This window comes from Acidithiobacillus ferriphilus (genome assembly GCF_028215975.1).
GTDB lineage: Bacteria > Pseudomonadota > Gammaproteobacteria > Acidithiobacillales > Acidithiobacillaceae > Acidithiobacillus > Acidithiobacillus ferriphilus.
This window is the reverse complement of record NZ_CP116458.1, coordinates 2132501-2246746: the sequence shown is the minus strand read 5'-3', so window position 1 is coordinate 2246746 and position 114246 is coordinate 2132501. Positions and strand designations below refer to the sequence as shown.

The following is a 114246-nucleotide window of genomic DNA, read 5'->3' as shown; positions in this document are numbered from 1 at the left end:
AGAAGGCCAGCCAGGATTTCAGTTCGGCATCCAACTCTGTTTCCTGCTCCAGATCCACCGGCGTATGCAGCAGACTGCAAGAGGGCGCCACCCAGAGGCGATCGCCAAGCTGTTGATGGGCCGGTTGTAAAAGCGCCAGGGTGGCATCCAGGTCAGCACGCCAGACGTTGCGACCATCGATGACGCCGAGAGAGAGCACTTTGTCGGCAGGGTAGTCAGTGAGGAAACTATTCAACTGCTGCGGAGCACGTCGCAAATCGAGATGCAGGCCGGCTACCGGCAGGGTCTTGAGGGTTTTTGCATGATCGGCAACGGAATCAAAATAAGTCGCCAGCAGCACCTTGGGTGTTTTGCCCTGGCTTAGGGTCTGGTAAGTCGACTCCAATGCCTTGACCCACTCCTGGGGCAAGGCGAGGGCAAGGGCAGGTTCATCCATCTGTACCCACTCCACATCCAGATCCGCCAGGCGGGCGAGAATCTCGGCATAGACCGGCAATACTTTGGGCAGCAGGGTCAGGCGGTCGAAGCAGGCAGTGCCAACCGGTGCGCCGTGGCCGTGACAGGCACTATCATCATGATGATGCTGTGCCTCGTGCTGGGCTTCGGCGTTGAGGTCCTTTTCCTTGCCCAGCCACAAATAAGTGATAGGGCCGACCAGGACGGGCTTGGTCTTCAGACCCAGTGCCTGGGCCTCCTTCACCTGGGTAAAAATACGGTCGCTGGCGAGGTGGAAATCCATGCCCTCGTGAAATTCCGGGACGATAAAGTGATAGTTGGTATCAAACCACTTGGTCATTTCCATGGCGGGCTGGGTGCTGGAGCCGCGCGCCATGGCGAAGAAGGTGCCGAGGTCTACTTGGTCACTGGAAAAGCCATAACGCGGTGGAACAGCGCCGAGCGTACAACTCATGTCGAGCATATGATCGTAGAGGCTGAAGTCACCTACAGGTACTAGATCCATACCACAGGTTTGCTGAATCCGCCAGTGGCGATCACGTAGCTGAGCGGCGCGTGACTGTAATTCCTTCTCGTCAATTTCTTTGGACCAGAAGCTTTCCAGCGCCTTTTTCAGTTCACGCTTGTGACCGATACGGGGAAAACCGAGACTATGGACCGATGTCATGGCATTACTCCTCTGCGAAAATTGCCGCCATCATGCCCTGCCGCGCCAGTGGGCTCAAGAGGGAATTTTTAGGCTAGGTGATGAAAAGCATTCATCAATCCATCCGGAACCCGCGATGCAGTGCGACAATCCCACCAGAGAGGTTGAAGACTTCTACCCGCGCCAGTCCGGCGTCTTCCATCATCACCTTGAAGGTTTCCTGATCGGGAAAGCGGCGAATGGATTCTACCAGATACTGATAGCTCTCCCGGTCTTTGGCGATCAGTTCGCCAATGCGTGGCAAGAGATTGAAAGAATACAGATCGTAAATACTCTGCAACCCCGGCCAGCGCGGGTGGGAGAATTCGAGGATCAGGGCCCGTCCGCCGGTTTTCAGTACCCGATAAATCTCGCTCAGGGCGCGTTCTGGATGGGTCATGTTACGGATGCCAAAAGCGAGGGTCACGATATCAAATTCCCGATCTGGAAAGGGGAGCGCCTCGGCGTTGGCCTCTACGAACTCGACACCGGCGATGATGCCTTTATCGGCCAGCCGACTCTCACCGACCGCGAGCATCTCCGCGTTTATATCAGAAACCACGATTGAGCCATTCGGCCGAACCCGCGGATGAATTGCCGCCGCCAGATCGCCGGTGCCGCCCGCCAGGTCCAGCACCCGCTGCCCTGGTCGGGGACGGGCGAGATCAACGGTGAAGCGTTTCCACAGGCGGTGGACGCCGAGGGACATGAGGTCATTCATCAAGTCATACTTGCTGGCGACGCTGCTGAAAACCCCTTTGACGAGTTGTTCCTTCTCCGTTTCCGGCACTTCCTGATAGCCGAAATGGGTGGTCGGCACCAGAGCCTGGCTCTGCTCCCCGTTCTCTTGATGCTCGCTCATACGGTCAACTCCTTCACTTTGGGCGAATCTGTGGTGCTGTAATATCTTCAGGCAGATCGCAAAAACAGGCTGCCCTTCTCACTGATATAGTTGCGTAAGCAATCTGGAAAATCTGCGGTTACCGATCCGGCGACTTCTGGTAATTCCATGAGTGATGCCGTCCAGCGCCGCAGTTTGCCCAGGGATTCCCAGCGCGGCAATGGGCGTAGGGCATGGAGGATTTCCATGCGCATGAACAGCGGCGCCAGGGCAGCGTCTACCAGACTGAAATACTCATTGGCAAAGAAGGGGCCGTCCCCCATGATTTTGTCCAGCCGCTCCAGCTTGTCAAAAAGCTGGCGACTGGAGGCGGCGAAACGTTCTTCCCCTTGGGCGATCATCATCTGGAATTGGTCGTTCAGTATTTCGCTGCCGAAGGCGATCCAGGCGCGGTGTTGTGCCCGTTTCAGGGGGTCGGCGGGATGCAGCGCGGGGGCGATGGTTTCGTCCAGATATTCATTGATGACCTGCGATTCAAAGAGCACCGTGTGTTCATCAATTTTCAGGCAGGGCACCTTGCCCATGGGCGACAGCGCCAGAAACCACTCCGGTTTGTGCGCCAGATCGATATGGGTAAGGGTGAAACCCACCTGCTTGTGGAGCAGGGTGATGATGGAGCGTTGCACGTAAGGGCAGAGGGGAAAGCTGATGAGTTCTAGGGCCATGGCATTTTCCTGCTGCGGGTTAGCGCGCCCTCAGGGCGCAACGATAAAGAGCCACCTCGCCGAAGAGATTGGGCAACAGGCGATTACGCCAGGTTTCGCGACGACGGTCATTCAGTACGACGCGCTGATGAATCACGATGCCGCTGTCCCGGCACAGGGACTCAAAATCACGAATGGTACACAGATGAATGTTGGGCGTATCGTACCACGTATGCGGCAACGCGTCTGTCATAGGCATGCGGCCGAGCACTCCCAGTTGCCAACGCGCATGCCAATGCCCCATGTTGGGAAAGGTGACGATCACCTCGCGTCCAACCCGCAGCATTTCCAATAGGAGTTCGCGCGGATAGGTGGAGGCCTGCAGGGTCAGGGAAAGAACTACCGTATCGACGCTGTGATCGGCAAAATTACGTAAGCCCCGATCGAGATCCTGCTGGATCACCGGTATGCCCCGGCGTATGGCGGCGACGACCCGCGCTTCCTCAATTTCGACTCCGTAACCCTGTACGCCTTTTTCAGCGCGCAGATAGGCCAGCAACTCGCCTTCGCCACAACCCAAATCAAGTATGCGGCTTTGTGGCGCGATCCAGTCGGCGATGATCGCCAGATCCTTGCGCAGGATCATACGCCCACCTCTTCAGCGACTCGCCCGAGGTAGGCGCTCAACACGGCCACATACTGGGGGATGGGCATCAGGAAAGAATCGTGGCCGTGTTCCGCCTCGATCTCGGCATAACTGACGTCTCGATTGCAGGTGTACAGGGCTTGCACGATTTCACGCGAGCGTTCCGGGGAGAAACGCCAATCTGAACTGAAGGAGATCACCAGAAAGGCTGCCTGTGTGGAGGCAAAAGCTTCGGCTAGATTTCCGCCAAAAGCGTTGGCTGGATCAAAATAGTCCAAGGCCTTGGTGATGTAGAGATAACTGTTGGCATCGAAGCGCTCGACAAAGCTGGAACCTTGATAGCGAAGATAACTCTCTACCTCGAAATCCACGTCGAAGCCGAAGGAAAAAGCCTTGCCGCCGCGGGTGTCGCGGCCGAACTTGGTGCGCATGGCGTTGTCGGAAAGATAGGTGATATGTCCGATCATGCGCGCCAGTGACAATCCGCGCCGGGGCTTGGTGTTGTGGGCATAGTAGCGTCCGCCATGGAAATCCGGATCGGTCATGATGGCCTGTCGGCAGACTTCGTTGAAGGCAATATTCTGCGCTGTGAGTTTGGATGCTGCGGCGATAACGACTGCGTGACGCAAGCGTTCCGGGTAATCCATCGTCCATTGCATGACCTGCATGCCTCCCAGACTGCCGCCGACGACGGCCGCCCACTGCGCAATACCCAGATGGTCGGCAAGATCCGCCTGTGTCCTCACCCAGTCGCGCACCGTGACCATCGGGAAATCCAGTCCCCAGGGCGTGCCGGTCTCCGGATTGATGCTGGCCGGGCCTGTCGAACCTTTGCAGGAGCCGATGAAGTTGGCGCATATGAAGAAAAATTTATTTGTATTCATTGCCTTACCTGGACCCAGCAGGTGCTCCCACCAGCCTGGCTTGCGATCGTCCATAGTGTGGTAACCGGCCGCATGGTGGTCGCCGGAAAGAGCGTGGCAGAGCAGGATGGCATTGCTCCGCTGCGCGTTGAGGGTGCCGTAGGTCTCATAGGTGAGGGAGTAGCCGGGTAATTCGCGGCCACACTCCAGCTTCAGAGGTGCCGAGAAAAACACGGTCTGTGGGGTTACCAATCCAACGGAATCAGCGGGTATTTTTGCGGGCATTGCGCACTTTAATTTTGTCGGGAAAGCCATTAGGCAGTCTAATCGTGCTAGCCGCTGGCTACAAGATAGAGGCACGAGTGCTGGGTCAACCACGGTTTTTGTAATGGCGCATGTTCTTGGCTAAAATAAAAAAGGACTGTTTCGATCTGATCACGAAGTGGTGTGCAGTTCGTTTGCCCTCAGTCCGGGAGCAGTGCTTTGGCTTGGAAATGGTTGGATCGAATGGTGAGTTGGGTGGAAGGCGGTGCCGGGTTGGTGGCGGCGCGCCCTAAGCCTTGGCTTGCGTTCGCCGCAGGGGCCATGCTCTTCACTGCCATCCCCTTCCCGGGCTGGCTTATGGATGCGCTGGCACCACTTGGACTATTGGTCGGTTTGCGTATCGTCGGGCGTAGTGAAGGGGAAGAATACACCGCGCAGCAAATCCGGCACGCACTGCATGTGGCCGTGTTATGGGGCATGGTGTTCGCGGTGTTTGGCATGATTTTCGAGTTTGGCCGGGATCTGGTGGTTATGGGAGGGATCCTCGCGGGGATTCAAATGCCCTGGAATAACGGATCAGGATTGGGGCAGGGATTTTGGGGCTGGTGGTTTGCTTTCGGCGAGCGTTTTTCTGACCTCGCGCTGATGCCCTACTTCTGGTTTTCGCCCGCCTTTTTTGGCATAGCCCTAGCCCTGCATAAAGGACACGGCTGGCTGGAGTCTGAGGTGGAAACTGCCCTAACCCTTATTTTCCGACCGGAACTGCGCGATCCCCTCATTGCCCTCTGGGCGATTATTTTGATCAGTAATGTATTGATGCCGTCCTTCTCGCAGGTGTGGCTGGGTTTGGTGGTCTGGGTGCTGGGTCCGCCGGTCATTTATGTGGCTTATCAGGATATTTTTGCGGACAAGCAGCGGCCACGCCGTGGCAAGAAAGAAAAGGCAGCGCTGAAGTTCGTTTTGCAGGGCCATCCACAGCCGGTGCGCATCAAGATCTGATCCAGCGAATGCCCGGATCGCAGGCGTCGAATGAAAGGGATTCATGACGCACACCAATTTTTCACCCTTGCTGTGATCGCGCGCATCCATTAGTGTTTACCCCTATTTTTCTCAAGTTCTAAGGAGTTCGGCCATGTTTTCCAAAACCCTGACCATTGCTGATTTCGATCCGGCGCTATGGGACGCCATGCGCAAGGAAACCCGGCGCCAGGAAGATCATGTCGAACTCATCGCCTCTGAAAACTACGCCAGTCCCATGGTGATGGCCGCGCAGGGCTCGGTGCTGACCAATAAATATGCGGAAGGTTACCCGGGCAAACGCTACTACGGCGGCTGCGAGTATGTGGACATTGCCGAGCAGTTGGCCATTGACCGTGCCTTGGAGCTTTTTGGCGCCGAACATGCCAACGTCCAGGCCCACTCCGGTTCGCAGGCCAACCAGGCGGTTTATCTTTCTGTGCTCCAGCCTGGCGATAAGATTATGGGTATGAGCTTGGCCCACGGTGGCCATCTGACCCATGGCGCCAAGGTGAACGTGTCCGGTAAACTCTTTCAGGTTGCGGCTTATGGGGTGCGCGCGGAAGATGGCCGTATCGATTATGACGCCATGGCGGAGCAGGCGGAGCGGGAACGTCCGAAGATGATCGTCGCGGGTGCCAGCGCTTACTCACGCGTTATCGACTTCGCCCGCATCGGTGAGATTGCCCGCAGCATTGGCGCCTATCTGCTGGTGGACATGGCGCACATCGCCGGTCTCGTAGCCGCAGGCCTGCATCCCAGCCCGGTGCCCCATGCGGATTTTGTCACCACCACCACCCACAAAACCTTGCGCGGACCCCGCGGTGGTTTGATCCTCTGTCGGGAACAGTATGCCAAGAAGGTGAATTCCCTGATTTTCCCAGGGTTACAGGGGGGGCCGCTGATGCACGTCATCGCCGCCAAGGCCGTTGCCTTCCGCGAAGCATTGCAGTCGGAGTTCAAGGTGTATCAGCAGCAAGTCATCCACAACGCGCAAACCCTGAGCAATGTGCTGAGCGGGCGGGGTTATGGTGCAGTTTCGGGTGGCACCGACAACCATCTCTTCCTGCTGAATCTGGGCGAGAAGGTTACGGGTAAAGAGGCGGAAGAGGCACTGGGGCAGGCCAACATCACCGTCAACAAGAACGCCGTGCCCTTCGACACGCGTCCGCCGGCGGTCACCAGTGGCATCCGCATCGGTACGCCCGCAGCCACCACGCGTGGTTTTGGCGAGTCCGAAATGCATCGCCTGGGTAACGGCATTGCGGATGTTCTGGATGCGGCCGGCGATACATCGGTCATTGAACGAGTTCAGGCGGATATGAAGGCCCTCTGCCATCAGTTCCCGGTGTACGGCTAAGTTATTCATGCGCTGTCCGTTCTGTGCCTACGCCGATACCCGCGTGGTGGATTCCCGCCTCGCGGATGATGGCGGGAGTGTACGGCGGCGGCGCGAATGTCCGGAGTGCGGGCAACGCTTCACCACCTTTGAACGGGCAGAGCTGGCGCTGCCTATGGTCGTCAAGACCGATGGGCGACGCGAATCTTTCAATGAAGACAAACTCCTGCGCGGACTGACCCGGGCGTTGAGCAAACGACCGGTGGCGACGGCGCGGGTGGATGCCGCCGTGCGAATGATCCAGCGGCGTATCCGCGAACGCGGTGAGCGGGAGATTCCGGCGCGTCTCATCGGCGAGCTGGTGATGGAGGCTTTGCGGGACCTCGACCCCGTCGCCTATGTGCGTTTTGCCTCGGTCTATCGGCGCTTTGAAGATGTCGACGCCTTCAGCGCTGAAATCGCGCGGATGAAAGAAGGAGAGGCCCCCGGCGAGGGAGATGGCTCGGCTCGTGACGGTTGAGCAGGATGCCGTCTTTATGGCGGAGGCCTTGGTGCTTGCTGAGCTAGGGTTGTACAGCACACATCCTAATCCGTGCGTGGGCGCCGTGCTGGTCAAAGACGGATTCGTCGTTGGACGGGGTGCCCACTTACAGGCCGGCAAACCGCATGCCGAAAGGTTCGCGCTCGCGGAAGCCGGTCATGCGGCGCGTGGTGCCACCGCTTATGTTACCCTGGAACCTTGTAGCCATCAGGGCCGCACTCCGCCCTGTGCGGATGCGCTCATTGCCGCGGGCGTGGCGCGGGTTGTGATCGCCATGCGCGACCCCAATCCTTTGGTGGCGGGGCGCGGCGTGGAACGTTTGCGCGCTGCCGGGGTTGTGGTTGAAGAGGGCTGTCTGGCGGCGGCGGCGGAAACCTTAAATTCCGGATTTTTGCAGCGGATGCGTCATGGCCGCCCCTGGGTGCGGCTCAAGCAGGCCATGAGTCTGGATGGCCGGGTGGCGCTCGCCAACGGGCAAAGCCAATGGCTGACGGGGGAGGCAGCGCGCGCAGATGTGCAGCAGGAGCGGGCGCGCGCCAGTGCCATCCTTGTTGGTATCGGTACGGTGCTGGCCGATAATCCCCGCCTGGCGCCACGTTTGGCGGTGGCCCCACGGCGCTATCCGGTGAAAATTGTTTTGGACACCCATTTGCGTACCCCCCCCGATGCGGCACTTTTTAGTACGCCGGGCGAGGTATGGATTTGTCACCATCAGAATGCCCCAAATGCCGCTCAGGGGGCATTGCGCGCCGCCGGTGCGGAGTTGCTGTCTTGCCATGGAACGGGAGAGGGGTTGGACTGGCAGGAAGTGATGACTATGTTCGCTCAACGCGAAATGAATGATATTTTGGTAGAAGCCGGGCCAAGTATCGCCGCTTCCTTATTCACCGCCGGTTTGGTCGACGAATGGCTGCTCTATGTGGCACCGCTGCTGCTCGGGCAGGATGCGCGCCCAGTACTTGTGACCGGCCCCTATGTGAATCTCGCGGAGGTGCCGCGCTGGTCGGTGATCAATACCACGCAACTGGGCGACGATATCAAGTGGACGTTGCGTCCGCAGGAGCGATAAGCGATGTTTACCGGAATTATTCAGGCCTTGGGCCAGATTCGCGGTATGGTACCGCAGAATGGTGACTTGCGGATGATTGTCGCCACCGGGAAACTTGATCTCAGCGATGTCCAATTGGGTGACAGTATTGCGGTTTCCGGTGTTTGCCTGACGGTGGTGGAACTCCAGCGCGATGCTTTTGCCGTCGATGTATCTCGCGAAACCCTCGACAAAACCCTTCTTGGTCATCTGCGGCCGGGCAGCCCGGTCAATTTGGAAAAGGCCTTGCGTCTGGCCGATCGCCTGGGGGGCCATTTGGTCGCTGGCCATGTGGATGGTGTCGGACATGTTCGCGACGTGAGCGCATCGGGACGTTCGCAGGTGTTTGCCATTGCCGCGCCGCCGAATCTGCTGCGTTATATTGCCGCCAAGGGCAGCATTTGCGTGGACGGCATCAGCCTGACCATAAATGCGCTCCATGGTGACCTGTTTATGCTCAATATTATTCCCCACACGCTAGCGCAGACGACGGCCGCGCAGTGGCGTTCCGGACAGGCGGTTAATCTGGAGGTGGATCTTGTCGCTCGTTATGTGGAGCGTTGGGTGGCCACAGACCCCGGGTCCGGGTTAAAATCGAAAATTACAGGTGATTCGCTGGCCGCAAAAGGGTTCCTCGCATGAGCAGTGCCAAAATCAGTCCCGCCGAGGACATCATTGCCGACATTGCTGCCGGACGCATGGTGATCCTGATGGATGATGAGGGGCGTGAAAACGAAGGCGATCTCATTATGGCGGCAGAATTCGTGACGCCCACCGCTATCAACTTCATGGTCTCGCAGGCGCGAGGTCTGGTGTGTTTGCCCCTCACCCGCGAGCGTTGCGAGCAATTGCGCCTCCCGCAGATGGTAGGCCACAACACTGCCAGCCTAGGCACCGCGTTCACGGTCTCGATCGAGGCTGCCCGTGGTGTCACCACCGGCATTTCCGCCGCCGACCGCGCCGCGACGATTCAGGCGGCCATCGCTGATGATGCGGGTCCTGAGGATATCGTGATGCCTGGACACATATTTCCGTTAGCGGCGGAAGCCGGCGGTGTCCTGGTCCGTGCCGGTCATACGGAAGCGGCGGTAGACCTTGCCCGACTGGCTGGCTGCAAACCCGCTGGCGTCATCTGCGAAATTCTCAACGCCGATGGTGAAATGGCGCGTTTGCCCGACCTGCTTCCCTATGCGGCGGAGCACGGCCTCAAAATTGGCACTATTGCCGACCTCATCCGTTATCGCCTGGAGCGGGAGCGCATCGTACAGCGCGAGGCGAGCGGCCCGTGGCACACGCCATACGGCGCCTTCCAGCTCCATATCTATCGTGACTGGGTCGCCCGCGAAACGCATTTCGCCTTGGTCCTTGGCGACCTGGAAGCGCGTGATGAACCCGTACTGGTGCGGGTACAGGTCGGCAAAATACTGAATGATCTGTTCGCTGGTGAAGCCAGTCCAAGCACTGTGGCTTTGCGGCGCATCGCTGAGGAAGGTCGCGGTGTGCTGGTTTACCTCCATCACCAGGAGAGTATCGAAGAACTCCTGCGGGAGGTTGCCGCGCTGCCTGAAAAACCCAAGGGGCCGGGTCAGGCCGGAGACGCCGGACGTGTTCTGCGCACTTTTGGTATTGGTGCCCAGATTCTCTCCGATCTGGGGGTACATCAGGCGGTGGTCCTGAGCGACAGCCAGTTTCAGTACCGTGGTATCGGCGGTTTCGGTCTGGAGATCGTCGGCCAGCGTCCCTTTCAAGAAGTTTCCGAGGATGAGTCATGATTCGTCATATCGACGGCAGTTTGCAGGCTGGTGAGCATCGTTTTGCCCTGTTGGTCAGTCGCTTCAACAACTTTATCACCCAGCAGTTGGAGCAGGGAGCCATCGACGCGTTGCGCCGTCACGGTGCCGAAGAAGAACAGCTCCACGTCGTTTATGTTCCCGGTGCTTATGAAATGCCGCTGGTCGCGCAGAAACTGGCGCGCAGCGGTAATTACGATGCAGTGATTTGTTTGGGCGCGGTGATTCGTGGCAGTACCCCGCATTTCGATTATGTCGCGGCCGAAGTGTCCAAGGGGGTGGCCCAGGTATCCATGGATACGGGGGTCCCGGTAATTTTTGGGGTGCTGACCACGGATAGCATTGAGCAGGCCATTGAGCGCGCCGGTACCAAAGCGGGTAATAAAGGCTTTGATGCGGCGATGACTGCGCTGGAAATGGTGCAGTTATTGCGTCAGATCTGAACAGCGCCCATGAAAATAAATCGTCGCCGTCTGGCGCGTCAAGCTGCCGTTCAGGCCCTCTATCAGTGGCAAATGAATCCTGGTTACTGCACAGAGATTGAGTTGCAATTTACCTCTGACCCTGAGCGCTTGCAGGGCGCTGATGTCGTTTTCTTCAAAAGTCTCTGGCAAGGGGTTTGTGCCGCCATTCCCGGACTGGACCTTGCCATTGCTCAAGAAATTCAGGATCGCCGCTGGGCCGACGAGGTCAGCGAAGTCGAACGGGCGATTTTGCGTCTGGCCGCCTACGAGTTGCGGGATCATCCGCAAACCCCCTATCGGGTGGTCATTAACGAGGCGATAGAACTAGGTAAGGACTTCGGTGCCGAACAGGGCCATCGTTTTGTGAACGCTGTCCTGGATAAGTTGGCGCAGAAGTGGCGGGCGACAGAGATATTGCAGGCTACTCGTTAACAGATCAAAAGTGGCCTGTTTTCGCTCTTTACTCTAATGTGGGCAGAGTTACCCTGCGCTTTGAAAGCTCCGCTATCTTGTGCTATTACACACAATGGTCTTTTGCGCGTTGTCCAAGGAGTACAGTCATGGCGGAAGAACAACCTAAAAAACGAGTCAGAAAGCCGAAGGAAGTCTCAGCAGGACCCGAGACAGCACCGACCCGTCGCACGACGGCGCCAGAGGTGGTTTCTGCGTCTAAGATGCACCCCGCCCGCGTCCGTAAGCCGGTCAAAATGCCATCTGGTGGTACACGTACGACGTCTTCCGCAGTGTCTGCGGCGGATCGTCAGCGCATGATTGCAGAATGTGCTTACTACCTTGCCGAGAGTCGCGGTTTTGCTGGGGGTGATTGCGAGGCAGACTGGTACGCAGCGGAGACCTGGATCGATAACCAGCTATCCGCTTAGCGCGCCCGGTATGGCGCGCGGCAGGGAGATGGCCGGGCGCTGTCGGCTTCTGTTGAGGCTTAAGTTTTGGTTCGCGGGCTGGCTAAAAACTTCTGGCGATATACGGGCTTTTTGGTGTAGCCTCGCCACTTGGAAGGTGTCGTCTAAACTGCCTGGAGTTTCTATGCGCGCTCATCATGATTTCACTAAACCGTTCCTCGCTGCGTGTGGTGCAGCACTTTTGGTGCTTTCGACCTCCTTGGCCGACGCGCAGTCTGCATCCAAGGCAGACTTGGAGGATATGGCTATTACCCACCCCGCCGATCTTACCACCGCCAAGCTCGAAAACACGATTGGCACCCGCTGTGCCCTAGGTGATGGGGTTCCGCAAAATTATGGTTTGGCTGCACAGTGGTTTGATAAGGCCGCCCTCCATGGTTATGCCAAGGCAGAATATAACCTCGGCATGCAGTATTATTTCGGGCAAGGTGTCAGTAAGGACAGGACCAAAGCGGCTTACTGGTGGGAGAAGGCGGCAGCGCAGGGTATCGCCGCCGCTCAGTACAACTTGGGTAATCTCTATTTCTTGGGGCAAGGGGTTCCGCAGGACTATGGTAAGGCAAGCCTCTGGTGGCGCAAGGCGGCAGCACTCGGAAATACCCAGGCGACCAGGAACCTGGCCACTTTGGCACGCCTGCACCCGGAGTACCAAACAGTGGCTGCCGTCGAGAAAAAGACCGTAGGCGCGCCTTGAGGCGCCGCTAATCGTTTAGTCAGCGTTTTATTCTGTGTCGTCGGTCGCTATGCCGTTGCTTTTCTGGACGCGCATAGCGGCGGCATGCTCCTTTTCGATGTACTCCCGCTTACCGCGTTCGACATTGAGTCGCCCTTCAAGATCGGCGACATGTCGTTCATGGCGACGAATTTTCAACTTATTACGGATATGTGTGGGTAGATAAATCAGCATGCTCGCAATAAAACCGGCGACGAAACCACTGAGCAGGACCACGCCTTGGGATTGTGCGAACGTCCATGAGAAGAAATGAATAGCAGCGGGCGCTCCGTTCTGAACTGCAAAAATGACCGCCAGTGCCGCTATCAAAAAAGAAACGACCATCCACATGGCACCCTCCTTTATCTTCATTGTTTATGTGCTTGCTGTAACGGAACCTTACATACGTTCACCGCGCCTAAAAAACACCCTATGCACCCAACTGGTCCCGGCCCAGAGTGTCATCGGCAGGATGATCAACCAAGCCCATACGGGTAAATTTAGTATCTGGCTATTCAAGCGATGTTCCAGCGCCGCGATAATGCCTAATCCTACCACAGTAAATATACCGCCCACGCCATAGGTAAGTTTTTGCAACCCATGATGTAGTTCTTGCCGAATACCGTCGATGTCGCTATTGCGAATTACCAGAGGCAGTTCTCCCTGTTGGGTTTGGCGCAGGATATTATGTAGGAGTACCGGTATTTCGGGCAGCACTAATCCCCACTGTGGGAAGTATTGTTTAATCTCTGACCACCAGCCCCGCGGACCGCGCTGGCGACTGAGCCATTCCGTCAGTAGTGGCGTGGCGATTTCCCAGATATTGAGTGCCGGGTTGAAATCGCGGGCAATGCCTTCGACATTGACCAGCGTTTTTTGGAGCAGCAGGAGTTGTGGCTGAGTTTGCATTTGAAAAGTGCGCGTCGTCTGGAAGAGACGAAGCAAAAGACTGGCGACGGATATTTCATTCAAGGGCTTTTCAAATACCGGCTCCGCAATGGCACGGATGGCCGTTTCGAAATCCTGTACGTTGGTGTCTGGTGGTACCCATCCGGCTTCCACATGCGCTTCTGCTACGCGCCGGTAGTCGCGTCGAAAAAATGCGATCATATTTTCGGCGAGGTAATGCTGGCTTGCGTCATCCAGGCTCCCCATGATGCCGAAATCAACGGCGATAAAGCGCCCATTCTTCGGATCAATAAAGACGTTGCCGGGGTGCATATCCGCATGAAAATAGGCATCGCGAAAGACTTGGCGAAAAAAGATTTCTGCGGCGCGTCGCGAGAGTTGGTCAAAATCAATGCCAGCGTCACGCAGTGCATCGCGTTGACCGATGGGGATGCCATAAATGCGCTCCATCACCAATACCGGGGGCGCGCAGTAATCCCAATATATTTCTGGCACATAGAGCAGATCAGGTTCTGCGAAAAAATTACGCCGCAACTGGCTGGCATTGGCTGCCTCGCGTAGCAAATCCAGTTCACCGCGAATGGTTTTGGCATATTCCGCAACAATCGCACGAATTTTCAGGCGCCGACCTTCTTGAGAATAGCGCTCCGCGAGATCGGCGAGCAGGGCGAGTATCGCTAGGTCTTGATCAATAATCCGTTGCAGACCGGGGCGTCGGACTTTGATCGCCACCTCGCGCCCGTCCAGTAATTGTCCAAAGTGTACTTGGGCAATAGATGCCGCCGCCGCAGGCCGATCCTCAAATTGAGAGAAGACCGTTCCAATCGGTTTGCCCAGCGCTGCCTCGATAATCTGCCGGGCGACGTTTGACGGGAAAGGGGGTACCGCATCCTGAAGTTTCGCAAGTTCTTGAGTGATATGGTCGGGAAGCAAATCTCGGCGGGTTGAAAGCATTTGTCCGAGTTTGATAAAGGTGGGTCCCAGTGTTTCGAGTGCTTCGCGCAAGCGTTCAGCGAAGGTGCCCTGCGGGCGCGGTCCTAACCAGGCCATGGGGCTAAGGCGGAGAATGGCCTGATAGGGTTTTAACAATGGGAGGAAATAAAGCACATCGTCCAGGCGGTAACGCACTAGAACGCGGGTGATGTGTAGCGTACGCACAAAACGGAGGAAGAACTGTCGCATGGCGACTAGTCTATCATGGAAATGATGCCGCGCACTGTCATGGCCGGGGCAAAAAAAAGCGAGCCTTGGTGGGCTCGCCCTTGTAGCACTGAGAAGAAATTACCGAACGGTCTTCTGAACCTTGATGCTGGAATTGATTTCCACACGCTGGTTCAGAAATCGACCCTGCGGCGTAGCGTTGGTGGCGACTGGATTATCGTAGGAGTGGCCTTTCAATACCATGCGATCGCTCGTCACTCCATGTTGCGTCAGGTACTGCGCTACACTGCGGGCGCGCAGCTTGGACAATTTAAGATTATATGCGTAACTGCCCACCTTGCTGCAATAGCCATTGACGTCGAGTACGGCATCTGGGTGGTTTTTTGCAAAACCGGCCACCTGGTCCAGTACCTTGATGTCATGATCCAGAAGTTTGTATGAATCAAATTTAAAGTTGATGCCGGTAATGGTGATTGGTTTGCTCACCAGAATTGTCTGCTCCACCGGCGCGATGGGGGCAGGCGTTGGCGCGGGAGGCGTCGGCGCGACCGCCACGGGGACGGGGGCGGGAGCGGGGGCGCAATGGGCAGGCACCGGGCCATCAGTGACCGGGCGCCCGCCACGCACGCAGATACCCGTACTGGTGACAAGGGGCTTGGCGCCGTGATCTATGGCATAACCCACGTAGCCATCACCCGCATAAGCGGCGTTGGCGAAAAGGCCGCCACTGATGGCAACCAGCAGTGCGATACGTTTAGTATGTAGCATTATTAAAACCCTCCTCTCTCAAGCCCAGGCGAAGCTGCCCGGCAAAAAATCTTGACCACTTCTGTGGAGGATGTTGTAAATGGACAACTTTGTCAAGGCGCCGAAGGCGCTGCATACGCATAAGCCATTAAAATGCTGGCCACTGTGCCAGAGGTGACCAGAACACCCACAAGCGCGAAGTCACTTGACAAAGAAGAGCCTGAGCCGCACAATGCGCCGCTAATCGTGGGAGGGGTTCCCGAGCGGTTAAAGGGATCAGACTGTAAATCTGACGGCTCTGCCTTCGGAGGTTCGAATCCTCCCCCCTCCACCATTTGAATTTTGTGGTGTCGCGCGCTGAGCGCAGGGCTAGATGGTCTAAGTTTTAATTTGTGCGGGTGTAGTTCAACGGTAGAACCTCAGCCTTCCAAGCTGATGGTGTGGGTTCGATTCCCATCACCCGCTCCAGTGTTCAGGCCCACATAGCTCAGTCGGTAGAGCACTTCCTTGGTAAGGAAGAGGTCACCGGTTCGAATCCGGTTGTGGGCTCCATATTTTTTGGTTTTTGCTTGGGTCTGGTATTCTTGGGGGAGTGTCTGATGTCCAAAGGGAAATTTGAGCGGACGAAGCCGCATGTGAACGTGGGAACGATTGGTCATGTGGACCATGGCAAGACCACATTGACGGCGGCGCTGACGAAGGTGTTGTCGGCGAAGTTTGGTGGTGAGGTTCGCGCTTATGATCAGATTGACAATGCGCCGGAAGAGCGGGCACGAGGGATCACGATTGCGACCTCGCACGTGGAGTACGAGACGGAAAATCGCCACTATGCCCACGTGGACTGTCCAGGTCACGCCGACTACGTGAAGAACATGATCACTGGTGCCGCGCAGATGGATGGTGCCATTTTGGTTTGTTCGGCGGCCGACGGTCCGATGCCCCAGACCCGCGAACACATTTTGCTTGCCCGCCAGGTGGGCGTTCCCTATATAGTGGTGTTTCTGAACAAGGCCGACATGGTGGACGACGCCGAGTTGCTGGAACTGGTTGAAATGGAAGTGCGGGAGCTACTTTCCAAGTACGAGTTTCCAGGCGATGACATTCCGGTGATTATCGGTTCCGCGCTCAAGGCCTTGGAAGGGGATCAGAGTGACATTGGCGAGCCGGCTATTTACAGGCTGGCCGAGGCAATGGACAGTTACATTCCGATGCCCGAGCGTCCCATTGACAAGCCCTTTCTGATGCCGATTGAAGACGTGTTTTCCATTTCAGGCCGGGGCACGGTGGTGACCGGGCGCATTGAGCGTGGGATAGTCAAGATAGGCGATGAAATTGAGATTATTGGCATACGTGATACGGCCAAGAGCATTGTCACCGGTGTTGAGATGTTCCGCAAGATTCTGGATCAGGGTCAGGCTGGGGACAACGTTGGTGTTTTGCTGCGTGGCACGAAGAAAGATGACGTAGAGCGTGGGCAGGTGTTGGCGAAGCCCGGTAGTATCAAGCCGCACACGCGTTTTGAAGCCGAAGTGTATGTATTGTCGAAGGAAGAGGGTGGTCGTCACACGCCGTTTTTCAATGGTTATCGTCCGCAGTTTTACTTCCGTACCACGGACGTAACGGGTGCGGTGGAATTACCGGAAGGTGTGGAGATGGTGATGCCTGGGGACAACATTTTGTTCAAGGTAGCGCTGATTGCACCGATTGCGATGGAAGAAGGTTTGCGTTTTGCGGTGCGCGAAGGTGGACGTACCGTTGGCGCCGGCGTGGTCTCAAAGGTGGTCGAGTAAGGTTTCAGGTTGTTAGTGTTGAACGGCGGCATTGTCCGCCGTTTGCCGTCTGCAGGGCAGTAGCTCAATTGGTAGAGCAGCGGTCTCCAAAACCGCAGGTTGGGGGTTCGAGCCCCTCCTGCCCTGCCATTATTAAAAAGGTGTGGTGTTCATGTCGGAAAAAGTGAAGCTCTATTTTGCGGCAGGATTGGCTGCCCTCGGGGTGTTCGCCTATTTCCTCATTCCCATCCACCTCGGTACGTATTACCCTGGTACTGCGCTCATTCTGGCTTTGTTGGTTGCCGCAGGCTTTTTCGCTTCCAGTAACTACGGCAAAACACTTCTGACTTTTTTTCGGGAGGCTTATGTCGAGTTGCTGAAGGTGGTTTGGCCGACGCGTCCCGAGGTCTTACGTAGTACAGCCATCATCATCGGTTTGATCGCTATAATCGCGATCTTCCTGTGGCTGGTGGATTTGGCACTCCTTGGGGTGGTGCGGCTGCTACTCGGAGGAGTCGCGTAAATGTCTATGCGTTGGTATGTAGTTCATGCGTTCTCGGGCTTCGAGAGAAAAGTGCAGGCAGAGATCCGCGAGCGTGCCAATCGGGAAGGGCTTGCCGATAAATTTGGCGAGATCCTCGTTCCTATTGAGGAAGTGGTGGAAATGCGAAATGGCCAAAAAACCAACTCGCAACGGATGTTCTACCCTGGCTATGTCCTGGTACAGATGGAAATGGACGATGTCAGTTGGCACCTTGTCAAAAGTACGCCGCGGGTCACCGGGTTTGTTGGTGGCTCTGTGGGCCGCCCACATCCGCTGAGCGACGCGGAGACCGACGCCATCATGGACCGTATCAAGGAAGGCGTTGAGAAGCCGCGTCCGAAATTCAGCTTTGATGCCGGTGAGCAGGTGCGCGTTGTAGATGGCCCGTTCAAGGATTTTAACGGTGTCGTCGAAGAAGTGAACTTCGAAAAAAGCAAGCTGCGGGTTTCGGTGACCATTTTTGGCCGCTCTACGCCGGTGGAATTGGATTTTGGTCAGGTCGAAAAGGCCTGATTGTTTTCAACAGAGGGAGCCTGACGGCATTTGCACCTCGCAGGAGTTAAGTAAATGGCAAAGAAAATAACCGGATATATTAAGCTGCAGGTGAAGGCCACACAAGCTAATCCGAGCCCGCCTATTGGCCCGGCCTTGGGGCAGCGCGGATTAAACATCATGGAATTCTGTAAAGCGTTCAATGCCCAGACACAGGGTATTGAACCGGGGTTGCCATTGCCAGTGGTTATCACCGTTTTCGCGGACAAAAGTTTCACTTTTGAAGTGAAGACGCCACCGGCAGCCGTATTGTTGATGAAGGCGGCCGGGCTGAAGAAGGGCAGTGGTCGCCCCAATACGGTAAAAGTAGGTCATGTGACCGAAGCGCAGGTCGAAGAAATCGCCAAAACAAAAATGCCTGATCTCAACACGCAGGATATTGAATCAGCAAAGCGCAGCGTGCGTGGTACCGCCCGTAGTATGGGCCTGACGGTGGAGGGCTGAAACATGGCGACGAAATCTAAGCGTACACTTGCTATCAAAGCGATGGTGGATCGGAACAACCGTTACGCGATTGAGGAAGCCCTCGAACTTGTTAAGAAAATGGCCACGGCAAAATTCGATGAGTCGGTAGATGTGGCGGTGGGTCTGGGTATTGATCCGCGCAAATCGGATCAGGTGGTACGTGGCGCGGTGGTGCTTCCCAATGGTACCGGAAAGCACATGCGGGTGGCCGTCTTCGCGACAGCCGATAAAGCGACCGAGGCGCGCGAAGCCGGTGCCGACATCGTCGGCATGGAAGATCTTGCGGAGCAGGTGAAGGCCGGACATATGGAATTTGATGTGGTGATTGCTACACCCGATGCCATGCGTGTGGTGGGCACACTGGGCCCAGTGTTGGGTCCCCGTGGTTTGATGCCGAACCCTAAAGTGGGGACGGTGACTACAGATATACGTACGGCCGTAATCAATGCCAAGGGTGGGCAGGTGCGTTATCGTGCCGACAAGGGTGGTATTGTGCATAGCACAATCGGCAAGTCTTCCTTCGAGGTGAAGGCATTGCATGAAAATCTGTTGGCGCTGATCGACAGTCTGCGTAAAGCCAAGCCGAGCACCAGTAAAGGTATATATATCCGTAAAGTGAGTATCTCCCCGACCATGGGTCCTGGTGTCGCCGTGGATCTCGGCGGCCTCGGTTAAAGATTTCCGTCTCTGGGCGGGAAGGTCGGCGTAAGCCGGCGTACGAAGACCGCAGGGGGCGCAAGCCTTAATGATTTTCCCTGCGTAGGCGACGGCGTGCCAAACCTTTTGGCCGCCTCGGTTTAGATAGGAGGTGACATTCACGTGAGTCTTAAACTCGCAGAAAAGGAACAAGTCGTCACCGCTTTGCAAGCCAAACTCATTGGGGCGCAAGCCGCAGTGGTGGCGGAATATCGCGGTTTGACGGTGGCACAAATGACGGTTTTCCGGGCAGAAGCACAAAAGCAGTCGGTGCATGTGCAGGTTGTGAAAAACACGCTGTTGAAGCGTGCCCTCGCGGGAACATCCTTCACGGTGATGGACCCCTTGTTAAAGGGTCCTTTGGTGTTTGCGGCGGCGGAGGACCCTGTTGCCCTTGCCAAGCTCTTCACCGACCATGCAAAGCGTTTCGACAAACTGGTTATTACCGGTGGCGTGCTTAGTGGCAAGCAAATCGATGCGGCGGCAATAACGCAGTTGAGCAAAATGCCTTCGCGTGAGGAGTTGCTGGCCAGATTGCTCGGCACCATGCTGGCACCGGTTTCCGGCCTTGTCCGCACCCTTAACGAGGTCCCGAGCCGTTTTGTTCGGACCTTGGCGGCAGTCCGCGATCAACGCGCTGCCTAATTCACTATTGAACTGAAGGAGTTGGTAAAATGGCATTGTCCAAAGTAGAAATTTTAGACGCTATTGCTGGTATGACCGTACTGGAGCTGTCTGAGCTTATCAAAGAAATGGAAGAGAAGTTTGGCGTGTCTGCGGCGGCTGTCGCGGTTGCGGCACCCGCTGGTGGCGCGGCGGGTGGCGAGGGTGCGGCGGCTGTAGAAGAGCAGACCGAATTTGACGTTATCCTGACCGCTGCCGGTGCCAACAAGGTCAACACCATCAAGGTGGTGCGGGCCATTACTGGTCTTGGCCTGAAGGAAGCGAAGGACCTGGTCGACGGTGCGCCGAAGCCAGTGAAGGAAGGCGTAGCTAAGGCTGAAGCCGAAAGCGTCAAAGCGCAGCTCGTCGAGGCCGGTGCCGAGGCGGAGATCAAATAATCTGTAGTAAATAGGGTAAACTTATCGGCTGGCGGCGTAAAGCGCTGCCAGCCCCCCATTGTTTGCGGAAAGCAGCTTTAACCGCTTGCCCCTGAACCATGCAGTCGTCGCGCGGAGCATCCATGGCCTACTCTTTTACTGAAAAGAAACGGATTCGTAAAGACTTTGGCAAAAGCCAGAGCATTCTTGCTGTGCCATATCTGCTGGCTACGCAGATGGATTCCTACCGGGAGTTTCTCCAGGAGTCTGTGTCCCCGGCAGCGCGAAAAGCAACGGGTTTGGAAGCTGTTTTCCGCTCGATTTTTCCGATGGAGAGCTATTCTGGCAATGCCACGCTGGATTATGTTTCATACCGTCTCGAAAAACCGGTGTTCGATGTGGTTGAGTGCCGTCAGCGTGGACTGACGTATTGTGCCGGATTGCGTGTGCGTCTGCGCTTGGCGGTGATGGAAAAAGACGACGCCACGGGGGCCAAGCGCGTTAAGGACGTGAAGGAGCAAGACGTCTACATGGGCGAACTGCCGCTGATGACTGAGCACGGTTCTTTCGTGATCAACGGCACCGAGCGTATTATCGTTTCGCAGTTGCATCGTTCGCCGGGCGTTTTCTTCGATCATGATCGCGGTAAGACCCATTCTTCGGGAAAGCTTCTTTTTAACGCGCGCATCATCCCTTACCGGGGCTCGTGGTTAGACTTCGAATTTGATCCCAAGGATCACGTCTATGCGCGTATCGATCGCCGTCGCAAATTGCCGGCAACGACCCTTCTGCGCGCGTTAAACTACAGCACTCAAGACATTCTTGAGATGTTTTTTGATACAGAGACTTTCCGTATCATTGACGGTGATCTGCGATATGTCTTAATCCCCCAGCGGTTGCAGGGTGAAATGGCGACTTTTGATATCGCCAATCCGCAGACCGGTGAAGTATTGGTGCAGACGGGCAAACGAATTACTGCACGTCAAACGAAAGCGCTCGCCGAGGTTCCAGGCATGCACGAGATCCCCGTGCCGGATGCCTTCCTTCTGGGTAAGGTTGCCGCCAGGGATGTCGTGCACCCAGAAACCGGCGAAGTGCTTGTGCAGGCTAATGAGCCAATAAGTGGTGAGGTCCTGGATCTTCTGCGTCAAGGGCCATCGCTTACGCTACACACCTTATATATCAATGAACTGGATCGTGGGCCTTACATTTCTGAAACGTTGCGCGTCGATACGTCGCGTGATGCCCACGAGGCGCAGATGGAAATCTATCGCCTGATGCGTCCGGGTGAACCACCGACGAAGGACGCGGCCCAGAACCTCTTCCAGGGACTTTTCTTCAGCCCGGATCGCTATGATCTGTCTGCTGTAGGCCGCATGAAGTTCAATCGCAGGGTGAATCGCGACGAGATTACTGGTCCTGGCGTACTCAATAACGAGGATATTGTCGCGGTGCTCAAGGTGCTGATTGCCCTGCGTAACGGTGTCGGCGAGATTGATGACATCGACCATCTTGGTAACCGGCGAGTGCGCTCAGTCGGCGAATTGATGGAGAACCAGTTCCGCCTCGGTCTGGTACGCGTCGAGAGAGCCGTGAAGGATCGTCTCGCGCTAGCCGAGAGCGAGGGCCTCACCCCCCAGGATCTCATTAACGCCAAGCCCATTGCGGCGGTGGTCAATGAGTTCTTCGGCTCCAGCCAGCTTTCCCAGTTTATGGATCAGACCAATCCACTTTCGGAGGTCACCCATAAACGCCGGGTTTCCGCACTGGGGCCGGGTGGCTTGACCCGTGAGCGGGCGGGTTTCGAGGTGCGTGACGTACATCCGACACATTACGGACGTATCTGCCCGATTGAAACGCCAGAAGGTCCGAATATTGGTTTGATCAATAGCTTGTCCTGCTATGCACGCACTAATTCCTATGGTTTTCTTGAAACGCCCTATCGACGCGTTGTCGATTGCCGTGCGACCGATGAGATCGAATACCTGTCGGCTATTGAAGAGGGTAATTATATGATTGCCCAGGCGAACTCCGCGGTGGACGAAAATGGTGTGCTGACCGACGAACTCGTCTCTTGTCGACACAAGAACGAATTCACCCTGGCGAATCCCGACCAAGTTCAGTTCATGGATGTTTCGCCGCGACAAATCGTCTCGGTGGCGGCCAGTATGATCCCCTTCCTGGAGCATGATGACGCTAACCGCGCCTTGATGGGTTCTAATATGCAGCGCCAGGCGGTACCGACGGTGCGCTCTGACGCGCCGATGGTGGGCACGGGCATGGAGCGGGTGGTCGCCATCGATTCTGGTGCGGCGGTTGTCGCGCGGCGTGGCGGTGTGGTGGATATCGTCGATGGCGCCCGCATCGTCATTCGCGTCAATGATGAGGAAACCTTGCCGGAAGAGCCCGGTGTGGACATTTACAACCTTGTGAAGTACGCACGTTCGAACCAAAACACGACACTGAATCAGCGCCCCGTGGTCAAGGTGGGTGATTTGGTCAGTTGCGGCGATGTGCTAGCCGATGGGCCGAGTACGGAGATGGGTGAACTGGCTCTTGGTCAAAATATTCTAGTGGCCTTTATGCCCTGGAACGGCTACAACTTTGAGGACTCGATCTTGATTTCGGAGCGGGTGGTGGCTGAAGACCGCTATACCACCATTCATATCGAGGAGTTCTCGGTCTTCGCGCGTGACACCAAGCTGGGACCGGAGGATATTACCCGGGATATTCCCAACGTCGCGGAGGGCGCCTTGCGCCACCTCGATGAGTCCGGCATCGTGGTTATCGGTGCGGAATTGGCGCCGGGTGACATTCTCGTCGGCAAGGTCACGCCCAAGGGGGAGACCCAGTTGACGCCGGAAGAGAAACTCCTGCGAGCGATCTTCGGTGAAAAGGCCTCCGACGTGAAAGATAACTCCATGCGGATGCCGGCCGGTATGTATGGCACGGTGATCGACGTGCAGGTCTTTACCCGCGACGGTATCGAGAAGGATAACCGCGCCAAGTCCATTGAGGAGCACGAGCTCGCACGGATTCGTAAGGATCTGAACGATCAGTATCGTATCGTTGAGGAAGACAGTTATCAGCGTATCGAACGTCAGCTTATTGGTAAGGTTGCTGAGGGTGGCCCCAACGGCCTTGTGGCCGGAAACAAAGTGACAAAGGCCTATCTGAAGGATTTGCCGCGCAGCAAATGGTTTGAGATCCGTTTGCGCACGGAAGAAAGCAACGAGTCCCTGGAGCAGATCCGTGCCCAGCTCGAAGACCAGCGCCAACGTCTCGACGCGGTACTCGAAGAAAAGCGGCGCAAGCTGACGCAAGGGGATGATCTGAGCCCAGGTGTTCTGAAGATGGTTAAAGTGCATGTGGCCATCAAAAGACACTTGCAGCCCGGCGATAAGATGGCCGGACGCCACGGCAACAAAGGTGTGGTATCGAAGATCGTTCCCGTAGAAGATATGCCTTATCTTGCCGACGGTACGCCGGTAGATATTGTGCTCAATCCGCTGGGCGTGCCGTCACGAATGAACGTGGGACAGATTCTCGAAACCCACTTGGGGTGGGCGGCTAAGGGTCTGGGTAAGAAAATCGGCGGGATGCTGGATAGTGAGGTCGCCATGTCAGAAATGCGCGCCTTTCTCGCGGAGATCTATAATCGCTCTGGTAAAAAAGAGGATCTCGACAATCTGACTGATCAGGAAATACGCGAGCTCGCCATGAATCTTCGCGGTGGCGTGCCCATGGCGACCCCGGTCTTTGATGGCGCTTCTGAAGAGGATATCCGCGATATGCTGGAGTTGGCGGATTTGCCGCGCAGCGGTCAGGTCACGCTGTATGATGGGCGGACCGGTGATGCCTTTGACCGTCCGGTAACGGTGGGCTATCTCTACATGCTCAAGCTCCATCACCTGGTGGATGACAAGATGCATGCCCGTTCCACCGGACCTTACAGTCTGGTCACCCAGCAACCCTTAGGCGGCAAGGCCCAGTTTGGTGGCCAGCGCTTCGGTGAAATGGAGGTGTGGGCGTTGGAGGCCTATGGTGCGGCTTACACCCTGCAGGAAATGCTCACCGTGAAGTCGGACGACGTAAGCGGGCGCAGCAAAATGTATGAATCCATCGTCAAGGGTGATTTCCGCATGGATGCCGGAATGCCGGAGTCTTTCAATGTGCTGTTGAAAGAACTGCGCTCTTTGGGTATCGATATTGAATTGGAACAATCCAAATAAATTTCCGCCCGCGGCGGGCAAGGGTGAATGCCTTGAAAGACTTATTAAAGCTCTTCAAACAAAACGATCAGCAAGAAGAATTCGATGCGATTCGAATCGGTATCGCGGCCCCTGACAAGGTGCGGTCATGGTCTTTTGGCGAAGTAAAAAAGCCGGAAACGATCAATTACCGGACCTTCAAGCCGGAGCGCGAGGGGCTGTTCTGTGCCAAAATTTTTGGGCCGATCAAAGACTACGAGTGCCTCTGTGGTAAGTACAAGCGTCTTAAGCACCGCGGCGTAGTCTGTGAAAAGTGTGGCGTTGAGGTGACTCAGGCGCGAGTTCGGCGTGAGCGGATGGGACATATTGAACTTGCCAGCCCCGTCGCGCATATCTGGTTTCTCAAATCTCTGCCGAGCCGCATGGGCATGATTCTCGATATGCCCCTGCGCGATATCGAACGGGTCCTTTATTTTGAGGCGTATGTGGTGGTTGATCCGGGTGTGACTGCCCTTGAGCGCGGAAACATCCTCACCGAAGACCAGTATTTGGACGCTTTAGAAGAGCACGGTGACGAATTCACGGCCAAAATGGGTGCCGAAGGTATCCGCGACTTGCTGCGCGGTATTCCGCTGACTCAAGAAATTGAACGGATCCGCAATGAGCTGCGGGAGAGCAACTCCGATACAAAAACCAAGAAGTTTAGCAAGCGCCTCAAGATTCTGGAAGGCTTTGAGCAGTCCGGCAATCGTCCCGAGTGGATGATCTTGGAAGTGCTCCCTGTTCTGCCACCGGATCTGCGCCCGCTGGTACCGCTGGACGGCGGGCGCTTCGCGACCTCTGATCTCAATGATCTCTATCGGCGCGTTATTAACCGCAACAACCGATTGAAGCGCCTGCTAGAGCTGAAGGCGCCGGATATCATTGTCCGTAACGAAAAGCGTATGTTGCAGGAAGCAGTGGATGCGCTTCTGGATAATGGACGTCGCGGGCGCGCCATCTCCGGCCCCAACAAGCGTCCGCTCAAGTCGCTGGCGGACATGATCAAAGGTAAGCAGGGTCGTTTCCGCCAGAATCTGCTCGGCAAACGGGTGGATTATTCCGGCCGGTCCGTTATCGTCGTCGGACCCGAGCTGCGTTTGCATCAGTGCGGGTTGCCGAAGAAAATGGCCCTGGAGCTGTTCAAGCCCTTCATCTTTAACAAGTTGGAGGAACGTGGCCTGGCGACCACAATCAAGGCCGCCAAGCGCCTGGTTGAGCAGGAAAAGCCGGAGGTCTGGGACATCCTTGAAGAGGTGATCCGCGAACATCCGGTGATGCTCAACCGCGCACCTACCTTGCACCGTCTTGGTATACAGGCTTTTGAGCCGATACTGATCGAAGGTAAGGCCATTCAACTGCACCCGCTGGTGTGCGCCGCGTATAACGCCGATTTCGATGGCGATCAGATGGCAGTGCATGTCCCGCTTTCGCTGGAGGCACAACTGGAAGCGCGGACATTGATGATGTCCACCAACAATATTCTGAGCCCGGCCAACGGGGAACCGGTAATTGTGCCGTCTCAGGACATTGTACTCGGACTTTATTACGTCAGTCAGGAGCGTGCGGACGCGAAGGGCGCTGGTGGTGTTTTCGCGGATACGGCGGAAGTGCGGCGTGCTTACGAGACCGGCAACCTGGGACTGCACGCTCGAATCATCGTCCGTTTTCGCGGGGAACGTATGGACACCACGGCAGGACGCGCCCTGCTTGGAGATATTCTTCCCGAAGGCCTCCCCTTTAGTGTGATCAACCGGGTGCTAAAGAAAAAGGTGATCGGTGAACTGATCAATATCTGTTACCGCCGCCTGGGTGTTAAAGACACCGTTATTTTTGCCGACCAATTGATGTATACAGGCTTTCGCATGGCTACGCGTGCGGGCATTTCCTTCGGTGCGGGAGACATGGTGACCCCCCCGGAAAAGGAAGGCATCCTGGCGCGGTCCGAGGATGAGGTTAAAGCCATTCAGGACCAATATACCTCTGGTCTGGTGACCGAGGGCGAACGCTATAACAAGGTTGTCGATATCTGGTCGCGCGCTACGGATGAAGTCGCCAAGGCCATGATGGACCGGGTCAGCAAAGATACGGTGTCCTTGCCCGATGGCAGATCGGTCCAGCAGGATTCGTTCAACTCTATATTTATGATGGCCGATTCCGGGGCGCGTGGTTCTGCGGCACAGATCCGTCAGCTCGCCGGTATGCGCGGCCTGATGGCAAAGCCTGACGGCTCAATTATTGAAACCCCCATTACCGCGAATTTCCGTGAAGGTCTCAACGTTCTGCAGTACTTCATCTCCACCCACGGTGCCCGTAAGGGTCTTGCCGACACCGCGCTAAAAACGGCGAACTCCGGATATTTAACGCGGCGTCTGGTGGATGTGACCCAGGATCTGGTCGTGGTTGAGACCGATTGCGGTTCGGAGGAAGGTCTACCCATGACCTCTCTCGTGGAGGGCGGTGAGGTCATCGAACCACTGCGCGACCGCGTACTGGGTCGCGTAGTGGCGGAAGACGTGGTTCATCCCAACACCGGTGAGGTCATCATTGCCCGCAATACCCTGCTCATGGAGCAGCACTTGGGTCAATTGGACGAGTTGGGTGTAGATGCCCTGAAGGTGCGTTCGCCGCTGACCTGTCGTTCACGGCATGGTGTCTGTGCGCTGTGTTACGGACGTGATCTGGCGCGTGGCCATCTGGTCAATGCGGGCGAAGCGGTCGGCGTTATCGCCGCCCAGTCCATTGGCGAACCAGGTACCCAGTTGACTATGCGCACCTTTCACATTGGTGGTGCGGCCAGTCGGTCTGCGGCGCAGAGCAGCATCGATATCAAGCAGGGCGGGGTGTTCCGTTACCAGCCCAACCTTCGGTTGGTCACCCACTCCAGTGGGCGGCATGTAGTCGTCGGACGGAATGGTGAGGTGACGGTCACCGATGAACAGGGGCGTGAAAAGGAGCGTTACAAAGTACCTTACGGCGCGACCATTCTGGTGGATGACAATGCACCGGTTACGGCAGGTCGGCGGGTGGCGGAGTGGGATCCGCATACGCGGCCTATTGTCAGCGAAGTCGGTGGTCGAATTTCTTTGAAGGATGCGGTGGAGGGCACGAGCGTGGCCATTCAAACCGACGAAATCACGGGGCTGTCGACGCTTGTCGTCATCGATGCTAAACAGCGCCCATTGCAGGGTCGCGATTTGCGACCGGTAATCAGTTTGCTGGATGAGCATGGCCAGGATCTGAAATTGCCGGGCACTGATTTGCCTGCACGTTATTTCCTGCCGGCAAAGGCGATTATCGCGGTGCATGAGGGTATGGAAATTCATCCCGGTGACATTCTGGCACGTCTGCCGGTGGGTACCACCAAGACGCGCGACATTACCGGCGGTCTGCCCCGTGTGGCTGAACTCTTTGAGGCACGACGTCCCAAGGACTTCGCTGTCATCGCGGAGCACGAGGGCATCATTGGCTTCGGCAAAGACACCAAAGGTAAGCAGCGACTGATCATCACCGACGAGAATGGGGACCAGCACGAGTATCTTATTCCTAAAGGTCGCCACGTGACGGTCTACGAGGGCGAGCGGGTTAGTCCCGGTGAGCAGCTTGTAGAGGGGCAGCCGGTTCCGCATGATATTTTGCGCGTATTAGGTGTGCAGGCCTTGGCCAATTACATCGTCGATGAAGTGCAGGATGTATACCGTCTGCAGGGCGTGCGTATCAATGATAAGCATATCGAGGTGATCCTGCGCCAGATGCTGCGCAGGGTCGAGGTGACATTTAGTGGGGATAGCTCCTTTATTCCCGGCGACCAGGTGGACCGGGCGCGGGTTGAAGATGAAAATATCAAGCTTGAAGCCGTTGGCAAAGAACTGGCGCGCTTCACCCCGATGCTGTTGGGTATCACCAAGGCAAGCCTGTCCACGGAATCCTTCATCTCGGCGGCGAGTTTCCAGGAAACCACCCGCGTACTCACCGAGGCCGCCGTATCGGGCAAGGTGGACGACTTACGAGGTCTAAAGGAAAACGTCATTGTTGGACGACTGATCCCCGCAGGGACGGGTCTCGCTTATCATGAGCATCGTCGGCGACTGAATCGCGGGGAGCCTGTCCATTCCGTGGAGCAGGCGGTGCGGAGTGATCTCTCCGTATCGGTAACCGAAACCCAGTAATTGGTTATGTGACTAAGACTTGCCTTGACAGTCAAGACAAGTCTAACTAGAATGCGCCCTCTCATCGATGAGGGCGGGCTGTCATCATCGTACTCTGGAGATTGTAAATGCCCACATTAAATCAGCTCGTGCGTAAGCCACGTAAGCGGCCTGTCGCCAAAAGCAAGGTTCCTGCCTTGGACGCTAACCCGCAGAAGCGAGGGGTGTGTACCCGTGTCTACACGACAACCCCTAAAAAGCCCAACTCAGCGTTGCGTAAGGTCGCCCGTGTGCGTCTCACGAATGGTTTTGAGGTCAGTAGTTATATTCCGGGTGAGGGTCACAACCTGCAAGAGCACTCGGTGGTGCTGATTCGCGGTGGTCGCGTAAAGGATCTTCCCGGTGTGCGCTATCACATCGTGCGTGGCACCCTGGATACGGCTGGCGTTAAAAACCGTAAGCAGTCGCGTTCCAAGTATGGCGCCAAGCGTCCCAAGTAAGCATTAATTGTAAGGAGTTGTTGCGCCATGCCAAGACGTCGTGAAGTACCCAAGCGGATTGTCCTGCCGGATCCCAAGTACAAAGAAGAAGTGATTGCCAAGTTCGCTAACGTAATGATGCGCGATGGCAAAAAGAGCACCGCTGAAAAAATCGTTTACGGCGCCCTGGAAATGGTGGCGGAGCGTAGCAAGAGCGACGCCCTCGAAATATTCCGCAAAGCTATCGACAACGTGCGGCCTGTGGTGGAAGTAAAAAGCCGCCGCGTCGGTGGTGCTACCTACCAGGTGCCCGTGGAAATCCGTTCGGATCGACGGATGGCTCTGGCCATGCGCTGGCTGCGCGACTCGGCGCGTAAGCGTAACGAAAAGTCCATGGGCAATCGCCTCGCGGCGGAAATTCTCGAAGCGGCTGAAAATCGCGGTAATGCGGTTCGCAAGCGCGAGGAGACCCACCGTATGGCTGAAGCCAATAAGGCCTTTGCACATTTCCGCTGGTAACTGGTTGCACCTTACGCACAAGGACTGAAACGTGGCTCGTACAACCCCCATCGAACGTTATCGCAATATCGGCATCATGGCGCACATTGATGCCGGCAAAACGACTACCACTGAACGCATTTTATTCTACACCGGCGTCTCTCATAAGATTGGCGAAGTGCATGAAGGTACTGCGGTCATGGACTGGATGGCCCAGGAGCAGGAGCGCGGTATTACCATTACCTCCGCGGCGACCACCTGTTTCTGGAAGGGTATGGACGGGCAGCGCGCCGAGCACCGGATCAATATTATTGATACGCCAGGCCACGTCGATTTCACCATTGAAGTGGAGCGTTCACTGCGTGTGCTGGACGGCGCCATGGCCGTGTTTTGCGCGGTAGGTGGTGTGCAGCCCCAGTCCGAAACAGTATGGCGACAGGCGAACAAATATGGCGTTCCCCGTATTGCCTTCGTGAACAAGATGGATCGTCAGGGCGCGAACTTCAAGCGGGTTGTTGAGCAGGTTGCGACCAAGTTGCGGGGTAATCCGGTTCCGATTCAACTACCCATTGGTGAAGAGGATCGCTTCAGCGGCGTCATCGACCTGATGAAGATGAAGTCCATCAACTGGGATGACGCGCTGCAGGGCACCCGGTTTACGGAAGAAGAGATTCCCGCCGCTTTGCAAGCGGATGCCGAGGCCGCACGTCACTTCATGGTAGAGGCCATCGCGGACGCCGATGAAGACGTGATGATGAAATACCTCGAAGGTGAGGAAATCAGTATTGCGGAATTGAAGGCGGCCCTGCGCAGGGCGACGATTGCCGGTGCCGTGGTGCCTGTGTTGTGCGGAAGTGCCTTTAAGAACAAAGGGGTGCAGGCAGCGTTAGATGCCGTGCTGGACTACCTGCCGTCGCCAGTCGATATCAAGCCGGTGGAAGGCACGCATCCTGATAGCGGGGCGGAAATCGTTCGTGCTGCAGATGATAGCGAGCCTTTCTCGGCTTTGGCGTTCAAAATCGCGACGGATCCCTTTGTCGGGCAGCTCACTTTCTTCCGGGTTTATTCGGGGGTGCTCACTGCGGGTTCCACGGTGCTCAATCCAGGTCGCGATCAGAAAGAACGTATTGGCCGCGTGCTACAGATGCATGCCAACGAGCGCCATGAAATCAAGGAAGTGTTCGCGGGAGATATTGCCGCCGCCGTCGGGCTGAAAACCGCCTACACCGGAGATACACTCTGTGACTTAAGTAAGCCGATTGCCTTGGAGCAGATGGAATTCCCCGAACCGGTGATTCATGTTGCGGTCGAGCCAAAAACCAAGGCAGATCAAGAAAAGATGGGCGTTGCCCTAGGTAAGCTCGCTCAGGAAGATCCGTCGTTTCGGGTGCGTACCGATCAAGAATCCGGGCAGACCATCATTTCCGGGATGGGAGAATTGCACCTGGAGATCATTGTCGATCGTATGAAGCGCGAATTCGGCGTTGAGGCGACCGTCGGTGCGCCGCAGGTGGCGTACCGCGAGACGATTCGCAAAATGGTTGAGTCAGAAGGCAAGTTTGTTCGCCAATCAGGTGGACGCGGTCAATACGGACACGTATGGTTGCGTCTTGAGCCCCTTGAGCCAGGAAGTGGTTTTGTCTTTGAGAACGGGGTGGTCGGCGGTACCGTACCCAAAGAGTTCATCAACCCAACCGAAAAGGGTATTGAAGAAGCGCTGGAAAATGGTATCATCGCGGGCTTCCCTGTGGTGGACGTTAAAGTCACCCTTTTTGACGGTTCTTACCATGATGTCGACTCTTCCGAGGCGGCATTTAAAATCGCAGGGTCGATGGGTTTCAAAGCGGGCGCGGCGAAGGCCAACCCGGTATTGCTGGAACCCATTTTTGCCGTAGAGGTGGTAACTCCGGAAGAATATATGGGTGACATCATCGGTGATATCAATAGCCGCCGCGGTATGATGCAAGGTATGGAAGACGAGGCGGGTGCAAAGATGATCCGCTGCGAAGTGCCTCTGGCGGAAATGTTTGGGTATGCGACGGCCGTGCGTTCACTTTCCCAGGGCCGGGCTACCTATACCATGCAGTTTGAGAAGTACATGGAAGTCCCCGGTCATGTGGCCGAGGCCATTGTCAAGAAAAGTCAGCGCTAGTCGTAACGGGAGAGTTCAAGATGTCCAAAGGGAAATTTGAGCGGACGAAGCCGCATGTGAACGTGGGAACGATTGGTCATGTGGACCATGGCAAGACCACATTGACGGCGGCGCTGACGAAGGTGTTGTCGGCGAAGTTTGGTGGTGAGGTTCGCGCTTATGATCAGATTGACAATGCGCCGGAAGAGCGGGCACGAGGGATCACGATTGCGACCTCGCACGTGGAGTACGAGACGGAAAATCGCCACTATGCCCACGTGGACTGTCCAGGTCACGCCGACTACGTGAAGAACATGATCACTGGTGCCGCGCAGATGGATGGTGCCATTTTGGTTTGTTCGGCGGCCGACGGTCCGATGCCCCAGACCCGCGAACACATTTTGCTTGCCCGCCAGGTGGGCGTTCCCTATATAGTGGTGTTTCTGAACAAGGCCGACATGGTGGACGACGCCGAGTTGCTGGAACTGGTTGAAATGGAAGTGCGGGAGCTACTTTCCAAGTACGAGTTTCCAGGCGATGACATTCCGGTGATTATCGGTTCCGCGCTCAAGGCCTTGGAAGGGGATCAGAGTGACATTGGCGAGCCGGCTATTTACAGGCTGGCCGAGGCAATGGACAGTTACATTCCGATGCCCGAGCGTCCCATTGACAAGCCCTTTCTGATGCCGATTGAAGACGTGTTTTCCATTTCAGGCCGGGGCACGGTGGTGACCGGGCGCATTGAGCGTGGGATAGTCAAGATAGGCGATGAAATTGAGATTATTGGCATACGTGATACGGCCAAGAGCATTGTCACCGGTGTTGAGATGTTCCGCAAGATTCTGGATCAGGGTCAGGCTGGGGACAACGTTGGTGTTTTGCTGCGTGGCACGAAGAAAGATGACGTAGAGCGTGGGCAGGTGTTGGCGAAGCCCGGTAGTATCAAGCCGCACACGCGTTTTGAAGCCGAAGTGTATGTATTGTCGAAGGAAGAGGGTGGTCGTCACACGCCGTTTTTCAATGGTTATCGTCCGCAGTTTTACTTCCGTACCACGGACGTAACGGGTGCGGTGGAATTACCGGAAGGTGTGGAGATGGTGATGCCTGGGGACAACATTTTGTTCAAGGTAGCGCTGATTGCACCGATTGCGATGGAAGAAGGTTTGCGTTTTGCGGTGCGCGAAGGTGGACGTACCGTTGGCGCCGGCGTGGTCTCAAAGGTGGTCGAGTAATGGAAAGTTCCAAGATTCGAATTCGCCTTAAATCGTATGATTATCGTATGCTGGATATTTCCGCTGCGGAAATCGTAGAAACCGCGCGTCGGACCGGGGCGCGTGTTTGTGGGCCGATCCCTCTTCCTACAAAAATTGAACGCTTTACGGTCCTGCGCTCACCGCATGTGGATAAAAATGCGCGTGACCAATTTGAACAGCGCACGCACAAGCGCTTACTCGATATTCTCGATCCCAACGACAAGACGGTAGATGCCCTGATCAAGCTTGATCTGGCGGCTGGTGTCGATGTCGAGATCAAGCTGTAATTATAAAGGACGATACAATGGTAATGGGCCTGATCGGACGGAAAGTGGGTATGACGCGCATCGTTACAGAAGATGGACGTGTATTGCCGGTAACCGTCATTCATGTGGCACCGAATACGGTGGCACAGGTTAAAGATATCGCCACTGACGGTTACTGTGCGGTACAGTTGGCAACCGGTGAACGCCGTCCACAACGCTTAACCTCTGCGGTGGCTGGACATTTTCGCAAGAGCGGAATAACCCCGGGGCGGCTTTTACGGGAGTTTCGAGTGGCGGAGGACGCTGCTTATGTCTGCGGTACGGAGATCGGTCTCGATATTTTCGCGGAAGGTCAGCGCGTGGATGTGTCTGGGGTCAGCAAAGGCAAAGGCTTTGCTGGCGCCATCAAGCGCCATAATTTCCGGAGTAACCGGGCCAGCCATGGTAATTCGTTGTCACACCGTGCCCCTGGTTCCATCGGTTGCCGCCAGACACCTGGACGAGTGTTCAAGGGCAAGAAAATGGCAGGGCACCTGGGTGCCGAACAGGTCACGACGCTCAATCTTGAACTGGTGCGTATCGATGCGAATCGTCGCCTGCTCATGATTAAGGGCGCCGTTCCCGGTGCCCGTGACGGGGACGTGATCGTTCGTCCTGCCGTGCGTGGTTAGGAGAAAAATAATGCAAGTGCAAAGCTTGGAAGTGACCACCGGGAAGAGCAGCGATATCGAGGTCGCCGATGGTGTGTTCGGAGTGCCTTATAATGAGGCATTGTTGCACCAGGTCGTGGTAGCCCAGATGGCTGGTATGCGTTCGGCGAACGCCGTACAGAAGAATCGCGCGGCAGTGCGTGGCGGTGGACGCAAGCCGTGGAAGCAAAAGGGTACCGGTCGGGCGCGCGCCGGCAGTATTCGTAGTCCAATCTGGCGCGGCGGTGGACGGGCCTTTCCTGGTGGGAATGAAAACTATACCCAAAAGATCAACAAGAAAATGTGGGCTGGGGCAATGCGCACAGTGCTGGCGGAGTTGCTGCGTCAGGGTCGCTTGCAAATCATACAGCAAGAGGACCTTGGCGAGCCGCGGAGTCGACTCGCTAAAGACTGGTTGAGCCGCGCGGGCGGAGATAATTTTCTGCTGGTCATGGGTGAAGTGCCGTTGAATCTTTTCCTGGGCCTGCGCAATTTTCCGCGGGTGGGTATCGCCGGTTGGCAGGATGTCGGGCCTGCTGATCTTCTCCAGTATGGCCGCGTTTTACTTGATACCGAAGCGGCAGCAAGATTAGGTGAGGTGTACGGATGAACGCTGAGCGTAAGTATCTTGTCTTGCTGGCACCCATTATCAGTGAAAAGAGTACGATGGTGCAGCAACAGTCGAATCAGTTCGTGTTTAAGGTCGCGCGCGATTCCACCAAGCTGGAAATCAAGTCTGCGGTTGAAAAGCTCTTTGCGGTTCAGGTCCTTTCTGTTCAGACTTGTAATTATCTAGGTAAGGAAAAACGCATGGGCCGTCATGTCGGCCATCGCTCTTCTTGGAAGAAAGCCTATGTACGGCTGGCCGAGGGCAGCAGCATAGATTACGGCGTTGCCTGAGGAAAAGGGATAACAGATGGCACTTATTAAAACTAAGCCGACCTCTCCGGGACGGCGTTTCGTAGTAAAAACGGTCGACGCGAGGCTCTATAAAGGAGATCCGCATCCCGCTCTGGTCGCGGCTCAATCGCACAGTGGTGGGCGCAACAATCTTGGGCGCGTTACGCGGCGGCACCAGGGTGGTGGACACAAGTCACATTATCGTTTGGTGGATTTTAAGCGTAATAAGTTAGATATACCGGGTAAGGTCGAACGCCTAGAATATGACCCCAATCGTTCGGCCCACATTGCGTTGATTTGCTATGCCGATGGCGAGCGTCGCTATATTCTCGCGGCAAAAGGCATGTCCAGTGGTGATCCCGTACTTTCCGCTGAGCAGACGCCCATTAAGCCGGGTAATTGCATGCCGCTGCGCAATATTCCCGTGGGATCGGTGGTGCATAACATTGAAATGCGGCCCGGCAAGGGTGGGCAGATTGCTCGCTCTGCTGGAGCATCTGCTCAGCTCATGGCGCGTGACGGAGATTATGCCCAAGTGCGATTGCGCTCTGGTGAAGTGCGCCGGATTCATGTATCCTGCCGCGCTACGATAGGTGAGGTTGGGAATGAAGAGCACGGTTCCCGTCAATTGGGTAAGGCGGGTGCGACGCGCTGGCGCGGCGTACGGCCAACGGTTCGTGGTGTTGCGATGAACCCAGTGGATCACCCGCATGGCGGTGGTGAAGGGCGCACCTCCGGTGGTCGTCATCCGGTATCCCCTTGGGGGCAGCCAACAAAGGGTTATCGTACCCGTAGAAATAAGCGTACGAGTAGTATGATTGTGCGCCGTCGTTCGCGTTAGTGGTTAAGAGGATTTCACGTGCCACGTTCGATTAAAAAAGGTCCGTTCATTGATGAACATTTGGACCGTAAAGTGCAGAGTGCTCAGGCGAGCAGCAGCCGTCGTCCGATCAAGACGTGGTCGCGTCGCTCGACAATTACGCCTGATTTTATTGGATTAACCATTAGCATTCATAATGGCCGTCAACATATTCCAGTAGTCGTCAATGAGAATATGGTTGGCCACAAGCTCGGTGAATTCGCTTTGACGCGAACCTTCAAGGGTCACGTCGCCGACAAGAAAGCTAAGCGCTAAGGGGAATGTGATGAAATCGTCAGCGGTACTAAAAGGACTTCAAATGTCCCCCCAAAAAGCGCGTCTGGTCGCTGATCTGGTACGCGGACAGCCGGTGGGCAAGGCACTGGAGATCTTGCGTTTCACTACCAAAAAGGCCGCGCTCCCGATTCGCAAATGTCTGGAGTCTGCTATTGCAAATGCCGAGAATAACGAAGGCGCGGACGTAGATGCTTTGGTCGTCGAGCAGATCATGATTGACGGTGGTGCAGTGCTCAAGCGCTTCGCGGCCAGAGCGAAAGGGCGTGGCTCGCGGATACTCAAGCGCACCAGCCATATCACCGTTGTCGTCGCTGAGAGTTAACTGAGGAACGTATGGGACAGAAAACCAATCCAGTCGGACTGCGTCTGGGAATCATTAAGAATTGGAATTCCCGATGGTATGGTAAAGGCGACTTCCAGGAAAAACTGCTGGAAGACATCAAGGTCCGTCAGTTTATTCGTGAACGACTCGTCGGCGGCGCAGTCTCTGACATTATCATTGAGCGTCCCGCGCGTAGTGCGCGTATTACGGTGCACACCGCCCGGCCCGGCATTGTTATCGGCAAAAAGGGCGAAGATATTGAAAAGCTTCGTCATGACGTGCAGATGCGCATGGGGGTTCCTGTCCATATCAACGTGGAAGAAATCCGCAAGCCTGAGCTGGACGCGCAGTTGGTGGCCGAAAGCGTTGCGCAGCAACTTGTTCGCCGCATTATGTTTCGGCGTGCGATGAAGCGGGCGGTTACCAACGCTATGCGCTTTGGCGCGTTAGGCATGCGTATCAACTGCGCCGGTCGTCTTGGCGGTGCAGAGATTGCTCGTACCGAATGGTACCGGGAGGGTCGCGTTCCGCTACATACGTTGCGCGCCGATATTGACTATGGTTTCGCAGAAGCCAAAACCACCTACGGCATTATCGGGGTAAAGGTATGGATCTTCAAAGGCGAAATCCTCGAGTGGAGCACGGCGCAAATGCCCGCTGCCCGCCAGAAGTGACGGGGGTGTCCGATGCTGCAGCCTAAACGTACAAAATTTCGTAAACAACACAAGGGTCGTAATCGTGGTATTGCTACCCGCGGAAACAAAGTGAGCTTTGGCGAATTTGGCCTTAAGGCCGTTGGTCGGGGTCGTATCACGGCCAGGCAGCTCGAAGCCGCCCGGCGCGCCATCAGTCGGCATGTAAAACGCGGTGGGCGCATGTGGATTCGTATTTTTCCCGACAAGCCGATCAGCAAAAAGCCGGCAGAAGTGCGTATGGGCAAAGGTAAGGGTAATCCGGAATACTGGGTGGCCTTGATTCAGCCCGGTAAAGTACTTTATGAAATGGAAGGTGTAACGGAAGAAGTGGCCCGTGAGGCGTTTGCGCTGGGTGCTGCCAAGCTTCCGATACAGACAATATTTGTCAGTAGACGGGTGATGGGATGAAAGCTCAGGAAGTTCAAAAACTGGATCTGGCAGGTTGCCAAGCACAACTGCTCCTCCTTCTGGAGGAGCAGTTCAAATTACGCATGCAACACGCTACTGGTCAACTAGCCAAGACGTCGCGTTTACGCTTTGTGCGTCGTGATATTGCGCGTGTGCGGACGGCTATTACTGTGAAGAAGGAAGCGCACTTATGACCGAGGCGAAGAACCCGCGTAGTTTGGTAGGTACGGTGGTCAGCAACCTTATGGATAAAACTATAGTGGTCAATGTTGAGCGTCGTATCCAACACCCGCTTTATAAAAAATATATTCGGCGCTCCAAGAAATTTCACGCCCACGATGCGGAAAACACCTGCCAGATCGGTGACACCGTGAAAATTGAAGAATGTCGTCCGCTGTCGAAAACGAAGAGTTGGCGCTTGGTGAACGTGCTTGCCCAGGGCATTGTGGAAGGGGATACCGCATGATACAGATGCAGACCAGGCTGAGCGTTGCTGACAATAGCGGTGCCCGGGAAGTGATGTGTATCAAGGTGCTCGGTGGCTCGCATCGGCGTTATGCAGGTATTGGCGATGTCATCAAGGTGAGCATCAAAGACGCCGTTCCACGTGGCAAGGTAAAAAAGGGTGATGTCTATAATGCGCTCGTCGTGCGTACTCGTAAGGGTGTACGACGCGAAGATGGATCCTTGATTCGTTTTGACAGTAATGCGGCTGTGCTCTTAAATAATCAGTTGCAACCAATTGGTACACGTATTTTTGGCCCGGTGACGCGCGAGTTACGCGGTGCTAATTTTATGAAGATAATTTCATTGGCGCCGGAAGTGCTGTAGGGGATGACCATGTTGAAGGTACGTAAGGACGATGAGGTCGTGATTCTGACCGGTAAGGATAAGGGCAAGCGAGGTAAAGTGCTCAAGGTGCTGCCGGAAGAGTTACGGGTGGTGGTCGAAAAGGTGAATATGGTTAAACGGCACGTTCGTCCTGATCGCATGGGCAAGCCTGGCGGTATCGTGGAAAAAGAGGCGCCAGTTCATGTGTCTAATGTGGCCATTTTTAATGCGGTCACAGGTAGCGGGGATCGAATTGGTTATAAGGTGCTTGAGGACGGGCAGAAAGTGCGTGTTTTTAAGAGCAACGGTGAAGTTATTGGCCGCCGTTAAGCAAGGGAAATAATATGGAAGCACGTTTACATTCTTTGTATAAAACGTCTATCGCGCCTAAGCTAATGCAAGATTTTGGCTTTAGTAGTGTGATGGAAGTGCCAAAACTACGGAAGATCACTCTGAACATGGGAGTGGGAGAGGCCGTGGGTGACAAAAAGATTCTAGAAGCAGCTGTTGGCGATATGACCAAGATCGCAGGCCAGAAGCCCGTAGTGACGCGCGCCCGGAAGTCCGTAGCGGCTTTCAAAATACGCGATGGTTATCCTATTGGCTGCATGGTGACCTTGCGTGGAGTTTTGATGTACGAGTTTTTGGATCGCCTTGTCAGTGTGGCCATTCCCCGTATCAGAGACTTTCGTGGTCTTTCGCCGCGGTCGTTTGATGGGCGTGGAAATTATACGATGGGCGTGAAAGAGCAGATCATATTCCCGGAAATTGAATATGATAAAATCGATCGTTTGCGCGGGTTGGACGTGGTATTCACTACCACCGCCAAGAATGATGAAGAGGGCCTTGGGCTTTTAAAAGCCTTCAAGATGCCCTTCCGGTCTTGAAGGAGTTTGACGCGTGGCAAAGAAATCATTGATCGCAAAGTCTGAAAGGACTCCAAAATTTAAGGTGCGTGCGTATCACCGGTGCAAATTGTGCGGGCGTTCACGCGGTTACTATCGGAAGTTTGGCCTCTGCCGTTTGTGCTTTCGTAAGCATGCTTCGGCTGGGTCGATTCCCGGTATCGTTAAAGCGAGCTGGTGAGGAAACACGATGAGCGTGACGGATCCTATTGCTGATATGCTGACGCGCATTCGTAATGCGCAACAGGTAAATAAGGCGAAAGTGCAGATGCCTGCTTCCAAACTGAAACGCGCCATTGCGCGGGTCTTGGTGGAAGAGGGTTACATCCTGGATGTGAAAGAAGACGTGTTGGACGGTCATCCCGTTCTTAACTTAACGTTAAAGTATTACGCGGGTACAGGCGTCATTGTGGAGATTCGGCGAGTTAGTCGGCCTGGTGTTCGCATTTATCGTGGCGCCGAAGATTTACCACGCGTGCGTGATGGCTTTGGCATCGCAATTATATCGACTTCTCAGGGAATTATGACTGATCGTGCGGCTCGTTCCGCGGGCATCGGTGGTGAAGTTCTCTGCGTCGTATCCTAAAGGGGAGGACGAAAATGTCTCGTGTAGCGAAACAGCCAGTGCCTCTTCCGAAGGGCGTCGAAGTCCACGTTGCAGAACAGCGTCTGATTGTGAAAGGCCCTAAAGGACAAATTTCCGCGCCTTTCCACCCATCTGTGGAATTGCAGTTGGATGCCGATGTGGTGTCACTGACTTGGGCGGAAGGCCAAAATGCCCAGGCGGGAACGATGCGGGCGATGCTGAGCAATATGGTACAAGGTGTATCGCAAGGATTTGAACAGAAACTAGAAATTATCGGTGTGGGTTATCGGGCCCAGGCGAAAGGTAGGTCGCTCAGCCTGAGTCTCGGTTTTTCCCATCCGGTGGATTATCCGGTGCCTGATGATATCAGCATCGAAACACCGACACAGACAGAAATAGTTATTCGGGGCATCGATAAGCAGAAGGTTGGTCAGATAGCTGCGGATATTCGTGCCTATCGCCCTCCGGAGCCCTACAAAGGTAAGGGTGTACGTTACGCCGGTGAAAATGTCAGACGTAAAGAAGCGAAGAAGAAATGATGGTTGAGGCTTACTACTATGAATAAAAATTTGTCAAGACTCCGTCGGGCACGTAAAACCCGGGCTCGCATCGCATCGCAGGCCAAACCACGGCTCTGTGTCTTTCGTTCCGGCAAGCATATTTATGCCCAGGTGATTGATGACAGGCAAGGGAAAGTTCTCGTGCAGGCGTCCAGCCTAGAGGGTGAACTCCGCAAGCAAATGCCGCACGGGGCAGATGTTGCAGCCGCCGCAACTATTGGACAACGGGTTGCAGCCAAGGCATTGGCGGTGGGCGTTAAGGAAGTGGCATTTGACCGGAGCGGATATCGTTACCATGGTCGGGTGAGAGCTTTGGCCGACGCTGCCCGTGAAGGCGGGTTGTCGTTCTGATGGAGAGCTAAGATGGCACGGGAAAATCGCGATACGCAGTCCAACGACGGGATGCAGGAAAAACTTATTCACATCAACCGCGTTTCCAAGGTGGTCAAAGGCGGCCGTCAATTCGGCTTTGCAGCGCTTATGGTGGTGGGCGATGGGGATGGCAAGGTTGGTTTCGGTCGCGGAAAAGCTAAAGAAGTCCCTGCGGGGATTCAAAAGGCCACTGATCAGGCACGTCGGTGGATGACGACTATACCGCTGATGCGAGGTGGTACGATTCCTTACCCGGTAGAGGGTCGTCATGGGGCGGCACGCGTCATTCTGCGTCCGGCGCCAGAAGGTAGCGGTGTCATTGCCGGTGGTGCGATGCGTGCGGTCTGTGAGGCGGTAGGCCTACGGAACGTGGTAGCCAAGTCGCTTGGTTCCAATAACCCTATCAATGTTGTGCGCGCAACTTTTGACGCCTTTAATAAATTGGCGAGCCCCCAGGCAATCGCCATGAAACGGGGCAAGAGTCTGAAGGAAATCCGCAGCGAAGGAGGGCATGATGAGTAAGCATCTGCGCATCACGCTGGTAAAAAGTTTGATTGGCGTGGCCGAAAAGCAACGTCGGATTGTGGTGGGGTTGGGTCTGCGCCATACCAATCATTCGGTAGAACGCCTGGATACCCCAGAGATTCGTGGAATGGTCAATAAGATACCCTATCTACTTCGGTGGGAAGAGCTGTCATGAAATTAAATACAATTGCGCCTGCAGAGGGCTCGAAAAAGGACCGTCGCCGTGTCGGACGCGGGATCGGCAGCGGTCTCGGCAAAACGGCCGGTCGTGGTCACAAAGGTCAGCACGCGCGGTCCGGTGGCTACCATAAGGTGGGATTCGAAGGCGGTCAGATGCCTTTGCAAAGGCGTATCCCCAAGCGTGGCTTCCGTAACCCCTTGGGGGCCCGCGTCGTCGAGGTGGCGTTGTCCCAACTGGAGTCTGCGGCCATTGACGGCGTAGTAGATCTCGAAGGCTTACTGCTTCGGCGCATCGTTCGTGGCTCGCCGGATTCGGTTAAAGTAATTTTAACCGGTGAAATCACGCAGGCTTTAACCGTGCGCGGATTGCGCGTAAGCGCGGGTGCACGGGCGGCTATCGAGCTCGCTGGCGGAAAGGTAGAAGGTTAATGGCCGGGTTACGTAGCATTGGAGGCGCCGCACAGGGGGCCGGAAAGATCAATGAGTTACGTAACCGCATTCTGTTCCTGATGGGCGCGCTTCTGGTTTTCCGTGTCGGCGCGCACATACCCGTACCGGGAATCGATCCGGCGGCCATGGCGGCATTTTTTAACCAGCAGCGTGGAACCATCTTGGGCATGTTCAACATGTTCTCGGGGGGGGCGCTTTCCCGCCTGACGGTTTTCGCTTTAGGGATCATGCCCTACATCAGTGCATCAATCATATTCCAACTGGCAGGGTCGGTTTTTCCGAAACTCGAAGAACTTAAAAAGGAAGGCGAAGCCGGGCGCCGTAAAATAACAGAGTACACGCGTTATGCCACGGTCATACTTGCTCTGATGCAAGGCTTGGGGATCGCCATCGCGATTGAGAAAATGCACGCCGGATCTCTTCCCGTGGTGATTGACCCAGGTCCACTGTTTCTGTTCACGACAACGATTTCCCTTGCTTGCGGGACAGTTTTTCTGATGTGGATTGGAGAACAGATTACGGAGCGGGGGATCGGTAACGGCATTTCTATGATCATATTTGCCGGTATTGTCGCAGGTCTGCCAGACGCTATCGGAACGACTGTTGAGCTCACCAAAACCGGCCAGTTTCAGCCGTTGTTCGTTGTGGCGCTCTTTATCCTTGCGCTTGTGGTGACCGGCTTTGTGGTATTTATGGAGAGTGCGCAGAGGCGTATTCCCATCCAGTATGCCAAGCGCCAGGTTGGCCGTAAGATATATGGGGGTCAAAGCTCGCACATGCCGCTCAAGGTGAACATGTCCGGCGTAATTCCGCCGATCTTCGCCTCCAGCATCATCCTGTTGCCGGCGACGTTATCTGGATGGTTCGCCAACGTGCCCGGAATGGAGTGGCTCGCGCGCTTTGGCCAGGCGTTGAGCCCAGGGTCTGCACTTTACGTGGTGGTGTTCACCACTGCGATTGTATTTTTTGCTTTTTTCTATACGGCCATGGTGTTTAATCCTCGGGATACCGCAGATAACCTAAAAAAATCCGGAGCCTTCGTGCCGGGTATCCGACCTGGCGAGCATACGGCGAAATACATGGATCGTATTCTTACCCGGCTCACGCTTTGGGGCGCTATGTATCTGACCTTGGTTTGTCTGCTGCCAGAGTTCCTCATTGTTCAGTACAATGTGCCGTTCTATTTCGGGGGCACCAGTCTGTTGATTGTCGTCGTGGTGATGATGGATTTGATGGGCCAGATTCAAAGTCATCTGCTCACCCATCAGTACGAGGGGTTGATTCGTAAAAACCCTCTCAGCGGGCGATGACGGTGGCAAAGCATTTGATCTTTCTTGGTGCCCCGGGCGTCGGTAAGGGTACCCAGGCTCAGCGGCTCGCTCAGTTAATGAGCTTGCCTCATGTGTCCACTGGTGATATGCTCCGCGCCTCGGTTCAGTCTGGCAGCGATATCGGGCTACGTGCCGCGGCAGTGATGGAGTCCGGCGCGCTTATGGGTGATGATATTATTGTCCGTATCGTTGCGGAGCGGTTACTTCTTGAGGACGCGTCGGATGGCGTTGTTTTCGACGGATTTCCTCGGACTATCCATCAGGCGCATGCGCTTGATCAGTTATTAGCCGCGCATGGCGATGAAATCGGCGCGGTGCTGCATTTGGATTTGGATGACGAAGAAATTGTCGAACGTCTCTCCGGGCGGAGGGTATGTTCGAAATGCGGGGCGATCTACCACATACGCTACCATGCACCCACAGTTTATGGGATCTGTGATATCTGTGGGGGCGGGTTGTTGCAACGTGAGGATGATCAGCCCGCAGTAATTCGTAAACGTTTGGCTGTTTATCAGGCGGAGACCGCGCCTTTGATCGCTTACTATCACGATCGACCTGCCTATCACCTGGTGAGCGGGGAGGGCGAAGTCGATGATGTATTCTCTAGAATCGTGAAAGCGGTAGAGGTAGCAGGCTAAATGTCGAAAGAAGATACCCTGGAAATGCAGGGTGAGGTAATAGAGAATTTGCCAAGTGCGACGTTCAAGGTACGCTTGGAGAATGGCTATGTGGTTAATGCACATATTTCCGGTAAAATGCGGATGCATTATATTCGCATATTACCCGGGGATAAGGTTACTGTAGAGATGACGCCTTATGATTTAAGCAAAGGTCGCATCATTTATCGTGCCAAATAGGGGATAGACATGAAGGTTCGTGCGTCGGTTAAGAAGCTTTGTCGTAACTGCAAAATTGTTCGTCGTAATGGTGTGGTTCGCGTGATTTGTGTTGAACCTCGCCATAAGCAGCGCCAGGGTTAAGGCGGTAGGCGAAACTGTTTGGTCTGTGGGATCACCCCACTCAGTCTCTTGGAGGAATTGCGGATGGCCCGCATCGCTGGTGTAAATATTCCGAACAATAAACAAATAGAAATTGCCTTGACGTATATTTATGGCATTGGTAAGACGCGTGCTCAACATGTTTTGAGCGCTGCGGAAATCGCCTTTGATATGCGGGTCAAGGATATCAGCGAGCCTGAGCTGGAACGCATACGTTCAGAAGTTGCGAAGTTTCTGGTGGAGGGCGATTTACGCCGCGAAGTCACCATGAATATCAAGCGTCTGATGGATTTGGGTTGTTATCGTGGTATACGGCATCGCCGCGGTCTCCCCGTTCACGGCCAGCGGACAAAAACCAATGCGCGTACGCGCAAGGGTCCCGCTAAGTCCATTACGCGTTAAGCAGGAAGATTCTAGCAATGGCGAAAACACAAGCGAACAGTCGTGTGCGAAAGAAAGTCAAGAAAAACGTTCTTGATGGTGTTGCGCACATCTATGCATCCTTCAACAACACGATTATCACGATCAGTGATCGTCAGGGTAACGTTTTAACCTGGGCCAGTTCCGGCGGGTCGGGGTTCCGTGGTTCACGCAAAAGCACACCTTTCGCGGCACAGGTGGCGGCAGAAAACGCGGGTAAAAAAGCACAGGAATTTGGTGTGAAGAACCTGGATGTCGAGGTGCGGGGGCCGGGACCGGGTCGGGAGAGCACGGTGCGTGCACTTCATTCCATTGGTTTCCGTATCGCGAGCATTCGCGACGTGACGCCGATTCCCCATAACGGATGCCGTCCGCCTAAAAAGCGGCGTGTTTAATTTTTTAGGTGGAGATTATCTGTGGCTAAATATACGGGTCCGAGTTGTCGTTTGTGTCGGCGCGAAGGTGGAAAATTATTTCTCAAGGGCGAGAAATGCTTTTCTGATAAATGTCCAGTAAGTATACGAGCCTATGCCCCAGGGCAGCATGGTCAGCGACGCGGACGTGTCAGTGAGTACGGCGGCCAGTTACGTGAAAAGCAAAAAATTCGTCGTATCTATGGCGTACTGGAAGGACAGTTCCGTCGCTATTTCCAGCGTGCCAGTCAGACACGGGGTGTTACCGGCGAGTTATTGCTGCGTTTCCTGGAGCTGCGTCTCGACAACGTGGCTTATCGTTTAGGGTTTGGGGCCTCTCGTGCCGAAGCGCGGCAGGTGGTTCGGCACGGCCACATTCTGGTGAATGGACGGCGTGTGGATATCCCGTCTTACCAGCTTCGCGCTGGTGATGTCGTGAGCGTTGCCGAGAGTGCCCGGACTCATGTGCGTATTGTCTCTGCGGTAGAGGCTGCGGCTGGCCGTGGTTTCCCGGAATGGGTGAGTATGGACACTACCGAACTCAAGGCCACAATCAAAGCGGTACCGGTGCGAGAAGATATCGCTCCGGATTTGAATGAACAGGTCGTCGTGGAGTTGTACTCTAAGTAAGACCGGGGATTGAGGAACGCTTATGACTGAGGTAGGAGAGCTGTTACGTCCACAGGGCGTTGAGGTGGAGGAAGTTTCGGCACACCGTGCGCGTATTGCCCTCGGACCCCTGGAGCGTGGCTTCGGTCACACCTTGGGTAGTGGGTTGCGCCGGGTGTTGTTATCTTCTCTCAAAGGTGCGGCGGTTACAGAGGTTGAGATTGAAGGGGTATTGCACGAGTATTCCAGCATCGAAGGGGTGCAGGAAGACGTTGTGGATATTCTGCTCAACTTGAAGATGCTGGCGGTGCGTGCGCATGGGCGCGGAGATGCGGTGGTGACATTGCGTAAACGTGGTCCCGGGCAAATGACGGGTGCGGATATCGTGTCCGAACACGGCATTGAGGTGGCCAATCCTGATCAGGTGATTGCGACTTTAACCCGCGACGTGGAACTGGTGCTCCATTTGCGTATTGATGAGGGTCGGGGCTATGACGCGGCTGCCACGCGGCGTCAGAGTCATGAAAAGCGCATTGGCGTCATGGCACTGGACGCAAGTTTCAGTCCCGTATTGCGGGTAAGCTACCTGGTGGAAAGTGCCCGGGTGGAGCAGCGGACCGATCTGGATCGTCTGATACTCGATGTCGAGACGAATGGCGTGGTCGATCCGATTTGGGCCGTGCAAGAGGCTTCCCGTATTTTTCGCAGTCAGCTCGGTGTGTTGGCTGGTGCGGAAAGCAAGGATGTGCCCGAGGCGTCACTGGTGCAGGCCAACGAGAGCCTGACGCCCTTGCTAGTTCGACCGGTTGATGACTTGGAGCTTACGGTGCGGTCCGCGAACTGTTTGAAAGCCGAGGATATTTTTTATATTGGAGATTTGGTTCAGAAGTCGGAACAGGAGCTTTTGAAAGCCCCTAATCTTGGACGCAAGTCGCTGAACGAAATAAAGGAAGTCTTGGTGGCGCATGGCCTTGCATTGGGGATGCGGCTCGACAACTGGCCACCGGAAAATTTGCCCCCGGTGCCTGGGCGGTCCACTGATGCGGATTCTATCAGCGGTTAACGTTAGAAATTTTGTAGAGGGAATGGGGTTATGCGTCATCGCAAAAGTGGTAAGCAGTTAAATCGTAATAGCAGTCACCGGCAGGCGATGTTTGCCAATATGATGGTGTCTTTGTTTCATCATGAGCGAATCGTTACCACCTTGCCCAAGGCGAAAGAGTTGCGGCGTTTTGCGGAGCCGATGATCACTCTGGCCAAGGATGCGACAGTGGCAAAGCGGCGTTTGGCTTTTTCGCGCTTGCGTGACCGCCAGGCTGTGGTCAAGCTGTTTGATGATCTCGGTCCACACTATCTGGCGCGTCCTGGTGGTTATTTGCGTATTGTTAAATATGGCTTCCGGGCCGGTGATAATGCGCCGTTGGCCATTGTTGAGCTTGTGGATCGGCAAGCAGCTACTGCTGAATAGTCAGAGATTGCTCTGAAAAAACCGGCCTGATGTTCGAGGCCGGTTTTTTAATTGACTATTTTCAGGATACGCGGCGAAGCCGGGCTGTATAGAGGATACTGGCACGTTGGTGTCTACTGACGTCCGGTGCTGCCAAAGCCGGCGACGCCCCGTGTGGAAGTGGTAAAGCTGTCCACCACCGCAATGTCAGGGCGAATGATCGGTACCAGTACCATTTGCGCCACGCGCTCACCTGGTTCAATGACAATCTCTGCGGCACCTCGATTCCACAGGGAAATTTTCAGCGGCCCCTGATAGTCCGCATCAATGAGTCCGACCAGATTACTCAGTACCAGGCCGCGATGCCCGAGACCCGAGCGCGGTAGTAACAGCGCTGTAACCTGCGGATCGCCGATATGCATGGCAAATCCGGCGGAGACGAGCTCTACCTGCCCGGGAGCCAGGTGCAACGGGGCGTCCAGGCAGGCGCGCAGGTCCATGCCGGCGGCATCGGCGCTGGCATAATGGGGGAGGGGCCATTCCTGCCCGATGCGTGGATCAAGGATGCAAATTTGCAGACTATTCATGAAGGTCTTCGGACTCCGTAGCGGGAAGTGAGAAAATGCTGCTGAGGTGACGCACCAGATGGCGCGCGAGATCTATTTTGCTGCAGCGGGGGATGTGCAGGACCCGTTCGCCCTGCAGAATACTACAGGCATTGTCGGTGGCACCCATCCCCACATCGACAGACGTAATATCGTTGACTACGATGACGTCTGCTCCTTTGCGCGCTGCCTTGGCACTTGCTGCGGCGAGGTGGTCGCGGGTCTCGGCAGCAAAAGCGACAATCCAGCGTGGTCGCCGAGGGTCCTGATGGAGCGCGCTGATGATATCGGGATTCATGCTGAGAGGTAAAGGGTTGACGATATCCGCTTTGCTCAGCTTATGCGCGCTAAACTGGCTCGGCCTGTGGTCGGCGACGGCGGCGTTGGCGATGAAGATGTCCGTAGTTTTGTCCAGCCCCTGCTGGCAGGCCGCAAGCATGTCCTGTGCAGAGAGAACGTCCTGGCGGCTTACTCCCACCGGTGTTTGCTCATGGGTAGGGCCGGTAATCAGTAATACTTCCGCCCCGGCTTCCGCGTAGGCCTGAGCGAGGGCAAAACCTTGGCGGCCGCTGGCGCGATTGCTGAAACCTCGCGCTGGGTCGATGGCCTCCCAGGTCGGTCCGGCGGTAATGAGGACACGTTGTCCGCACAGAGTTTTCTTGGCCAGGGCGAGGCGTAGTTCATCCACCAGGCGCTCTGGCGCCAACAGTCGTCCGGTGCCTTCCTCACCACAGGCGAGACTACCGCTGTCCGGGCCTAAAAAGTGGGCACCATCCGCCCGCAACTGGGCGACGTTGCGCTGGGTCGCAGGGTGTGCCCACATGGCGCTGTTCATCGCGGGCGCAAGGAAAAGCGGCGCGCGATTGGCGAGAACGATGGTGCTGAGCAGGTCATCGGCCGAACCTTGGGCGAGGCGGGCCATTCCGTTGGCGGAGATGGGTGCGATTAAGAGGGCGTCGGCCCAGCGTGCCAGGCGAATATGGTCCATGGCCGCCTCTTCGGCGGCGGCAAAGAGGTCGCTACGCACGGGCTCCCCACTCATGGCCTGCAAAGTCAGCGGTGTCACAAACTGTGCAGCACCCCGCGTCATGACCACGCGCAACTCTACCCCGGCCTGGCGCAGGGCGCGCACGATCTCCGGGCTCTTGTAGGCGGCAATGCTGCCGCCTACACCCAGAAGAATTCGTTTGCCGGCGAGAGGCTCTGTCGTGTTGAATATGCTTCCGGTCATTTGTCGTAATCCTTCGACAATGTTTGTTCTCTATAGTAACAGAAAGCTCCGCTATGTGAGGCTTCCGATAAAAGTCGCGTTGATCACAATGTCAGCGATCCTTAAGATTCCTTTATGGCAATTTCATCAACGCGAATAGCGATACCCGTTGCCACATAAACCCGCACTTCAATATCTTCAGCATAGGCCTGCAATTCAAAGGCCACGCGACCCAATTCATCGACCGCATCGTCTGTTGTCGCATATATGGCTTGGCGTACCACCAGATGGTCGCCTTTGTTCCACGATACATCCATCCAGCAGTCGTTCAAATCCCCTGATTTCAGAGCCACGCCATGGACGGTGGCGACATAATCTCCTTTTGGAAGGCCTACATACGGGCCAAAAATAAGAATTCCCTCTTCGCCCGTGGCGTATATGCTCCGGCCCACCGGGTAACCCACTATGGATTCCATTCTGGGATGTGTCGCCCAGTATCGGTGAGCCAGGGCAATGGGGCTCTGCTGACGTTGGCGGGTTTGAACAGTTGCCTTTGGTGGGGCGGCGCTGCGAGGAGAATGGCCCTCCTTACGCAGTTCCACCATGCCGATGCGCAAATCGCTGAAATCACTCACCAAGACCCGCGCCTCCAACCCCCTGCAGAATTGCGTCAAGGTGAACCGAAGCGTCGCCAGCACACCCTCCCGTCCATCCTCCGGGGCTTCCAAGGGTCGCTCCACCAACACCGTGTTGCCGCCCTTCAGGCAAATGTCGGCCATGGCGTCGGCCAATCCGAATCTGCCCACGCTCCCGTATATGTTCATCACATAGCTACCCGCTTCGAGGTCGAGATAAGGGCCGTACATCAGGTACCCCCTTCGCCCCGTGCTCACCAGTTGCGTGCCCTCACGCCTGCCCGCAATGGTGAGCAGATGTCTATCCGAGCCCCAGTAGCGGACCACGCGCGTGTCGTCCTTTACCGGCTCCCAGCGATCCTGCCACTGATCCTCGAGAATCATGGCAAGCATGGTCTTGACGCTTTCCTCCCAACTCACCCAGCGCATGGCATCGAATACCGGCGATTGGTCCGGTTCGCGCGACTTTAGCCACTGGCGCACGGCGCATGCGATATCCGTGGGCGCCAGGCCCGAGAAATAGCGGGCATACGCCCCCGCCACCTCGCGGAACACCGGGATATCACGGGCGAGGATGGGCAATTCATGTCGCATGGCCTCGATCAGGGACAGACCATAGCCGTCATCCAACGCGGCGGCGATGAGGCAGGTAGCATCGGCGTAGAGTCGCTCCAGGACGCGCGCATCGGCATCCTCCACCCAAAACAGGTACCGCTCTCGCAAGGGATGGGTGCGCAAGCGGTGCACCAGTTCGTCCACGAGCCGTCCCTGCTCGCCGACGATGATCAGATTCACCTGCTCCCCTTGGTGCCACAGCAGTTCAAACGCCGCCAGCGTTTGCGCATGCGCTTTTCGCGGCTCCAGCGTGCCGACCATCAGAAAAGCGGGATGACGCAACATGGCGGCGTGTTGTATGCCTTGCAAGGTATGATGATGCAAAAAACTTTCCGCCGCCTCTTTCTCCACCCCGTCAACCCCCGGTCGCACCCAGCCGAGGTGCAGGGTGTGTCCCTCTCCGGGGCCGAACAGGCCCAGCCACAGCTTCAGGTTTGCCGCAACCGCGGCCGACACACACAACACGCCATCTCCCGCGGAGGCGAGCGTTTGCAGCCAGCGGCTGTATCCCTCCATGCCGGACCCGGTACATTCGGGTAACATCACGGGAAAGAGATCATGCACGGTAAAGGTCATCTTGACGCCACGGAGGCGCAGTGCGTTCAAGGCATGCTGATGATGGACTATCAACTCAGGCTGGGAATCCAGCCCCCAGAACACGTCGCCCGCCTGCGCAAAAACCGGCGCGTCGTCCAACGGCAAGTCGCCCAGTCCCAGAAAATGCGCGGTGAACCGCCGCGCATAGTAATAGCCTCGCTCGGCGGTGGCATATATCGGCTTCGCCCGAAAACCGGCAAAGGATGCGTTGAGCAATACCTGTAGCACACTGCGCGTTACACGATGTTTGCCCGTTTTGGCGTCACTCTGGTGCAACGCCGAAATATCCACCAGGATTTGCCGATAGGTCTGACGTTTCGGCGGGTAGAGGATCGCCATGCGCTCGGCAAGCATGGATAAATCCGCGAGGTTTTGCGGCGGGTCGAACTGGTATGTTTCGCGGATCAATCCTAGCGGGCCCTGTTCGGCTCGGGCGTAGAATTCCTCGATGGCCTGGACGTATTGCTCGGCGCAGGTGCTGGGCATGTGGTACGTGCGGATATGCGCCGCAGCGCGGTCGCCCAGCGTCTGACGCAACACGGGGTCGGCCTGAAAGCGCTCCAGTTGCGCGCGAAGGGCATCCGTGCTGAAGTCATCCGGCAACATGCACACCGCATCTTTGGGCAAATCCGCCATGCACCCATTGGCGTTGACGATGGTGGGCAAGCCGTAGTTCATGCAATCCAGCACGGCCGCCGAGGTTTCGCCGCGCGAGAGGGTGCGCAACTGCACGGCGAGATCCGCCGCGGCCAGATAACGTCCGTAGCTGGCTTCGTCCGCCCACCCGGTGATACTGATCCGTCCTGGGCTGGCATCGACCCATTGCTGGATGTTCTCGCCATACGCATCACCCGCCGACTTTCCCACAAAAACCAATTTGCAGCGCGGGTCGCGCGCAAGGCGGGACGTCAGCCATGCCTCGATCAGCCGGTGGTTGAGTTTTGTTTGCGCGACGATGCCGAAAGTACAGACCAGAAATACCTCGTCCCCCAGGCCGAGTTCGGTACGCGCCTTCGCTCGTTGTCTCACCACCGGGGGAGTACGCAGCAGTGGAATGCAGGCCCATGCATCGGCAAAACCGGGGGCGTACCATTCATCCGCCATGCGTCGCGAAAAATCCGAATGCACAATGACGCCCATGGCACGTTCCAGTACGGCCAGATTGCATGGCCATTTGAAAATGACGTCCGCGGCATCTCCTTGTATTTCGCAACGTTCACGAACAGCCACCCACCCGTGGGAGCGCAACAGCGCTTGCGTCCATGCGCCCGTTGCGTAACCCGTAGCCTCCATGTGCACAAAGGCGCCGCTCAAAAAGAAATCGTGCAGCACCACCACTCCCGGATGCCGCTCCAGCATACCGAACATGTGCCGATGGAAATGCGAGTTACCAAAGTGGTAGAGGATGCGGTCGTACGCGTGCGCGTGCTGCTCGAACCACGCCACCGAACGCTGGCGGGTATTTCCCAGTATCCAGGGGTCACTGACAGGCTCGGCCTGATCGACGATCACATCGATCACGTAATGCGCGGCCAACGCCGGCAGCAGTGCGGCGCTGTAATCGGCAATGCCGCTCTGCGCCGGCGGCAGGGGGGACACATAGGCCAAACTCGGCCGGTGTGATGGCGGCAAGTGGACCGGAGACTGGGCTGGCTCTGCCAACCGGCGGGCGTGAAAAGCCGTCATCGCCGCCAACGCGCGCGCCGCCGTGGCCTCCCAAGAGAACTTTGCCGCCTGCTTCAGGCCGTGTGTCCTGAGCGCGCTACGGAACACGGCGTCCGTCAATCCGCGTTCGATGCCACGGGCGATGGACCGGGCGTCAAAAGGGTCGAACAGCGCCTCGTTCCACCCCACCACCTCGGGTAGACTGCTGCGATCGCTGGCGATGGCGGGGGCACCGCAAGCCATGGCCTCAAGCACGGGCAGACCGAAGCCTTCGTGCCAGGAAGGGAACACAAACAAGGTACATAAGTTGTACAGCGCAAGGAGATCGCTATCGGATACAAAGCCGGTGAGCACCAACTCACCAACCCTCAAACCCTGCTGAGCAGCCCAGGCGAAAAGACGTGCGCGGTCCGGTTCCCGCATGGAGCAGACCACCGCCAGGTGGTGGCTTTGACGCAAGCGCTTCGGCAAGCTCGCAAAGGCGGTGATCAGTCTTTCGATATTCTTTCGGTGGTCGATGCCCCCGGTGTACATGACGAAGGGACGCAGCAAGCCGTATTTCGCGCGGAGGGCCCGTGCTTCCCCGAGCGGGTAGTGCAACGGCTTGAATGACGCATCCATGGCGCTGGAGATATTGATCACGCGCGCCGGATGCATCCCCAGATAATCAATGGTCTCCTGACGGCTGGCCGCCGAAATGGCCAGCAGGAGATCCGCTTGTTGCAGGTGCGCCAGACGGTTGTAATACCACATGGCAGCCGCGGGGTCCGCGAGATAAAGATCTTTGTGGATCAGCGGAATGAGATCGTAGAGCACCACCGCCGTGGGGATGGCTGCACCGCTTTGATGGACACTCACGATGACATCTTCGCCAATCCCTTCGAACAGGCTGGTGATCAGCACCATTTCCGGCCGCAGACGCCGCAAAAAGGCCTCATAATACGCTTCGCTGGCCATACGGCGCCAAAGATTGGCCGGGTCGGGGGCATGAGCGGGCGTGAGCGGAAGCCAGACATGGATGTCTTCTTGCGCCACCAAGCCAGCAAAGGCGCCACGAATCGGATCGATGGTGTCGGTAAAGGTACCGTTCAGGGTCAACGAAATACGGTGGAGGGGTTTCGCAAGGCGTGCCAGCGCAAGCGCCAAGGCCATGGAGTAGCGGCCGATACCCCGATGGCGGTTCGATGCCTGCGCCCCTTGAAGATCGATGACGATGTGCATGGCATTACCCCGCCTCTATATGTTAAAGAACGCACGTGGATTTTATTGCCGATAAACACACTGGAGTCAGATTAAACAACCCCGGATTATTTAGGGTAGACCATGAAAGTTATTTTTACCAGATTGGCCCCGACAGGGCCGGTAGGTAACTTAATAAATTAGCACTTTAAAATGTTAACGTTAGCCGATACGGCACCAGAATAGTTTTTTACAACCGCCTTTGTTTCTATCGCCGTAACATAACCAACGACGCAGAAATCCACGCAAAATTCTATCCATTTCTTTGTCTTTTGCAACTCATCAAAGCCGACAACTCTGTTCCCGTGAATCACAGCCCCAAAGGCTGACACCACCGCCAATACAATTTCGACACTCTCAGAAACGGATTCAGCCTCGTTTCTTAAATGAAAAATAGCCTGGTAATTCCCATCCGATAGAGGAATATATGGACCATTCAACACGCAACCCGAGTCTCCGGGACTTACCTGGACGAAGGAGGAACCCCACTCCCAACGTTTGACACCAAGATTGGACACAAATCTGGCACTAATAAAGCTATTATAGTTTCTAAAAAAAATATCACCAACCAGGCTTGCTGCTTTTTCCGCGTCCGCGGGCCGACATTTTTTGGCGTTTATCCACCAAATAAAGCTATCTTCAGCGTGTAATCTGGCCATATATCTGCGCTCATCACAATCAAGCTCGCCCGCCTTACATGAAAACAAGTCAAATGGCCTTTTGGTAACCGGATCACGTACCAGCCAAATACCTCTTGTCTCCATCACATCAAAACCCGCCACATCTAACAGCAAAACAATTTCATCTGCCGTAAGCTCAAGGGTATGCTCTGGTTGTGACCACTCAATATGTTGAGTGGACGATCTGTTTGGAGAATCTATTACAAACAATCCGCCCTCTTTTAACACCCGGTTTGATTCCAGCAGAAAGCCAAGCATATCCTTGGGTATCAAGTGCTCAATATTCTGCCCGGAAAACACAACATCAACGCTCGAACTTCCAACATCACACATATCACCAACAGAATTCGCGGTCCATTCCACGTTTGCTGGCAGATCAGCGGGTTTTTGGCTGTACAGCTCAATCCCGATATGCTTTCCACTGTGGCCCGTACAATCTTCAAACCAGTTAAAATACCATGTACCAGCGCAGCCGGCGGATAGTACCGTGCCAGAGAATTTTGGCAAGCTGCGCAGACATCTTGTTCTTTCATCATGTAGCATTATATTAAAATCAAACATTTCGAACTCCCAGGATTGTATTCATGGTTTCCCTTCATGGCCGCCGTCCGGCCGTTTTCGGATGTTCGTGGCCGCACCCTTATCCGAGTGTAGTACCATAATTCCGATACTGAATGAGAACGGTCTTGGCCTATCTAGTCAGGGGCCGAAAAACTGCTTGATCGCCCGATTCTACGTGGTCAGTATGCACAGTGAGGACATGTAAGAACTGACTGTTGGGGAACGACCTGTATGCCGAGTTCAGAAAGCCCATCCCTGGTCACGGGTGCGACTGGTTTCATTGGCGGCCATTTGGCCGAACGACTTCTTGCCATGGGGCAACCGCTGCGTGTCCTGGTGCGCGACCCATCCCGCTTGTCTCCCCTGCTCAGGAACGGTGCCGAGATCATCCAGGGAAATTTGGAGGACGTCGATTCGCTACTCCCGGCAGTACAGGGCGCGCGCCGGATATTTCACTGTGCGGCCAATGTCAGGACCTGGGATCTTCCCCAAAATTATCATGCCGTGAACGTGGCAGGTTTGGGCCATTTGCTGGGGGCCATAGAACAAACCGGGCAACGGCCGCACCGTTTTGTGCATCTCTCTTCAGTAGATGTTTACGGCTTCCCCAAGACTCCCTGCAATGAGGATTGTCCGACCAACGGTAGCGACTTCGCGTACGGTCAAAGCAAGCTCCAAGGCGAGTTACTTCTTCGTGAACAGGCTGCCCGCATGCACCTGCCTTATAGCGTCTTGCGGCCCACCAACGTGATGGGAGCACGTAGCCCCTTCATCCAGCGTATCGGCGATGAGCTGCGCCGGGGACTGATGTTGACCATCCATGGGGGCGTGGAGGACTGCGGATTTCTGGCCGTGGACAACTTGGTGGACGGTATGCTGTGGGCCGCCCAGGCCGAGGCGGCGCTAGGTCAGTGCTACAATGTGGCCGATCCGGAAGCCATCTCCTGGCGTCGTTTTTTGGATGATTTCCGGGCGGGTATCCAAGGCAAGGGAGTGATTCTGGACTTGCCCTACGGATTGGCGAATGCCGTGGCCGCGGTCATCGAGGCGCCCTACCGTTGGTTGGGGAGCACGCGCGAGCCCTTGTTGCATCGTATATTGGTGCGGATTTTTGGCCGCACCTGCGGACACCGGGCTGATCGCATCGCGGCCGTCGGCTGTCCAGTGGGACGGGTGTCCTACGCCCAGGCAATGCGGGAATCCATTGCCTGGTATCGGGAATCTGGAGCGGGTGCGTGAAGCCAAACCCCTTTTCACAAGCCATCGAGCCCACCGTTGGCGTTGGCAGCGGCCATCGCCACTTTGTCTTTTTGCAGGGCATGCCATCCCCATTCTTTGCGCGGATCGCCGATATCCTCCGCCAGCAGGGCTGTCGCGTCACCCGGATCAACCTTTGTCTTGGGGATCGCTTATTCTGGCGGAGTGCCGGGGCCGTCGACTATCGCGGCAGCTACTCCCGTTGGCCAGCTTTCATCGACGCGTTTTTTGCGCGAGAAGCGGTCACCCATATCGTGCTGCTGGGAGAGCAGCGGCGTTATCATCGGGAGGCCGTTCACCAGGCCAAATCGCGCGGTATAGAAGTGATTGTCACGGATTTTGGCTATTTGCGTCCGGATTGGATCACCCTGGAGCGGGACGGAATGAGCGGCAATTCGCGCTTTCCCCGAGAGCCCGAAGCGATCCGGCAATTGGCCGCGCGCGTGTCCGAACCCGATTGGTCCGTGCGCTTTGTCGATAGCGCATTTCGGATGGCGCGCGCCGATCTGCTCTACAACATGGCCAACCTGCTGTTTGGGTGGCTATTATACCCCGGTTATCGGCGCAGTGACATGCGACCTCCGACCCCCATCTATACCCTGGCCAGCGCGTGGCGTCTTTATGGCAATGCCCGCCTTCGCTCCCGTATGGACCACATCGTGCGCGGGATTCTGGCTTCGGGCGTAAGATACGTCGTCTTTCCGCTGCAGCTCGACTTCGATTTCCAGATTGTGGCCTATTCTCCTTATGCCACCATGGGTGACGCCATTGGCGAGGTGCTCGATTCCTTCGCGCGGGATGCGCCGCCCGGGACGCGGCTCGTGCTCAAGGAACATCCCTGGGATCCGGCCCTGAGCAATTGGGAACATTTCACCCAAGAGCGCGCCAAAAACCTGGGCATCAAGGATCGCGTATATTTTTTGCGCGGAGGCAACCTGGATGCCCTGATTCAGGCCAGCGCTGGCGTTGTTACCGTCAATAGTACCACGGGGATACGCGCCTTGCAGTTGGGGCGCCCGGTGAAGACCTTGGGGCAAGCCATCTACGACGTGCCTGGCTTATGTTCTACGCAAGACCTGCGAAGCTTCTGGAATCAGCCCAGTCCCCCCGATCCATTGCTCACTCGGGATTTTATCAAGGTGCTGGCCGCCTTGGTGCATATCCGCGGCGTATTTTTCCGGGAGCCAGGCCTGAGCCATGCGGTGCGCGAGGCGGCACGACGTTTGTTGGATGACAGCAATGCGCCTATGCCGCCACGTTGGTGGTCTTGAAGACCGGTCGTGGATTCGGTTGCGGCACGTGGTTGAGCAAGGCATACCCCAAACCGACGAAGGGATTGATCCATCCACTGGCAGCGCGCAGGGCCATGAAAATGGGGGTGACCTCCGCACCGAGATCTTGTTTGATGGGATAGGTGGTCAGACCCATTTCCAGACGCTTTACCCCCAAGGCGATGGCCGTAACCACAACCTGGTGCGCGATGTAGATATAGAGACCGTCGTTTTCTGCCTCCGCGCGGCCCACATAGAGCCAGCGCAACATGTCGCCATCGACGAGCAGCAGGGCATGCCCCACCAAGGCTTCGCTCCGATAAAAGAGTATTATCTTGGCCCGTTCCTCCAGAGTGCGGGCGAGTTCGCCATAAAAAGTCGGTGTCAGGGTTTCCCGCTGAAACTCCTTCGCATGCTGGTGCACCACCATCCACTGGTGATGCAGAATTTCGGCCATGTTCTCGAAGTCATCGACGAGGCGGTGGTGCACGTCTGCCCGCTGGTTGCGGTTAAGGTATTTTTTGAGTTTGCTCCGATAATAGCTGCGCATCGCGTTCCAGTACTGTTCCGGCGTGGACCAACGGATCTCCATGTATGTGTTGGGTAAACTGGGCGTCCAATGGTAACCTCGTCGGCGAAAAATGGATCGCAGGTTTTGGGCATTGGGTTCGAAATCCCGTACGACGATGAGAAAATGCCCCTCGGCGCGCGCGGTGCGGCGCAATACCGCATCCATCGCCTCGATAACCTGTTTATCGCTGAGCGCTTCGCTGCGTGCAAAAGGGGGGCTGTTGATGGTCACAGGCGAGCCCCACTCCAACATCCGCAGCTTGAGAAAATTCGGAAACCATCGCCGGATACGAGTCAGGAAGACGCGCAATCCGGGCGGGGCAAAAATGGCGATATCGGTGGTAACGGAGTAAAAGCTGGTGATGGCCTGCGGCTCTCCCTGTTCATCCAACAACATGGCATGGCGGTACGCAAAATCATTCAGCCCCGACCGCTCGATCACTTGCCAAAACTCCCAGGACAGTGTTTCCGAATGGCCCCTGGCAAGCCGATTCCAGCTTTCCCGGGGGACTTTCGTGATGGAATCATAGAGCTCGATTCGCATATTTTCTCCGCAGCTGTTTCTTTTGTGACGTGGATCTAGAGGCACGCGCGGAGTGCATCCAGGGTAATGTCGATATCGGCCTGGCTATGGGTGGAGCTCAGGAAAAAGCGCAGGCGGGCTTGTTTTTCGGGGACCGCCGGATAAATGATGGGCTGCACATGGACGCCCCGCCGCAAAAGTTCGCTGGATAGGCGCACCGCATGCAAGGAGCTTCCAAAAATGACGGGTATGATGGCGATCCCTGCGCTACTGCGGGTATCCAACCCAAGGGCCCGGATGCGATCGAAGAAATATGCCCCCCGTGCCTGCAAGGTGGTTACCCGCTCCGGTTCCGCTTTCAGGATGTCCAGTGCCGCCTGGGCCGCGGCCGCCACGGGTGGTGACATCCCCACACTGTACAGAAATCCCGGAGCAAGATAGCGGAGGTTTTCGATCAGGGCTTTTTCTCCGGCCACGTAGCCGCCACAAGCGGCGAGCGACTTGCTCAAAGTGCCCATCCAGATGTCTGCTTCCCGAGGGTCGATGCCAAAGTGTTCGGCTATTCCCAGACCGCGCTGCCCAACAACGCCCAGCGCGTGCGCCTCATCGATCAGGAGCCACGCGCCGTAGCGTTTTTTCAGGTGAATCAAGGAGGGTAAGTCGGGGTAGTCGCCGTCCATGCTATAGATCCCTTCTACCGCAATGAGCAGGCGTTCGGCGCGATGACGGTGCTTCTGTAGCAATTGTTCGAGGTCAGCCATGTCGTTGTGACGAAAGGAGAAGCGCTGCGCGCGCGCGATCTGTATGCCCATCAGGATGCTGTTATGGGCGTATTCGTCATGCAGCACTATATCTTTCGGACCCAGAAGATGCCCGATGAGACTGATGTTGGTCCCATGACCGCTGACCATGACCAGGGCGTCATCGACGCCGTAGAGTTCCGCAATGCTCTGCTCAAGGTCGCGGTGCAGGGGTCGCTCTCCCGCGACGATGCGACTGGCGGAAACCGAAGTGCCATAACGGTCAATGGCGGCCTTGGCGGCGGCATTGACCCTCGGGTGTCCGGAAAGCCCAAGATAGTTGTAGCTGCCATAGTTGATCACCGGATGCCCGGCAATCTCGCTGTGGGCTGCCGCCGTAGCCGCATGCACATGAAAGAACGGGTTCTCCACACCAAAACGCCGGGCGCCTTCCTGCATCATGCGCACCTGGCGAAAACCTGGCTGTTGATCAAAGCGGGTGAAGGCCTCGGGTACGGCGGCATCTTCCTGGCGCGACCGCGTCGCCGGCGCCGCATCCATCTGCTTCAGACGCATCTCCAACCCCTTCTGAATGAGTTGTTCCTTGACTTGCGCGGCGAGGCTGCGGCGATGGGGTTTGTTCATCTCAATGGCTCCCCGTGCCGGTGCGCAGCGCAGCATTCATCTCTTGTTGGACGACGCCATGCGCCGCAGCCAGTCGCTGGAATTCGGCATCCGGGGGTTGTTCCGCCAGCGCGGCATCCGCATCTTTTTTCCGCAAGGTCTGCAGCAGCCGCTGGGCCAATTTGCCGGGCGTCGGTCCTTCGCTGAGCAGAAAGGCGGGTAATTTGATCCCCAAGCGTTCTTCCAGCGCCAGAGCCAGCTCGACCCCCATCAGCGAATCGAGCCCGAGTTGACCGAGATTTTGGTCCGGCGGAATTTTTTCGACGGCCAATCGCAAGATCTGTCCGACTTCGCGGCGCACCAGCTCCGTCAGCAACGCCTGCGCTTCGCCCAGCGGCAGCGTCCGCAGTGTGGTGCAGAGATCCGCGTCGGTCGCGGCGGCGTCCTCCTCTACCCCACGCGACAATTCCGTAAAGCGCGGCGCCTGGGCCCCCGGCAAAAAGCGGCGTACCACGCCCCAGTCCAGATCGGCCACCACCAAGGCGTTGGTATTCGTCAGCAGCATCGACTCCAGGATATCGAGGGCCGTTGCCGCCCGCAGCGCCGCGCCGCCGAGTCGCTGCTGCAACACATCGCGCCGCTGCGGGTTACGGGCCAGGTAACCGATATCCCCAATCGCCCCCCACAGCACCGCGGTGGTCGGCAGGCCCTGGGCCCGGCGTTGCGTGGCCAGGGCTTCCATCCAGGTATTCGCCGCCACGTAATGGGCCTGCCCAGGGTTGCCGAGCAGGGTGGTCACCGACGAGTACAGCACGAAGAAATCCAGCGGAGCGCCCTGACTATTCTGGTGAAGATGCCATGCACCGGCGATTTTTGGGTGCAGCACGGCGTCTATCTGGGTCGCCGTCAGGTTTTGGGCGAGGGCGTCGTCAATGACGGCTGCCGCATGGATGATGCCCCGTAAGGGTCCGATCTCCGCCGCGATCCGCGTAAACAGCGCCTGTACCTGCGCACCGTCGCCGACATCGCAGGGCAGGCAGTGCAGATCGATGCCCGCCGCCGTCATCGCCGTCAACGCTTCTTGGCCGGCCGCATCGGGGCGTGCGGAGCGGCTGACCAGTACCAGCCGTCGCGCGCCCCGTGTCACCAGCCATCGCGCCGTCTCCAGCCCGAAACCGGAGAGCCCGCCAGTGACCAGATAAACACCATCGGCAGACAGACGAAGACCCGGCCCGCCATGGCGCGCGGGCCGCGCGGCAGGGGCGAAGGGCGCTTCCATATCCACCACGATCTTGCCAATCTGCCGCGCCTGCTGCATATGTCGGAACGCCTCCACCACCCTTGCCGCAGGAAAACGGACCATCGGCAGCGTAAAGAAGTTGCCTTGTGTAAAGTGTTCCATGATCTCCGTGAACAGCCGCCGCGTCAGCGCCGGTCGCCCCAGCAGCAATTGATCGGCATCGATCCCGAAATAACTCAGATTATTGCGGAAGGGACGCAAGCCCATGGCGGTATTTTCGTAAAAATCGCGCTTACCCAGTTCGAGAAAGCGTCCAAAAGGCCGCAACACCTGTAGATTACGGCGTATCGCCTCGCCGGAGAGATTGTTGAGGAGCACATCGACACCGGCGCCGCCCGTATCGCGCAGAATCGCCTCGGCAAAGTCGAGGGAGCGGGAATCATAGACCCGATTCACCCCCAACAGGCGTAGAAAATCCCGCTTTTCCGGCGAACCCGCCGTCGCAAAGACCTCGGCGCCGAGTTGCTGCGCGATCTGAATCGCCGCGATACCCACACCGCCGGCGCCGCCATGGATCAATACGCGTTCACCGGCTTCCAGCCGCGCCAGTTCGCTTAATGCATACCAGGCGGTGAAGAACACCGTCGGAATCGTCGCCGCCGCCGCCATGTCCATACCCGGCGGCAGAGCGGCAATGGCCATTGCCGATGTCTGCACATGGGTACTGAAACTGGCGGGGGCAAAGCCGAGCACCGCATCCCCCGGTGTCCAGCGGGTCACCTGCCGTCCCACCGCGACAATCCGCCCGGCGAACTCGAGCCCCAGACCGGGGCCGGAGAAACCGTTTTCGAGGGCTTCATCGGAAAGCATGCCCAAGGCATACATCACATCGCGAAAATTGAGCCCCGTCGCTGCCACGACCACCTCTACGGCATCGTCAGCAAGGGCCGGACACGGATGATCAGCCCATTGCAGATTGCGGAGCTGGCCAGGCAGCGAAAAACCCAATTGTCGGCGGGAAGATGCCTGCATCGGGTCTGCCACCGCTGGCGAGCTCAGTTCTTGTACCCGTGGGGCATAGCGCCGGCCTTCGGCATCAAAAACCAGTTCGGTCTCCGCATCGGGATCGAGCAGCGCAGCGACGACGGCCGTCACCGTCGCCGCTGTGGGCGATGTCGTCCCCCAGTCGATCAGGCGCAGCGCCCATTCCGGCCACTCGTTCTGCAGGCTGCGGGCAAAGCCGCAGAGCCCCGCCGCATCCAGCGCCGATAAATCGGCCGGTTGTTCATCCGCCAACGGGCAGGTTGCCCGGACACCGCCCGCCGTCAGCACAAAGACGGGCGCCACATCCGTCTGACTCACGCCCCATAAGCCCAAAGCACGGAGCATCTGACAGGATCGTGACAACGCCGCCGGCGAGAAAGGGGTTGTCAGTGCAGGCTGCTCCAGATAGACCACCCCCGCCCAATGCTTATCCCCCGCATTTTCGGCCAGGGCCGACGTCAGTAAGGTATCAGAGTCGGCGGCAATGAAATGGCACTCAGCGCCAACCGCCGTCAGCGCCGTCCGCAGCATCACCACCCCCGGTACGTGCTCCGCTCCCGGCGTACCCACCAGTAACCAGCGTCCGGTCGTGGAACGGCCTTCCGGCAGCTCCACCGATGCTGCTTTACGCAGTAACAAGGCGTACGCACCCGTGCCAGCCGCTTCCGCACCCAAGACCATGCACTCGGCGAAACCACGGCCTTCCAGCCACTGCCGGCACTCCACCATACCCATCAGGGACGGATCGTGTTCATCTATCGTTTGCCACCAGAGTTCCGGATGCACCCCTTGTACCAGCAAGACGCCCGCCGCGGCCACAGAGCGCGGCGCAGTCCAGCATTTGCAACTGCACATCTCTATCGGCCACATCCAGGCGCAACCACGCCAGATGCACCACAGGCCGGTTTTCGTCCCGCAGATGGATGGTCGTCCATGGTGCCGTCAGTGATGTCTCGGCGTCATTCAACCCTGCCTGATAGAGTGCGCAGCGGACATCATCCCCCACGTCCGCCGCGAGTGTCGGCAACCACTCCACCGCCGAATGACTGATCTCCAGTATCCCCAGGCGCTGGCCCGCAGATAATTCCATCCGCAACATGGCGACCAGCGCGCTCAGTCCGGCCATCATCGGTGGGGTCATGGTCTGGAGGATGGCCGGATGAGCGGCCATCGCGATCTGCGGAGATGTACCCGACTCTCCGCCGCCGGATTGATGCAAACCCCAGCGCCCGACCTGCAGAGTGATCGGGAAAAACTCCGGATAATCCTGCAGAAGGGTTTGCCAGATATCCGCTGCCGCGATCTGCTCGCCACTCACTGTCGTAGATTCCGCCCCATAGGCCCGCAGCAGTCCCTCCACCAATGGTGAAAATTCCTCGATATAACGCGCGGCGGCGGTACTATTCGCTAGCGCATCGGCTAATAGCCTGTGTATGGTGGCCAGATCGAGCGAAATCCGCGCGTCGGCACCATGCGCCAATGGTGCCGGCGTCAGCCTGCTGTGCAGATAGCGCAGGTGCTCGACGTCGCTGCGCAGCAAACGCAGCCGGCGCAGGCGCACGCCCTCGCATCGGACCACCACCCGGCCTTGTCCATCGGTCAGGCTCAGATCCGCCAACAAGGATTGCGGCGAGCGGCGCAACAGCCGCACGGACGCCCAAAGCACGCCCTCTGCCACCGTCAGCAAGCTCAGTCGCTCGACGCGCACCGGTACATAACCCCAGCCAGCCTCTGCAGTACCACCCCCGGCAGCCAGCAGATCCACAAAAAGCTGCAATGCCCCATCGAGCAGTGCGGGGTGCAACAAATAACCCATGGCATCCGCTGGCGCCGGCAGCGCCAATCGCGCCAGCACGCCACCTTCTTGCAGCCATCCCGCCTGTACCGACTGAAACGCCGGACCATAGTGGAGACCAGTCATATCCGCCAAACGATAGTGCTGATCCGCATCAAAATCCGGGAGCCGGGAGGGTGGCGTCGAGAGTTCCTGGAGCGTATCCGATCCTGCGTCCGCACTACCCCGGCGAATTCGCCCTTTGCCGTGGAGTGTCCAGCCCTCCTGCAACAATGGGCGCGCCTGAATTGTCACCACACCGCCCTCGTCCACGCTGACGCGCAGCACCTTGCTATCATCGTCATCGATGAGCAGCGGCGTTACGATTTCCAGGTCCTCGATGACGAGATGCGCGGAGTTCGCAAAGCGTTCACGCGCTGCCGCCAGCAGCAATTCCACGTAACCCGCTCCGGGAAAGATTATCCCGTCTCCCACCCGATGATCGGCCAGAAAAGGCAGCCGTTTCGTATCGATCTGCTGCTCCCATTCCCCGGCATGGCCAGCAACCGGATGCCCCAGCAACGGATGCACCGGATAAGCAGCGAGCGTTCGCGTCGACTCGCTGGTGACCGCATGCCAGTGATGTTCCCGCTCCCACGGATAACGGGGCAAATCGACCACCGGGGCCGGTACCGGGTAATAGCGTTGCCAATCCGTCGGTACCCCGGCCACCCAGAGCGCGGCCGCCGCCTGCGTCAACACCTGGGCATTTTCCTCGTCACGGCGCAGCGTGGTGACGATCCGTCCATCCTGCTCTGCCGCATTCAGTGCGTCCTGCACGTAACCGCGCAGCACCGGATGCCCACCCAGTTCGATAAAGATATTCCATGACTGCAGCAACTCATCCATCGCCTGCTGAAAACGCACCGGCTCGCGGATATTCCGCCACCAGTACGTCGCGTCCAGCGTCTCTTCGGCGAGCACCGCGCCGGTTACCGTCGACAGTAGCGGGATGCGCATCGCCGTCGGGTGCAGATCCGCCAGGCTGTCCAGCAGCGCCGCGCGGAAGCTGTCCATCTGCGGACTATGAAAGGGATAATCCACATCCAGGCGCTTATGGCCCACGCCCAGATTGCGCAATCGTCGCTCCAGTGCCGTCAATGTGTCCTGGGCGCCGACCACCGTCGACCCGCGCGGGCTGTTCCATGCGGCAATGGATAGCCTGTCCTCCAGGGTCCAATCCTGCAACCAACCCAGGACCGTATCCGCATCCGCCGCCACTGCCGTCATCTGCCCCAGTCCCCGCGACAGGCCCTGCAAACGACTACGCTCGTAGACCACCCGCACGGCATCGGCGAGACTCAGACCGTCACAGGCCCATGCCGCCGCCACCTCACCAACGCTGTGCCCGGCCACCGCCACCGGTTCGATTCCCAACGCGCGCAGGCACTCCGTGACCCCCACCTGGAGCGCAAAGAGCGCCGGCTGGGCGAATTCCGTCAGTACATAACGTCCCTCACCGAGCAGGCCCGCCAACTCATCCCGCAAGGCATAGCCCGCCAGCGGCAGGAAGATCGCGTCTATCGCCGCCAGCGTTTGCGTAAACACCGGCTCATTCAGCAGGGCCCGACCCATGCCCGCCCATTGACTGCCATTTCCGGAATAGAGGAATACCGGGCCGCGCGGCTCCTCCAGCCCTTTCCCCAATGCGGCCGGTGATGCATCCTCACCAGCGGCAAAAGCGCGTACATCCGTCGCCAGATCGGATTCGCCGCCGCCCCAGAACAGGGCGCGCTGACCCAAGCGCTCGCTACGGAAATTCGCCTGATAGCGGCAGGCGTAATCCTGCTCCGCCACTCCGGTCAGCACATCGGCGAAATTCGCCGCCACCTGTCGCAAAGCGGTCGGCGTCGCCGCCGACAGCAGCAGCGGCCAACGCTGCGCACGGCGCACCTTTCCGGGTGAACGCAGCCGCCGTCGGGGTTCCGCCGCCCGCTCCAATATCACATGGGCATTGGCACCGCCGAAACCGAAGGCGTTCACCCCGACCGTCAGCGGCCCTGTGGGACGCAGCGCGCGCGCCGCAGTCACCACCTCCAGACCGAAATCCGCCAGCGGCAGGCGCGGATTCAGTCGTGTCACGCCGATCGTCGCCGGTACGGTCCGCTGTTGCAGGCAGTGGATGGCCTTCAACAATCCGGGCACCCCCGATGCCGTCTCCATATGCCCCAGATTGCTCTTTACCGAGCCCAGCGGCAGTGGGTTGTGGGCGCGCCGCCGGGCGCCCAGAGCGCGGCCAATGGCTTCCACTTCCAGGGGGTCGCCAACCGCCGTGCCGGTACCATGCGCTTCGATATAATCGATGGCGTCAGGATCGATGCCCGCCGCCGAATAAGCCGCAGTCAGCAAGGCCGCTTGCGCCGCCACCCGTGGTATGGTCAGCCCCGCCTTGTGCCCATCCGTATTGATGGCGGTATGGGCCACCACCGCCAGGATGCGATCCCCGTCGCGCAGCGCCGCCGCATGCTTTTTGAGCACGAAGACCCCACCGCCTTCCGCGCGCACATAGCCATCCGCCGCCGCGTCAAAAGGGCGCGAGCGGCCCTCGGCAGAAAGCATGGACGCCTTGGAAAAAATCAGAAAACCAAAAGGATGCAGGTGCAGGTTGATGGCCCCGGTCAGCGCCAGATCGCTTTCACCGTGCAACAACGACTGGCAAGCCTGATGAAAAGCGACCAGTGCCGAAGAGCAGGCCGTATCCACCACCATGCTCGGCCCTTGCAGATCATAAAAATAGGACAGGCGATTCGCCGCAATGCTCGCCGTCGAACCCGTCGCCGAGTTCGCGCCGATGGCCGCCAAATCATCGGTCAGGCGGTAGCCATAATCAGTACTGGCGAGGCCGATGAAGACGCCGCAACGACTCCCGCGCAAACGGAGAACCGGGATACCGGCATGGGCGAAAGCCTCCCAGCTCATCTCCAGCAGCAGACGTTGCTGTGGGTCCATGGCCGCCGCCTCGCGCGGGGAAATGCGAAAAAAACCCGCATCAAAGCCCCCCACATCCCCCAGCGAACCCGCCGCGAAGGTCACCGAGCTCCCTGGATGGGCGCGTGACGGATGCTCAAAACCATACTGCGCCCAGCGGTCCTCCGCCACCCGCGTCAGCAGGTTTCGGCCCGCCAGCAAGTCCTCCCAGAAGGTGGCATCCGATGTTTGCGGCAAGCGCGACGCATAGCCAATGATCGCGATTTTTTCATTTTTCATAAGCGGCTCACAAAGGTTTCGAATTCGGAAAAGTGATCAGACCAGCTTGGTGCCGAAAATCCGCGCAGACGCTGCAATTGCGCCTCCCGTCGAACACTAGCGGGTTGCGCATAATCGCGAATCGCCTCCAACCACGCGTCCCCGTCGCCCAGATCGAGGTAATCCGGCACCAAACCCGCCACCTCGCGAAACACCGGCAGCGGGCTCGTCAGCACCGGCGCACCCAAATCCATCGCCTCCAGCAGCGGTAATCCATAGCCCTCCGCATGCGAAGGAAAGAGCATGGCGCGGGCATGGCGCAAGTAATGCCCGAGCCGGGCATCGTCACAATCCGTCATTAAGTGTACATGCTGTTTCATGCGCTCGTCGGTCTTCAACTGATGGACCACCGGACCACACATCCAGCCGATTTGCCCGATGACCAGCAGGTGAGGAATCTCCGCAGCGTGCCATTCATCCAGCATGCGCTGCCAGAGCTGCAGCACGAACGCATGATTTTTGCGGGGCTCCAGCGTTCCCACCATCACGAAATAAGGCTCTGTTACCGCGCCAGGCTCATCCTCGCAGACGGTCCAGTGCTTTTTGGCGCCCAGCGGGATTACCGCCACCGGCGGCACCGCTACCCCGGTCTGCCGGGCATGGTCGCCGAGCATCTCCGCCGTATGCCGGGAGTTGCTGACGATCCCCTCTGCCTGCCCCAGAATCAAGCCCATTCGCCGGACATGACGTTTTGCCGCACCCGCCTGACAAAACTGTGGATGGGTAATGGGAATCAGGTCATGGACCATCACCAGCAAGCGCATGTTTTTACGGCGTAGCCAGCCAAGATAACTCCGCTGGTCCAGCCCGCTGTGCCCCATATTGAGCACCCAGCTCCCGGCAGGCACCGCGCGCGGCGGCCATTTGAACGCGGCCCGCAAGATGTTCCCCAGGCTGGCGGGACGCTCACCATCTTCCCATCTCACCAGGCGGTCGAAAAGCGCCATGGAGGCCGACGGTGACCAACCTACCGCGATGCCGCCCCAGATCATCATGGCCTGCGCCCGATGGTGAAAATGCCGCACATAGGCGAGACACACGCGATCCACCCCAGTCGGCATTCGCCCTCGCGCCAGGCGGTACAGCAGACGAGTCACATCCAGAAAAATCGGTGCATCACCAAATCCACTCATGTGAGTTTCCTAGGGGACTACACCCGCTGTTGTCAGACCCTGAATCGGATAGACGATCTGTATGATCAGCCCCAGGAACTTCTGCAGATCGGTGATCGGCGCCGACGCCACATAAATCAGGTCATGATTCTGGATGGGGAAGGTCTGCGCGGCAAAGAGGGTGGCCGGATCGCTGAAATTAAAACGGAATACCACCGGCACTTCGCCATTGGCGGTGAGTTGCACCGGTTTCGGCCAGTGTGGCAGCAAAGACGGCTTCTCAAAGCGAAACACAAATACCGCCTTGGCATCCGCCTGATTGCCATTGAGCCCCCCCGCCTGCGCCAAGGCCTGGGCCAGGCTGATGCCAGAGGCCTGAAAGTCCACTTCCTTGGTTTCCTTGGTGGCGCCCATCACGGTCACCTGCAAGGGTTTGTAGAGCGCCGTCAGCACATCGCCACCGCGCAAAGAAACGTCCTCATGGGGATTGCGGATGATTTCTTCCAGAGGCAATTGCAGCACCTTGCCGCTGCGGGACAACTGTATGGTCACCTTGTTGACCGGCTTGACCACGCCACCCGCCGCCGCTATGGCCTGTAGTACGCTGACCCCGCCCGGAATCATGGGCACCATGGTGCTCTTTTTCACGTTGCCCACCACCGTAATGCTCTGGGCATGATTCTTCACCAGCCGGACCACCACCTGCGGATCATGGGCCATATGAATCAGCCGATCGCGGATCTCGGCACCAATCTCATTGAGGGTTTTGCCGGTACAAGAAATCTTGCCCGCAAAAGGCATCATGATGTCGCCATCGCTCCCCACCATCTGTGCAGGGATAGATGTCATCATGGACCCCGAAAGGCGACTCATGGAAGCAGCCCCCGTCGCAAAAAGCATGGCGGGCGGCGCCTCCCAAATATACACCTGCAGCATATCGCCGGGCCCGACGGCATAACGGAGGGGGTCGGGATTCATGAAATCCTTCAATGCATTCAGATGGGACTGACCAATCTCATCTTTCATGTAACGAGACATGGCGTAATTCACATCCACCAGTTGAATCCCCGCCAGGGCTTTGTTGTGTGCGACATCATTTACATTGCCCGCGCGAGGCCCGGAATACGGCATGTAAGAGGCGCACCCGGTCATGCCCACCAACAATGCGGCCATGACACCAGCGCGGATCATCCAGGTGTTTGCTTTTTTGTCCAAATCTAATACTCCGCGTTATTTAATTTGGGACCGAGGATCCGGACCAAGGCGGACGCGCGCGCCAGATGCCTGGTCGTAGAAACTTGTAATCCTCCGCCGACGTAGTGTACCATAAAAATATGTTATAGTAGAATAGCGCATAACACTTAAATTTAAGGACGGCAAAAATCATGCAGATTATACCGACCATTCTATCTGGTGGCTCTGGCAGCCGGCTCTGGCCGCTTTCCCGCAAGTCTTTCCCCAAGCCGTTTATCGCCTTGCCGGATGGCGAAACCCTCATTCAGAAAACGCTGTGCCGCATTATGCAACTGGATCCACAAGGCCCCATACTCACCGTCACCAACCGGGATTACTACTTTCTTACCCGGGACACCTTCACGGCCTATGCCAAGCATCATGGCTGCACACTGCCAAAGGCACAGTACCTGCTGGAACCCGTCGGACGCAACACCGCCCCGGCCATGACCGCCGCCGCACTCTGGGCGCAGGCAGAAGTGGGAGAAGACAGTATTCTCCTGTTTTTGCCAGCAGATCACATTATTCAGGATGATCAGGCCTTTTCCAAGGCCATCACGCATGCCGCGGCGCTGGCAGAAGCCGGTTATCTGGTGACTTTTGGAGTGGTGCCCACCACCGCGGAGACCGGCTATGGTTACATTCAGATGGGTGCCGCGCTGGAGCAGGGCGGGCACCAGGTCGTGCGTTTCGTAGAAAAGCCCGATGCCGCAACCGCCACGAATTACCTGAGGAGCGGCGATTACCTCTGGAATTCCGGCATGTTCTGCATGCGGGCCGATGTGCTGCTGCAAGCCATGGCAGAGCACGCTCCGCAAGTGTACGCCGCGGCGTCCTCCGCCTGGGAGTGCGGTAGCCGTAACGGAGACAGTATCGAGCTGGACGAGGCGCTTCAGGGGGCGCCCGATCTTTCCATCGATTACGCCGTTATGGAGAAGGCCAGTAACGTCGCGGTGATCCGCGCGGAATTCGGCTGGGATGACCTGGGCGCCTGGAACGCCTACGGCGCCTTGATGGAGATCGATGCGCGTAACAACCACATGGCGGTTAGGGACAGCGTGCTCGTGGACAGTACGGACTGCGTAGTACACAGCCCAGACCGGGTGACGGCATTGCTGGGGGTGCGTGATCTGCTGATCGTAGACACTCCGGATGCCCTGCTTGTCGCCGACAAAAGCCGCGATCAGGACGTCAAGCGTATCGTGGAAATTCTTCGCTCGCGCCGCCACGCCGCCGTCGATACGCATGTTACCTGCTATCGTCCCTGGGGCAGTTATACGGTGCTGGAGGAAGGCGATCATTTCAAAATCAAGCGCATCGTGGTCAAGCCCAAAGAAAAGCTATCCTTGCAGATGCATCATCATCGCAGTGAACACTGGATTGTGGTGTCCGGTACCGCGCTCGTCCATGTGGGCGGTGAAGAACGCTTGATCATGACCAATGCGTCCACCTTTATCCCGGCAGGAGAGACCCATCGTCTCAGTAATCCAGGCGTCATAGACCTGCACCTGATCGAGGTGCAAAGTGGCGCCTATCTGGGCGAAGATGATATCGTGCGCTTCGAGGATATTTATGGGCGGGCTCTACCCGATGCGCAAAGCGAGCCCGCTCCGAGAATCAGCTGATAAGAGGAATCTCTGTGCCGCAATCCATCTGGAACCGGGTCAAGAACCTCAACAAGCTGTTTATCTACGTGGTGCTGCTGCCGACGGGTTTATCCATCCTGTACTTCGGTCTCATTGCCTCGCCGGTGTACATCAGCGAATCCGCCTTCGTTGTCTATAGCCCCAGCCAGCGCATCAGCAGTTCCGGCCTCGCCAGCCTGCTGAGCGGGCTGGGGGGCAGCAACTCCACCAGCGCGGCGGAAACCATCCATGCCTATGTGGATTCCTGGGATGCCATGATGGCCCTCAACAAGGTCTACGATCTCAAAAAAGTCTACGGTAGCGAGAACATCGACATTTTCGATCGCTTCGGCGGCGTATTTTTCCCTTATAGCAGTCATATCAATCTCTTGCGCTATTACCAGTCCATGGTCACCGACAATCTGAACAATACCAGCGGTATCACCAAGCTCAAAGTGCGTGCTTACGGTGCCGAAGATGCGCGTAAGATCAACGCCTTCCTGCTGCAAAAAAGTCAGGATATCGTCAACCGGCTCAACAAAAGGGCAAGAGTCGAGGGGGTGTACTACGCGCAGAAAGATGTCACTGCCGCCGAGCAAAAGCTGCGGGACGCCACCCTGGCGCTCGCCAATTACCGCAACCGTCACGGCGTTTTTAGCCCACCCGCCCAATCGGCTTTGCAACTGGGCATGGTTTCCAAGCTCCAGGATCACCTCATCACCCAAAAAACCCAGCTCGATGCCATCCGCGCGCACGCTCCCGGTAACCCGCAGATACCAGTGCTGAAAAGTTCCATAAAGGCGCTGCAAGGCGAGATCCTGGCGGAAAACGCCAAGGTCACCGGCTCCAAACAATCGCTGGCCAGCAAAGACACCGAGTATGAGCGCCTGAACGTCAACCAGCTTCTCGCGCAGAAATTGCTGGAAGCGGCGGTGACCTCCCTGGAGCAGGCGCGCCTTACGGCACAGAAGCAGGAGCTGTATCTGGAAACCATCAGCAGGCCGAATCTGCCCGACGCACCGCAAGAACCGAAGCGCTTTGAAGATGTGCTGGCGGTATTGCTGGTGTCGCTGATGGTCTGGGGCGTCCTGAGCATTCTGTTTGCAGGGATTCGAGAGCACCATGCCCGCTAACAGCGGCTCGACCTTTTGGGATAATTTGCGGCTACAGGGGCGCATAATTTGGGCGCTCACCTTGCGCGAGACGGTGACGCGGTTCGGGCGAGAGGGGCTGGGCATGCTGTGGATGATTGGCGAACCGGCGCTGTTTGTGATTGGGGTGATGATCATCTTCTCATTTATTGATTCTGGGTATCCCTATGGCATCAGCCCTGCGGAATGGCTCGCGGTGAGCTATCCCACTCTGCTGTTCTGGAGAAATGGTACCGGGAGGGTGACCGGGGCCATAGAGCAAAACCGATCCTTGCTGCACCATCAGCCCATTCGGCCCATGGATATTCTCTATGCGCGCATTCTTCTGGAATTCGCCAGCGGGATGGCGGTGTTCCTGTTTCTTTTTCCCATATTCATCGTCGTGGGAATATGTCACTTACCGAGCAATCTACTGATCATGGCGGTAGGCTATCTATTGGTCATCTGGTTTTCCTTTGGCTTTGTCCTCATCATGGCGGGGCTTGCCGAACTCAGTGAAACCATCGAAAAGACGTCTCACATCATCTTGTATTTGATGCTGCCGTTTTGCGGCGTTTTTGTTCCCACATTTATAGTGCCGGAACCCTATCGGAGTTATTTGCTCTACTTTCCATTGATCGATGCGGTGGATTATTTCCATCATGGCTACTTTGGCCCGACGGTGCCCAGTTACTATCATCTGGGTTACACCGTGCTCGCGTTGTTGGGGATGACATTGTTCGGCCTAGCCATTTCAGGAGTGGCTATCCGTCGAGTAAAGGTGGCGTGAGATGGTGATGGAAACCGAAAAATGTTTTAGACGATACGCTTTTTTCTAAACCTTTGAGAATAAGCACCGCGCGGGCTGAGCATGTCTTTGGCGCTATGATACAGCAGGATGGTAAGTTGGTTGTTTCGCACCATTGGTATGACTCGCGCTGGAGTCAAAATCGGCATGATGGATCTGATCTATAACATGTGGCGATTTACCTGCCTGATGCTGCAAGCGGTGGCCAGCCAGGGATCAACCCGTCCAAAGTTCCCGGAACGGATTGAAAATGTCGGAAATACGCAAGTAACGTAGAGATAGTTCGTAAAAATCGCTTAAAAATGACGAGGGCGGGAGGACATCGCCGACGATATCATGATATTCCCCCTGGGATGACAGGAAAGGCAACACCCTATGAACGACTTGCTTCTGGAGAACATCCATAAAACCTTCCCCATCCGCCATGGCCGGGACAAACAGGTGGTGCTGGATGACATTTCCTTGCGGGTTCGTCCTGGAGAGCGCTGGGGCATCATGGGTCCCAATGGCGCGGGCAAGTCCACCATCATTCAGATTGTCAGTGGATCTCTTGCGCCCGATTCAGGCACCGTGCACCGGGGAATGAATGTTTCCTGGCCCATAGCCTTCGGCGGGGCATTCCACAGTAGTCTGACGGGGCGGGACAATGCCCGGCTCATCGCCAGGGTATACGGTGTGGACGTGGATGAGACCGTGGCGAGAGTCGAGGGCTTCGCGGAACTCGGGACCTATCTGGACGAGCCCGTCAAGACCTATTCCTCGGGCATGAATTCCCGCCTGAGCTTCGCCCTGAGTATGGCCATCGATTTCGATTGCTTTTTGGTGGACGAGGTCATCTCCGTGGGCGACATCCGCTTTAATCGCAAGTGTGAGGAGGAACTGCGAAGCCGGGAGAACAAAGCCATGGTGTTGGTCTCTCACCATCTGGATATTATCCGCAACAACTGCGATCACGCGGCCTTTTTGCAGCATGGCAAGCTGCACTTTTTCGATAGCGTGGATGAGGCCATATCCGCTTATGAGGGGATGTAAGACAGGTTTTTCCGCCCTGTGGGACCATTGGTGGTCTGGGGCTGAGGCGAGAAAGGCGGATTTGCGCGCCTTGCCCGACGCCGAGTTCGTGGAAGCGATTTACCAGCGCTATCTGGGACGTGCCGCGGATGCGGAAGGCAAGGCCTACTATCTGCGCCTGCTGCGCGCGGGCCGGGGGCGTGTCCGCGTATTGAAGGATTTCAGGCGATCTGCCGAGGCCCGGCGCTATACCCAATACCGCCAGCGGCGCTTGGCTATCGCGGATTTTTTGCGCGAGGAACACCCCCCCCTGCTGCCGACGGATTTGCGCCGTCTGCCGCTGCCAAAACCTCGAATCGCACTGCTCGGAACCTGCCTTGCCGAGAGCTTGCTGCAGGTGGCCTTGGAGTTGGACTGGTCCATGCGGCATTACCTCATGGATTCGGGCTTGCAGGAGGTGGATCGGCAGATAGTTGCCGACGCCTTTGATGTGGTCCTTGTCAACCTCACCCTGCGCACCCTCCTCAGCATGTCGGTAGAAGAGGGCGACGGCGATCTTTTTCATCTGCGCCCAGAGCTGGATATGGGGCAGATTCAGGCGCAGGCTATCCTCAACGTGCAGCAGGTGGTGGATCATATATTGGCCGCCATTCCACCGGGTCTACCGGTGTTCTTCGTGTCTCTGCTGGAGCCTCCTCCGCAGGTGGCGGGCGTTCTCGGGCGCAACCGCCAGGGTTCCCTGTATGGCTTGGTCAGAGGCCTCAACGATGCCCTGGAGGACCATCTGGCCGCGTCGCCACGGGGCTATTATCTGGAAATCAACGATATCCGCCAGTATTATGGCGACGCCAGTGTGTACGACGGTTACCTGTCCCACTATACCCATAATGGCTTGTCGCCGTTGAGCGTGCAGGGTGAATGGATAGCTCGGGATATATTGGAGCGACTGGAAGGCGCCATGCGGGTATTGCGTGCGGAGGATCCCGTCAAACTGATCATCACCGACCTGGATAACACCCTGTGGCGCGGCGTTTTGGCAGAAGAGGACGAAATCGTCCCCTGGCAGCATACTGAAGGCTGGCCGCTGGGCTATGCCGAGGCCCTGCTGGAGTGCAAGCGGCGTGGGATATTGCTGGCCATCTGCAGCAAGAACGACGAGGGACCGACCCGCGAACGCTTCCAACAGTTGTGGGGCCAGCGCTTGCGTCTGGAAGATTTTTGCTCCGTGCAGATCAACTGGCAGCCCAAATCCCAAAACATCGCTCAGATGCTGCGCACGACCAACATTCTGCCCGATCATGCCCTGTTCATCGATGACCACCCCCTGGAGATCGAAGAGGTGCGCGGGGCTTTTCCGCGGATGCGCTTTTTGACGGGGACACCCGAGCGCTGGCGACATGTCTTGCTCTATGCCCCCGAAACCCAGGTGGCGCGCGTCAGCGAGGAATCCGTCCTGCGCACCGATTCGATCCAGGCCAAAGCGGCGCGGGAGCTGGCGGCGGTGGATATGGACCGGGATGCCTGGCTGCAGTCTTTGGGCCTGACTCTGCGTTTTGACCGCATTGTCGATGTCGGGCACTCCCGTTATGTCCGCGCTCTGGAGCTGCTGAACAGAACCAATCAATTCAACACCACCGGCCAGCGCTGGAGCGATGCGGAATTGCGGGATTGGCTGGCTTCTGGAGGTTGGTTGCTGGCAGCGCGCGCCGAAGATCGCTTTACCAATCACGGCCTCGTTGCTTTGGCCCTGCTGCGCGGCCATGGGATTGAGCAGGTGGTGCTATCCTGCCGGGTATTTAGTCTGGGTATCGAAACTGCTTTATTGGTCGAAGCGTTGCGACAGATGCAGGAGGGCGGACATGCGGATTTTGTGGGGCATTTCACCGCCACCGGCCGCAATGACGCCTGTCGCGACTTCTGGCCCGCCCACGGCTTTACCCAGGATGCGGGGAGTTCTTTGTGGCGGGGTTCGCTGGTACCCGACGCTCCAACGTGGATTCGCTCGGAGGGCGGATGACGAAACTGTGGATATTGATGTGTTTGGCGCCCATGACCGGATTAATCTGGTCTGAGCATCACCTTCTGGACACCTTGAGCAATTGGTGCAGATAACTGCGCGCCTCCCAGGACACGGTCGCCGGATTCGGCCCAACCTGCGGCGTTTGCGGTGGGGATTCTTGCAGATTACTTTGCTGCACGGCGTCAAGCAATGTGTTGACCCGCTGTTGGAGTGCCTCAACCCGATTGGCGAGATCAGGGTGGGTGGACATATCCGGAATCGGGGGCGTATCGCGTTTGATCAACTGTGTTACGTAATCGGTAGCCCAATGTTCCCAATCAAAACCAGCATGTTCCTGGCGGTCAATTCCAAAGGTGGGCAAAAAATTCCAGCGTAGACGCCCCAGTGGCAGATATCGTATTTTTTGGTAGCGGGTGACCAACGTATCCAGTTCTGCGCTGATCGCATGGGGCGCATGCCGTCGCCCTTCTGGAGAGGTGCGTATTTCAGCCAGAAGCAGGGTACGGCTGGATCCGCGCTGTAGACACAGGGCATAGTGCACGAGGCCAACGACATCGGGTTCACGTCCCAGGATGGCGGTGAAAGCGCCGGGTATGAATGCCGCGTTGGGCAAGGTCAACAACCCGCGTAGATCCGGTGTAAGCGTTTTTTCGCGTTCCGACATACGTGCACCTCCTAGTACTGGTGGTCCAGTAGCAGATGTTTACAGAACGGGGCACTCGCCAACCCACTGAGTGCGAAATCGTCAAACACGCAAGCGCCGTGTGAAAATGCCGTAGACAGATCGGCATGGCTCTCGTGTACATAAAAGCGATTCAGGCCGTCAAAATACACAAAACCATATCCACGTCGCAGCAGGGCGCGCTCCCAGACCGGATCGAGGGGCACGTCGGAAAGCGGCAGCGTGCTTTCCACCACCACGATCCACGGCCTGACCTGGTTGCGTAGCCAGCCATGCAGTACCTCCGGCTCACTGCCTTCCACATCGATTTTGAGCCAATGAACCTCACGTCCTTCAGCCATTTTGAATACCGCGGCCAGCGTGCTTTGCTGAACGTCGATGCGATCCACCGGGAAACCGTTATGCGCGTGTTGCTCCGCAATACCTTGGATAACGGTCGATAAGCCTGTTTCCCGGATGACATAAAAGGTGGCCTCCCCGCGCTGCTTGCCGAGCACGGCCTGGACGACCGTTTCGTCGGGACGGTCCGCGCGTAAAAGGGCTGCGTAGGCGGGTACCGGCTCCACATGGATACCACGCCAACCTCGGTCATAAAACGCGCGGCTGACGGAATCTATCCGTGGATGCTGCGCTCCTACGTCGATATAGAAGCCTGACTGAACGCCCTTGAGCGCGCGCAGCAGCATGACATCTTCAAAGTTCTGCGCGTAAGAGATCCAGGTCACAACGACACCTCCAAAATACACCACAAAGGAACGGTATCTGATGTCCGGGTCACCCGTGTCACTGGGGCAACGCACGCAAGTTTCCGCGTCCCACAAAGGCCGGGACTCACCTTATCTTTCTATCACAATGCCGGTGCTGGCGCGAACATCAACGGATGGCGCGGCATGCGCCTCACGGTAAAGCGTATTCAACTGGGATGGGGTGACATCCACATAACCCGGACCGAGCGCCTTGAGGAGCAGGTACAGGCGGTGCATGCCCATGGCCCAATTCAGAACGAAGACGTTGACAAACGCCGGGCGCGTCGCGCCCACATGGGCGCGAATCTGCTGGACGAGGTAGGGGATTTCCTCAGCCTTATCAAGCGTCCAATTCGTGGCTGCCCGAAAGACCATCTGTCCGCTGGGCAGTGAATAAGTGATCCGGTGGTAGCCCTGCTCACCGGCATAGCCGTAGTCGGGCATGAAAAACCTTACCTGCGGGAGCGCTGCCGCGGCCTGTGCGATGTCTTGCATGGCGTCTTGATTATCCGGCGTGAAAGCCTGATGCGTACGGAAAGTGCGCATATCCATCCGCCGCAGGTAATCCCCGGTCCATCGATAAAAATGCTGCAGGGCGGCATGGGGATGATCCGTGCGCTCCGCCCAGACGGAGGGATAGATGTAACCGATACCGGAAACACCCCCTATGAACTCATCTTCCGGTCCAGCATGCCGGTAATACCATTCCGCCAGCGTAGGCGCCACATCGATGAGGGTCGGTCCCATCGCCCACCCGACGGCGAATTTGCCATGGTACGGGCTTTTGAACCAACGCCAGAAAAAATTTTGCCAGGTATTCAAGTTGTCGCCATCGGAAACGGTCAGCGAGAGATACACCTTGGATCGATCCAGTGGCGGAGGTGGGGCGAACTTCTGCCGTAGCGTCGCCAACCGCACGCCGCTGAATACGGAAAGATTATGCACGTGATTACTGACTACGGTGACCTTGCCGAATTCCGACGCCAACTTGACCCCCTCACTTTCTCCGAGGCCCACACCGTCGCCGTTCCACCAGAAGCCCCGCACCACCCCATCCAGTGGGGTGGCGGCAAAGAGCTTTTCTATCTGTTGTTTTTCTCCGGCCGTCTCCGCTCCCGGCTTCCGCTGTTCCCTGGGACCCGTCACCCAAAACGTCATCCCGCGCGCGGCAATGATCTGATCCTCCGCGCCATCGGCTAAAAGCTCTGGGTCCAAACATAAAAACAGAAGGGGATTCATCCGCGGCGCCAAGCGTGTCCGCAGGTACCGCAGGGCTTCCGCGTCATTCTTGAAGCGTCCGCGCAAATCCACCTTGATCGGCACATTCAGTTGCCGCGCCAGGGCGGGCGTGGCCACCACCAGGCGGTCCACCGCCGCAATATCCACCGCGATGTCCGGAGAGATATACACCTTTGGGTCCGGGATCACCGCGCCCCGTATGTCACCGCGAAAAATCCGCACCAGTGACAATGGCTGTTTCACCCGAATCGGCGTGCCGGTTTGTCCCTGTTTTTGCATCTGGCGTAGCCAGAACCGGTCATCCGGTCTCCAGATCAGGTAAATACGCGGCTGGGTGCGGTTGACAATCCCTTGTAGCGTCACCAGCAGCCGCTTTTGATCTGGCGGGAGTGCGCTGATATTCGCCACATACAGGTGCCGGGCCGGCGGTGGCATCTTCGGCTGGAGGGTCGGGTATGTTCTCTTGATTCGGGGCAAAAGCACATGTGTTGGCAAAACGGACGTCTTCGTTGGGACCGACGCAGCGGACATGCTGGGCGAGAGCGTCGACGCGCATCCGCCAAGGGCTACGAGGGCCCACGCGACGACGATCAGCCGGGAGGAGGTCACGAAGAACGCCGGATATCAGCCGCAAGCCGCAATGGAGGCAATCATTAAATCGCCTCCTTGAAAGGAATGAATATGCCGTTTTTTTCATCGTCAAAGGGATATGAATAAGTCCCAACCCCCGGTGTTGCACTCCCCCACTTAGTTATCATTAGCTCCCTATTTTTTTGCCAGAAGTAAGATACCTTCTCATAAATCTCCACATTCTGTTTTTTTGTCGAGCTTCTTTCGTGTCTGCACAATATGCGTTCATCGGTATGCGTTGAAATGTCGCACAAGGATGCACGCACTATATAATCCATATCCTCATAATAAGCCGGGGTAAATTCTTCATCAAAGGCGCCGACCAATTTTCTGGCCTGCGGTCCAAAACTGAAACAGGCGAAATCCTGCGGCCTGACAACCGTTGTGCCATCCTCCTGCGGTTCTTCGCCAGTCAAAAAAATCAGCCCATGATCTCTACGAGTCAGTATAAATTCAATCCAGTCGTCAAACCCGGCTTGCAGAAACTCAACATCATCATTGATGACCACAGTGATATCATTCCCGGATTTCACGGATTCAATGATTCCGTCATTCCAGCTTTTTGCCAGTCCCCTATTTTCACAGTGAAAATGCAGATGGGACCGCCTCTCCGCAAAGAGCTGAGTTATGTCATCCACCAATGATTCCGAACCATGATGATGCACGTACCATTCACACATATGTTTGGAATGTATGGAGTCAACCAGCCGTATCGGAATCATTCCATAGGTAACCACAACAATTCCGACCCTCGGGAAATCCGCAACTTTATATATTTCCATCAATCCCAGCTGAATCTTGTGGTGCCGACCCACGCGAATGCGCACCTCCATATCCTGGCACTTCGCCTCGACGGCGAAGGTCAGCGCGACCAGTAGACCTTCCTGCCCATCCATCGTCGCCTGCAGTCGTTGCTCCGTGAGGATACGCTGGCCGGTTTCCATACACACATCCACAAAGGCATCGGTCATACTGGCGGCGCTGCCGTACAGATCCACCCGATAATGCCCCGGTTCCAGCGCCATATATGGCCCGTACAGTAAATGGCCCGCCTGTCCGGTACTCACCAGGGCATGCCCCTTGCGCTGTCCGATTTCAGTGCATAATGCGGCATCGGACCCCAAAAAACGGGCGACAAACTGGGGCTTCATACCATCTCCTCCAAGACAATGCCATCGATACGCAGTGAAATCCCACTCCCCACATACACCCTTACTTCCACATCCGACGCATAGGCAGTCAATTCAAAAGCCGCTCGGCCCAATTCACAGGAGGACGCGGCTTTAGTGGCATAGAGGGGCTGCGCGATAGCGATATCCAGGCCCTTATTCCACGCCACATCCATCCGGCAATCGTCCAAACCACCGACCGCCGGGGATGCGCCACGGACCGTGGCCAGATACCGCCCTTTGGGCAATTCCACATACGGGCCTGAAAGCAACCATCCCTGAGCGCCCGTGGCATGTACGCTGCGACCAACGGGGTACCCCGCGAATGTGGTCATTTTGGGGTGTGTGGCCCAGTAGCGATAAGTTCGGGCAGGAAACGTCGCTTGAATGGCTGTGGTGGTTGCGACCACCCCCGGAGGCTTCAATGCCGGTTCAGATGGGGCTTTGCGGATCTCCAATTTATCCAGAGAGACGTCGCTCCTTTCTCCCACCCATACCCTGACCTCCAGATCACGCCGATCTTCATCCAGGGTAAATGGCAGGGTCATGGTAAAACTACCGTTATTTCGCGCCAAACCCTCCAAGTCAGCGTGGGCAAGCATCTTGGCGCCCTGTTGGTAGCTCACGTCCATATGCGCGCCATCGTCACAGCCCCCAAGCCCCACATGGCCCGTCCAGGTGGCTATGTAACTCCCGGCCCGGAGCGATAATCCCGCGGGACCATAGGTCAGGTAACCTGGAACACCGGTGCTCCGGATCGCCGTGCCGATACGCTCGCCGACGACTGTCATCACGCGGTGATCCGACCCCCAGTGCCGCGCCACGAGGTCGTCATCCTTGACGGGTGTCCAGCGGTCTTGCCACTGATCGTTCAAGATCACGTCCAGCATCTCTTGGGTGGATTCCGCCCAAGTCAACCAGGGCATCGCGTCCGATTTCACGGCGGTGCCGGCATGCTCTTGCTCCAGCCATCGCACAATCGCCCTGGACAAATCCTCCGGCGCGAATCCGCTGAAATAACTGGCGTGTTCTCCCGCCACCTCGCGGAATACCGGGATATCACGCGCGAGGATGGGTAATTTATGCCGTGCCGCTTCGATCAGCGGCAGCCCAAAACCTTCATCCAGTGATGCCGCGATCAGGCAGCGGCTGGCCGCATAGACCTGCTCCAACAGGTCGTCGTCGATGCCCTGCAACCAGAACAGATGCCGTTCACGCTGTGGATGCGTCAGCAGACGCTCGGCGAGTTCATCCACCTTCCAACCCTGTTTACCCACGATGACCAGATTACACTCGATGCCCTGAGCCCATAACCCGTCGAAGGCGGCGAGCGCTTGCGCATGGCCCTTGCGCGGCTCCACGGTGCCCACCATCAAAAAGGCCGGAAAGCGCCGGATGGCCGCCAACTGCGCCGACTGCCCGGAAGTGGCATGAAAGGACTCACTGGTTGTGGGATCGACCACATCGCTCCCCAATGGCGTCCAACCCAATGGAATCGAATGACCTGTTTGCGGGCCGAATAAACGGAGCCACTCTTTGAGGCTTGCCATCACGGTGGCTGAAATGCAGATGAGGCCAGAACTGATCTTCGCCAATGCCAGCAGCCAACGCATATGGGCTTCGTGTACGGAGATGTGCGTCGTTTCGGGAAGTGTCAATGGCAGAACATCGTAAACCATAAAGATCATTTTGATCCCCTGCAACCGCCACATGGATAATGCAGGTTCATGAATACGCACGATATCCGGCACCCAGTCCGGCGAAAAAAACACGTCGCCCATGCTTGCGCAGACGGGATCGTCGCTGAGTGAAAAATCTCCCAATTCCAGGAATCGTGCAGTGAATTTGCGGGCGTAACGATAACCGTGTTCCGGTGTGGCATAGATGGGTTCCACCCGATATCCATCCGGCGGATTCCGTAGCAATTCCTGCAGCACACTGCGCACGACACGCTCGATACCGGATTTACCGTCGTGCCGGGCCAATCCAGAAATATCCAGCAGGAGCTGCTGTATGGTTGGGCGACGTGGGGGGTAAATCTGCGCCACGTGCTCCGCCAAGGCTACCAAGTCACCGGGATGCGGTGGGGGGGGCAGTGATTGCAACTGTTTGACCAGCCCCTGGGCGCCCTCCTCGGACGCATCATAAAAACGCTCGATCGCCTGGGCATATTGCGCAGCGCACTTTCTGGGCAGGTGATTCTTCCGAATATGTGCCGCGGCACGTCGACCCAGTTCGCTGCGTAACGCCGGTTGGTCATAGAGTTTTTCCAACGCTTCACTCAAGGCGTCGACATTCAACGCTTCGGGTAGGCGATACACCACATCCGACGGTAAATCGGCCATGCTTCCATTGGCATTGACGATGGTGGGCAGGCCGTAATTCATGCAATCCAGCACTGTGCCCGAGGTTTCTCCACGCGACTGGGTACGGAGTTGTACCGCCAAATCGGCAGCCGCCAAGTATCGTTTATAGGCCGCACCATCCGCCCAACCCGTGATGGTGATGTGTCCCTGAATGGACTTCAGCAAGCGTCGCAATTGGTCGCCATAGCTACCGCCATCTGGCAGTTTGCCCACGAATACCAATCGGCAACGCGGATTTTTCGCCAATGCGGATGATGCCCAAGCCTCAATCAGTGTGTGGTTGAGCTTAGTCTCTCCCAGCAAGCCAAAGGCGCAAACCAGAAAAATATCATCGGTAAATCCGAGTTCTGTCCGTGCCTGCGCACGAGGTATATCGACCACTGGAACACGCAAATGCGGAATGACTGACCAATCCGCAGCCAATTCCGCGCCATACCACTGTTTTGCCATTCGGAGAGAACAATCAGAGTGGGCAATGATTCCTCGTGCCTGCTGCAATACCCGCAGATTGCAGGGATATTTAGCGATCAATTCGGCGATATCCCGCTGATTCTCGGCCCGATAGCGCTCCACCATGGCTGGCCAGCCATGGGCATGCAGCAGAGCCCGATCCCATACACTGGGCTGCTGGCTCGCCAAAACCCAGCCAAGAACACCGCTCAGGTAAAAATCGTGCAGCACGACCACACCCGGATAGCGTTCAAGCAAATTGAACATATGGGCATGATATTCGGAATTGCCGAATTGATACAGGATGCGATCATAGTGATGCGCGTGTTGCTCAAACCATGCCACAGAACGCAGAGTGGCATTCCCCAGCACCCATGAGTCCTTGATGGGCTCCTCCTGATTGACGATCACTTCGATGGCGTAGTATCTGGATAACTCTGGCAACAATTCGGCGCTATAGTCGGCAATGCCACTCCTGGCCTCTCGCAGGGAAGAAAAATAGGCCAGACGTGGCCGTTGACGGCGAGGCGGCTGTCCATGCACGGATTCGCCCATGTTTTGGGTCTGCCACTGGGCATGTGCCGCTTCCACCGCCTGCAGCGCAAGTCGGGCACTGCGATCCCAGGAAAATTTCTTGGCCTGTTGCAAGCCGTGCTGGATAAGTTGCTGACGAAATCGTTCATTCGTGAGCACCCGCTCCATACTGTGCGCGATGGACTGCGGTTCATTGGGGTCGAATAACGCCTCATCCCAACCCATGACTTCCGGCAGGCTGGTCGTATCGCTTGCGATGGTGGGTGCACCACAAGCCATGGCTTCCAAGGCCGGCAGGCCAAATCCTTCATGCAGTGATGGAAACACAAAAAGGTCACAGGCTGCGTACAGCCGAATCAGATCGTTGTCTGGAACATATCCCGTAAAGAGCACATCGTTATCGTCGAGACCTGATTGTGCAGCCAGAGCAAGGAGCGAATATTTATAATCGGGGTGTGTGAATTTACCGATGAACACCAATTGGATGCCGTTACGTACAGCTTTGGGCAACAGAGCGAACGCACGGATAAGATGCTCCGGATTCTTCCTTTCCTCAATGGCGGAGGACGTCAACACAAAACGCTTGACGATGGCGTACTGTGCCTTGAGTGCGGCGATCTCCTCGGTTTCAAGAACCACTTCATGAAACAGGTCTGACACCGCCGCGGAGATATTCGTTATCTTTTCCGCGGGACAACCCAAGAAGCTGACCGCCTCGGATTTACTCGACTCCGAAATGGAGAGCCCGAAATCCGTGCGCCGGAAATCGTCCACCTTGCGCAAATACCAGGCCAGTGTAGCCTCTGGCCAATCCAGATCATCCTGATGATGCTGCACCAGGGGAATCAGATCATATAGCACCGGAGCAATGAGATAATTCTGCTTTACCTTATGCACCGACGAAATGGTTTGGTCACCCCACCCTTCCATGAGCGAACAAACAATGACCGCATCCGGAGTTAGCGCGGCAAGAAAATGCTCATACAATAGTTCGCTGGCATCCCGTCGCCAGATATTTAGCGGATCGGCGGTATGTGTCGGACCCAGTGGATTAAAAATTTTAAACGCCGAATCTGATAACAATTCACCAAAAGCTGCACGTATCTCATCGATCGTATCCGCAAATGCGGCGCTCAGCATGATGAGAATCTCGTGTGGACCTTTGTTTCTGACAATCGCCAGCGCGATGGATAAAGAGTAGCGCCCGATACCACGATTTCTGCTGTCGTTCTGGGCACCCTGGAGGTCAATGACAATACGCATACCGGAGTGTTTCCTATTATTTAATGGCTAGGCGGATATATGTTGCAGCATTTGCGCATAGATGCTCCGTGCTGCCCAGGAAACCTCGGTCAGTGGCACTGCTGGAGGATATGCTTCAGACACGGTTTGCTGTATGAAGGCGGTCTTTTGCTCCGCTGCGCCTGATTCCCCTAGCAACGGTACCGCCTGTTGCAGTTGCAGTGCGGCGGATAAAGCGTCGACACGCCGCTCAATGGCGGCGAGTTTGTTTTCTGTCTCTGGCCCCGTCGTCGCCGAAGCATGATCCGGTGTCCGCGCCTCTGAGTAATGGCTGAACCAGAGCGCCCAGTCAAAATCCCTACGCGGAGATCTTGCCGCATAACGTGGCAGAAAAATCCAACGCCAGCGGCCTAATGGCCAGCCGCGCACACGGCGATAACGTCTCTGCAAAATGTCCAGTTCACGGTCGGGCGCGTGCGCGGCATGCGCCTGCCCCTCCACGGAACTTCGCATCTCCGCCAGCACCAACGCACGACTGGCGCCGGAGCGCAACCGCTCAACATAATGCGCAAGACCAATAACATCCGGTTCGCGGCCAACGACGCTTTCAAAGGCTGCGGGTAGAAACGCTTCATCCGGTAGACTGAGCAAGAGATACAGATTCATGCGATTTCCTTCATTGGTAAGCGTTTAAAAAGCTTGGTCACACACAGGCAGCAGTTCATGCGGCTTGTTCTGAAACGTGGATCGACGGCGGCAATCGGCGTTCGCGGTTGTGACGCCGAGAGTAGTTCAGGGCGGTCCTCTGCTCATGGCAGAGACCGCCAAATCATCGGAGACGATAGGAGCGGTGGGTGCTGGACCCTTTTGCGTATCGACATATGATATAGTTAAATCAATCAGTTATCGACAGTATGAAAGTGCTCTCCACTTCCAGATGCATAAGCCTCGGGGATTACACACGTTGAGCCTAGGCATTATCCATGCCAATTTTATTTTCTTATGGTTTACAGCATGTAAGATTGGAGCGTTCCGCAAGAATTCTTTGCACAGAGATTTATACCGTAGGTGATTTACTACAGAATCATATGCCATACCTCGCCAATTTATTTATTTTAAATAAAAACATTTGGTTAATCGTGTAGCTAATTTGCTACGCTCTGTTCAATGCCCAGTTGGTGACAAAACGATTCGTTACCCCGATCAAGGTGTTAGGATGACAGGGACAGAGGGACTTTGGCGGGGCAACGTGCCGCCCCAATGGCCGACATGGATTAGGATTTGGGGAAGGATAATTTTGGGGGCACGGCTCCTTGCCGGGCACCGGAAGATTGCTCCTTAACGTGATCACGCCTATAATAGTTTGACCAACTACATGACCAGATAGGGTGACGCCATATGGAATCTGTCGTATCTATCGCACTGGCCGAAGCCAAGGCGCACCTGAGCCAGGTGCTCGATCGGGTGGAGGCGGGCGAGGAGTTGGTGATCACCCGGCGCGGCAAACCGGTGGCCCGTGTCATTCCTGTGCGGCAGCCGGTGGTGCCCCTGCCGTCCCTGGCCGCATTCCGGGCACAGTTCCCCAAAATGCGGCGTTCCAGCACCGAAATGATCCGTGCAATCCGTGATGAAGGCTATTGATGGTCTATCTGGACACCAGCTTCATTGCGCCGTTGTTTATTGCGGAAGAAAGCAGCGACGCAGTCGAAAGCCATCTGCGGCATCTTGATGGCGCTCTGGCCACGTCAGACTGGACGCGCGTAGAGTTTGCCAGTCTGTTGGCGCGCAGAGTGCGGATGAAGGAGTTGGATATCGCGCAGGCCGATGCAATCCGCGAGGCCTTTGAGGTCACCCTGTTGAGTTCTTTTCAAATGCTGGCGCTCAGTTCCGCGGATTGCGCAATAGCGGTGCAATTGCTCCATGACCCGGCTACGGGATTACGGGCAGGAGACGCGCTTCATTTGGGCATCATCCACAATCACCGTCGTCCCCGGTTGTTGTCATTGGATCAGGGCATGGTAAAGGCCGCGCAGCTATTGGATTTTCCTGCCAGCACCGGCATTACGATAGAACGATGAGGTGAAGCGATTACCCATGCAAAATTCAACAAACAATTTGCGCGTCCTCATGGAAATGCGTCCCGCCCTGGACGGCTTTTACGGCATCCCCCAGGAGACCCGTCTGCTCTATGGGGTGCTGTCCACCTTGCCGGAGCTGGAGTTGTCCGGCTTGCTGCAAATGTCCAAGCGCGGCGTGCGCGGCGGGGTCTACAGGAACGCAGCGCTGTCGGAGGCGGAGCGGGTGCATCGCTTTGCGCGGGTGGTGGTTTCCCTCAAGGGCCGCAGCGCGCTGGACTGGAAAGGCGATGTCGTAGAGTGGCTGGACAATCTCTGGCAGACCTGGCGTTTGCGTTATGCGGCGTGGACCGGGCTGGGGCGGATTCCCCTGGGCCACTTCGAGACCCGTTATTTCCGCGATTTTATCTGGCAGGAGTTGTATGGCCGAAGCCTGCCCGCCGCCGACCGGGAGCAGGTGCTGCGCAGTGATTATCGGGTCTGTGCCTATCCGTGGCGGCGCATGCATCTGGTGGGTATCGAACGGGCGCAGGTTTTGTCGCATTCCCGTTATCCGCTGCTGGATACCCGCGGGCTGGATGTGTTTGTCGCCCAGACCCCCTTCCCGGGGCGGGTGCGTCCGGGTACGGCGCTGGTGATCCATTACCACGACGCTATCCCGGTGCTGATGCCCCACACCATCTCCGATCGCGCCTTTCACCAGGCTAGCCATTTTCAGGCGATGGCCGCCAATGTGCGTTCCGGTGCGCATTTCGTCTGCGTCTCGGATGCCACCCGCCGTGATTTGCTGAGTCTTTTCCCCGAAGCGGAGCCCCTGGCCCACACCATCCACAATATGCTGCCCACCCATTACTATCCGGCGGAACCGGAGCCGGAACGGATACCGGACATCATGCGCCGTCATTTACACGGGGAATATGAGGGAAAAGTGCGTGGGGCGATGAGGGGCAAAACCAGGGTCTATCGTCTGTCCCGCGCGTTCGGCAACGAGGAGGAAAAAACGACTTTTTATGCCCGCGTCTTTGGGTCGGACAGCCGCTTCATACTCATGGTCTCCACCGTCGAGCCGCGTAAGAACCATGCCCGTCTGGTGGAAGCCTGGGGGGCTCTGCGCAGCGCCGTGGACCCCGATCTCAAGCTGGTGCTGGTCGGCCATATCGGCTGGGATTACCAGACGGCCCTGGAGGGCTTCTTGCCGTGGATCGAGCAGGGCAGCCTCTTTCTGCTCCACGGCGTCCCCGCCGGTGACCTGCGTCTGCTCTACCGGCAGGCGGTGGTGACGGTCTGTCCCAGCGTCGGCGAGGGCTTCGACTTTTCCGGTGCGGAGGCCATGCGCTGCGGTGGCGTGGTCGCCGCCTCCGATATTCCGGTGCACCGTGAAGTCTACGGCGATGCCGCCCGCTACTTCGACCCCTACGATACCGCCAGTGTGGTCGAGGTTTTGCGGCAGATTATCTACAGCCCTGATGCTGAAAGCTTGCAAGCTCGCCTACGTGCGGAGGGCGCGGAGCAAAGCGCCCGCTATCTGCCGGAGCGAATCCTGCCCCAGTGGGAAGCGTTCTTGCACAGTTTGAACGGTTAGGCTGAACGCGATTACTTTGCCGCCCGCCGCAAATCGGCCTCCGCCATCATCCGCACCAGTGCATCGAAGCCGACCTCACGTTTCCAGCCTAGTTTCTGATGGGCTTTGGCGGGATCGCCGATCAGCACGTCCACCTCGGCAGGTCGGTAAAAAGCGGGATTGACGCGGACGATAATTTTTCCGCTTTTCCGATCGATGCCTTGTGTCTGCTCGGCTTCACCCCGCCACTCTATATCAAACCCGACATGCGCAGCCGCTTTTTCGACAAACTGCCGCACCGTCCAGGTCTCACCTGTGGCGATCACATAATCATCTGGCTGTTCCTGTTGCAGCATCGCCCACATGGCGCGCACATAGTCTCCGGCAAAACCCCAATCACGTTTGCTGTCGAGATTGCCGAGTTCCAGTACGTCCTGCAGGCCATGGCGAATACGCGCCAGGGCCACGGTGATTTTGCGCGTCACGAACTCAGTACCACGCAGGGGGGACTCATGATTAAAGAGAATGCCACTAGAGGCATGCATGCCGAAGCTCTCACGGTAATTGACCGTGATCCAATGTCCATAGAGCTTGGCGACGCCGTAAGGACTGCGTGGGTAAAAAGGCGTACGTTCTGTCTGGAGCGGTTCCTGAATCTGGCCGAACATTTCACTGGTGGATGCTTGATAGAAGCGAGCCTGGGGATTGACGATGCGGAGGGCTTCGAGCATCTTCACCACGGAGACCCCTGTCACTTCCGCCGTGAGGATGGGCTGATCCCAGGAGGTGGCCACAAAGCTTTGAGCACCCAGATTATACACTTCTTCGGCTTTCGACTTTTCCAGGGCGCGGATCATGGAAGACGGATCGATCAGATCGCCATCCAGCAAATGCACCTGACCGGCGATGCCCAGTTCGTGCAAACGGCCCGTGGTATCTGTCCCGCGGCGGGCGATGAGGCCGTAAACGTGATAGTTTTTTTCCAGGAGCAGTTGAGCCAGGTAGGCACCGTCTTGGCCGGTGATGCCGGTGATGAGGGCGTGTTTTGTCATTGCAGTTGTTCCTTCCAATCGTTGAGTAAATCCTGAAGACTTTTTTCCACGGGTATCGCTGGTTGCCAGCTGGTGTCCCGATGCAACGCCTCAAAACTGGCGACCATCCGGCGCTGTTCGGCCCGGCGCAGGCGCGCCGGGTCCTGTTCAATCGTGGCATCGACACCGGCAAGGGTGATCAGTCGCTGCAACAAGTCGCGGATACTGTATTCCCGCCCCGAGCAGACGTTATAGATCCCGCCATTCCGGCCCTGCTCCAGCAGCAGGCTATAGGCGCGTACCACGTCGCGTACGTCGGTGAAGTCTCGGGTGACGTCGATATCGCCCACCTGCAGGACTGGCGCACGGCGGCCCAGGCGGATTTCCGTCACCTGCCGGGCAAAGTCGGCAATGGCGAAGCGCGGGCTCTGGCTGGGTCCAATATGGTTGAAGGGCCGTACCATGACGATCTCGAAGCCCGCCGTCTGGCTCCACTGGTAGCACAGCGCCTCGGCGGCCACTTTGCTCACGGCATAGGGATTGCGAGGACGCAGGGGGTGATCTTCGCGCACCGGTAGATTTCGCTCCTCCACTTGTCCATAGGCGTCGCCCGAGCCGACAAAGAGCATCCGCCCTGTGAACTCCGCAGCCTGTAGGGCTTCCAGCAGATTCAAGGTGCCATAGAAATTGATGTCGAAGGTCTCGCGGGGATTCTCGAAGGCGGCTGGCACGAAACTCTGGGCCGCCAGGTGCAGGACGGTGTCCGGCTGGATGGCGACCACTGCGGCAGTCAGGGCCGCGCGGTCACGCAGATCCAGCCCGTCGGGCAATGGCATGCAGGGCAGCGCCGCTCGCACGTGCTGGCCGACGAAGCCGTTGGTACCGGTGAGCAGGAGTTTCATATGTCCATCATTCCTCTTCAATGCACCATCGCTTGCCAGCGATCCTTCCGTTTACGTATCGTAGCCATGTCGCTTCAGGAATCCTTCACTCTCGAGATGTTAGTCGATGTGGGAGGGTGCCACAAGGCGGCGTCAATGGATATCACATTCCTGAGGTAAGGGAAGGAGGGAGCGTATGGCCATCACTGATTGGCCGGCGGATGAGCGTCCGCGGGAAAGATTATTGCAAAAAGGGGCGGCGACACTGTCGGATGCGGAGTTGCTGGCGATTTTTCTGCGGGTGGGCGTGGTGGGCAAAAGTGCGGTGGATTTGGCCAGGGACTTGTTGCAAAACTTTGGCAGTTTGCGGGCATTGCTCACTGCGTCTCATCATGATTTTTGTGCGCATAAAGGGCTCGGAGACGCCAAATATGCGCTCTTGCAGGCGGTGCTGGAAATGGGCAAGCGTCATCTCGCCGAGGAATGGCAGCGAGGAGATGGTCTTGATTCGCCGCAGCGGGTGCGACAGTATCTGTCTGCCACTTTGCGCGACCGCTGTCGTGAGGTTTTTGCCGTGATTTTTTTGGATAATCGCCATCGGGTGTTGCGTTTTGAGGAGATGTTCCTGGGAACCATCGACGGCGCTACCGTGCACATTCGCGAAGTGCTGAAGCGTGCCCTGGAGTTGAATGCCGCGGCGCTCATCGTTGCGCATAATCATCCCTCCGGCGTGGCGGAACCCAGTGCGGCAGATCTTTCCCTGACGCGGCGTTTGGATCAGGCCATGCAACTGGTTGACCTGCGTTTGCTGGATCACTTTATTGTCGGCGATGGCGAACCCTTGTCCCTGCGCGAACGGGGGGGCTGGTGAAAAAAAACAGCGCACTTTGGCGGCGTGCCCTTTTTGCGGGGCATGGGCTGTGGATCGCGGCCCGTGAGGAGGCCAGTTTTCGGACAGAATTGTTGGCAGTTGTGATGGGTGTGATCCTTTTGTACTGGACCCAGGCATCGCTCATCTGGTGGGGGGTTGGTATTTTGCTTATGGGTGCAGTGCTGGCGGCAGAGTTGCTCAACAGCGCTGTAGAATCCATCGCTGACCTGGTAAACCCGGAATATCATCCTCTGGTGGCGCGCGCCAAGGATTATGGCGCGGCGGCGGTGTTGGTGCTGAGCATCGTCGCGGTATTGATCGCCGTATTGTTGTTGTGGCGGCGCTTTCATACGGGGCTTTGAAATTTGCGTGGACCACAACGCTGGGAGTTGTTGGCTTTATTGCTGCTCGGTCTGGGGGTGGCAGCGTTGCTCTGGCTTTACGTGGGTGATTTTCTGGCGGGTGTGTTCTTGCATCGTCTGGCACTGCAGGATGCCCGTTGGGAGGCGGAGATTCTGCAGTTCCGGGACCCTGCCTGGCAGCCATTCTGGACCGGGGTGACCCGGCTCGGTGGACCGGATGTTCTGCCTTGGCTGGTGGCGCTGATGGCGGCTGCTTGCTTCGCTGCGTGGCGTTTCTTCGATGGCATTCTGCTGGTGTCGGGTACGGCGGTATTCGCCATGCTTGTCCAATTGGTAAAGATGACTACGGTGCGGACCCGGCCTCCGACCGCGATAAAAATGCTGTCACCCGCATTTCCCAGCGGACACGTGAGTCTCAGTCTGGTGGTCTATGGCCTTCTGGCCCTGTACCTCCTTGCCATGCTGCGGCATCGCGGTCTGCGTCTGGCGATGGTGGCATTGCTCGCGGCATTGGTCGCAGCTATCTCCTGGAGTCGCCTGATCCTGGGGGCGCATTGGCCGAGCGATGTGTTGGGGGCGTGGTTGCTGTCCGGCTTATGGCTGGGGCTGCTCTGGGTGGTTTGGCGAACGTATCATCACCGGCATCCACAATATGTACTGACCGGTGCACGACAGATTTGGAGCAGAGTGGCTTTGGGGTTGCTGGGTATCGCCGGACTGGCGGTTATGGGGCAGGTATTGTCATTCCAATGAACTCGGTGCGCATCACATCGCGCCTGCGGTTTTACCCAGGCTGCAGATGCAGCCTATAATAGGACGAGATGGCGGGCGGGCAAGGCGTGATGGCCGAAGTTTTTGCTCTTTACTGCGTTAAGGGATTTGCTTCCGGTATGCGGAAGTTCTGGGGGAAAAGATGAGCGTCGGCACAGGGGTAACCATCATTGCCATTGTCATGATCATTATTCTGTTGATCATTGCGGTGACGGCGGCTGTGCTGATACGGACCCACTTGCGTCTGGAAAGGCTGTTGGCCAGGGTTGAGCAGGACGTTGGACCGCTGATGTTTGATATCAAGATAGCCTTGGCGGACATTAAACATATTACCCAGACTGGGCGTGCACAGATGAAACGAGTGGATTCCACGCTCAAGTATCTGAGTCAGGAGATTATGGACACGACGGATACCCTGGTTCAGCCGCTTCACGAACTGGGTTTATGGTACCGTGCGTTGCGCACGGGATGGCGTTACTTTTCCCGGAAACATTAGCTGGAAACAGCAAGGAGACCACAATGAAGAATGCGGAAGGCTTTGTTATCGGAGTGCTGGTCGGTGCGGTCGGTGCCCTGTTGCTGGCCCCGGCCAGTGGCGTAGAGACGCGTCAGGAACTGCGTCGCGCTATGGATAAGGGACGGGATCGCTTGCGTAATCTGGAGTCGCTGGCCGAAGTGCGTGTCGGCGTGCTCATCGATGAAATCCAGGAGAAAACCGCACGCCTGATGGATGCCGGTGGTGACTTGGTTGAGTCCAAACGCCAAGATCTGTTAGAAGCCATTCAGGTGGCCAAGCGGGCATTGGCAGAGGAGCGGGATATCCTGACCCGAGCCAGCCGGGCGCGCCGTATAGAGACACTCGAAACAGATAGCTAAGAATTCTTGCCAAGGCCCTGCGACTTTTTATGGCGTAATCAATCATTTCATGGCGCGGCGTCGGCCTGCGGCGGTTATGATGGACGGGCCGATTTTTTTAGGAGATACGCATGGCTGATAAATTGTTGATGGTTATGGTGAACACCGATCCTTCCAACCCCCAGGAGTTGGGCGCGCCTTTCTTTCAGGCGACGGTGGCTGCGGCGATGGATTTTGAGGTGGAAGTTGTGCTGACCGCCCGCGCGGGCGAATTGGCCAAGAAGGGCGTTGCAGAAAAAATGTTCGTTATGCCGGGCAGCCCCAAGAGTGTCTATGACTTTATCAAGGATGCCCACGAGGCGGGCGTAAAGTTCTTTGTCTGCACCCCAACCCTTGAGTTGTGGGAATGCACCAAGGAAGACCTGATCCCCGAAATCCAGGATGTCGTCGGTGGTGCTTATGTCATTGAGCAGGCCATGGACGACAACGTGGTTACCTTTACCTACTAATGCCATTATGACACCTACCCACTTAGGGCCCGCTGAGCATCTGTTTAGTGCGGAAGAGGTGGAAGCGGCCATCCAGCGGATGGCCGTTGCCATTAATCAGGACTTCGAACATCTGACGCCGCGACGTCCGGTGGTGTTGCTTTGTGTGCTGACGGGTGCCGTGGTGGTGGTTGGTCAACTGATGCCTCACCTGCATTTCCCCCTGGTGCTCGACTGCGTACAAGTGAGTCGCTACGGTGCGGAAACCAGTGGTGGTAGTTTGCAGTGGCGCACACGGCCCAAAGAAAGCCTGGCGGGCGCGGTAGTGTTACTGGTGGATGATATCCTGGATGAGGGGATTACCCTGCAGGCTCTGCAGGAATACTGCGTGGCGGAAGGTGCCGCGGCTATTCATACGGCGGTAATGGTGCGAAAAAAGCGTCCGCGCACGGTAGAAGTGCAGGTGGATTATGTCGGACTGGAAGTGCCGGATCATTTTGTTTTTGGTTACGGACTGGACGCGCGTGGCTTGGGGCGTAATGCGCCGGGCATTTTTGTTTTGCTGGAGGACAATTGATGGGTGTGGTCGGCATTATCGGTGGCAGTGGCCTAACCCGTCTCAAGAATCTGCAGATTAACAACCGCCGGGTCATCCGTACCCCTTTTGGGGAGGCTTCCGGCCCCCTGACATTCGGTCAACTGGGCGGGCAGGAGGTTGTTTTCATCGCCCGCCATGGTTACGGCCATACCATTCCTCCGCATCGGGTCAATTATCGCGCTAATATCTGGGCACTCCACCATGTGGGGGTGACCCACGTTATTGCGGTGGCGGCGGTGGGCGGAATCTCTGCAGCTATGCGGTCAGGCGTTATTTGTCTGCCTGATCAGCTGATTGATTATACCAGCGGGCGCCCCAGTACCTTCTTTGAAGGAGGGGAGAGCATGGTGGTGCATATCGATTTTTCCGAGCCTTATTGCCCGAGAGTGCGTGAGCGTCTGCTTAAAGCCGCAGGAACTGCCGGCATTGCCGTGGTTGGCGGTGGTACCTATGCGGCTACTCAGGGGCCGCGTTTGGAGACCACGGCGGAAATCCGCCGCATTGAGCGGGATGGCGGAGATGTCGTGGGGATGACGGGCGCTCCAGAGGCGGTACTGGCACGGGAAATCGGACTATGCTACGCGCCTTTGTCGCTGGTGGTTAATTCGGCGGCGGGCAAGTCGGCAGAGCCTATTACCATGGAGGCCATCGACGCGGTCATGCACGAGGGGATGGAACGGGTGCGCAAGGTGTTGGAACAGGCCGTGCCACTGCTCGCGATTTGTCCCCTGTGCAGTTGTGGCACTGGGGTGGGGCCGGAAGCCCTCAAACGGTTACATGGCAAAAAGTAATCCCCGATGGCTGCACGGTGGTCATCAGCGCATGGTGACGAATTCTTCGGCGCCGGTGGGATGGATGGCGATGGTGTCATCAAAATCGCGCTTGGTGGCCCCCATACGTAGAGCCACCGCAAAGCCCTGAAGCATTTCATCCACGCTGTCGCCAATGGCGTGCAGTCCGACGATTTTTTCCTCCCGACCTACGGTAACCAGTTGCATCGCGGTTCTTTCCGGCTCCGCAGAAAAGGCGCGAACCAACGGGGTGAAGGTCGTTTGATATACCTTTACCGCTTCTTCACCATATTGCGCCTGGGCGGCTGCCGCACTGAGCCCGACCGTCGCGATGGGCGGATGACTAAAGATAACGGTGGGGACCAGATGGGCGTCGAGACGGCGCTCTGTCTGGGCATTGAAGAGGCGGTCGGCGAGGCGGCGCCCGGCGGCGATGGCTACGGGCGTGAGTGCCGGGCCGCTGGTCACATCGCCAACCGCGTAGATACCCGATGTTTCAGTATTCTGGAACGCATCTACGGTGATGAATCCCTGGGTGTCGGTGGTAATATTTGCCTGCTCCAAGCCGAGATCGGTGCTGTTGGGACGACGACCGATGGCCCAGATGATGGTTTCCAACCCACCAAGACAGTCCCCATCCTGGAAGTGCAGGCACAGGCCATCAGCACGTTTTTCCACTTCCCGGACCTGGCGTTGGGCAAGGAGGCTGATACCCTGATGGAGCATGGCATCCATGAGATTTTCACGGAGCATCGGTTCGAAATCGTTCAGGAAATGGTTGCGGCGCATGACCAGGGAAACGTCACTGCCGAGGGCATGAAGTACCCCGGCGAGCTCCACCGCGATGTAACCCGCACCCACTATGGCTACAGAGCGAGGCATTGTTTCCAGCGCGAAGAAACCGTCCGAGGTGATGCCTAGTTCCGCACCCGGAATGTCGGGCCAGACCGGCTGGCCACCGGTGGCGATCAAAATATGTGTCGCATTCAGGACTTCATCGCCGGCAGTGATTTGATGGGTGCCGGAGAAGCGGGCATGATTGCGGATGAGGGTGACGCCGTTACCGTCCAAACCTTGGGCATAACGGTCGTGCAGGCGTTCAATATATGCGTCGCGCTGCCGCTTCAGAGATTCCCAGTGAAATTGGGGTTGCAAGGCATCAAAGCCGTACTCTTCCGCCATTTTCATTTGTCCGGCAAGGTGTGCGGCGTTCCAGAAGATTTTTTTGGGAACACAACCCACATTCACGCAGGTGCCGCCCAGGGGACCGGCGGCTATCAGGGCGGTGCGCGCCCCGTAGCGGGCGGCACGGTTGGCCATGGCGATGCCGCCGCTGCCCCCACCGATAACAATGAGATCATAGGATTGTGTCATGGCATCTCGCTTTTGCTGGGTGTTGGTGAGGGTGGCCGTCCTCTCCGTGACATGTGTTTCAGCGGGGAAGAGAGCTGAAATATTTCTCCAGATCGTCGGCACCGCCGATGTGTTTGCCGCCGATAAAGACCTGGGGTACGGTGGAGTGTCCGCTCACAGCACGAATAGTCCGCGAACTGACGCCGGTTCCCATACCCGTTTTGATTTCTTCAAATGTCATATCGTGTGCCTTTAACAGTGCCTTGGCGCGGGCACAGTGCGGGCAGCCTTCGCGGGTGAAGACGGTGACGAATTCGGGGTCGCGTGCTTCAGGATTGATGTAGTGAAGCATGGTGTCTGCGTCGGAAACCTCAAAGGGGTCACCAGGCTTGTCGGGCTCGATAAACATTTTTTCGATCACGCCATTTTTCACCAGCATGGAGTAGCGCCAGGAACGTTTGCCAAAGCCCAGGTCGCTTTTGTCCACCAGCATACCCATGCCGTTGGTAAATTCTGCATTGCCATCGGGAATCAAATGGATGTTTTCGACGGCAAGTTCTTTGGCCCAGGCGTCCATGACGAAGGCGTCATTTACCGATATGCAGAGGATGTCATCAACACCGTTGGCGCGAAAAGTGGGCGCGAGCTCGTTGTAGCGCGGCAGATGGCTAGAGGAACAGGTCGGGGTATAGGCGCCGGGCAGTGAGAACACGATCACGGTCTTGTCCTTGAAAAGCTCGGCGCTGCTGACGTCGCGCCACTGATGGTTGGCGCGGGTGCGGAATATGGTCTGGGGGACGCTTTGGCCTTCTATACTGGTCAGTTTCATCTTAAGTCTCCTGTGGATGCTGCATAGGACCGATGGTAGACATAGTCTAAAACAAAATCAAGTATCAAATAACGGTTATCAGAGTGCGGATCTCAGATGTTGCCCCAGCCGAGATAGGTAGATGCTGTGTCGAGACCCCCATAGCGAATTTGAAAATCAGCCTGAGCGCGGACGACTGTTTTAGCGTGATAGGCAATGCCAACTCCAGCCTTGCGGATCATGGGCAGGTCATTGGCACCATCACCAATAGCGATGCAATGACTGGCATCGGTGCCCAGATTGAGGGCCAGCAGGTCGAGGAGGTCGGCCTTGGCGGCGGCATCGACGATGTCGCCGAGCACTTGGCCGGTGATTTGCCCGTCGATGATCTCCAGGGTATTGGCGAAGGCGTAGTCGAGGTCCAGCGTTTCTTGCAGGTGGCGGGTAAACTGGGTGAAGCCGCCGGATACGACACCGACTTCCACGCCTTGGGCCTTGGCCGCTGCCACCAGTTCACGGGCACCGGGGCTGAGCCGCAAGCGCTCACGGATGATGGTGTCGATGGTGCTCGCGGGTGTCCCGGCCAGCAGGCGCACTCGTTCGCGCAGGGAGGTTTGAAAATCCAGTTCGCCTGCCATGGAGCGTTCGGTGATGGCGGAGACCTGGCGCCTGAGACCAAGATGGTCGGCCATTTCATCAATGCATTCAATGTCGATCAAGGTCGAGTCCATATCGGCCAGCAATAATCGGAAATGACCCTTACCCCAGAGCGGTGTCACGGCAACATCCAGAAAGACGCCTTCCAGGGCTTCAATGAGACGGTGGTTGCTGGCGCCCAAGGGACCGCTGGGACCGTGCAGGACGATGGCCAGATCTTCTCCCTGACAATGGAGCACGCGACCCGGCATAAAGCTTTGCAGATGCAGGGTGGTCAGTGCCCGGCGCAGTGCCTCGGGCTGTGCCGCACCATGCAGCACCAGACGTACAGTACTGCTGGCGCTGCTCATAGGAGCCCAGATCACTTCTCGCTCCTGATGCAGGGCCTGGCGCGAGAGTTCGTCGAGGAAGGGGGCGATTTCGCCGACGGTGACCGGCAAATCCCAGCTTTGCAGCCAGCAGCCCCAGACTTCCTGGTGGCTTTCCACATCCGCCACCAGTTGGCCCATGCTGGCCGGCAGGCTCATGGGGCCGTGTGGAGCGGGACTGAGAATGGCGAGGCGCGTGCTGCTCATGGCTAAGTCCTTATTTGATCAATGAGTTGCAATAATTCCTGACAGCGCGCTTCGCCATCGGGCAGGTCGCGGCGAATGCGCAGGCGGTGCTCGCCGTCCAGTTGGTAGATGCTGTGGGGCTGCTGGATGAGCTGGATGATTTTTTCAGGAGCCACCTGATTTTCGGCGGCGAATTGCAGACGAGCACCAGCGGGGCCGGCATCGATCTGTTCGATGCCGATTTGGGTGGCCAGCAGCCGTAACTGGGTCTGACAGAGCAAGGTGCGGGTGGGCGCAGGAATGGGTCCGAAGCGGTCAATCATCTCCACCATGATTTCTCCGATCGCGGCATCGCTGCGCACATCGCTGAGGCGTTTATAGAATTGCAGACGCAGGTGTACATCCGGCAGGTAATCGTCGGGGATGAGCGCCGGGGTGTTGAGATGGATTTCCGGACTGCTGGCGCGTCGATCTTCGAGACTGTGGGGATCGCGTCCGGCACGGATGGCCTCTACCGCATCGTTCAGCCATTCCATGAAGAGGGTGAAGCCGATCTCATCCATGTGCCCACTCTGTTCTTCACCGAGCAGCTCACCAGCCCCGCGGATTTCCAGATCGTGGCTCGCCAGTGCGAAGCCGACACCAAGGTCCTCCAGAGACTGGATGGCGTCCAGACGGCGCCGGGCATCGTTGCTCATGGCGCGTGGGTCCGGGGTGAACAAATAAGCGTAGGCGCGCTGATGCGAGCGCCCCACCCGGCCACGCAACTGATGGAGCTGGGCGAGCCCGAATTTATCGGCACGATTGATGAGGATGGTGTTGGCGTGCGGATTGTCGATGCCGGATTCGATAATGGTGGTGCTGAGGAGTATGTCGAAGCGTTGGTGATAAAAATCCAGCATCACCGCTTCCAGCTCGCCCTCGGGCATCTGGCCATGGGCGACGCGCAGGCGCGCTTCCGGTAACAGGCGGCGCAGGGTGGTGGCCATGCGCTCGATGTCGCGCACTTCATTGTGTAAGAAGTACACTTGACCACCGCGATGCATTTCGCGCTGGCAGGCCTCAACCACTGTGGCGTCATCCCAGACCTGGACAAAGGTGCGCACTGGCTGGCGACGCTGGGGTGGGGTGGCGATGATGGATAAGTCGCGCAGACCGGCGAGGGAGAGATTCAGGGTGCGGGGAATCGGCGTGGCGGTCAGGGTGAGAATATCCACCTCGGCGCGCAGGGCCTTGATTCGTTCCTTTTGACGTACGCCGAAGCGGTGCTCTTCGTCGAGAATCAGCAGGCCCAGATCGTGGAAGGCGACATCCTTTTGCAGCAAACGATGGGTGCCGATGAGGATATTCACCTCCCCGGCGGCCACGGCGGCGAGCACCTGCTTGTGCGCGTTGGCGCCCTGGAAACGGGAGAGCACTTCCACGCGCAGGGGCAGTCCGGCACAGCGATCCTGAAAATTTTTGTAATGCTGCTGGGCGAGGAGGGTGGTGGGTACCAGCACCGCCACCTGTGTACCGCCGTGCGCCGCCAGGAAAGCCGCGCGGAGTGCCACCTCTGTTTTGCCGAAGCCCACATCGCCGCAGACCAGGCGATCCATGGGGTGGGGACTGGTCATGTCGCTAATGACGGCGTCGATGGCCTGCTGCTGATCCGGAGTTTCCTCAAAGGGAAAGCGGGACACGAATTCCCAGTAGGCGTCGTCCGGGGCGGGAAAAGCCCGCCCGGCGCGCGCCGCGCGCCGGGCATAGATATCCAGCAGCTCGGTGGCGGCATCAATCGCCTTCTGCCGCGCCTTGGCTTTTGCCTTTTCCCAGTGATTGCTGCCCAGACGGGAGAGCACCGGCTCCGTTGCACCGTTACCCACGTAACGGGTGATACGATCCAGATGATCCGCCGGGACGTAGACGAGATCGCCGTTGGCGTACTCCAGGATCACGTATTCGTTGATGTCGCCCTGTGCCGCAAAGGGCGTGGCCAGACCCTGAAAACGGCCGATGCCATATTCTTCGTGGGTGACAGGGTCATTCGACTGTAAATCGCCGAGATCACGGACCAGACCCTCGATGCTACGCTGTCGGGTATGGGCGCTGCGCCGTTGGACAAAGACGCGGTCGCCGAAAATCTGCGCCTCGGAGATCAGCGCCAGTCTGACCAGGCCATTTTCCTTGATGAGCAGGCCGCGTTCCAGGGGCGCCACGGTGATGGCGATCCGTTCTGTGCCAGCCAGGAACTCCGGCCAGTCATGGACACGGACAGGAAGCAGCCCCGCTTTGCCGAGGCGTTCTGAGAGAGCCTCCTGACGGCCTGGCGATTCCGCCGCGAGAATGATCCGGCCCTCTGTGGGCAGGTGGCGCAGAAAAACGTCGAGCGCGGCCAATGGCGCTTCCGGTGTGCCGTGCAGATCAGGTAGGGGGGCTGTCAGTAGACGCTCTCCGTCGCCTTCCGTTTGACCATGCACCAGCGCACGACCACGCAGGATGTCTTCCCATTCACCGGGGGTTAAGAGGAGCTCGTCGGGGGATAGTATGGGATAAGCCGTGTCGTGGGCCCGCTCCTCATGCCGCTCCTGCCAGTCCTGGCGAATGTGCCGGGCGGATGTCTCCAGGCCGGGGGGTAGAAAAACGACACCATCTTTGGCGAAGTGCATGAGCAGATGGCTGCTCTGGGGGAAAAATAACGGGAGATAATGCTCAGCCCCTTGGGGGACCTGTCCGCGGTTGGCTGTCCGATAAATCTCGGCACGCTGTGGATCACCGCTGAAGCGGGCGCGGAACTGGCTGCGAAATTCCTGTAGTGCGGCAGCGTCCACCGGTACCTCCCGCGCCGGGAGCAGAGAGACTCGCTCGACTTTTTGCTGGGTACGCTGAGTTTCCGGATCGAAGGCACGGATGCTTTCTACCACGGTATCGAAGAGTTCAATGCGGTAGGGTAGGGCGCTGCCACTGGGAAAGAGATCGATGATTCCGCCGCGCCAGGCCAATTCGCCAGCTTCCGAGACTTCACTGACATTGTGATAGCCAGCATCGATCAGGCGTTGACGAAAACCTTCCGGATTCAGGTGGTCACCCACGGCGAGGACAAAAGCGTGCTGGTCGAGAAAACTACGCGGTGGCAGATGTTGCAGGACGGCGGACAGGGGAGCGAGGCAAACGCCACGCCAGTTCGGCAGAGCGGCAAGGGTGGCCAGCCGGGTGGCTGTGGCATCGGGCGGCGGCGCCAGGCGATCATAGGGCAGAATTTCGCGGTCCGGGAAAATCAGCGGCGCTGGCAAGTCTGGTGCGAAAAAGCGCCATTCGCGCTGCCATTCCTCCACGTCGCGGGCGTTCGGCAGCAAAATCAGCAGCGGACGCTGCCACTGGCGTGCCATCTGCGCCGCCAGCCAGCTATCCGCGGCACCGTAGAGTTGACTAAATGCGCGTGCCGCCCCGGCGCGCGGCGGGGTGCCGAGAAAAAGACTTCGATCCAAGAATATCTGATCTTATGTGGGGACTCTGAAGGGCTATAGTGTAAAGGGGCGCTGTGGAAACTGCAAAAAAGCGGCGTCGCTTTCTTGCACCCCCCCTAAAGACTGCGGATACTTCGGGTTTGCAGTTTTGGTCCATAATGTTCGGGGGAGGGTTATATGGAGCGCGTCTGGGTGGTGATCCCGGCGGGAGGGCGGGGACAGCGGTTTGGGGCGGAGCAGGCCAAGCAGTACGTGCTGCTGCGCGGCCGTCCCGTCATTGCCCATACCCTGGCGGCCTTTTTTCGGGAGCCGCGTGTCGCGGGCATTCAGTTGGTTCTGCCGGGCGAGGATATTGCGACTGGAGGCTGGCGGGAGTTGCTGGGACCCATGCAGGAGCCGTTCCTGTCCCCTGTCGCCGGCGGTGCTCGGCGTGCGGATTCGGTGCGCCTCGGTCTGGAGGCGCTGCTGCGGCAGGGGGCAGCGGTGTCCGACTGGGTGCTGGTGCATGACGCCGCCCGGCCCTGTCTGCGTCGCGAAGACCTGTTACTCTTGCTCGACAGCCTGGCGGATTCGCCCCAAGGTGCGCTTCTCGCCGTACCACTTGCCGATACACTGAAGCGCGCTGAGAATACTCACTCCGTGGGCACCGTAGATCGTGAGGGGCTGTGGCGTGCTCTCACACCCCAGGCCTTTCCCCTCGGCGCCCTGCTGGCTGCCCTGGACGCAGCGTGCGAGCAGAATCTGCAGATTACCGATGAGGCCTCGGCGATGGAATGGCGGGGTTGGCGCCCCCGTTTGATTCATGGGCATGGTGACAATATCAAAGTCACCCTGCGGGATGATCTCGTGCTGGCTGCCGCCGTTCTTGCGGCTCGTGATGAAGAAGGATAACCCCCATGCAACTGCGTATTGGTCATGGCTTTGACGTGCATGCGTTGGTGACGGGTAGACCCCTTGTTCTCGGCGGTGTGACGATCCCCTACAAATTCGGCCTGGCCGGCCACTCCGATGCCGATGTGCTCCTTCACGCCATCTGCGATGCCCTGTTGGGGGCGGCTGCCCTGGGCGACATCGGTCGCCATTTCCCCGACACCGACGTCCGTTTCGCGGGCGCGGATTCCCGGCTCCTGCTCCGGCATTGTCACCAGTTGGTTCAGGGGCAAGGTTTTTCGGTGGGTAATGTGGACGCGACCATTGTCTGTCAGCGTCCCAAATTGGCAGCTCACATCCCGCAGATGTGCGCCTATATTGCTGCCGACCTCGCCGTGGAGCTTGATGCGATCAACATCAAAGCGACCACCACCGAGCAATTGGGCTACACCGGTCGGGGTGAAGGCATTGCCGCCCATGCCGTCGTTCTGATTCAACATGCCTGAAAGTCCGCCGCGCATCTATCCCGCAGAGGGCGGCCTGCTCGGCGCCGAATTGCGACAGACTCCGGAAGACTTTCAGGTCACGGAACTGCTGCCCTTTACCGCATCTGGTTCAGGCGCCCATCACTGGCTGGTGGTGGAGAAGCGCGGCCTCAATACCCAGGATGTGGCCAACCGCCTGGCGCACTGTGCGGGGGTGGCGGTGCGCGATGTGGGCTTTGCCGGTCTCAAGGATCGCCATGCCATTACCCGGCAGAGTTTTACGGTGCCGGCCATGCCGGGGCCCGATCCGGACTGGGCTAGCCTGGAAGATGGCAGCCTGCATTTTCAGCAAATCAGCCGCCATGACCGTAAATTGCGTCGAGGCGTATTGCGTGGTAATCACTTCCGGCTCGTTTTGCGTGCTACCACGGGAGCGCGCAGTCTCTGGGACGCTCGCCTGCAAAGTCTCATGAAGGAGGGGTTCCCCAACTATTTCGGTGCTCAGCGTTTCGGGCATCGTAATCTGCAGGAAGCCGCGCGACTGCTATCTGGGCAGCCGATGCGGATAGACCGCCATCGGCGTGGCCTGCTCTGGTCCGCCGCCCGCTCTGCTCTGTTCAACCTGGTCCTCGCTGAACGGGTGCGGCAAGCGAACTGGGCGCAGATTTTGCCGGGCGAGATCGTGCAACTGGTGGGCTCGCACAGCATTTTCTTGGCGGCAGACGACGATCTGTCTGATTTGCAGGCGCGCGCCACCGACTGGGACCTGCATCCCACCGGCCCTTTACCGGGTCGCGGTGGGTTGGCACCGACTGCCGCCGCCATTGCGCTAGAGAACTCAGCCCTGAGTGCCGGGCCCATCATCGCTGGTGCGGGAGACGATGGGCTGCGCTGGGCACAACGCCTTGCGGAACAAGGTCTGGATGCCGCCCGGCGGCCCCTGCGCGCGCGTCCCGAGACCCTGACCAGCGACTGGCAGGATGCGCAGACCCTTGTCCTGAGTTTTTTTCTCCCCGCCGGAGTCTTTGCCACGAGCTGTGTGGAGGGTCTTTTCGGCCAGGAAATGGCTGGTGTACGGCGGTTGGACACTGGTGTTGACTAGGTGCTTTACAATGGACACTATAGCTTAAGCGTACAGTGTACGCTTAAAAGCGCCATTTAAGCGGATGGACATATAATGCAACCCCCAGTGACTATTGGTCGTTTGGCGCGTGAAGCCGGGCTCGCCGCGGAGACTTTGCGCTATTACGAGCGGATTGGACTCATCCGGCCGGTGCAGCGGACCCGGTCCAACTATCGCCTGTACGATGCTGAGGCGGAATCCCGTCTGCGTTTTATCCGGCGTGCGCAGAATCTCGGCTTTTCTCTGGCAGAGGTGAAGGAGTTGCTGGATATCGGTAGTCGTGTCGAGAATGATATGGGTGAGGTCAAAGCCCTTATCGCGCAAAAGATTGCCGAAATTGATTACAAAATCGCCGACTTGCAACGGATGCGCACAGCCCTTGCGCAGCAGGCTGAGTGCTGTCCCGGTCACGGTTCTGTTGCAAACTGCCCAATCCTGGCCTCTCTGGCGAGTGCGGAAGGTGCCGTGCCTGTTCGGGAGCGCTGGGAGCGGCGGGAATGATAGCCAGCCGCCCTACAACGTGGCGCAGATCTGAGCGCGCTTCGTGGCTTGGTGCTTATCTTCGACGCGGCCAGCCCAGCAGAACACGCAATGCACCGCTGCCCCCTTCTTCCGGGCGCGCCTGAGCAAAGGCCAGCACCTCCTGGCGACGCATCAGCCAGCCGCCCACCAGTCTTTTCAGGACGGGAACACGACCAGGGGATCCCAGTCCCTTGCCATGGATGACGCAAATGCACGTCCAGCGCCATTGCCGCGCTTCCCGCAAAAATGTCGCCAGTTCAGTGCGTGCCTCTTCTACGGTACAGCCATGCAGATCGAGCCGCTCCTGAATCCGGAACCGTCCCCGGCGCAAGTCCCGTAGCAGCGCCGGAGATAAGCCGGACCGCAAATAGAGCCATTCGTCTCCGGATTCCAAGACTTCATCGCCGTTCAGACCGTGGTCCAGTACTTCGAGAACGGCCAGATCATCCCGCTGCCGCTGCCGCGGCAAGGGCGGTGGTGGTACAGGACGTGGGGGAGGCGGCGGCGCTGGCAGGGGCCGGACATCAGCCACCGCCCGCAGAAAGCAATCTGCTTCTTCTGCATCGGTCACCGGCTCTTGCTTCTCCGGCACATGTGGCCGCCGCCCCATGTGCTTAGTCCTCTTGCTGCTCCAGCCAACGCTCTGCGTCCAGCGCCGCCATGCAACCGCTACCCGCGCTGGTTACCGCTTGGCGATAGACATAGTCCTGCACGTCGCCCGCCGCAAACACACCGGCAATGCTGGTGGCTGTTGCCATGCCATCGCGCCCGCCGCGAGTAACCAGGTAGCCCGCTTCGTCCATTTTCAGTTGTCCCTTGAAAAGGCTGGTATTGGGTTGGTGGCCGATGGCAATGAACACCCCCGTCAGCGTCAGGTCCTGGGTGCTGCCGTTTTCTACATGCTTAATCCGCAAGCCGGTGACCCCGGAGTTGTCACCCAGCACCTCGTCCACAGAGTGATCCCAGATAATGGTGACATTTTCCTTGCTCATGAGCTTGTCCTGCAGGATTTTTTCGGCGCGGAACCGGTTACGACGGTGGATGACCGTTACATGCTCGGCGATATTGCTGAGATAGAGGGCTTCTTCTACCGCAGTATTGCCGCCACCGACTACGGCGACCGCCTGCCCGCGATAGAAAAACCCATCGCAGGTCGCACAGGCGGAGACACCCTTGCCTCGAAACTGGTCTTCACTGGGCAAACCCAGGTACTTGGCAGAAGCGCCGGTAGCGAGAATCAGTGCGTCACAGGTATAACAATGCTGGTCTCCGCTGAGGCGAAAGGGTCGTTGACTCAGGTCAGCGGTATGAATGTGGTCAAATAGAACCTCGGTATCAAAGCGGCGTGCCTGTTTTTCCAGTTCCTGCATGAGTTCCGGGCCCATGATACCGTCTGCCGCACCGGGCCAGTTATCCACGTCCGTGGTCGTCATCAGTTGGCCACCGGGCTCCATGCCTTGTACCAGTATGGGGTTCAGATTGGCGCGCGCAGCGTAAATAGCAGCTGTATAACCACCGGGGCCGGAGCCCAGGATGAGTAAACGGCAATGTTTTTCATCGATGACACTTTTCGGATCGCTCATGGGTACCTCGCTGCCAGAAGGGAACGGTATCGGACGGGTTGCGCACAGCACGAACCCGCCCGGACTTATGCGAAACTGCTAGCGAAAAGTCTAACATCATTTCCACGCTGTCGTCCCTGCCTCCCGTCCTGATGTGATATTCGGATGGCACGAAATAAGCGCCTGCATCTGAACCATTAGAAGCCGCTAACAATAGCATTTCTTTGCCTTTCTTTCCCGGCATCTCCTTGACACCCGTGCAGGGGTCGTTTAGCGTGCCGATATGAGCTCCACTGCCCGTAATGTGTCCCGAGGCTCCCGACCTGCCCCTGCAAAGCCGGTTCAACTGTCGCGTGTCAAACCGTGGCGCCGCGAGGCGCTGCTGCTGATGATGATCGCGGTGGCAGCCTTCATGGCAATGTCCGTGCTCAGTTTTCACCCCTCCGATCCCAGCTGGTTTAGTAGTGGCAAGGGTGCCCAGGTGCACAATTGGGGTGGTGAGGCTGGCGCCTATCTCGCTGATTTTTTGGTGCAGATTTTTGGCATGATCGCCTGGCTCCTCCCTGTGATGCTGGGCGTGTGGGCTTGGCAGCTATGGCGATGTTGGTTCCGTCAGCATCCGGGACGCTGGGCGGCCCCTTTGGGCGCTGTTGCCATCGCGCTGGGTCTGACCAGTTTTCTCGCGCTGACTTGGCCCGCGGAGTGGTGGCCCATTGTCGGAGACGGCGCGGGTGGTATCATCGGGCAGGAAATCAGTGTCCATACCCAGCCTTTTATCGGCGTGGGTGGTAGTATATTGCTCTTTCTGCTGCTGTTCGTTCTCGGTGTGTTTCTGCTCACTGGCCTGGGACCACGCGCGATGGTGGCGCATATCCGCGCTCTGCACCTCTCTTTGCCACGACCACACCTGCGTTGGCCTTTGCGGCGACGGGTGGTCGCCCAAGAAACGGCCCCTGTGCTGATCACGACGCTGGCGCCTGCCATGCAAAAAAAATCTCCGGCAGCAGCGCCGACTCAGGCCGTCGTTAAAGGCAGTCGCCAGTTACCATTGCCCGCACCCGTAGGGCCACCGCGTGCTGATGGTCTTCCCGATCTTGCCCTGCTCGATTCGGCAGATGCGGAAGACCCCGGTTCCCGGTTGCAACCCGAAGTGCTGGCGCAGCAGTCGCGCATGCTGGAAGAAAAGCTGGCCGACTTCGGGGTGCAGACAACCGTGGTGGCGGCCCATCCCGGACCAGTGATTACCCGTTTTGAAATAGAGCCGGCACCGGGGGTCAAAGTCAGTCAGATCGCCGGCCTCAGTAAAGACCTTTCGCGTGTGCTGGCGGCGCGGGTGCGTGTGGTGGAAGCCATTCCCGGTAAGGCCACCATGGGCATCGAAGTGCCGAACCTCAAGCGGCGCACGGTGCGTCTCTCCGAGGTGCTTTCCAGTCACAGTTTTACCCAGAGCAAAAGCCATCTAACGCTGGCACTGGGACAGGATATCGGCGGTCAGCCGGTGTCCGCCGATCTGGCGAAGATGCCCCATCTGCTGGTGGCCGGAACCACCGGCGCCGGCAAGTCTGTGGGCGTCAATGCCATGATTCTCAGCATTCTCTTTAAGGCGACTGCTGACGACGTTCGCCTGATTATGGTGGACCCCAAGATGTTGGAGTTGTCCATCTATGAGGGCATCCCCCATCTGCTGGCGCCGGTGGTAACGGATATGAAGGAGGCCGCGAACGCCTTGCGCTGGTGCGTGGCGGAGATGGAACGGCGTTATAAGCTCATGGCCTTTGCCGGAGTGCGCAACCTGGCCGGATATAATCAGAAAGTGCGGGAAGCGGCAGCTTCGGGACATCCCCTGCCGGGTCCGGATAAAGATATGGATGGCGAGCCCGTCGCGCTGAGCGCGCTGCCTGCTATCGTGGTGATCATTGATGAGTTCGCGGACCTGATGATGGTGGTCGGTAAACAGGTGGAAACCTTGATCACCCGCCTGGCCCAGAAAGCGCGCGCTGCCGGTCTGCACCTCATTATGGCGACCCAGCGCCCTTCGGTGGATGTAATCACCGGACTGATCAAGGCCAACGTCCCCACCCGCATTGCCTTTCAGGTTTCGTCGCGTATCGACTCGCGTACCATTCTCGATCAGATGGGGGCGGAGACCTTGCTGGGCCAGGGCGACATGCTCTATCTGCCGCCCGGCTCCGGTTACCCGTTGCGGGTGCATGGGGCCTTTGTCAGCGATGAGGAGGTTCATCGCGTGGTGGAGTCACTGCGTCAATTGGGCGCGCCACAATACGACGAGCGTATTGTGCAGGGTAATGAGAGTGGCGATGGCGAGGGCATGAACGGAGAAGGCGGGGAAGATGCCGATCCCCTCTATGATCAGGCGGTGGCCATTGTTACCAGCAGTCGCAAAGCGAGCATCTCTTACGTGCAGCGGCAACTCAAGGTGGGTTATAATCGGGCCGCCCGCATGATCGAAGAGATGGAGCGGGTTGGTGTGGTCGGTCCCTTGCAAAGTAATGGGAGCAGAGAAATCTATGCAGCAGCACCGCCCGGTCGGGACTGACCATTTGCACTTTATGCGCGACCCATTACCGGCCTCACGTTTGGCTCGCTGGTTTTGGGTGCCGCTGCTGATTTTGGGCGGTGTCCAGTACGCGGCCGCTGCCACGGGCCTGGCGATGTTGCAGGATTTTTTCCAGAAAACCCACACCATCACGGCCCAGTTCAGTCAGGAGGTGGCCAACCATGACGGCCAGATCGTCAAGCGTGCCAGTGGCAAGCTGTGGATTTCCCGCCCCGGCAAATTCCGCTGGGACTATAGCGGCAACAACGGGCAAACCATTGTATCCAACGGTGAGAAGGTTTGGCTCTACGAACCCGCTCTGGAGCAGGCCACGGTACAGCCTCTCGGCAAAGCCCTCGGATCGACCCCTGCGGCGCTGATCGCTGGCAACGATGACCTCGGTCGGCGCTTCAAGATCACTGACCTGGGTCAAAAAGACGGTCTTCACTGGCTCCTGCTCCATCCCAAAACGGGTCAGGATCAAGGCTTCACGGCTCTGCGCATGGGTTTTGACGCGCAGGGCGCACTGCGCCAGATGCGCATGGAAGATGCGTTTCAGCAACAGACGGTCCTCCGCTTTGCACATATTAAAATCAATCACCCCATTTCGGCGCAGGAGTTTCAGTTCACTCCGCCAGTCGGTGTGGATGTTCTCTCGCAATAATTTTTTCTGGAGTACTGCATGTCGGCTTTGAAGACCCGCCTCGCCCTCGTTACCCTCGGCCTGTTAGTGGCTGCGCAATCCCATGCCGCAGGTTTTGCCGCGCCGACCTCCGTGGTGGGGCTTTCGGAAGCAGGCGCCACGGTAGCCGATGGCGGACCCGTCAGCAGCTTTGCCGACAATCCTGCGGACATGGTCTTCTTCCCGGGTACCCGGGTGGGCCTGGATATTCTCGCGATGCGCCCTGCTTACAAAGTGGATAACAGCAATGTTACTTACGACGCCAGCAGCAATCTGCAGATTTTGCCCAATCTCTTTGTGACCCATCGTTTTAATGACCTCCCGCTGGCGGCCGGCCTCGGCATCACTTCGCCCTTCAGCACCAACAGCAGCTGGCCTGCCGGGACTTTTCCCACACAATCCCTGCCGCTGAAAAATGACCTGCGGATCATCGATGTGAATCCGGGTGTTGCCTATTTGCTGCTGCCCAATCTGAGTGTTGGGGTGGGTCTGGATTATTACCAGACCCTCAGTGCAACCTTTGGCCCTAACTCCGGCAATGGTGGAGGTGTCGGCGGTAACGTCGGGCTTTTCTACACCACGGAGCGCTTCAATGCGGGACTCAGTTACCGCTCGGCGGCCAGTATTTCTTCAGGCGGCGGCAGTATTGGCCTCCCCAGTCGCGTGCAGGCGGGTGTCCGCTATCGCTTCACTCCGCGCTTTGCCACCGAACTGGATGTGGACTGGAATGACTGGAGTAACGCCAGGTTACCCGGTTATGGCAGCCTCGGCTGGAAATCCGCCATGGCCTATCGTATCGGGCTCAGCTATCACCTGAACCAGGATCTTGAGTTCCGCGGTGGGCTCGCCCACGAGGGCAGTCCCACCAGTGGTTCCAGCATGCAGGCAGCGGTACCCACGGCCAGTAGTAATCTGGCCTCTTTGGGCGTCGGTATAGGGTTGGGGCCGTGGCATTATGATTTGGGTGTCTCTTATGCTATTTCCGGTAATACCTCTTCGTATAACCAACAATTTCCCGGCACCTACAAAGCCAGCGCCCTCAACTTTGGCGCCGCCATTTCCCGGGACTTTTAAGGGATAGGCTTGCTTGAGTCGAATGCCCCATGGCAGCATTGCCCGGTAGCGACCCTCGCCCACTGGCGGCCCGTATGCGTCCCCAGACGCTGGGCGCCTATGTCGGGCAGAATCATCTGCTTGGCAAGGACGGCCCGTTGCGGGCCATGGTGCAGACCGGGCATCTGCACTCCATGATTCTCTGGGGTCCGCCGGGCAGTGGCAAAACCACCTTGGCGCAACTCCTCGCCCATGCCGCTGGCCAGCACTTCCAGATTCTGTCTGCCGTCAACAGCGGAGTACGGGAAATCCGCGCCGCCGTCACCAGCGCCGAGGCCGCCCAGTCTCTGGGCCAGGGCACGGTCCTCTTCATCGATGAAATCCATCGCTTCAACAAAAGCCAACAGGATGCCCTGCTGCCCCATGTGGAAGAAGGTGTCGTGACCCTCATCGGCGCAACGACGGAAAACCCCAGCTTCGCCCTGGTCAACGCCCTGCTGTCCCGGGCACGCGTCTATGTGCTCAAAGCGCTGACTGGTGAAGAACTCGGCACGGTGCTCGATCACGCCCTTGCTGATGGTGTGCTCGGTCTGGGTAATCTGGCGATAGAGATGTCCCCGGAAGTACGCAAGGGTTTGCTGACCGCCGCCGACGGCGATGCCCGTCGTCTCCTCAATCTGCTGGACCTCGCGGTACAACTGGCCCCGGTGCAGGCGGGTAACACACAGATCACTGCCGAAATCGTCGCCGCGGCCAGCGGTCAATCCTGGCGACGCTTCGACAAGGGCGGTGAAGCCTTTTACGACGAAATCTCCGCTTTTCACAAGTCTCTGCGCGGTTCCGACCCCGATGCGGCGCTCTACTGGCTGGCGCGAATGCTCGATGGGGGCGCCGATCCCTTGTATCTCGCCCGCCGTCTGGTGCGCATGGCTTCTGAAGATATCGGCCTCGCTGACCCGCGGGCTATGGATATGGCCCTCGCCGCCAAGGAGACCTACGCTTTTCTCGGTTCGCCCGAGGGAGAACTGGCCCTCGCGCAAGCCACGGTCTACCTCGCAAGCTGCCCTAAAAGTAACCGCGTCTACGATGCCTGGAATGCTGTGCGCACCGCCGTCAAGGCGGGTGGTACTGCGGAGGTGCCTCTCCATCTGCGCAACGCGCCCACGAAACTGCTCAAAACACTGGATTATGGCAAGGAATATCAATACGATCACGACTATCCCGACGCCATCGCCCCGGAGCAGCATTATTTGCCCCCCGGCCTGCGTCAGACCCGTTTTTATGACCCCAGCGACCGCGGTCTGGAAGCCCGTATCCAAGAACGTCTACGCTGGATAAATGCCCATCGTCAATCTGTCCGAGAGAAAAAACCCCATGCTTGATCCCAGCTTGCTGCGCAGCGCACCAGAAAAAGTAGCCGCAGGCCTCGCCCGCCGTCACTTTACTCTGGATGTGACGGCCCTGAGCACCCTCGATCAGCAGCGCAAAACCCTGCAGATTCAGCTCGAAGAAGTGCGCAACGCCCGTAATGAAGCCTCCAGACAGGTCGGTCAGGCGCGCCGTCAGGGGCTCGATACCAGCGCGATGCAGACTGCGGCGGCGCAGCACGGCGAAGAGATCAGGACCCTGGAGCAATCTCTGGAAAGCATCCTTGCCGAATGGGAGAAGCTGACCAGCAATCTGCCCAATATCCCGCAGGATTCAGTGCCCGATGGCCGCGATGAAAGTGACAATGTGGTGTTGCGTCACTGGGGCACACCCCGCGCCTTCGATTTTCCTCCTCGCGACCATGTCGATCTGGGTGAGGACTTGGGTATTATTGATTTCGCGGCGGGCGCCCGCCTCGCTGGCGCCCGTTTTGCGGTGTTGCGTGGCCTCGGTGCCCGTCTTGAGCGCGCCCTGACGCAATTCATGCTGGATTTGCATACGACGGAACACGGCTACTGCGAAATTGCGCCGCCCTTTCTCGCCAACGCTGACTCCCTCTTCGGCACTGGGCAGCTCCCCAAATTCGAAGAAGACCTTTTCGCTTTGAGGGACGACCCCTATTACCTGATCCCCACTGCCGAAGTGCCGCTTACCAATCTTCTGCGCGGTGAGATTGTCGGTACCCTGCCGCAACGCTTCTGTGCTTACACCCCTTGTTTTCGGCGCGAAGCGGGGGCTTATGGGCGCGACACCCGTGGCATGATCCGCCAGCATCAGTTCGACAAGGTGGAGTTGGTGCAGATCGTCCGTCCCGAGGATTCCTGCCGGGCCCACGAAGCACTCACCGCCCATGCCGAAAAGGTATTGCAACTTCTGGAGCTGCCCTATCGGGTGATGGCCCTCTGCGCGGGGGATTTGGGTTTCAGCGCTGCCAAGACCTATGACCTCGAAGTCTGGCTGCCGGGCCAGAATCAGTACCGGGAAATCAGCTCCTGCAGCAATTTCGAAAGCTTCCAGGCGCGTCGCCTGCGGTTACGCTACCGCGCAGAAGACGGCAAGCCGCAACTCGCCCATACTCTCAATGGTTCTGGCCTCGCTATTGGCCGCACCCTGGTTGCCCTTCTGGAAAACCATCAGCGCGCCGATGGATGTATCGAAATTCCTACCGCCTTGCGTCCCTACCTCGGCGGGTTGGACGTCGTTAAGGCCTGAACCCGTGCACTCGACCTGCGAACCAGTGAGTTGCGCACTGCACAGCGCTTTAGAACTGGCCGCGATGCAGCGTCGTTCACTGCGTTTGCGTTTGGCGGATGGCACGTGGCAAATCGGCATTATTCTCGACGTCTGGACCGCGCAGGGCAGGGAATGGTTGCGTCTGCGTCAGGCCGACGGTGATGTCGAGATTGATCTTACCCATATTCAACAAGTCCAGGAAAATACTGCACCATGAAATATCCCATTATCCCCAGTCTCCTTGCCGGTTGTTCGATGCTGCTTTCCAGCTCTGCCTTTGCCGCGGAGTTTCCCCTGCCCGCGGCCGGCAGCAACATGGTCGGACAGATTCAGGTGGTGATCGCCCGGCATCAGGATACGCTGCTCGATATCGCCCGCCACTACGATCTTGGCTATAACGAAATCCGCGCTGCGAACCCTGGCGTCGATCCATGGCTTCCCG

Annotated in this window: 115 protein-coding genes and 4 tRNA genes (2 of these 119 only partly in view); 87 read left to right on the top strand and 32 right to left on the bottom strand. The window is 57.5% G+C overall.

Annotation, left to right across the window (positions count from 1 at the left end):
* From metE to metX, 5 genes are all read right to left on the bottom strand, one after another.
* Window positions 1–1123: the start of a 5-methyltetrahydropteroyltriglutamate--homocysteine S-methyltransferase gene (metE, locus tag PJU76_RS11265; RefSeq protein ID WP_271779594.1), read on the bottom strand. Its footprint begins 1232 nt before the window's first position; only the first 1123 of its 2355 coding nucleotides appear in the window; its start codon is at window positions 1121–1123; the stop codon falls past the left edge of the window.
* Window positions 1124–1217: 94 nt separating this feature from the next.
* Window positions 1218–2003: a bifunctional demethylmenaquinone methyltransferase/2-methoxy-6-polyprenyl-1,4-benzoquinol methylase UbiE gene (gene ubiE / locus PJU76_RS11260; protein WP_219616634.1), complete on the bottom strand. Its 786-nt coding sequence runs from the start codon at window positions 2001–2003 to the stop codon at window positions 1218–1220.
* Between the two features lie 47 nt (window positions 2004–2050).
* Window positions 2051–2707, bottom strand: a complete 657-nt coding sequence (locus PJU76_RS11255; RefSeq protein ID WP_064219312.1) for a glutathione S-transferase family protein — start codon at window positions 2705–2707, stop codon at window positions 2051–2053.
* Between the two features lie 19 nt (window positions 2708–2726).
* Window positions 2727–3332, bottom strand: coding sequence for a methionine biosynthesis protein MetW (gene metW, locus PJU76_RS11250; RefSeq protein ID WP_064219313.1), 606 nt, complete (start codon window positions 3330–3332; stop codon window positions 2727–2729).
* On the bottom strand, window positions 3329–4480 hold the full coding sequence (gene metX, locus PJU76_RS11245; RefSeq protein WP_064219314.1) for a homoserine O-succinyltransferase MetX: 1152 nt from the start codon (window positions 4478–4480) through the stop codon (window positions 3329–3331). Before metX ends, metW begins: the two co-directional genes overlap by 4 nt.
* A 198-nt stretch (window positions 4481–4678) precedes the next feature.
* Here metX and PJU76_RS11240 point away from each other — a divergent pair, with 198 nt between their 5' ends.
* From PJU76_RS11240 to PJU76_RS11195, 10 genes are all read left to right on the top strand, one after another.
* Window positions 4679–5458: a hypothetical protein gene (locus PJU76_RS11240; protein ID WP_226844047.1), complete on the top strand. Its 780-nt coding sequence runs from the start codon at window positions 4679–4681 to the stop codon at window positions 5456–5458.
* Between the two features lie 133 nt (window positions 5459–5591).
* Entirely contained in the window at window positions 5592–6836 is a 1245-nt protein-coding gene (gene glyA, locus PJU76_RS11235) for a serine hydroxymethyltransferase (RefSeq protein WP_271779593.1), read from the top strand.
* Between the two features lie 7 nt (window positions 6837–6843).
* A complete protein-coding gene (nrdR, locus tag PJU76_RS11230) occupies window positions 6844–7335 on the top strand; it encodes a transcriptional regulator NrdR (protein WP_271779592.1) in 492 nt (163 codons plus the stop codon).
* Window positions 7325–8425 carry a bifunctional diaminohydroxyphosphoribosylaminopyrimidine deaminase/5-amino-6-(5-phosphoribosylamino)uracil reductase RibD gene (gene ribD, locus PJU76_RS11225; RefSeq protein ID WP_271779591.1) on the top strand — a complete coding sequence of 367 codons (1101 nt, stop codon included), beginning with the start codon at window positions 7325–7327 and terminating at the stop codon, window positions 8423–8425. The genes nrdR and ribD overlap by 11 nt, the downstream gene beginning before the upstream one ends.
* 3 nt (window positions 8426–8428) lie before the next feature.
* Complete coding sequence (locus tag PJU76_RS11220) at window positions 8429–9085, top strand: riboflavin synthase (protein ID WP_271779590.1); 657 nt, start codon at window positions 8429–8431, stop codon at window positions 9083–9085.
* Window positions 9082–10215: a 3,4-dihydroxy-2-butanone-4-phosphate synthase gene (ribB, locus tag PJU76_RS11215; RefSeq protein WP_271779589.1), complete on the top strand. Its 1134-nt coding sequence runs from the start codon at window positions 9082–9084 to the stop codon at window positions 10213–10215. Before PJU76_RS11220 ends, ribB begins: the two co-directional genes overlap by 4 nt.
* Entirely contained in the window at window positions 10212–10676 is a 465-nt protein-coding gene (ribH, locus tag PJU76_RS11210; protein ID WP_064218400.1) for a 6,7-dimethyl-8-ribityllumazine synthase, read from the top strand. Before ribB ends, ribH begins: the two co-directional genes overlap by 4 nt.
* A gap of 9 nt (window positions 10677–10685) precedes the next feature.
* Window positions 10686–11129, top strand: a complete 444-nt coding sequence (nusB, locus tag PJU76_RS11205) for a transcription antitermination factor NusB (RefSeq protein WP_271779588.1) — start codon at window positions 10686–10688, stop codon at window positions 11127–11129.
* A gap of 128 nt (window positions 11130–11257) precedes the next feature.
* Window positions 11258–11578 carry a DUF2934 domain-containing protein gene (locus PJU76_RS11200; protein ID WP_064218402.1) on the top strand — a complete coding sequence of 107 codons (321 nt, stop codon included), beginning with the start codon at window positions 11258–11260 and terminating at the stop codon, window positions 11576–11578.
* A gap of 163 nt (window positions 11579–11741) precedes the next feature.
* Entirely contained in the window at window positions 11742–12311 is a 570-nt protein-coding gene (locus PJU76_RS11195; protein ID WP_271779587.1) for a tetratricopeptide repeat protein, read from the top strand.
* A gap of 27 nt (window positions 12312–12338) precedes the next feature.
* Here PJU76_RS11195 and PJU76_RS11190 read toward each other — a convergent pair whose 3' ends face one another.
* The 3 genes from PJU76_RS11190 to PJU76_RS11180 all read right to left on the bottom strand — a co-directional run bounded on the left by PJU76_RS11190 (window position 12339) and on the right by PJU76_RS11180 (window position 15167).
* The gene (locus tag PJU76_RS11190) at window positions 12339–12680 is read right to left on the bottom strand and encodes a LapA family protein (RefSeq protein WP_271779586.1); all 342 of its coding nucleotides are present in this window, start codon (window positions 12678–12680) and stop codon (window positions 12339–12341) included.
* Window positions 12681–12728: 48 nt separating this feature from the next.
* Window positions 12729–14420, bottom strand: a complete 1692-nt coding sequence (gene ubiB / locus PJU76_RS11185; RefSeq protein ID WP_271779585.1) for a ubiquinone biosynthesis regulatory protein kinase UbiB — start codon at window positions 14418–14420, stop codon at window positions 12729–12731.
* Window positions 14421–14519: 99 nt separating this feature from the next.
* Window positions 14520–15167, bottom strand: coding sequence for an OmpA family protein (locus PJU76_RS11180; RefSeq protein ID WP_271779584.1), 648 nt, complete (start codon window positions 15165–15167; stop codon window positions 14520–14522).
* Window positions 15168–15395: 228 nt separating this feature from the next.
* Between PJU76_RS11180 and PJU76_RS11175 the strand changes: the two genes are divergently transcribed.
* The 47 genes from PJU76_RS11175 (at window position 15396) to rplQ (ending at window position 47055) form a co-directional block, all read left to right on the top strand.
* Window positions 15396–15480, top strand: a tRNA-Tyr gene (locus PJU76_RS11175).
* Window positions 15481–15540: 60 nt separating this feature from the next.
* Window positions 15541–15614, top strand: a tRNA-Gly gene (locus PJU76_RS11170).
* Between the two features lie 8 nt (window positions 15615–15622).
* A tRNA-Thr gene (locus PJU76_RS11165) sits at window positions 15623–15698 on the top strand.
* A 47-nt stretch (window positions 15699–15745) separates the two neighbouring features.
* The gene (gene tuf, locus PJU76_RS11160; protein WP_064218407.1) at window positions 15746–16936 is read left to right on the top strand and encodes an elongation factor Tu; all 1191 of its coding nucleotides are present in this window, start codon (window positions 15746–15748) and stop codon (window positions 16934–16936) included.
* Between the two features lie 53 nt (window positions 16937–16989).
* Window positions 16990–17065: transfer RNA gene (locus PJU76_RS11155), tRNA-Trp, on the top strand.
* 22 nt (window positions 17066–17087) lie between these two features.
* Window positions 17088–17438 (top strand): preprotein translocase subunit SecE, encoded by a 351-nt coding sequence (secE, locus tag PJU76_RS11150; RefSeq protein ID WP_215850402.1) that lies wholly within the window; start codon window positions 17088–17090, stop codon window positions 17436–17438.
* A gap of 6 nt (window positions 17439–17444) precedes the next feature.
* Entirely contained in the window at window positions 17445–17972 is a 528-nt protein-coding gene (gene nusG / locus PJU76_RS11145) for a transcription termination/antitermination protein NusG (protein ID WP_443603039.1), read from the top strand.
* Between the two features lie 54 nt (window positions 17973–18026).
* The gene (rplK, locus tag PJU76_RS11140; RefSeq protein ID WP_014030042.1) at window positions 18027–18455 is read left to right on the top strand and encodes a 50S ribosomal protein L11; all 429 of its coding nucleotides are present in this window, start codon (window positions 18027–18029) and stop codon (window positions 18453–18455) included.
* A gap of 3 nt (window positions 18456–18458) precedes the next feature.
* Window positions 18459–19151: a 50S ribosomal protein L1 gene (gene rplA, locus PJU76_RS11135; protein ID WP_271779583.1), complete on the top strand. Its 693-nt coding sequence runs from the start codon at window positions 18459–18461 to the stop codon at window positions 19149–19151.
* A gap of 144 nt (window positions 19152–19295) precedes the next feature.
* Window positions 19296–19817, top strand: a complete 522-nt coding sequence (gene rplJ, locus PJU76_RS11130) for a 50S ribosomal protein L10 (RefSeq protein WP_064220031.1) — start codon at window positions 19296–19298, stop codon at window positions 19815–19817.
* Between the two features lie 29 nt (window positions 19818–19846).
* The gene (rplL, locus tag PJU76_RS11125) at window positions 19847–20233 is read left to right on the top strand and encodes a 50S ribosomal protein L7/L12 (RefSeq protein WP_215861659.1); all 387 of its coding nucleotides are present in this window, start codon (window positions 19847–19849) and stop codon (window positions 20231–20233) included.
* Between the two features lie 122 nt (window positions 20234–20355).
* Entirely contained in the window at window positions 20356–24444 is a 4089-nt protein-coding gene (gene rpoB / locus PJU76_RS11120; RefSeq protein ID WP_271779582.1) for a DNA-directed RNA polymerase subunit beta, read from the top strand.
* Window positions 24445–24476: 32 nt separating this feature from the next.
* Window positions 24477–28631 carry a DNA-directed RNA polymerase subunit beta' gene (rpoC, locus tag PJU76_RS11115; RefSeq protein ID WP_271779581.1) on the top strand — a complete coding sequence of 1385 codons (4155 nt, stop codon included), beginning with the start codon at window positions 24477–24479 and terminating at the stop codon, window positions 28629–28631.
* A 107-nt stretch (window positions 28632–28738) separates the two neighbouring features.
* Entirely contained in the window at window positions 28739–29110 is a 372-nt protein-coding gene (rpsL, locus tag PJU76_RS11110; RefSeq protein ID WP_010641426.1) for a 30S ribosomal protein S12, read from the top strand.
* Window positions 29111–29137: 27 nt separating this feature from the next.
* Entirely contained in the window at window positions 29138–29608 is a 471-nt protein-coding gene (gene rpsG, locus PJU76_RS11105) for a 30S ribosomal protein S7 (RefSeq protein ID WP_064220035.1), read from the top strand.
* Between the two features lie 31 nt (window positions 29609–29639).
* A complete protein-coding gene (fusA, locus tag PJU76_RS11100; protein ID WP_271779580.1) occupies window positions 29640–31739 on the top strand; it encodes an elongation factor G in 2100 nt (699 codons plus the stop codon).
* 20 nt (window positions 31740–31759) lie between these two features.
* Window positions 31760–32950, top strand: a complete 1191-nt coding sequence (gene tuf, locus PJU76_RS11095) for an elongation factor Tu (protein ID WP_064218407.1) — start codon at window positions 31760–31762, stop codon at window positions 32948–32950.
* Window positions 32950–33258 (top strand): 30S ribosomal protein S10, encoded by a 309-nt coding sequence (gene rpsJ / locus PJU76_RS11090; protein ID WP_014030033.1) that lies wholly within the window; start codon window positions 32950–32952, stop codon window positions 33256–33258. The genes tuf (PJU76_RS11095) and rpsJ overlap by 1 nt, the downstream gene beginning before the upstream one ends.
* 17 nt (window positions 33259–33275) lie before the next feature.
* Window positions 33276–33908 carry a 50S ribosomal protein L3 gene (rplC, locus tag PJU76_RS11085; protein WP_064218408.1) on the top strand — a complete coding sequence of 211 codons (633 nt, stop codon included), beginning with the start codon at window positions 33276–33278 and terminating at the stop codon, window positions 33906–33908.
* Window positions 33909–33918: 10 nt separating this feature from the next.
* Window positions 33919–34536: a 50S ribosomal protein L4 gene (rplD, locus tag PJU76_RS11080; protein WP_271779579.1), complete on the top strand. Its 618-nt coding sequence runs from the start codon at window positions 33919–33921 to the stop codon at window positions 34534–34536.
* Complete coding sequence (gene rplW / locus PJU76_RS11075; RefSeq protein WP_035193429.1) at window positions 34533–34826, top strand: 50S ribosomal protein L23; 294 nt, start codon at window positions 34533–34535, stop codon at window positions 34824–34826. Before rplD ends, rplW begins: the two co-directional genes overlap by 4 nt.
* A gap of 16 nt (window positions 34827–34842) precedes the next feature.
* A complete protein-coding gene (gene rplB, locus PJU76_RS11070; RefSeq protein WP_271779578.1) occupies window positions 34843–35667 on the top strand; it encodes a 50S ribosomal protein L2 in 825 nt (274 codons plus the stop codon).
* An 18-nt stretch (window positions 35668–35685) separates the two neighbouring features.
* Entirely contained in the window at window positions 35686–35961 is a 276-nt protein-coding gene (rpsS, locus tag PJU76_RS11065; protein ID WP_014030028.1) for a 30S ribosomal protein S19, read from the top strand.
* A gap of 10 nt (window positions 35962–35971) precedes the next feature.
* Window positions 35972–36304, top strand: coding sequence for a 50S ribosomal protein L22 (rplV, locus tag PJU76_RS11060; RefSeq protein ID WP_014030027.1), 333 nt, complete (start codon window positions 35972–35974; stop codon window positions 36302–36304).
* Window positions 36305–36315: 11 nt separating this feature from the next.
* Window positions 36316–36978, top strand: a complete 663-nt coding sequence (gene rpsC, locus PJU76_RS11055; protein WP_064218411.1) for a 30S ribosomal protein S3 — start codon at window positions 36316–36318, stop codon at window positions 36976–36978.
* Between the two features lie 12 nt (window positions 36979–36990).
* Window positions 36991–37407: a 50S ribosomal protein L16 gene (gene rplP, locus PJU76_RS11050; RefSeq protein WP_014030025.1), complete on the top strand. Its 417-nt coding sequence runs from the start codon at window positions 36991–36993 to the stop codon at window positions 37405–37407.
* Complete coding sequence (rpmC, locus tag PJU76_RS11045; protein WP_064218412.1) at window positions 37404–37601, top strand: 50S ribosomal protein L29; 198 nt, start codon at window positions 37404–37406, stop codon at window positions 37599–37601. The genes rplP and rpmC overlap by 4 nt, the downstream gene beginning before the upstream one ends.
* Entirely contained in the window at window positions 37598–37873 is a 276-nt protein-coding gene (gene rpsQ, locus PJU76_RS11040; RefSeq protein WP_014030023.1) for a 30S ribosomal protein S17, read from the top strand. Before rpmC ends, rpsQ begins: the two co-directional genes overlap by 4 nt.
* Window positions 37870–38238, top strand: coding sequence for a 50S ribosomal protein L14 (gene rplN / locus PJU76_RS11035; protein ID WP_014030022.1), 369 nt, complete (start codon window positions 37870–37872; stop codon window positions 38236–38238). The genes rpsQ and rplN overlap by 4 nt, the downstream gene beginning before the upstream one ends.
* Window positions 38239–38247: 9 nt before the next feature.
* Window positions 38248–38568 carry a 50S ribosomal protein L24 gene (rplX, locus tag PJU76_RS11030; RefSeq protein WP_064218424.1) on the top strand — a complete coding sequence of 107 codons (321 nt, stop codon included), beginning with the start codon at window positions 38248–38250 and terminating at the stop codon, window positions 38566–38568.
* 14 nt (window positions 38569–38582) lie between these two features.
* The gene (gene rplE / locus PJU76_RS11025; protein WP_064218413.1) at window positions 38583–39125 is read left to right on the top strand and encodes a 50S ribosomal protein L5; all 543 of its coding nucleotides are present in this window, start codon (window positions 38583–38585) and stop codon (window positions 39123–39125) included.
* Window positions 39126–39138: 13 nt separating this feature from the next.
* Window positions 39139–39324: a type Z 30S ribosomal protein S14 gene (locus PJU76_RS11020; protein WP_012536091.1), complete on the top strand. Its 186-nt coding sequence runs from the start codon at window positions 39139–39141 to the stop codon at window positions 39322–39324.
* A gap of 9 nt (window positions 39325–39333) precedes the next feature.
* Window positions 39334–39729, top strand: coding sequence for a 30S ribosomal protein S8 (rpsH, locus tag PJU76_RS11015; protein ID WP_064218414.1), 396 nt, complete (start codon window positions 39334–39336; stop codon window positions 39727–39729).
* Window positions 39730–39743: 14 nt separating this feature from the next.
* The gene (gene rplF / locus PJU76_RS11010) at window positions 39744–40268 is read left to right on the top strand and encodes a 50S ribosomal protein L6 (protein ID WP_271779577.1); all 525 of its coding nucleotides are present in this window, start codon (window positions 39744–39746) and stop codon (window positions 40266–40268) included.
* Window positions 40269–40286: 18 nt separating this feature from the next.
* The gene (gene rplR / locus PJU76_RS11005; RefSeq protein ID WP_215848844.1) at window positions 40287–40640 is read left to right on the top strand and encodes a 50S ribosomal protein L18; all 354 of its coding nucleotides are present in this window, start codon (window positions 40287–40289) and stop codon (window positions 40638–40640) included.
* 12 nt (window positions 40641–40652) lie between these two features.
* On the top strand, window positions 40653–41183 hold the full coding sequence (gene rpsE, locus PJU76_RS11000) for a 30S ribosomal protein S5 (protein WP_271779576.1): 531 nt from the start codon (window positions 40653–40655) through the stop codon (window positions 41181–41183).
* Window positions 41176–41361: a 50S ribosomal protein L30 gene (gene rpmD, locus PJU76_RS10995; protein ID WP_014030015.1), complete on the top strand. Its 186-nt coding sequence runs from the start codon at window positions 41176–41178 to the stop codon at window positions 41359–41361. Before rpsE ends, rpmD begins: the two co-directional genes overlap by 8 nt.
* Window positions 41358–41795, top strand: a complete 438-nt coding sequence (gene rplO / locus PJU76_RS10990) for a 50S ribosomal protein L15 (RefSeq protein ID WP_064218418.1) — start codon at window positions 41358–41360, stop codon at window positions 41793–41795. Before rpmD ends, rplO begins: the two co-directional genes overlap by 4 nt.
* Window positions 41795–43126, top strand: coding sequence for a preprotein translocase subunit SecY (gene secY, locus PJU76_RS10985; RefSeq protein ID WP_271779575.1), 1332 nt, complete (start codon window positions 41795–41797; stop codon window positions 43124–43126). Before rplO ends, secY begins: the two co-directional genes overlap by 1 nt.
* On the top strand, window positions 43123–43785 hold the full coding sequence (locus PJU76_RS10980; RefSeq protein ID WP_271779574.1) for an adenylate kinase: 663 nt from the start codon (window positions 43123–43125) through the stop codon (window positions 43783–43785). The genes secY and PJU76_RS10980 overlap by 4 nt, the downstream gene beginning before the upstream one ends.
* On the top strand, window positions 43786–44004 hold the full coding sequence (infA, locus tag PJU76_RS10975; RefSeq protein ID WP_064218421.1) for a translation initiation factor IF-1: 219 nt from the start codon (window positions 43786–43788) through the stop codon (window positions 44002–44004).
* Window positions 44005–44013: 9 nt separating this feature from the next.
* On the top strand, window positions 44014–44127 hold the full coding sequence (gene rpmJ, locus PJU76_RS10970) for a 50S ribosomal protein L36 (RefSeq protein ID WP_009568281.1): 114 nt from the start codon (window positions 44014–44016) through the stop codon (window positions 44125–44127).
* A 63-nt stretch (window positions 44128–44190) separates the two neighbouring features.
* Entirely contained in the window at window positions 44191–44547 is a 357-nt protein-coding gene (gene rpsM / locus PJU76_RS10965) for a 30S ribosomal protein S13 (RefSeq protein ID WP_014030011.1), read from the top strand.
* A 17-nt stretch (window positions 44548–44564) separates the two neighbouring features.
* Window positions 44565–44960: a 30S ribosomal protein S11 gene (gene rpsK / locus PJU76_RS10960; protein ID WP_064218422.1), complete on the top strand. Its 396-nt coding sequence runs from the start codon at window positions 44565–44567 to the stop codon at window positions 44958–44960.
* A gap of 21 nt (window positions 44961–44981) precedes the next feature.
* Window positions 44982–45608 carry a 30S ribosomal protein S4 gene (gene rpsD, locus PJU76_RS10955; protein WP_271779573.1) on the top strand — a complete coding sequence of 209 codons (627 nt, stop codon included), beginning with the start codon at window positions 44982–44984 and terminating at the stop codon, window positions 45606–45608.
* Window positions 45609–45630: 22 nt separating this feature from the next.
* Window positions 45631–46650, top strand: a complete 1020-nt coding sequence (locus PJU76_RS10950) for a DNA-directed RNA polymerase subunit alpha (protein WP_271779572.1) — start codon at window positions 45631–45633, stop codon at window positions 46648–46650.
* Window positions 46651–46680: 30 nt separating this feature from the next.
* Entirely contained in the window at window positions 46681–47055 is a 375-nt protein-coding gene (gene rplQ, locus PJU76_RS10945) for a 50S ribosomal protein L17 (RefSeq protein WP_271779571.1), read from the top strand.
* 113 nt (window positions 47056–47168) lie between these two features.
* On the opposite strand, the gene dut is transcribed toward rplQ, so the two are convergent.
* The 4 genes from dut to PJU76_RS10925 form a co-directional block, all read right to left on the bottom strand.
* Window positions 47169–47621 (bottom strand): dUTP diphosphatase, encoded by a 453-nt coding sequence (dut, locus tag PJU76_RS10940; protein ID WP_271779570.1) that lies wholly within the window; start codon window positions 47619–47621, stop codon window positions 47169–47171.
* Complete coding sequence (gene coaBC, locus PJU76_RS10935) at window positions 47614–48870, bottom strand: bifunctional phosphopantothenoylcysteine decarboxylase/phosphopantothenate--cysteine ligase CoaBC (RefSeq protein ID WP_271779569.1); 1257 nt, start codon at window positions 48868–48870, stop codon at window positions 47614–47616. Before coaBC ends, dut begins: the two co-directional genes overlap by 8 nt.
* A gap of 101 nt (window positions 48871–48971) precedes the next feature.
* Window positions 48972–53582, bottom strand: coding sequence for a glycosyltransferase (locus tag PJU76_RS10930; protein ID WP_271779568.1), 4611 nt, complete (start codon window positions 53580–53582; stop codon window positions 48972–48974).
* A gap of 158 nt (window positions 53583–53740) precedes the next feature.
* Window positions 53741–54841 carry a class I SAM-dependent methyltransferase gene (locus PJU76_RS10925; protein ID WP_271779567.1) on the bottom strand — a complete coding sequence of 367 codons (1101 nt, stop codon included), beginning with the start codon at window positions 54839–54841 and terminating at the stop codon, window positions 53741–53743.
* A gap of 231 nt (window positions 54842–55072) precedes the next feature.
* Here PJU76_RS10925 and PJU76_RS10920 point away from each other — a divergent pair, with 231 nt between their 5' ends.
* Together PJU76_RS10920 and PJU76_RS10915 are read left to right on the top strand one after the other, a co-directional pair.
* Window positions 55073–56080 (top strand): NAD-dependent epimerase/dehydratase family protein, encoded by a 1008-nt coding sequence (locus tag PJU76_RS10920; RefSeq protein WP_271779566.1) that lies wholly within the window; start codon window positions 55073–55075, stop codon window positions 56078–56080.
* Window positions 56077–57369: a capsule biosynthesis protein gene (locus PJU76_RS10915; RefSeq protein ID WP_271779565.1), complete on the top strand. Its 1293-nt coding sequence runs from the start codon at window positions 56077–56079 to the stop codon at window positions 57367–57369. Before PJU76_RS10920 ends, PJU76_RS10915 begins: the two co-directional genes overlap by 4 nt.
* Here the strand turns inward: PJU76_RS10915 and PJU76_RS10910 are convergent.
* From PJU76_RS10910 to PJU76_RS10885, 6 genes are read right to left on the bottom strand one after another with little or no spacing between them, the layout of a single operon-like run.
* Window positions 57344–58483 carry a GNAT family N-acetyltransferase gene (locus tag PJU76_RS10910; protein ID WP_271779564.1) on the bottom strand — a complete coding sequence of 380 codons (1140 nt, stop codon included), beginning with the start codon at window positions 58481–58483 and terminating at the stop codon, window positions 57344–57346. The two genes, PJU76_RS10915 and PJU76_RS10910, sit on opposite strands and share 26 nt — an antisense overlap.
* Before the next feature lie 35 nt (window positions 58484–58518).
* Entirely contained in the window at window positions 58519–59847 is a 1329-nt protein-coding gene (locus PJU76_RS10905; RefSeq protein ID WP_271779563.1) for an aminotransferase class I/II-fold pyridoxal phosphate-dependent enzyme, read from the bottom strand.
* Between the two features lies 1 nt (window position 59848).
* Window positions 59849–62929, bottom strand: coding sequence for an SDR family NAD(P)-dependent oxidoreductase (locus PJU76_RS10900; protein WP_271779562.1), 3081 nt, complete (start codon window positions 62927–62929; stop codon window positions 59849–59851).
* A complete protein-coding gene (locus tag PJU76_RS10895; RefSeq protein ID WP_271779561.1) occupies window positions 62862–67151 on the bottom strand; it encodes a type I polyketide synthase in 4290 nt (1429 codons plus the stop codon). The genes PJU76_RS10900 and PJU76_RS10895 overlap by 68 nt, the downstream gene beginning before the upstream one ends.
* A complete protein-coding gene (locus tag PJU76_RS10890; RefSeq protein ID WP_271779560.1) occupies window positions 67148–68323 on the bottom strand; it encodes a glycosyltransferase family 4 protein in 1176 nt (391 codons plus the stop codon). Before PJU76_RS10890 ends, PJU76_RS10895 begins: the two co-directional genes overlap by 4 nt.
* Before the next feature lie 9 nt (window positions 68324–68332).
* A complete protein-coding gene (locus tag PJU76_RS10885; RefSeq protein ID WP_271779559.1) occupies window positions 68333–69517 on the bottom strand; it encodes a polysaccharide biosynthesis/export family protein in 1185 nt (394 codons plus the stop codon).
* A gap of 170 nt (window positions 69518–69687) precedes the next feature.
* Between PJU76_RS10885 and PJU76_RS10880 the strand changes: the two genes are divergently transcribed.
* From PJU76_RS10880 to PJU76_RS10855, 6 genes are all read left to right on the top strand, one after another.
* Window positions 69688–71160: a mannose-1-phosphate guanylyltransferase/mannose-6-phosphate isomerase gene (locus PJU76_RS10880; protein WP_271779558.1), complete on the top strand. Its 1473-nt coding sequence runs from the start codon at window positions 69688–69690 to the stop codon at window positions 71158–71160.
* 14 nt (window positions 71161–71174) lie between these two features.
* Window positions 71175–72293, top strand: a complete 1119-nt coding sequence (locus PJU76_RS10875) for a capsule biosynthesis protein (protein WP_271779557.1) — start codon at window positions 71175–71177, stop codon at window positions 72291–72293.
* A complete protein-coding gene (locus PJU76_RS10870; protein ID WP_271779556.1) occupies window positions 72283–73080 on the top strand; it encodes an ABC transporter permease in 798 nt (265 codons plus the stop codon). Before PJU76_RS10875 ends, PJU76_RS10870 begins: the two co-directional genes overlap by 11 nt.
* 165 nt (window positions 73081–73245) lie before the next feature.
* Window positions 73246–73374: a hypothetical protein gene (locus tag PJU76_RS10865; RefSeq protein ID WP_271779555.1), complete on the top strand. Its 129-nt coding sequence runs from the start codon at window positions 73246–73248 to the stop codon at window positions 73372–73374.
* Between the two features lie 99 nt (window positions 73375–73473).
* On the top strand, window positions 73474–74130 hold the full coding sequence (locus tag PJU76_RS10860; protein WP_271779554.1) for an ABC transporter ATP-binding protein: 657 nt from the start codon (window positions 73474–73476) through the stop codon (window positions 74128–74130).
* On the top strand, window positions 74117–76126 hold the full coding sequence (locus PJU76_RS10855; protein ID WP_271779553.1) for an HAD-IIIC family phosphatase: 2010 nt from the start codon (window positions 74117–74119) through the stop codon (window positions 76124–76126). The genes PJU76_RS10860 and PJU76_RS10855 overlap by 14 nt, the downstream gene beginning before the upstream one ends.
* Window positions 76127–76184: 58 nt before the next feature.
* On the opposite strand, the gene PJU76_RS10850 is transcribed toward PJU76_RS10855, so the two are convergent.
* The 6 genes from PJU76_RS10850 to PJU76_RS10825 form a co-directional block, all read right to left on the bottom strand.
* Window positions 76185–76793, bottom strand: a complete 609-nt coding sequence (locus PJU76_RS10850; RefSeq protein WP_271779552.1) for a hypothetical protein — start codon at window positions 76791–76793, stop codon at window positions 76185–76187.
* Between the two features lie 11 nt (window positions 76794–76804).
* A complete protein-coding gene (locus PJU76_RS10845) occupies window positions 76805–77536 on the bottom strand; it encodes an FkbM family methyltransferase (protein ID WP_271779551.1) in 732 nt (243 codons plus the stop codon).
* A gap of 111 nt (window positions 77537–77647) precedes the next feature.
* Entirely contained in the window at window positions 77648–79204 is a 1557-nt protein-coding gene (locus PJU76_RS10840; protein ID WP_271779550.1) for a GxGYxYP domain-containing protein, read from the bottom strand.
* Between the two features lie 245 nt (window positions 79205–79449).
* Window positions 79450–80493 (bottom strand): glycosyltransferase family 2 protein, encoded by a 1044-nt coding sequence (locus tag PJU76_RS10835; protein ID WP_271779549.1) that lies wholly within the window; start codon window positions 80491–80493, stop codon window positions 79450–79452.
* Between the two features lie 80 nt (window positions 80494–80573).
* Window positions 80574–85208: a glycosyltransferase gene (locus PJU76_RS10830; RefSeq protein WP_271779548.1), complete on the bottom strand. Its 4635-nt coding sequence runs from the start codon at window positions 85206–85208 to the stop codon at window positions 80574–80576.
* A 27-nt stretch (window positions 85209–85235) separates the two neighbouring features.
* A complete protein-coding gene (locus PJU76_RS10825; protein WP_271779547.1) occupies window positions 85236–85853 on the bottom strand; it encodes a DUF4214 domain-containing protein in 618 nt (205 codons plus the stop codon).
* Between the two features lie 732 nt (window positions 85854–86585).
* Between PJU76_RS10825 and PJU76_RS10820 the strand changes: the two genes are divergently transcribed.
* Genes PJU76_RS10820 through PJU76_RS10810 form a run of 3 tightly spaced genes read left to right on the top strand, consistent with a single transcriptional unit; the run spans window position 86586 to window position 88844 of the window.
* The gene (locus tag PJU76_RS10820; protein WP_271779546.1) at window positions 86586–86828 is read left to right on the top strand and encodes a type II toxin-antitoxin system Phd/YefM family antitoxin; all 243 of its coding nucleotides are present in this window, start codon (window positions 86586–86588) and stop codon (window positions 86826–86828) included.
* Window positions 86828–87265, top strand: a complete 438-nt coding sequence (locus tag PJU76_RS10815) for a type II toxin-antitoxin system VapC family toxin (RefSeq protein ID WP_271779545.1) — start codon at window positions 86828–86830, stop codon at window positions 87263–87265. Before PJU76_RS10820 ends, PJU76_RS10815 begins: the two co-directional genes overlap by 1 nt.
* Window positions 87266–87281: 16 nt before the next feature.
* Window positions 87282–88844 carry a glycosyltransferase family 4 protein gene (locus PJU76_RS10810; RefSeq protein WP_271779544.1) on the top strand — a complete coding sequence of 521 codons (1563 nt, stop codon included), beginning with the start codon at window positions 87282–87284 and terminating at the stop codon, window positions 88842–88844.
* Window positions 88845–88855: 11 nt separating this feature from the next.
* Here the strand turns inward: PJU76_RS10810 and gmd are convergent, their stop codons facing one another.
* Both gmd and PJU76_RS10800 read right to left on the bottom strand, forming a co-directional pair.
* Window positions 88856–89875, bottom strand: coding sequence for a GDP-mannose 4,6-dehydratase (gene gmd, locus PJU76_RS10805; RefSeq protein ID WP_271779543.1), 1020 nt, complete (start codon window positions 89873–89875; stop codon window positions 88856–88858).
* A complete protein-coding gene (locus PJU76_RS10800; RefSeq protein WP_271779542.1) occupies window positions 89872–90756 on the bottom strand; it encodes a GDP-mannose 4,6-dehydratase in 885 nt (294 codons plus the stop codon). Before PJU76_RS10800 ends, gmd begins: the two co-directional genes overlap by 4 nt.
* Before the next feature lie 175 nt (window positions 90757–90931).
* Here PJU76_RS10800 and radC point away from each other — a divergent pair, with 175 nt between their 5' ends.
* The 8 genes from radC to PJU76_RS10760 all read left to right on the top strand — a co-directional run bounded on the left by radC (window position 90932) and on the right by PJU76_RS10760 (window position 95471).
* Window positions 90932–91606, top strand: a complete 675-nt coding sequence (gene radC, locus PJU76_RS10795) for a RadC family protein (RefSeq protein ID WP_215861829.1) — start codon at window positions 90932–90934, stop codon at window positions 91604–91606.
* Window positions 91603–91968, top strand: a complete 366-nt coding sequence (locus tag PJU76_RS10790; RefSeq protein ID WP_271779541.1) for a diacylglycerol kinase — start codon at window positions 91603–91605, stop codon at window positions 91966–91968. The genes radC and PJU76_RS10790 overlap by 4 nt, the downstream gene beginning before the upstream one ends.
* Window positions 91969–91971: 3 nt before the next feature.
* Window positions 91972–92721, top strand: a complete 750-nt coding sequence (locus tag PJU76_RS10785) for a phosphatase PAP2 family protein (RefSeq protein ID WP_271779540.1) — start codon at window positions 91972–91974, stop codon at window positions 92719–92721.
* Between the two features lie 160 nt (window positions 92722–92881).
* A complete protein-coding gene (locus tag PJU76_RS10780) occupies window positions 92882–93235 on the top strand; it encodes a hypothetical protein (protein ID WP_215848862.1) in 354 nt (117 codons plus the stop codon).
* Between the two features lie 23 nt (window positions 93236–93258).
* Window positions 93259–93615 (top strand): YtxH domain-containing protein, encoded by a 357-nt coding sequence (locus PJU76_RS10775; RefSeq protein WP_271779539.1) that lies wholly within the window; start codon window positions 93259–93261, stop codon window positions 93613–93615.
* A gap of 110 nt (window positions 93616–93725) precedes the next feature.
* Window positions 93726–94103, top strand: a complete 378-nt coding sequence (locus PJU76_RS10770; RefSeq protein ID WP_215848863.1) for a DsrE/DsrF/DrsH-like family protein — start codon at window positions 93726–93728, stop codon at window positions 94101–94103.
* A gap of 7 nt (window positions 94104–94110) precedes the next feature.
* On the top strand, window positions 94111–94659 hold the full coding sequence (locus tag PJU76_RS10765; protein WP_271779538.1) for a hypoxanthine-guanine phosphoribosyltransferase: 549 nt from the start codon (window positions 94111–94113) through the stop codon (window positions 94657–94659).
* A complete protein-coding gene (locus PJU76_RS10760; RefSeq protein ID WP_215861824.1) occupies window positions 94659–95471 on the top strand; it encodes an S-methyl-5'-thioinosine phosphorylase in 813 nt (270 codons plus the stop codon). Before PJU76_RS10765 ends, PJU76_RS10760 begins: the two co-directional genes overlap by 1 nt.
* A gap of 24 nt (window positions 95472–95495) precedes the next feature.
* Here PJU76_RS10760 and gorA read toward each other — a convergent pair whose 3' ends face one another.
* The 4 genes from gorA to mfd all read right to left on the bottom strand — a co-directional run bounded on the left by gorA (window position 95496) and on the right by mfd (window position 102310).
* Complete coding sequence (gorA, locus tag PJU76_RS10755) at window positions 95496–96845, bottom strand: glutathione-disulfide reductase (protein WP_271779537.1); 1350 nt, start codon at window positions 96843–96845, stop codon at window positions 95496–95498.
* Window positions 96846–96903: 58 nt separating this feature from the next.
* Window positions 96904–97653 carry a glutathione peroxidase gene (locus PJU76_RS10750; protein WP_271779536.1) on the bottom strand — a complete coding sequence of 250 codons (750 nt, stop codon included), beginning with the start codon at window positions 97651–97653 and terminating at the stop codon, window positions 96904–96906.
* Window positions 97654–97745: 92 nt separating this feature from the next.
* The gene (serB, locus tag PJU76_RS10745; RefSeq protein WP_271779535.1) at window positions 97746–98864 is read right to left on the bottom strand and encodes a phosphoserine phosphatase SerB; all 1119 of its coding nucleotides are present in this window, start codon (window positions 98862–98864) and stop codon (window positions 97746–97748) included.
* A 2-nt stretch (window positions 98865–98866) separates the two neighbouring features.
* Entirely contained in the window at window positions 98867–102310 is a 3444-nt protein-coding gene (gene mfd / locus PJU76_RS10740; protein WP_271779534.1) for a transcription-repair coupling factor, read from the bottom strand.
* Between the two features lie 156 nt (window positions 102311–102466).
* Here mfd and ispD point away from each other — a divergent pair, with 156 nt between their 5' ends.
* The 4 genes from ispD (at window position 102467) to PJU76_RS10720 (ending at window position 105268) form a co-directional block, all read left to right on the top strand.
* On the top strand, window positions 102467–103180 hold the full coding sequence (ispD, locus tag PJU76_RS10735) for a 2-C-methyl-D-erythritol 4-phosphate cytidylyltransferase (protein ID WP_271779533.1): 714 nt from the start codon (window positions 102467–102469) through the stop codon (window positions 103178–103180).
* Window positions 103181–103185: 5 nt separating this feature from the next.
* The gene (gene ispF / locus PJU76_RS10730; RefSeq protein ID WP_271779532.1) at window positions 103186–103665 is read left to right on the top strand and encodes a 2-C-methyl-D-erythritol 2,4-cyclodiphosphate synthase; all 480 of its coding nucleotides are present in this window, start codon (window positions 103186–103188) and stop codon (window positions 103663–103665) included.
* Window positions 103658–104746 carry a tRNA pseudouridine(13) synthase TruD gene (truD, locus tag PJU76_RS10725; protein ID WP_271779531.1) on the top strand — a complete coding sequence of 363 codons (1089 nt, stop codon included), beginning with the start codon at window positions 103658–103660 and terminating at the stop codon, window positions 104744–104746. Before ispF ends, truD begins: the two co-directional genes overlap by 8 nt.
* A gap of 75 nt (window positions 104747–104821) precedes the next feature.
* A complete protein-coding gene (locus tag PJU76_RS10720; RefSeq protein WP_271779530.1) occupies window positions 104822–105268 on the top strand; it encodes a heavy metal-responsive transcriptional regulator in 447 nt (148 codons plus the stop codon).
* 55 nt (window positions 105269–105323) lie between these two features.
* On the opposite strand, the gene PJU76_RS10715 is transcribed toward PJU76_RS10720, so the two are convergent.
* Both PJU76_RS10715 and trxB read right to left on the bottom strand, forming a co-directional pair.
* Window positions 105324–105899: a Smr/MutS family protein gene (locus PJU76_RS10715; protein ID WP_271779529.1), complete on the bottom strand. Its 576-nt coding sequence runs from the start codon at window positions 105897–105899 to the stop codon at window positions 105324–105326.
* Between the two features lie 4 nt (window positions 105900–105903).
* Window positions 105904–106872, bottom strand: coding sequence for a thioredoxin-disulfide reductase (gene trxB / locus PJU76_RS10710; protein WP_271779528.1), 969 nt, complete (start codon window positions 106870–106872; stop codon window positions 105904–105906).
* A 262-nt stretch (window positions 106873–107134) separates the two neighbouring features.
* On the opposite strand from trxB, the gene PJU76_RS10705 reads away from it, so the two are divergent.
* The 7 genes in view from PJU76_RS10705 to PJU76_RS10675 are tightly spaced (at most 29 nt apart) and all read left to right on the top strand, a layout consistent with a single transcriptional unit that may run on beyond the window.
* Window positions 107135–109408, top strand: a complete 2274-nt coding sequence (locus tag PJU76_RS10705) for a DNA translocase FtsK (protein ID WP_271779527.1) — start codon at window positions 107135–107137, stop codon at window positions 109406–109408.
* Entirely contained in the window at window positions 109380–110072 is a 693-nt protein-coding gene (gene lolA, locus PJU76_RS10700) for an outer membrane lipoprotein chaperone LolA (protein WP_271779526.1), read from the top strand. Before PJU76_RS10705 ends, lolA begins: the two co-directional genes overlap by 29 nt.
* Window positions 110073–110090: 18 nt before the next feature.
* Entirely contained in the window at window positions 110091–111164 is a 1074-nt protein-coding gene (locus tag PJU76_RS10695; protein WP_271779525.1) for an OmpP1/FadL family transporter, read from the top strand.
* 29 nt (window positions 111165–111193) lie between these two features.
* Complete coding sequence (locus PJU76_RS10690) at window positions 111194–112525, top strand: replication-associated recombination protein A (RefSeq protein ID WP_271779524.1); 1332 nt, start codon at window positions 111194–111196, stop codon at window positions 112523–112525.
* Window positions 112518–113783, top strand: coding sequence for a serine--tRNA ligase (serS, locus tag PJU76_RS10685; protein ID WP_271779523.1), 1266 nt, complete (start codon window positions 112518–112520; stop codon window positions 113781–113783). Before PJU76_RS10690 ends, serS begins: the two co-directional genes overlap by 8 nt.
* Before the next feature lie 4 nt (window positions 113784–113787).
* Window positions 113788–114021 carry a Rho-binding antiterminator gene (locus PJU76_RS10680; RefSeq protein WP_215848879.1) on the top strand — a complete coding sequence of 78 codons (234 nt, stop codon included), beginning with the start codon at window positions 113788–113790 and terminating at the stop codon, window positions 114019–114021.
* A protein-coding gene (locus PJU76_RS10675) for a L,D-transpeptidase family protein (protein ID WP_271779522.1) crosses the window boundary here: on the top strand, window positions 114018–114246 show its 5' end (the start). 815 nt of this gene lie beyond the right edge of the window; the window shows 229 of its 1044 coding nt (coding positions 1–229); it begins with the start codon at window positions 114018–114020; its stop codon lies beyond the right edge, outside the window. Before PJU76_RS10680 ends, PJU76_RS10675 begins: the two co-directional genes overlap by 4 nt.

Coding starts and splice junctions, on each gene's coding strand:
- PJU76_RS11200 (WP_064218402.1), top strand. CDS start 11,258: ATGGCGGAAGAACAACCTAAAAAACGAGTCAGAAAGCCGAAGGAAGTC.
- rplQ (WP_271779571.1), top strand. CDS start 46,681: ATGCGTCATCGCAAAAGTGGTAAGCAGTTAAATCGTAATAGCAGTCAC.
- PJU76_RS10825 (WP_271779547.1), bottom strand. CDS start 85,853: ATGAATCTGTATCTCTTGCTCAGTCTACCGGATGAAGCGTTTCTACCC.
- PJU76_RS11195 (WP_271779587.1), top strand. CDS start 11,742: ATGCGCGCTCATCATGATTTCACTAAACCGTTCCTCGCTGCGTGTGGT.
- rplX (WP_064218424.1), top strand. CDS start 38,248: ATGTTGAAGGTACGTAAGGACGATGAGGTCGTGATTCTGACCGGTAAG.
- PJU76_RS10775 (WP_271779539.1), top strand. CDS start 93,259: ATGAAGAATGCGGAAGGCTTTGTTATCGGAGTGCTGGTCGGTGCGGTC.
- rpsJ (WP_014030033.1), top strand. CDS start 32,950: ATGGAAAGTTCCAAGATTCGAATTCGCCTTAAATCGTATGATTATCGT.
- rplD (WP_271779579.1), top strand. CDS start 33,919: ATGCAAGTGCAAAGCTTGGAAGTGACCACCGGGAAGAGCAGCGATATC.
- PJU76_RS10800 (WP_271779542.1), bottom strand. CDS start 90,756: ATGAAACTCCTGCTCACCGGTACCAACGGCTTCGTCGGCCAGCACGTG.
- PJU76_RS10905 (WP_271779563.1), bottom strand. CDS start 59,847: ATGAACAAACCCCATCGCCGCAGCCTCGCCGCGCAAGTCAAGGAACAA.
- rplO (WP_064218418.1), top strand. CDS start 41,358: ATGAAATTAAATACAATTGCGCCTGCAGAGGGCTCGAAAAAGGACCGT.
- rpsM (WP_014030011.1), top strand. CDS start 44,191: ATGGCCCGCATCGCTGGTGTAAATATTCCGAACAATAAACAAATAGAA.
- PJU76_RS10695 (WP_271779525.1), top strand. CDS start 110,091: ATGTCGGCTTTGAAGACCCGCCTCGCCCTCGTTACCCTCGGCCTGTTA.
- nrdR (WP_271779592.1), top strand. CDS start 6,844: ATGCGCTGTCCGTTCTGTGCCTACGCCGATACCCGCGTGGTGGATTCC.
- rplV (WP_014030027.1), top strand. CDS start 35,972: ATGAAATCGTCAGCGGTACTAAAAGGACTTCAAATGTCCCCCCAAAAA.
- secE (WP_215850402.1), top strand. CDS start 17,088: ATGTCGGAAAAAGTGAAGCTCTATTTTGCGGCAGGATTGGCTGCCCTC.
- rplW (WP_035193429.1), top strand. CDS start 34,533: ATGAACGCTGAGCGTAAGTATCTTGTCTTGCTGGCACCCATTATCAGT.
- rplP (WP_014030025.1), top strand. CDS start 36,991: ATGCTGCAGCCTAAACGTACAAAATTTCGTAAACAACACAAGGGTCGT.
- PJU76_RS10760 (WP_215861824.1), top strand. CDS start 94,659: ATGGGTGTGGTCGGCATTATCGGTGGCAGTGGCCTAACCCGTCTCAAG.
- PJU76_RS11220 (WP_271779590.1), top strand. CDS start 8,429: ATGTTTACCGGAATTATTCAGGCCTTGGGCCAGATTCGCGGTATGGTA.
- PJU76_RS10850 (WP_271779552.1), bottom strand. CDS start 76,793: ATGTCGGAACGCGAAAAAACGCTTACACCGGATCTACGCGGGTTGTTG.
- PJU76_RS11190 (WP_271779586.1), bottom strand. CDS start 12,680: ATGTGGATGGTCGTTTCTTTTTTGATAGCGGCACTGGCGGTCATTTTT.
- dut (WP_271779570.1), bottom strand. CDS start 47,621: ATGAATAGTCTGCAAATTTGCATCCTTGATCCACGCATCGGGCAGGAA.
- rplB (WP_271779578.1), top strand. CDS start 34,843: ATGGCACTTATTAAAACTAAGCCGACCTCTCCGGGACGGCGTTTCGTA.
- PJU76_RS10920 (WP_271779566.1), top strand. CDS start 55,073: ATGCCGAGTTCAGAAAGCCCATCCCTGGTCACGGGTGCGACTGGTTTC.
- PJU76_RS10860 (WP_271779554.1), top strand. CDS start 73,474: ATGAACGACTTGCTTCTGGAGAACATCCATAAAACCTTCCCCATCCGC.
- nusG (WP_443603039.1), top strand. CDS start 17,445: ATGCGTTGGTATGTAGTTCATGCGTTCTCGGGCTTCGAGAGAAAAGTG.
- PJU76_RS10830 (WP_271779548.1), bottom strand. CDS start 85,208: ATGCGTATTGTCATTGACCTCCAGGGTGCCCAGAACGACAGCAGAAAT.
- metW (WP_064219313.1), bottom strand. CDS start 3,332: ATGATCCTGCGCAAGGATCTGGCGATCATCGCCGACTGGATCGCGCCA.
- PJU76_RS10925 (WP_271779567.1), bottom strand. CDS start 54,841: ATGTTTGATTTTAATATAATGCTACATGATGAAAGAACAAGATGTCTG.
- PJU76_RS10930 (WP_271779568.1), bottom strand. CDS start 53,582: ATGCACATCGTCATCGATCTTCAAGGGGCGCAGGCATCGAACCGCCAT.
- serB (WP_271779535.1), bottom strand. CDS start 98,864: ATGAGCAGCACGCGCCTCGCCATTCTCAGTCCCGCTCCACACGGCCCC.
- rpsK (WP_064218422.1), top strand. CDS start 44,565: ATGGCGAAAACACAAGCGAACAGTCGTGTGCGAAAGAAAGTCAAGAAA.
- PJU76_RS10865 (WP_271779555.1), top strand. CDS start 73,246: ATGATGGATCTGATCTATAACATGTGGCGATTTACCTGCCTGATGCTG.
- gmd (WP_271779543.1), bottom strand. CDS start 89,875: ATGACAAAACACGCCCTCATCACCGGCATCACCGGCCAAGACGGTGCC.
- PJU76_RS10895 (WP_271779561.1), bottom strand. CDS start 67,151: ATGAAAAATGAAAAAATCGCGATCATTGGCTATGCGTCGCGCTTGCCG.
- ribB (WP_271779589.1), top strand. CDS start 9,082: ATGAGCAGTGCCAAAATCAGTCCCGCCGAGGACATCATTGCCGACATT.
- PJU76_RS10780 (WP_215848862.1), top strand. CDS start 92,882: ATGAGCGTCGGCACAGGGGTAACCATCATTGCCATTGTCATGATCATT.
- PJU76_RS11180 (WP_271779584.1), bottom strand. CDS start 15,167: ATGCTACATACTAAACGTATCGCACTGCTGGTTGCCATCAGTGGCGGC.
- PJU76_RS10890 (WP_271779560.1), bottom strand. CDS start 68,323: ATGAGTGGATTTGGTGATGCACCGATTTTTCTGGATGTGACTCGTCTG.
- metX (WP_064219314.1), bottom strand. CDS start 4,480: ATGCCCGCAAAAATACCCGCTGATTCCGTTGGATTGGTAACCCCACAG.
- glyA (WP_271779593.1), top strand. CDS start 5,592: ATGTTTTCCAAAACCCTGACCATTGCTGATTTCGATCCGGCGCTATGG.
- tuf (WP_064218407.1), top strand. CDS start 31,760: ATGTCCAAAGGGAAATTTGAGCGGACGAAGCCGCATGTGAACGTGGGA.
- rpsQ (WP_014030023.1), top strand. CDS start 37,598: ATGACCGAGGCGAAGAACCCGCGTAGTTTGGTAGGTACGGTGGTCAGC.
- nusB (WP_271779588.1), top strand. CDS start 10,686: ATGAAAATAAATCGTCGCCGTCTGGCGCGTCAAGCTGCCGTTCAGGCC.
- PJU76_RS10870 (WP_271779556.1), top strand. CDS start 72,283: ATGCCCGCTAACAGCGGCTCGACCTTTTGGGATAATTTGCGGCTACAG.
- infA (WP_064218421.1), top strand. CDS start 43,786: ATGTCGAAAGAAGATACCCTGGAAATGCAGGGTGAGGTAATAGAGAAT.
- PJU76_RS10705 (WP_271779527.1), top strand. CDS start 107,135: ATGAGCTCCACTGCCCGTAATGTGTCCCGAGGCTCCCGACCTGCCCCT.
- PJU76_RS10910 (WP_271779564.1), bottom strand. CDS start 58,483: ATGCGAATCGAGCTCTATGATTCCATCACGAAAGTCCCCCGGGAAAGC.
- tuf (WP_064218407.1), top strand. CDS start 15,746: ATGTCCAAAGGGAAATTTGAGCGGACGAAGCCGCATGTGAACGTGGGA.
- rpsG (WP_064220035.1), top strand. CDS start 29,138: ATGCCAAGACGTCGTGAAGTACCCAAGCGGATTGTCCTGCCGGATCCC.
- rplA (WP_271779583.1), top strand. CDS start 18,459: ATGGCGACGAAATCTAAGCGTACACTTGCTATCAAAGCGATGGTGGAT.
- rplN (WP_014030022.1), top strand. CDS start 37,870: ATGATACAGATGCAGACCAGGCTGAGCGTTGCTGACAATAGCGGTGCC.
- PJU76_RS10715 (WP_271779529.1), bottom strand. CDS start 105,899: ATGGGGCGGCGGCCACATGTGCCGGAGAAGCAAGAGCCGGTGACCGAT.
- ubiE (WP_219616634.1), bottom strand. CDS start 2,003: ATGAGCGAGCATCAAGAGAACGGGGAGCAGAGCCAGGCTCTGGTGCCG.
- rplL (WP_215861659.1), top strand. CDS start 19,847: ATGGCATTGTCCAAAGTAGAAATTTTAGACGCTATTGCTGGTATGACC.
- rpmJ (WP_009568281.1), top strand. CDS start 44,014: ATGAAGGTTCGTGCGTCGGTTAAGAAGCTTTGTCGTAACTGCAAAATT.
- ispF (WP_271779532.1), top strand. CDS start 103,186: ATGCAACTGCGTATTGGTCATGGCTTTGACGTGCATGCGTTGGTGACG.
- PJU76_RS10750 (WP_271779536.1), bottom strand. CDS start 97,653: ATGAAACTGACCAGTATAGAAGGCCAAAGCGTCCCCCAGACCATATTC.
- rpmC (WP_064218412.1), top strand. CDS start 37,404: ATGAAAGCTCAGGAAGTTCAAAAACTGGATCTGGCAGGTTGCCAAGCA.
- rplE (WP_064218413.1), top strand. CDS start 38,583: ATGGAAGCACGTTTACATTCTTTGTATAAAACGTCTATCGCGCCTAAG.
- PJU76_RS10950 (WP_271779572.1), top strand. CDS start 45,631: ATGACTGAGGTAGGAGAGCTGTTACGTCCACAGGGCGTTGAGGTGGAG.
- trxB (WP_271779528.1), bottom strand. CDS start 106,872: ATGAGCGATCCGAAAAGTGTCATCGATGAAAAACATTGCCGTTTACTC.
- gorA (WP_271779537.1), bottom strand. CDS start 96,845: ATGACACAATCCTATGATCTCATTGTTATCGGTGGGGGCAGCGGCGGC.
- PJU76_RS10820 (WP_271779546.1), top strand. CDS start 86,586: ATGGAATCTGTCGTATCTATCGCACTGGCCGAAGCCAAGGCGCACCTG.
- PJU76_RS10690 (WP_271779524.1), top strand. CDS start 111,194: ATGGCAGCATTGCCCGGTAGCGACCCTCGCCCACTGGCGGCCCGTATG.
- ubiB (WP_271779585.1), bottom strand. CDS start 14,420: ATGCGACAGTTCTTCCTCCGTTTTGTGCGTACGCTACACATCACCCGC.
- PJU76_RS10855 (WP_271779553.1), top strand. CDS start 74,117: ATGAGGGGATGTAAGACAGGTTTTTCCGCCCTGTGGGACCATTGGTGG.
- coaBC (WP_271779569.1), bottom strand. CDS start 48,870: ATGACCGGAAGCATATTCAACACGACAGAGCCTCTCGCCGGCAAACGA.
- rpmD (WP_014030015.1), top strand. CDS start 41,176: ATGAGTAAGCATCTGCGCATCACGCTGGTAAAAAGTTTGATTGGCGTG.
- truD (WP_271779531.1), top strand. CDS start 103,658: ATGCCTGAAAGTCCGCCGCGCATCTATCCCGCAGAGGGCGGCCTGCTC.
- rpsE (WP_271779576.1), top strand. CDS start 40,653: ATGGCACGGGAAAATCGCGATACGCAGTCCAACGACGGGATGCAGGAA.
- ispD (WP_271779533.1), top strand. CDS start 102,467: ATGGAGCGCGTCTGGGTGGTGATCCCGGCGGGAGGGCGGGGACAGCGG.
- radC (WP_215861829.1), top strand. CDS start 90,932: ATGGCCATCACTGATTGGCCGGCGGATGAGCGTCCGCGGGAAAGATTA.
- PJU76_RS10765 (WP_271779538.1), top strand. CDS start 94,111: ATGACACCTACCCACTTAGGGCCCGCTGAGCATCTGTTTAGTGCGGAA.
- rpsC (WP_064218411.1), top strand. CDS start 36,316: ATGGGACAGAAAACCAATCCAGTCGGACTGCGTCTGGGAATCATTAAG.
- rplR (WP_215848844.1), top strand. CDS start 40,287: ATGAATAAAAATTTGTCAAGACTCCGTCGGGCACGTAAAACCCGGGCT.
- PJU76_RS11255 (WP_064219312.1), bottom strand. CDS start 2,707: ATGGCCCTAGAACTCATCAGCTTTCCCCTCTGCCCTTACGTGCAACGC.
- rplF (WP_271779577.1), top strand. CDS start 39,744: ATGTCTCGTGTAGCGAAACAGCCAGTGCCTCTTCCGAAGGGCGTCGAA.
- PJU76_RS10720 (WP_271779530.1), top strand. CDS start 104,822: ATGCAACCCCCAGTGACTATTGGTCGTTTGGCGCGTGAAGCCGGGCTC.
- secY (WP_271779575.1), top strand. CDS start 41,795: ATGGCCGGGTTACGTAGCATTGGAGGCGCCGCACAGGGGGCCGGAAAG.
- PJU76_RS10770 (WP_215848863.1), top strand. CDS start 93,726: ATGGCTGATAAATTGTTGATGGTTATGGTGAACACCGATCCTTCCAAC.
- rplC (WP_064218408.1), top strand. CDS start 33,276: ATGGTAATGGGCCTGATCGGACGGAAAGTGGGTATGACGCGCATCGTT.
- rplK (WP_014030042.1), top strand. CDS start 18,027: ATGGCAAAGAAAATAACCGGATATATTAAGCTGCAGGTGAAGGCCACA.
- serS (WP_271779523.1), top strand. CDS start 112,518: ATGCTTGATCCCAGCTTGCTGCGCAGCGCACCAGAAAAAGTAGCCGCA.
- PJU76_RS10810 (WP_271779544.1), top strand. CDS start 87,282: ATGCAAAATTCAACAAACAATTTGCGCGTCCTCATGGAAATGCGTCCC.
- rpsL (WP_010641426.1), top strand. CDS start 28,739: ATGCCCACATTAAATCAGCTCGTGCGTAAGCCACGTAAGCGGCCTGTC.
- PJU76_RS10815 (WP_271779545.1), top strand. CDS start 86,828: ATGGTCTATCTGGACACCAGCTTCATTGCGCCGTTGTTTATTGCGGAA.
- rpoB (WP_271779582.1), top strand. CDS start 20,356: ATGGCCTACTCTTTTACTGAAAAGAAACGGATTCGTAAAGACTTTGGC.
- ribH (WP_064218400.1), top strand. CDS start 10,212: ATGATTCGTCATATCGACGGCAGTTTGCAGGCTGGTGAGCATCGTTTT.
- PJU76_RS10980 (WP_271779574.1), top strand. CDS start 43,123: ATGACGGTGGCAAAGCATTTGATCTTTCTTGGTGCCCCGGGCGTCGGT.
- PJU76_RS10880 (WP_271779558.1), top strand. CDS start 69,688: ATGCAGATTATACCGACCATTCTATCTGGTGGCTCTGGCAGCCGGCTC.
- lolA (WP_271779526.1), top strand. CDS start 109,380: ATGCAGCAGCACCGCCCGGTCGGGACTGACCATTTGCACTTTATGCGC.
- rpsH (WP_064218414.1), top strand. CDS start 39,334: ATGAGCGTGACGGATCCTATTGCTGATATGCTGACGCGCATTCGTAAT.